The 115,343-nt window shown below is 42.3% G+C and carries 105 protein-coding genes, 22 tRNA genes, 3 rRNA genes, 1 pseudogene, 2 riboswitches and 1 other annotated feature (1 of these 134 running past the window's edge); of the genes and pseudogenes, 51 read left to right on the forward strand and 80 right to left on the reverse strand.

The window, feature by feature from the left end:
* The first annotated feature begins 167 nt into the window (after positions 1-167).
* Positions 168-734: a sugar O-acetyltransferase gene (locus NYE63_RS25210; protein ID WP_342603236.1), complete on the forward strand. Its 567-nt coding sequence runs from the start codon at positions 168-170 to the stop codon at positions 732-734.
* Positions 735-778: 44 nt separating this feature from the next.
* Here NYE63_RS25210 and NYE63_RS25215 read toward each other — a convergent pair whose 3' ends face one another.
* On the reverse strand, positions 779-1,423 hold the full coding sequence (locus NYE63_RS25215; protein ID WP_342603237.1) for an SDR family oxidoreductase: 645 nt from the start codon (positions 1,421-1,423) through the stop codon (positions 779-781).
* Between the two features lie 358 nt (positions 1,424-1,781).
* Between NYE63_RS25215 and NYE63_RS25220 the strand changes: the two genes are divergently transcribed.
* The 3 genes from NYE63_RS25220 (at position 1,782) to NYE63_RS25230 (ending at position 3,688) form a co-directional block, all read left to right on the forward strand.
* Positions 1,782-2,045, forward strand: coding sequence for a CD3324 family protein (locus tag NYE63_RS25220; RefSeq protein ID WP_342603238.1), 264 nt, complete (start codon positions 1,782-1,784; stop codon positions 2,043-2,045).
* A gap of 158 nt (positions 2,046-2,203) precedes the next feature.
* The gene (locus NYE63_RS25225) at positions 2,204-2,839 is read left to right on the forward strand and encodes a FusB/FusC family EF-G-binding protein (protein WP_144479234.1); all 636 of its coding nucleotides are present in this window, start codon (positions 2,204-2,206) and stop codon (positions 2,837-2,839) included.
* 279 nt (positions 2,840-3,118) lie between these two features.
* Positions 3,119-3,688, forward strand: coding sequence for an MEDS domain-containing protein (locus NYE63_RS25230; protein ID WP_342603239.1), 570 nt, complete (start codon positions 3,119-3,121; stop codon positions 3,686-3,688).
* A gap of 62 nt (positions 3,689-3,750) precedes the next feature.
* Here the strand turns inward: NYE63_RS25230 and NYE63_RS25235 are convergent, their stop codons facing one another.
* The gene (locus tag NYE63_RS25235; RefSeq protein ID WP_342603240.1) at positions 3,751-4,146 is read right to left on the reverse strand and encodes a cytidine deaminase; all 396 of its coding nucleotides are present in this window, start codon (positions 4,144-4,146) and stop codon (positions 3,751-3,753) included.
* Positions 4,147-4,202: 56 nt separating this feature from the next.
* Positions 4,203-5,351, reverse strand: a complete 1,149-nt coding sequence (locus NYE63_RS25240) for an amidohydrolase (RefSeq protein ID WP_342603241.1) — start codon at positions 5,349-5,351, stop codon at positions 4,203-4,205.
* Between the two features lie 443 nt (positions 5,352-5,794).
* Here NYE63_RS25240 and NYE63_RS25245 point away from each other — a divergent pair, with 443 nt between their 5' ends.
* The 6 genes from NYE63_RS25245 (at position 5,795) to NYE63_RS25270 (ending at position 11,368) form a co-directional block, all read left to right on the forward strand.
* Entirely contained in the window at positions 5,795-7,123 is a 1,329-nt protein-coding gene (locus NYE63_RS25245; RefSeq protein WP_342603242.1) for an LLM class flavin-dependent oxidoreductase, read from the forward strand.
* Positions 7,124-7,200: 77 nt separating this feature from the next.
* Entirely contained in the window at positions 7,201-7,734 is a 534-nt protein-coding gene (locus tag NYE63_RS25250) for a GNAT family N-acetyltransferase (RefSeq protein WP_342603243.1), read from the forward strand.
* Positions 7,735-7,753: 19 nt separating this feature from the next.
* Complete coding sequence (locus NYE63_RS25255; RefSeq protein WP_342603244.1) at positions 7,754-8,554, forward strand: amino acid ABC transporter substrate-binding protein; 801 nt, start codon at positions 7,754-7,756, stop codon at positions 8,552-8,554.
* A gap of 24 nt (positions 8,555-8,578) precedes the next feature.
* The gene (locus tag NYE63_RS25260; protein WP_063234905.1) at positions 8,579-9,250 is read left to right on the forward strand and encodes an amino acid ABC transporter permease; all 672 of its coding nucleotides are present in this window, start codon (positions 8,579-8,581) and stop codon (positions 9,248-9,250) included.
* A gap of 4 nt (positions 9,251-9,254) precedes the next feature.
* Positions 9,255-10,022: an amino acid ABC transporter ATP-binding protein gene (locus tag NYE63_RS25265; RefSeq protein WP_342603245.1), complete on the forward strand. Its 768-nt coding sequence runs from the start codon at positions 9,255-9,257 to the stop codon at positions 10,020-10,022.
* 5 nt (positions 10,023-10,027) lie between these two features.
* Positions 10,028-11,368 (forward strand): MmgE/PrpD family protein, encoded by a 1,341-nt coding sequence (locus tag NYE63_RS25270; RefSeq protein WP_342603246.1) that lies wholly within the window; start codon positions 10,028-10,030, stop codon positions 11,366-11,368.
* A 203-nt stretch (positions 11,369-11,571) separates the two neighbouring features.
* On the opposite strand, the gene gltD is transcribed toward NYE63_RS25270, so the two are convergent.
* Both gltD and gltB read right to left on the reverse strand, forming a co-directional pair.
* Positions 11,572-13,053 (reverse strand): glutamate synthase small subunit, encoded by a 1,482-nt coding sequence (gltD, locus tag NYE63_RS25275; protein WP_342603247.1) that lies wholly within the window; start codon positions 13,051-13,053, stop codon positions 11,572-11,574.
* 16 nt (positions 13,054-13,069) lie between these two features.
* Positions 13,070-17,620 carry a glutamate synthase large subunit gene (gltB, locus tag NYE63_RS25280; protein ID WP_342603248.1) on the reverse strand — a complete coding sequence of 1,517 codons (4,551 nt, stop codon included), beginning with the start codon at positions 17,618-17,620 and terminating at the stop codon, positions 13,070-13,072.
* 133 nt (positions 17,621-17,753) lie between these two features.
* On the opposite strand from gltB, the gene NYE63_RS25285 reads away from it, so the two are divergent.
* From NYE63_RS25285 to NYE63_RS25295, 3 genes are all read left to right on the forward strand, one after another.
* Positions 17,754-18,656, forward strand: coding sequence for a LysR family transcriptional regulator (locus NYE63_RS25285; protein WP_342603249.1), 903 nt, complete (start codon positions 17,754-17,756; stop codon positions 18,654-18,656).
* A 137-nt stretch (positions 18,657-18,793) separates the two neighbouring features.
* The gene (locus tag NYE63_RS25290; RefSeq protein ID WP_342603250.1) at positions 18,794-19,288 is read left to right on the forward strand and encodes a spore coat protein; all 495 of its coding nucleotides are present in this window, start codon (positions 18,794-18,796) and stop codon (positions 19,286-19,288) included.
* Between the two features lie 129 nt (positions 19,289-19,417).
* Positions 19,418-20,017 (forward strand): hypothetical protein, encoded by a 600-nt coding sequence (locus NYE63_RS25295; protein WP_342603251.1) that lies wholly within the window; start codon positions 19,418-19,420, stop codon positions 20,015-20,017.
* A gap of 651 nt (positions 20,018-20,668) precedes the next feature.
* Here the strand turns inward: NYE63_RS25295 and NYE63_RS25300 are convergent.
* The 10 genes from NYE63_RS25300 to NYE63_RS25345 form a co-directional block, all read right to left on the reverse strand.
* On the reverse strand, positions 20,669-21,316 hold the full coding sequence (locus tag NYE63_RS25300) for a hypothetical protein (RefSeq protein WP_342603252.1): 648 nt from the start codon (positions 21,314-21,316) through the stop codon (positions 20,669-20,671).
* Positions 21,303-21,944: an ABC transporter ATP-binding protein gene (locus tag NYE63_RS25305; RefSeq protein WP_342603253.1), complete on the reverse strand. Its 642-nt coding sequence runs from the start codon at positions 21,942-21,944 to the stop codon at positions 21,303-21,305. Before NYE63_RS25305 ends, NYE63_RS25300 begins: the two co-directional genes overlap by 14 nt.
* Positions 21,945-21,955: 11 nt before the next feature.
* Entirely contained in the window at positions 21,956-22,678 is a 723-nt protein-coding gene (locus NYE63_RS25310) for a DUF2705 family protein (RefSeq protein WP_342603254.1), read from the reverse strand.
* Complete coding sequence (locus NYE63_RS25315) at positions 22,671-23,402, reverse strand: WxPxxD family membrane protein (protein WP_342603255.1); 732 nt, start codon at positions 23,400-23,402, stop codon at positions 22,671-22,673. Before NYE63_RS25315 ends, NYE63_RS25310 begins: the two co-directional genes overlap by 8 nt.
* On the reverse strand, positions 23,392-24,156 hold the full coding sequence (locus NYE63_RS25320) for a hypothetical protein (protein ID WP_342603256.1): 765 nt from the start codon (positions 24,154-24,156) through the stop codon (positions 23,392-23,394). The genes NYE63_RS25315 and NYE63_RS25320 overlap by 11 nt, the downstream gene beginning before the upstream one ends.
* A 70-nt stretch (positions 24,157-24,226) precedes the next feature.
* A complete protein-coding gene (locus tag NYE63_RS25325) occupies positions 24,227-24,718 on the reverse strand; it encodes a DUF2712 domain-containing protein (protein WP_342603257.1) in 492 nt (163 codons plus the stop codon).
* Positions 24,719-24,928: 210 nt separating this feature from the next.
* On the reverse strand, positions 24,929-28,030 hold the full coding sequence (locus NYE63_RS25330) for an Ig-like domain-containing protein (RefSeq protein ID WP_342605868.1): 3,102 nt from the start codon (positions 28,028-28,030) through the stop codon (positions 24,929-24,931).
* 405 nt (positions 28,031-28,435) lie between these two features.
* Positions 28,436-30,850 (reverse strand): leucine--tRNA ligase, encoded by a 2,415-nt coding sequence (gene leuS, locus NYE63_RS25335; protein ID WP_342603258.1) that lies wholly within the window; start codon positions 30,848-30,850, stop codon positions 28,436-28,438.
* Positions 30,851-30,903: 53 nt separating this feature from the next.
* Positions 30,904-31,135, reverse strand: a binding site (T-box leader).
* 156 nt (positions 31,136-31,291) lie between these two features.
* Positions 31,292-31,555, reverse strand: a complete 264-nt coding sequence (locus tag NYE63_RS25340; protein ID WP_034310579.1) for a DUF2524 family protein — start codon at positions 31,553-31,555, stop codon at positions 31,292-31,294.
* A 95-nt stretch (positions 31,556-31,650) separates the two neighbouring features.
* On the reverse strand, positions 31,651-32,157 hold the full coding sequence (locus NYE63_RS25345; RefSeq protein ID WP_063234889.1) for an SMI1/KNR4 family protein: 507 nt from the start codon (positions 32,155-32,157) through the stop codon (positions 31,651-31,653).
* Positions 32,158-32,325: 168 nt separating this feature from the next.
* Here NYE63_RS25345 and NYE63_RS25350 point away from each other — a divergent pair, with 168 nt between their 5' ends.
* The 3 genes from NYE63_RS25350 (at position 32,326) to NYE63_RS25360 (ending at position 34,388) form a co-directional block, all read left to right on the forward strand.
* Positions 32,326-33,285 carry a TIGR01212 family radical SAM protein gene (locus NYE63_RS25350; RefSeq protein ID WP_342603259.1) on the forward strand — a complete coding sequence of 320 codons (960 nt, stop codon included), beginning with the start codon at positions 32,326-32,328 and terminating at the stop codon, positions 33,283-33,285.
* Positions 33,282-33,854, forward strand: coding sequence for a class I SAM-dependent methyltransferase (locus NYE63_RS25355; RefSeq protein WP_342603260.1), 573 nt, complete (start codon positions 33,282-33,284; stop codon positions 33,852-33,854). Before NYE63_RS25350 ends, NYE63_RS25355 begins: the two co-directional genes overlap by 4 nt.
* 138 nt (positions 33,855-33,992) lie before the next feature.
* Complete coding sequence (locus NYE63_RS25360; RefSeq protein WP_342603261.1) at positions 33,993-34,388, forward strand: hypothetical protein; 396 nt, start codon at positions 33,993-33,995, stop codon at positions 34,386-34,388.
* 69 nt (positions 34,389-34,457) lie between these two features.
* Here NYE63_RS25360 and NYE63_RS25365 read toward each other — a convergent pair whose 3' ends face one another.
* On the reverse strand, positions 34,458-35,261 hold the full coding sequence (locus tag NYE63_RS25365) for an alpha/beta hydrolase (protein ID WP_063234885.1): 804 nt from the start codon (positions 35,259-35,261) through the stop codon (positions 34,458-34,460).
* Between the two features lie 210 nt (positions 35,262-35,471).
* Here NYE63_RS25365 and NYE63_RS25370 point away from each other — a divergent pair, with 210 nt between their 5' ends.
* A complete protein-coding gene (locus NYE63_RS25370; protein WP_342605869.1) occupies positions 35,472-35,990 on the forward strand; it encodes a gamma carbonic anhydrase family protein in 519 nt (172 codons plus the stop codon).
* 245 nt (positions 35,991-36,235) lie between these two features.
* On the opposite strand, the gene metK is transcribed toward NYE63_RS25370, so the two are convergent.
* Entirely contained in the window at positions 36,236-37,429 is a 1,194-nt protein-coding gene (metK, locus tag NYE63_RS25375; RefSeq protein ID WP_342603262.1) for a methionine adenosyltransferase, read from the reverse strand.
* 162 nt (positions 37,430-37,591) lie between these two features.
* Positions 37,592-37,754: riboswitch (SAM riboswitch) on the reverse strand.
* Positions 37,755-38,182: 428 nt separating this feature from the next.
* Between metK and pckA the strand changes: the two genes are divergently transcribed.
* On the forward strand, positions 38,183-39,772 hold the full coding sequence (gene pckA / locus NYE63_RS25380; protein WP_063234883.1) for a phosphoenolpyruvate carboxykinase (ATP): 1,590 nt from the start codon (positions 38,183-38,185) through the stop codon (positions 39,770-39,772).
* Between the two features lie 402 nt (positions 39,773-40,174).
* On the opposite strand, the gene NYE63_RS25385 is transcribed toward pckA, so the two are convergent.
* From NYE63_RS25385 to NYE63_RS25395, 3 genes are read right to left on the reverse strand one after another with little or no spacing between them, the layout of a single operon-like run.
* The gene (locus NYE63_RS25385; protein ID WP_342603263.1) at positions 40,175-41,476 is read right to left on the reverse strand and encodes a nucleotide sugar dehydrogenase; all 1,302 of its coding nucleotides are present in this window, start codon (positions 41,474-41,476) and stop codon (positions 40,175-40,177) included.
* A gap of 41 nt (positions 41,477-41,517) precedes the next feature.
* Complete coding sequence (locus tag NYE63_RS25390) at positions 41,518-42,834, reverse strand: glycosyltransferase (RefSeq protein WP_342603264.1); 1,317 nt, start codon at positions 42,832-42,834, stop codon at positions 41,518-41,520.
* Positions 42,835-42,857: 23 nt separating this feature from the next.
* Positions 42,858-44,063, reverse strand: coding sequence for a glycosyltransferase family 4 protein (locus NYE63_RS25395; RefSeq protein ID WP_342603265.1), 1,206 nt, complete (start codon positions 44,061-44,063; stop codon positions 42,858-42,860).
* 190 nt (positions 44,064-44,253) lie between these two features.
* Here NYE63_RS25395 and wecB point away from each other — a divergent pair, with 190 nt between their 5' ends.
* From wecB to NYE63_RS25410, 3 genes are all read left to right on the forward strand, one after another.
* Entirely contained in the window at positions 44,254-45,396 is a 1,143-nt protein-coding gene (wecB, locus tag NYE63_RS25400; protein WP_342603266.1) for a UDP-N-acetylglucosamine 2-epimerase (non-hydrolyzing), read from the forward strand.
* Between the two features lie 260 nt (positions 45,397-45,656).
* Positions 45,657-45,827, forward strand: coding sequence for a Fe3+ hydroxamate ABC transporter substrate-binding protein (locus NYE63_RS25405; protein ID WP_342603267.1), 171 nt, complete (start codon positions 45,657-45,659; stop codon positions 45,825-45,827).
* A 146-nt stretch (positions 45,828-45,973) separates the two neighbouring features.
* Positions 45,974-46,381 (forward strand): VOC family protein, encoded by a 408-nt coding sequence (locus NYE63_RS25410; protein ID WP_342603268.1) that lies wholly within the window; start codon positions 45,974-45,976, stop codon positions 46,379-46,381.
* Positions 46,382-46,454: 73 nt separating this feature from the next.
* Here NYE63_RS25410 and NYE63_RS25415 read toward each other — a convergent pair whose 3' ends face one another.
* Complete coding sequence (locus NYE63_RS25415; RefSeq protein ID WP_342603269.1) at positions 46,455-47,225, reverse strand: TSUP family transporter; 771 nt, start codon at positions 47,223-47,225, stop codon at positions 46,455-46,457.
* A gap of 42 nt (positions 47,226-47,267) precedes the next feature.
* On the reverse strand, positions 47,268-47,732 hold the full coding sequence (locus NYE63_RS25420; RefSeq protein WP_342603270.1) for a DUF523 domain-containing protein: 465 nt from the start codon (positions 47,730-47,732) through the stop codon (positions 47,268-47,270).
* 131 nt (positions 47,733-47,863) lie between these two features.
* Here NYE63_RS25420 and NYE63_RS25425 point away from each other — a divergent pair, with 131 nt between their 5' ends.
* Positions 47,864-48,142, forward strand: coding sequence for a hypothetical protein (locus NYE63_RS25425; protein WP_342603271.1), 279 nt, complete (start codon positions 47,864-47,866; stop codon positions 48,140-48,142).
* Here the strand turns inward: NYE63_RS25425 and NYE63_RS25430 are convergent.
* Complete coding sequence (locus NYE63_RS25430) at positions 48,131-48,373, reverse strand: DUF2584 domain-containing protein (RefSeq protein WP_342603272.1); 243 nt, start codon at positions 48,371-48,373, stop codon at positions 48,131-48,133. The genes NYE63_RS25425 and NYE63_RS25430 overlap by 12 nt on opposite strands.
* A 50-nt stretch (positions 48,374-48,423) precedes the next feature.
* A complete protein-coding gene (locus tag NYE63_RS25435; RefSeq protein WP_342603273.1) occupies positions 48,424-49,212 on the reverse strand; it encodes a prolyl oligopeptidase family serine peptidase in 789 nt (262 codons plus the stop codon).
* 180 nt (positions 49,213-49,392) lie between these two features.
* Between NYE63_RS25435 and NYE63_RS25440 the strand changes: the two genes are divergently transcribed.
* The 3 genes from NYE63_RS25440 to NYE63_RS25450 are packed head-to-tail and all read left to right on the forward strand — an operon-like array spanning position 49,393 to position 51,928.
* Positions 49,393-50,349, forward strand: coding sequence for an ABC transporter substrate-binding protein (locus tag NYE63_RS25440; RefSeq protein WP_342605870.1), 957 nt, complete (start codon positions 49,393-49,395; stop codon positions 50,347-50,349).
* Between the two features lie 27 nt (positions 50,350-50,376).
* Positions 50,377-51,147 (forward strand): ABC transporter ATP-binding protein, encoded by a 771-nt coding sequence (locus NYE63_RS25445; RefSeq protein ID WP_342603274.1) that lies wholly within the window; start codon positions 50,377-50,379, stop codon positions 51,145-51,147.
* Positions 51,137-51,928 (forward strand): ABC transporter permease, encoded by a 792-nt coding sequence (locus NYE63_RS25450; protein ID WP_342603275.1) that lies wholly within the window; start codon positions 51,137-51,139, stop codon positions 51,926-51,928. The genes NYE63_RS25445 and NYE63_RS25450 overlap by 11 nt, the downstream gene beginning before the upstream one ends.
* 239 nt (positions 51,929-52,167) lie before the next feature.
* Here NYE63_RS25450 and ytkD read toward each other — a convergent pair whose 3' ends face one another.
* Positions 52,168-52,638: an RNA deprotection pyrophosphohydrolase gene (ytkD, locus tag NYE63_RS25455; protein ID WP_342603276.1), complete on the reverse strand. Its 471-nt coding sequence runs from the start codon at positions 52,636-52,638 to the stop codon at positions 52,168-52,170.
* A gap of 114 nt (positions 52,639-52,752) precedes the next feature.
* Positions 52,753-53,103 (reverse strand): hydrolase, encoded by a 351-nt coding sequence (locus NYE63_RS25460; protein ID WP_342603277.1) that lies wholly within the window; start codon positions 53,101-53,103, stop codon positions 52,753-52,755.
* Between the two features lie 235 nt (positions 53,104-53,338).
* On the opposite strand from NYE63_RS25460, the gene NYE63_RS25465 reads away from it, so the two are divergent.
* Positions 53,339-53,596, forward strand: a complete 258-nt coding sequence (locus tag NYE63_RS25465) for a DUF6154 family protein (RefSeq protein WP_339201045.1) — start codon at positions 53,339-53,341, stop codon at positions 53,594-53,596.
* Between the two features lie 94 nt (positions 53,597-53,690).
* On the opposite strand, the gene NYE63_RS25470 is transcribed toward NYE63_RS25465, so the two are convergent.
* Entirely contained in the window at positions 53,691-54,131 is a 441-nt protein-coding gene (locus tag NYE63_RS25470) for a DNA starvation/stationary phase protection protein (RefSeq protein ID WP_056521219.1), read from the reverse strand.
* 124 nt (positions 54,132-54,255) lie between these two features.
* Between NYE63_RS25470 and ytzI the strand changes: the two genes are divergently transcribed.
* On the forward strand, positions 54,256-54,408 hold the full coding sequence (gene ytzI / locus NYE63_RS25475; RefSeq protein ID WP_342603278.1) for a YtzI protein: 153 nt from the start codon (positions 54,256-54,258) through the stop codon (positions 54,406-54,408).
* 37 nt (positions 54,409-54,445) lie between these two features.
* Here ytzI and NYE63_RS25480 read toward each other — a convergent pair whose 3' ends face one another.
* Positions 54,446-54,919, reverse strand: coding sequence for an S-ribosylhomocysteine lyase (locus tag NYE63_RS25480; RefSeq protein WP_137019600.1), 474 nt, complete (start codon positions 54,917-54,919; stop codon positions 54,446-54,448).
* 191 nt (positions 54,920-55,110) lie between these two features.
* Here NYE63_RS25480 and yidD point away from each other — a divergent pair, with 191 nt between their 5' ends.
* Together yidD and NYE63_RS25490 are read left to right on the forward strand one after the other, a co-directional pair.
* On the forward strand, positions 55,111-55,350 hold the full coding sequence (yidD, locus tag NYE63_RS25485) for a membrane protein insertion efficiency factor YidD (RefSeq protein WP_063234864.1): 240 nt from the start codon (positions 55,111-55,113) through the stop codon (positions 55,348-55,350).
* Between the two features lie 121 nt (positions 55,351-55,471).
* On the forward strand, positions 55,472-56,419 hold the full coding sequence (locus NYE63_RS25490; protein ID WP_342603279.1) for a zinc ABC transporter substrate-binding protein: 948 nt from the start codon (positions 55,472-55,474) through the stop codon (positions 56,417-56,419).
* A 53-nt stretch (positions 56,420-56,472) separates the two neighbouring features.
* Here NYE63_RS25490 and NYE63_RS25495 read toward each other — a convergent pair whose 3' ends face one another.
* The gene (locus NYE63_RS25495) at positions 56,473-57,537 is read right to left on the reverse strand and encodes a DctP family TRAP transporter solute-binding subunit (RefSeq protein ID WP_342603280.1); all 1,065 of its coding nucleotides are present in this window, start codon (positions 57,535-57,537) and stop codon (positions 56,473-56,475) included.
* Between the two features lie 140 nt (positions 57,538-57,677).
* Between NYE63_RS25495 and NYE63_RS25500 the strand changes: the two genes are divergently transcribed.
* Entirely contained in the window at positions 57,678-59,288 is a 1,611-nt protein-coding gene (locus tag NYE63_RS25500) for a sensor histidine kinase (RefSeq protein ID WP_342603281.1), read from the forward strand.
* Positions 59,281-59,976, forward strand: coding sequence for a response regulator (locus tag NYE63_RS25505; protein ID WP_342603282.1), 696 nt, complete (start codon positions 59,281-59,283; stop codon positions 59,974-59,976). The genes NYE63_RS25500 and NYE63_RS25505 overlap by 8 nt, the downstream gene beginning before the upstream one ends.
* Positions 59,977-60,029: 53 nt before the next feature.
* Here the strand turns inward: NYE63_RS25505 and NYE63_RS25510 are convergent, their stop codons facing one another.
* The 7 genes from NYE63_RS25510 to NYE63_RS25540 form a co-directional block, all read right to left on the reverse strand.
* Positions 60,030-60,179: a hypothetical protein gene (locus NYE63_RS25510; protein WP_342603283.1), complete on the reverse strand. Its 150-nt coding sequence runs from the start codon at positions 60,177-60,179 to the stop codon at positions 60,030-60,032.
* A gap of 511 nt (positions 60,180-60,690) precedes the next feature.
* A complete protein-coding gene (menC, locus tag NYE63_RS25515; RefSeq protein WP_342603284.1) occupies positions 60,691-61,794 on the reverse strand; it encodes an o-succinylbenzoate synthase in 1,104 nt (367 codons plus the stop codon).
* Positions 61,791-63,272, reverse strand: a complete 1,482-nt coding sequence (locus NYE63_RS25520; protein WP_342603285.1) for an o-succinylbenzoate--CoA ligase — start codon at positions 63,270-63,272, stop codon at positions 61,791-61,793. Before NYE63_RS25520 ends, menC begins: the two co-directional genes overlap by 4 nt.
* A gap of 86 nt (positions 63,273-63,358) precedes the next feature.
* Positions 63,359-64,177 (reverse strand): 1,4-dihydroxy-2-naphthoyl-CoA synthase, encoded by an 819-nt coding sequence (menB, locus tag NYE63_RS25525; RefSeq protein ID WP_034310494.1) that lies wholly within the window; start codon positions 64,175-64,177, stop codon positions 63,359-63,361.
* The gene (gene menH / locus NYE63_RS25530; protein WP_342603286.1) at positions 64,174-64,998 is read right to left on the reverse strand and encodes a 2-succinyl-6-hydroxy-2,4-cyclohexadiene-1-carboxylate synthase; all 825 of its coding nucleotides are present in this window, start codon (positions 64,996-64,998) and stop codon (positions 64,174-64,176) included. The genes menB and menH overlap by 4 nt, the downstream gene beginning before the upstream one ends.
* Positions 64,995-66,746 (reverse strand): 2-succinyl-5-enolpyruvyl-6-hydroxy-3-cyclohexene-1-carboxylic-acid synthase, encoded by a 1,752-nt coding sequence (gene menD, locus NYE63_RS25535; RefSeq protein WP_342603287.1) that lies wholly within the window; start codon positions 66,744-66,746, stop codon positions 64,995-64,997. The genes menH and menD overlap by 4 nt, the downstream gene beginning before the upstream one ends.
* Positions 66,739-68,148, reverse strand: a complete 1,410-nt coding sequence (locus tag NYE63_RS25540; RefSeq protein WP_342603288.1) for an isochorismate synthase — start codon at positions 68,146-68,148, stop codon at positions 66,739-66,741. The genes menD and NYE63_RS25540 overlap by 8 nt, the downstream gene beginning before the upstream one ends.
* Positions 68,149-68,448: 300 nt before the next feature.
* On the opposite strand from NYE63_RS25540, the gene NYE63_RS25545 reads away from it, so the two are divergent.
* Together NYE63_RS25545 and NYE63_RS25550 are read left to right on the forward strand one after the other, a co-directional pair.
* Positions 68,449-69,369, forward strand: coding sequence for a 1,4-dihydroxy-2-naphthoate polyprenyltransferase (locus NYE63_RS25545; protein ID WP_342603289.1), 921 nt, complete (start codon positions 68,449-68,451; stop codon positions 69,367-69,369).
* A gap of 153 nt (positions 69,370-69,522) precedes the next feature.
* Positions 69,523-70,272 (forward strand): TraR/DksA C4-type zinc finger protein, encoded by a 750-nt coding sequence (locus NYE63_RS25550; protein ID WP_342603290.1) that lies wholly within the window; start codon positions 69,523-69,525, stop codon positions 70,270-70,272.
* A gap of 41 nt (positions 70,273-70,313) precedes the next feature.
* Here NYE63_RS25550 and NYE63_RS25555 read toward each other — a convergent pair.
* The 24 genes from NYE63_RS25555 to NYE63_RS25670 form a co-directional block, all read right to left on the reverse strand.
* Positions 70,314-70,385, reverse strand: a tRNA-Glu gene (locus tag NYE63_RS25555).
* Between the two features lie 3 nt (positions 70,386-70,388).
* Positions 70,389-70,479, reverse strand: a tRNA-Ser gene (locus NYE63_RS25560).
* Position 70,480: 1 nt separating this feature from the next.
* Positions 70,481-70,555: transfer RNA gene (locus NYE63_RS25565), tRNA-Asn, on the reverse strand.
* Between the two features lie 12 nt (positions 70,556-70,567).
* Positions 70,568-70,644, reverse strand: a tRNA-Ile gene (locus NYE63_RS25570).
* A gap of 5 nt (positions 70,645-70,649) precedes the next feature.
* Positions 70,650-70,723 (reverse strand) — tRNA-Gly (locus NYE63_RS25575).
* Positions 70,724-70,727: 4 nt separating this feature from the next.
* Positions 70,728-70,803, reverse strand: a tRNA-His gene (locus NYE63_RS25580).
* 17 nt (positions 70,804-70,820) lie between these two features.
* Positions 70,821-70,896: transfer RNA gene (locus NYE63_RS25585), tRNA-Phe, on the reverse strand.
* Between the two features lie 22 nt (positions 70,897-70,918).
* A tRNA-Asp gene (locus NYE63_RS25590) sits at positions 70,919-70,994 on the reverse strand.
* Between the two features lie 6 nt (positions 70,995-71,000).
* Positions 71,001-71,074 (reverse strand) — tRNA-Met (locus NYE63_RS25595).
* A gap of 103 nt (positions 71,075-71,177) precedes the next feature.
* Positions 71,178-71,270, reverse strand: a tRNA-Ser gene (locus NYE63_RS25600).
* A gap of 22 nt (positions 71,271-71,292) precedes the next feature.
* Positions 71,293-71,369 (reverse strand) — tRNA-Ile (locus tag NYE63_RS25605).
* Between the two features lie 10 nt (positions 71,370-71,379).
* Positions 71,380-71,456 (reverse strand) — tRNA-Met (locus NYE63_RS25610).
* A 28-nt stretch (positions 71,457-71,484) separates the two neighbouring features.
* Positions 71,485-71,560, reverse strand: a tRNA-Ala gene (locus tag NYE63_RS25615).
* Between the two features lie 17 nt (positions 71,561-71,577).
* A tRNA-Pro gene (locus tag NYE63_RS25620) sits at positions 71,578-71,654 on the reverse strand.
* A gap of 11 nt (positions 71,655-71,665) precedes the next feature.
* Positions 71,666-71,742 (reverse strand) — tRNA-Arg (locus tag NYE63_RS25625).
* Positions 71,743-71,751: 9 nt separating this feature from the next.
* A tRNA-Leu gene (locus NYE63_RS25630) sits at positions 71,752-71,840 on the reverse strand.
* Between the two features lie 12 nt (positions 71,841-71,852).
* Positions 71,853-71,927 (reverse strand) — tRNA-Gly (locus tag NYE63_RS25635).
* A gap of 8 nt (positions 71,928-71,935) precedes the next feature.
* Positions 71,936-72,017, reverse strand: a tRNA-Leu gene (locus NYE63_RS25640).
* Between the two features lie 8 nt (positions 72,018-72,025).
* A tRNA-Lys gene (locus tag NYE63_RS25645) sits at positions 72,026-72,101 on the reverse strand.
* A 20-nt stretch (positions 72,102-72,121) separates the two neighbouring features.
* Positions 72,122-72,197: transfer RNA gene (locus NYE63_RS25650), tRNA-Thr, on the reverse strand.
* Positions 72,198-72,208: 11 nt separating this feature from the next.
* Positions 72,209-72,284: transfer RNA gene (locus tag NYE63_RS25655), tRNA-Val, on the reverse strand.
* An 11-nt stretch (positions 72,285-72,295) separates the two neighbouring features.
* Positions 72,296-72,411, reverse strand: a 5S ribosomal RNA gene (rrf, locus tag NYE63_RS25660).
* A 118-nt stretch (positions 72,412-72,529) separates the two neighbouring features.
* A 23S ribosomal RNA gene (locus NYE63_RS25665) occupies positions 72,530-75,462 on the reverse strand.
* A gap of 176 nt (positions 75,463-75,638) precedes the next feature.
* Positions 75,639-77,189: ribosomal RNA gene (locus NYE63_RS25670) — 16S ribosomal RNA — on the reverse strand.
* Together the 16S, 23S and 5S rRNA genes with 21 tRNA genes alongside form the textbook arrangement of a ribosomal RNA operon.
* A 437-nt stretch (positions 77,190-77,626) precedes the next feature.
* Between NYE63_RS25670 and NYE63_RS25675 the strand changes: the two genes are divergently transcribed.
* The gene (locus NYE63_RS25675; protein WP_034310479.1) at positions 77,627-77,812 is read left to right on the forward strand and encodes a hypothetical protein; all 186 of its coding nucleotides are present in this window, start codon (positions 77,627-77,629) and stop codon (positions 77,810-77,812) included.
* Between the two features lie 32 nt (positions 77,813-77,844).
* Here the strand turns inward: NYE63_RS25675 and NYE63_RS25680 are convergent, their stop codons facing one another.
* Positions 77,845-78,750, reverse strand: coding sequence for a DMT family transporter (locus NYE63_RS25680; RefSeq protein WP_342603291.1), 906 nt, complete (start codon positions 78,748-78,750; stop codon positions 77,845-77,847).
* Positions 78,751-78,896: 146 nt separating this feature from the next.
* On the opposite strand from NYE63_RS25680, the gene NYE63_RS25685 reads away from it, so the two are divergent.
* Both NYE63_RS25685 and NYE63_RS25690 read left to right on the forward strand, forming a co-directional pair.
* Complete coding sequence (locus NYE63_RS25685) at positions 78,897-79,604, forward strand: MgtC/SapB family protein (protein WP_342603292.1); 708 nt, start codon at positions 78,897-78,899, stop codon at positions 79,602-79,604.
* A 117-nt stretch (positions 79,605-79,721) separates the two neighbouring features.
* A tRNA-Ala gene (locus NYE63_RS25690) sits at positions 79,722-79,794 on the forward strand.
* A 145-nt stretch (positions 79,795-79,939) separates the two neighbouring features.
* Here NYE63_RS25690 and NYE63_RS25695 read toward each other — a convergent pair.
* Together NYE63_RS25695 and NYE63_RS25700 are read right to left on the reverse strand one after the other, a co-directional pair.
* On the reverse strand, positions 79,940-80,071 hold the full coding sequence (locus NYE63_RS25695) for a DUF6254 family protein (protein ID WP_342603293.1): 132 nt from the start codon (positions 80,069-80,071) through the stop codon (positions 79,940-79,942).
* A gap of 115 nt (positions 80,072-80,186) precedes the next feature.
* Positions 80,187-80,369 carry a hypothetical protein gene (locus tag NYE63_RS25700; RefSeq protein ID WP_034310968.1) on the reverse strand — a complete coding sequence of 61 codons (183 nt, stop codon included), beginning with the start codon at positions 80,367-80,369 and terminating at the stop codon, positions 80,187-80,189.
* Between the two features lie 361 nt (positions 80,370-80,730).
* Here NYE63_RS25700 and NYE63_RS25705 point away from each other — a divergent pair, with 361 nt between their 5' ends.
* A complete protein-coding gene (locus tag NYE63_RS25705; protein WP_342603294.1) occupies positions 80,731-81,273 on the forward strand; it encodes a hypothetical protein in 543 nt (180 codons plus the stop codon).
* A gap of 552 nt (positions 81,274-81,825) precedes the next feature.
* Here the strand turns inward: NYE63_RS25705 and NYE63_RS25710 are convergent.
* Entirely contained in the window at positions 81,826-83,016 is a 1,191-nt protein-coding gene (locus tag NYE63_RS25710) for a PLP-dependent aminotransferase family protein (protein WP_342605871.1), read from the reverse strand.
* A 575-nt stretch (positions 83,017-83,591) separates the two neighbouring features.
* On the opposite strand from NYE63_RS25710, the gene NYE63_RS25715 reads away from it, so the two are divergent.
* Positions 83,592-83,822, forward strand: coding sequence for a helix-turn-helix transcriptional regulator (locus NYE63_RS25715; RefSeq protein WP_342603295.1), 231 nt, complete (start codon positions 83,592-83,594; stop codon positions 83,820-83,822).
* Between the two features lie 751 nt (positions 83,823-84,573).
* Here NYE63_RS25715 and NYE63_RS25720 read toward each other — a convergent pair.
* Positions 84,574-84,738 (reverse strand): hypothetical protein, encoded by a 165-nt coding sequence (locus NYE63_RS25720; RefSeq protein ID WP_251437361.1) that lies wholly within the window; start codon positions 84,736-84,738, stop codon positions 84,574-84,576.
* Between the two features lie 408 nt (positions 84,739-85,146).
* On the opposite strand from NYE63_RS25720, the gene NYE63_RS25725 reads away from it, so the two are divergent.
* The 4 genes from NYE63_RS25725 to NYE63_RS25740 all read left to right on the forward strand — a co-directional run bounded on the left by NYE63_RS25725 (position 85,147) and on the right by NYE63_RS25740 (position 90,649).
* Complete coding sequence (locus NYE63_RS25725) at positions 85,147-86,064, forward strand: proline dehydrogenase (protein WP_342603296.1); 918 nt, start codon at positions 85,147-85,149, stop codon at positions 86,062-86,064.
* 57 nt (positions 86,065-86,121) lie between these two features.
* Positions 86,122-87,663 carry an L-glutamate gamma-semialdehyde dehydrogenase gene (gene pruA, locus NYE63_RS25730; protein WP_342603297.1) on the forward strand — a complete coding sequence of 514 codons (1,542 nt, stop codon included), beginning with the start codon at positions 86,122-86,124 and terminating at the stop codon, positions 87,661-87,663.
* A gap of 166 nt (positions 87,664-87,829) precedes the next feature.
* Entirely contained in the window at positions 87,830-89,299 is a 1,470-nt protein-coding gene (gene putP, locus NYE63_RS25735) for a sodium/proline symporter PutP (RefSeq protein WP_342603298.1), read from the forward strand.
* Between the two features lie 129 nt (positions 89,300-89,428).
* A complete protein-coding gene (locus NYE63_RS25740) occupies positions 89,429-90,649 on the forward strand; it encodes a helix-turn-helix domain-containing protein (protein ID WP_342603299.1) in 1,221 nt (406 codons plus the stop codon).
* Positions 90,650-90,746: 97 nt separating this feature from the next.
* On the opposite strand, the pseudogene NYE63_RS25745 reads toward NYE63_RS25740, so the two are convergent.
* From NYE63_RS25745 to NYE63_RS25770, 6 genes and pseudogenes are all read right to left on the reverse strand, one after another.
* Positions 90,747-90,950: pseudogene (locus NYE63_RS25745) on the reverse strand (alanine:cation symporter family protein); the annotation flags it as partial.
* A 119-nt stretch (positions 90,951-91,069) separates the two neighbouring features.
* Entirely contained in the window at positions 91,070-92,722 is a 1,653-nt protein-coding gene (locus NYE63_RS25750) for an FAD-dependent oxidoreductase (protein ID WP_342603300.1), read from the reverse strand.
* Positions 92,723-93,023: 301 nt separating this feature from the next.
* The gene (glpK, locus tag NYE63_RS25755; protein WP_342603301.1) at positions 93,024-94,514 is read right to left on the reverse strand and encodes a glycerol kinase GlpK; all 1,491 of its coding nucleotides are present in this window, start codon (positions 94,512-94,514) and stop codon (positions 93,024-93,026) included.
* A 22-nt stretch (positions 94,515-94,536) separates the two neighbouring features.
* Positions 94,537-95,361 (reverse strand): MIP/aquaporin family protein, encoded by an 825-nt coding sequence (locus NYE63_RS25760; protein ID WP_063236288.1) that lies wholly within the window; start codon positions 95,359-95,361, stop codon positions 94,537-94,539.
* A gap of 224 nt (positions 95,362-95,585) precedes the next feature.
* Positions 95,586-96,128, reverse strand: a complete 543-nt coding sequence (locus NYE63_RS25765; protein ID WP_048683275.1) for a glycerol-3-phosphate responsive antiterminator — start codon at positions 96,126-96,128, stop codon at positions 95,586-95,588.
* Between the two features lie 171 nt (positions 96,129-96,299).
* Positions 96,300-96,728: a hypothetical protein gene (locus NYE63_RS25770; protein ID WP_342603302.1), complete on the reverse strand. Its 429-nt coding sequence runs from the start codon at positions 96,726-96,728 to the stop codon at positions 96,300-96,302.
* Between the two features lie 175 nt (positions 96,729-96,903).
* Positions 96,904-97,005: riboswitch (SAM riboswitch) on the forward strand.
* A gap of 83 nt (positions 97,006-97,088) precedes the next feature.
* Here NYE63_RS25770 and NYE63_RS25775 point away from each other — a divergent pair.
* The 3 genes from NYE63_RS25775 (at position 97,089) to NYE63_RS25785 (ending at position 99,877) form a co-directional block, all read left to right on the forward strand.
* On the forward strand, positions 97,089-98,192 hold the full coding sequence (locus tag NYE63_RS25775) for a 5-methyltetrahydropteroyltriglutamate--homocysteine S-methyltransferase (protein ID WP_342603303.1): 1,104 nt from the start codon (positions 97,089-97,091) through the stop codon (positions 98,190-98,192).
* Positions 98,193-98,243: 51 nt separating this feature from the next.
* Positions 98,244-98,546: a metalloregulator ArsR/SmtB family transcription factor gene (locus tag NYE63_RS25780; protein WP_057278291.1), complete on the forward strand. Its 303-nt coding sequence runs from the start codon at positions 98,244-98,246 to the stop codon at positions 98,544-98,546.
* A 155-nt stretch (positions 98,547-98,701) separates the two neighbouring features.
* On the forward strand, positions 98,702-99,877 hold the full coding sequence (locus tag NYE63_RS25785) for an MFS transporter (protein ID WP_342603304.1): 1,176 nt from the start codon (positions 98,702-98,704) through the stop codon (positions 99,875-99,877).
* Positions 99,878-99,985: 108 nt separating this feature from the next.
* Here the strand turns inward: NYE63_RS25785 and NYE63_RS25790 are convergent, their stop codons facing one another.
* The 3 genes from NYE63_RS25790 to NYE63_RS25800 all read right to left on the reverse strand — a co-directional run bounded on the left by NYE63_RS25790 (position 99,986) and on the right by NYE63_RS25800 (position 103,598).
* On the reverse strand, positions 99,986-100,510 hold the full coding sequence (locus NYE63_RS25790; protein ID WP_063236292.1) for a hypothetical protein: 525 nt from the start codon (positions 100,508-100,510) through the stop codon (positions 99,986-99,988).
* A gap of 266 nt (positions 100,511-100,776) precedes the next feature.
* Positions 100,777-101,877: a CaiB/BaiF CoA-transferase family protein gene (locus NYE63_RS25795; RefSeq protein ID WP_342603305.1), complete on the reverse strand. Its 1,101-nt coding sequence runs from the start codon at positions 101,875-101,877 to the stop codon at positions 100,777-100,779.
* A gap of 236 nt (positions 101,878-102,113) precedes the next feature.
* Positions 102,114-103,598 (reverse strand): amino acid permease, encoded by a 1,485-nt coding sequence (locus NYE63_RS25800; RefSeq protein WP_342603306.1) that lies wholly within the window; start codon positions 103,596-103,598, stop codon positions 102,114-102,116.
* Between the two features lie 442 nt (positions 103,599-104,040).
* Between NYE63_RS25800 and NYE63_RS25805 the strand changes: the two genes are divergently transcribed.
* Together NYE63_RS25805 and NYE63_RS25810 are read left to right on the forward strand one after the other, a co-directional pair.
* On the forward strand, positions 104,041-105,666 hold the full coding sequence (locus NYE63_RS25805; protein ID WP_342603307.1) for a M4 family metallopeptidase: 1,626 nt from the start codon (positions 104,041-104,043) through the stop codon (positions 105,664-105,666).
* Between the two features lie 474 nt (positions 105,667-106,140).
* Positions 106,141-106,539 carry an SET domain-containing protein gene (locus tag NYE63_RS25810; protein ID WP_207440704.1) on the forward strand — a complete coding sequence of 133 codons (399 nt, stop codon included), beginning with the start codon at positions 106,141-106,143 and terminating at the stop codon, positions 106,537-106,539.
* A 192-nt stretch (positions 106,540-106,731) separates the two neighbouring features.
* Here NYE63_RS25810 and NYE63_RS25815 read toward each other — a convergent pair whose 3' ends face one another.
* Positions 106,732-106,920, reverse strand: a complete 189-nt coding sequence (locus NYE63_RS25815; protein ID WP_063234131.1) for a hypothetical protein — start codon at positions 106,918-106,920, stop codon at positions 106,732-106,734.
* Between the two features lie 91 nt (positions 106,921-107,011).
* On the reverse strand, positions 107,012-108,247 hold the full coding sequence (gene nagZ, locus NYE63_RS25820; protein ID WP_342603308.1) for a beta-N-acetylhexosaminidase: 1,236 nt from the start codon (positions 108,245-108,247) through the stop codon (positions 107,012-107,014).
* A 181-nt stretch (positions 108,248-108,428) separates the two neighbouring features.
* Between nagZ and NYE63_RS25825 the strand changes: the two genes are divergently transcribed.
* Complete coding sequence (locus NYE63_RS25825; RefSeq protein ID WP_342603309.1) at positions 108,429-108,782, forward strand: hypothetical protein; 354 nt, start codon at positions 108,429-108,431, stop codon at positions 108,780-108,782.
* Positions 108,783-108,846: 64 nt separating this feature from the next.
* Here NYE63_RS25825 and NYE63_RS25830 read toward each other — a convergent pair whose 3' ends face one another.
* Positions 108,847-109,629 (reverse strand): helix-turn-helix domain-containing protein, encoded by a 783-nt coding sequence (locus tag NYE63_RS25830; RefSeq protein ID WP_342603310.1) that lies wholly within the window; start codon positions 109,627-109,629, stop codon positions 108,847-108,849.
* A gap of 216 nt (positions 109,630-109,845) precedes the next feature.
* On the opposite strand from NYE63_RS25830, the gene NYE63_RS25835 reads away from it, so the two are divergent.
* Together NYE63_RS25835 and NYE63_RS25840 are read left to right on the forward strand one after the other, a co-directional pair.
* Positions 109,846-110,616: a TSUP family transporter gene (locus NYE63_RS25835; RefSeq protein WP_342603311.1), complete on the forward strand. Its 771-nt coding sequence runs from the start codon at positions 109,846-109,848 to the stop codon at positions 110,614-110,616.
* Between the two features lie 102 nt (positions 110,617-110,718).
* On the forward strand, positions 110,719-111,657 hold the full coding sequence (locus NYE63_RS25840; protein WP_342603312.1) for an oxidoreductase: 939 nt from the start codon (positions 110,719-110,721) through the stop codon (positions 111,655-111,657).
* Positions 111,658-111,744: 87 nt separating this feature from the next.
* On the opposite strand, the gene NYE63_RS25845 is transcribed toward NYE63_RS25840, so the two are convergent.
* Positions 111,745-112,185, reverse strand: coding sequence for a peptidylprolyl isomerase (locus NYE63_RS25845; protein WP_063234129.1), 441 nt, complete (start codon positions 112,183-112,185; stop codon positions 111,745-111,747).
* 162 nt (positions 112,186-112,347) lie between these two features.
* On the opposite strand from NYE63_RS25845, the gene NYE63_RS25850 reads away from it, so the two are divergent.
* The gene (locus tag NYE63_RS25850) at positions 112,348-113,340 is read left to right on the forward strand and encodes an acryloyl-CoA reductase (protein ID WP_342603313.1); all 993 of its coding nucleotides are present in this window, start codon (positions 112,348-112,350) and stop codon (positions 113,338-113,340) included.
* 37 nt (positions 113,341-113,377) lie between these two features.
* Here the strand turns inward: NYE63_RS25850 and NYE63_RS25855 are convergent, their stop codons facing one another.
* Entirely contained in the window at positions 113,378-114,844 is a 1,467-nt protein-coding gene (locus tag NYE63_RS25855) for a PAS domain S-box protein (RefSeq protein ID WP_342603314.1), read from the reverse strand.
* Between the two features lie 147 nt (positions 114,845-114,991).
* On the reverse strand, positions 114,992-115,343 hold the 3' portion of the coding sequence (locus NYE63_RS25860; protein ID WP_063234126.1) for a cell wall hydrolase. 77 nt of this gene lie beyond the right edge of the window; only the last 352 of its 429 coding nucleotides appear in the window; its start codon lies off the right edge, out of view; the stop codon is at positions 114,992-114,994.

Genomic DNA, 115,343 nt, shown 5'->3' on the forward strand with positions numbered 1-115,343 from the left:
ATTCATTATTCGGAAAAATCTTTCTTTTCTTACTTCTTCTTGAGTAAATGAGAGAGGCATTTAGATACCACAGAAAAGTTGAGTAAAAAGTACTGCAATTTATTTTGCGGGAAAAATATTTTAGTATTTATCCCAACTATATAAAAACAAGAAAATAGGAGGTAAACATGAATACTGAAAAAGAAAAGATGGTGAGCGGGGAACCTTACATCGCCGCTGATCCGGAATTAATAAAAGATAGGGAAAATGCCAGAAAGTTGACCCGGTTATACAATCAGACAACGGAAAGTGAGGGGGACGAACGAACTGCACTGCTGAAACAGCTTTTAGGTTCCACTGGGCTAAATGTATATATAGAACCCACTTTCCGTTGTGACTATGGATACAACATTTCTGTCGGGGAAAACTTTTATGCTAATTTCGATTGTGTCATTTTAGATGTATGTGAAGTAAAAATTGGCAGGGACTGCATGTTGGCTCCCGGAGTGCATATCTATACAGCCACACATCCACTGGATCCCTTTGAACGCAGTTCTGGAGTGGAATACGGAAAAGCGGTAACGATAGGGGATTATGTATGGATTGGCGGAGGGGCCATCATCAATCCTGGCGTAACAATTGGGAATCATTCCGTCGTCGCTTCAGGGGCCGTCGTAACAAAGGATGTACCTGAAGGCGTTGTTGTCGGCGGAAACCCAGCGAAGGTCATCAAGCATATTGAAGGAATTAAATAAGGCAAAGCTCACTCCCCCTGAGTGGCTCTGCCTCCTTTTTTTCGTTATATTTCCCTTAATGCTTCCGCGATTGCAGTATCACCAGAGATTAAATCAAATGAACACTTATAGGTGTTTTCTTCAGTTAAAGAAGCAAGAATAGTTCGAGCCACATCTTCACGGGCAATCGAACCTCTTTCCAATTCTTCGGCAGCGGTCACTTTGCCAATTCCCGGTTCATTCACCAGACCCCCTGGCCGAATGATGGTATAATTTAAATCGCTTTGTAACAATGCCCTATCCGCATAGTGCTTGGCCACATAATACGGTTTGATGGCTTCATTCCAGTTTTCACGATTATTGGCCTGAAATGCACTCACCATGATGAATCGGCTGATTCCCAAGTTTTCTGCCGCTTCAATCGTTTTAACAGCACCATCCAGATCAATCAACAGCGTTTGATCAGCACCGGTGCTTCCTCCGGACCCTGCTGTAAACACGATGGCATCACAGCCTTTTGCCGCATTCGCAATCTCATCCACTGATCCAGTTAAACTGACCACCGCAGATTCAATTCCATTTTTCTCTAAATGCTTACTTTGTTCTTCTTTACGAACCATTGCCCGTACACTATGTTCCGGGCTATCATTTAATAAATCCACAAGATGTTTACCGATCTGCCCATTTGCCCCAACTACGAATACTTTCATAAAGGTCAGCTCCCATAATGGTTAGTTTGGTTTCCAATCAAATTATTTCATGGAGTCAGAACATTATCAAACAATCAGCCCGCCGATAAAGCTTTAACATTGGAAAAAGTTTGGCAACCACCCTTATATATTTTATAATAAGATCAATACGTGTTCTTCAGAAACACAAAGGGGAGGTGTAAAGATGGCAATAAGAATGTTAATGCCACCTTCTGCAGCGTCTCATGCAAAGCCTAGTATTGGAGGCGATACTTTGCATGGGGTTGAATTAAGCTAAACTTAATCGCCCGCCTTATCATTTCTAATATTCGGCTTTGCACCTTATTTCATTCTTAATAAGAATAAGGGGCTGGCAGAAATGAAATATGTAAAAGCGACGGCCGTTTTGCCTGAAAAGCTGCTCGTTGAAATTCAAAAGTATGTGCAAGGTGAAACCATATATATCCCTAAACCTGAAAAGGCCCATCACAAATGGGGAACCCGTTCGGGATCAAGGGAATTGATTGATGACCGGAATGCCTCTATAAAATACGCATTCAAAGACGGGCATACCATCCATCAATTAGCCGAGGAACATTTTCTCTCCGTGGAAACCATCAAGAAAATCGTTTATTCTAAATAGATTTGCATGGGTAGCACTGATAATGATATCAGTGCTATTCGTATGCCGAATATGTTTCTTAGTCGTTTTCCCCCTTTTAAAGCAGATGCGATTTCTGTAAAGTAAATAGAAACGGTATCATGTGACAAGATCGAGCAACAGAAACAGGAGTGAAGAAAATGGAACCTTTTATCAGGAGCGAGCAGTATAACTTCATAAAATCCCAAACACAGATTCTCATAAATGGACACGCGACTGCCAACGATAAGGATGTGATCAACACCCTGAAAACGGTCGCCAAAGAAAGAGTACTAAGCTTATTCAGTGACTTGAGCGAAGAGCAAAAACAATTGCTGGATCCAGTAGATACTATAAAAGATCCAGCACAAGCCGAAGCCTTTCTCTTACAGGTAAAGCCATTTGTGATCCCATTTAAAGAAGTAACCGAAAAAACGATAAAAAAATTGTTTCCTAAAGCAAAGAAATTAAAAACCCCTTTGTTGGAGAACATCGATTTGAGAGAGATTTCATACTTGGGATGGGATGATGTCGGATCCGGAAAGAAATTCATCATTGCACCCCATCATAATAAACTCACCGGATTGCATGGAACCATTAAACCTTCAAATAAAAAAGGGATCTGTGCCATATGCAGCCGATTTGAAGAAACAGGGATGTTCATGTCTGAAACAAAAGGAACCGTCCAAGGGACGTTCATAAAAAAAGGGAACTATATTTGTCTGGACAGTATGAAATGCAATCAGAACATAACCACTTTGGATAAAATGACCGATCTAATCGAGCGGCTGAAATAATACGGAAAAGCAATCCTTCAATGGCGAAGGATTGCTTTTTTTGCGTGTTCATACATCTCCTGAGCATGTAATTGATCTGTTGTGAATGACGTCAAATATTAAGAAACCTTAGTTGTAGAACATTCAAGAAATTACGCAAAGCTGTAGACTTTTAATTACTAACCAGCTTAAGATCCCTGCAGTTGAGAATCCCTTCTCCCGCTAAAAAAAATTATCATTTTGTCCTGCTTATAGAATTCAAGTATAATTGAAGAGATACATGAAAGAAGGAATGATAGATTGAAAAGCAAAATGAATCAGTTGTTCAAAGACCAAAAGAGCGCTCATGTGCTGTATTCCTATAATGAAATGGAAAATTACATTAAACAAGTTTTGAATTTTATCCAAGACGGCATCACGGCAGGAGATTATATCATTCTTATTGAAAATGACCGTATTTACCCCATTATTCATAAAGAACTGAGCACTCGGTTAACAAAAGATCAAATGGAGTTCATACACTTTGTGAACAACTTCGATTTCTATTGCTCAAGCGGCAGTTATCATCCTCCTGCAATCGAAGAATACTTTAATAAAACGGTACAATCCTATGTGGATAATAAAATCTCTTTCCGATCATGGGCACATGTGGAATGGGCAACCCTGGAAGAGCCGCTGCATATCATAGAGGATTTTGAGAGAACAGTAGATGAAGCTGTAAATCTGCTGTCGTTTCCATTAATTTGCGCTTACAAAGGTGAGAGGATGCCAGACTACCTCAAAACCATATTGTTGGAAACACATCCTTATGTTCTAAAAGACGATGATATCATCATCTCGGAACAATACTTGCCATCTAGTTTGAAATAATAAAGAACACGCTTAGTAATTCTCCTAAGCGTGTTCTTTTCCGTTGCATTATTGAGTTATCATCATGAATCCCTCGTGTATTTATACCGCAGTAATTCACCGATTTTCACCTTGACCGTTTCCCCATTAACAGTCAGTAAGACAAATTGGTCCTTTGCATAATCCGAGATTAATTCACGACACATCCCACACGGGCTAACCACTTTTAAAGCTCTGTCTTCATCATCGGAATAGGGATGCTTAACCGCCACGATTGTATCAAATCCCTTTTCGCCGTCCGATATCGCCTTCCCGATCGCAATGGCTTCTGCACATACGGTCACCCGGCCAATATATGCTTTAATATGTATGGCAGCAACGATTTTTCCTGACTTCGTTTTTAATGCAGCGCCAACATGATGCCTATTTCCCTCGTAAAGATCCCTGATTTTTGCACTTGCAGCTTCTATTAAAATCACGATCCGACTCATTCAATGGATAAGTTTTATGATTGGCCCCCTTCTCTTCTAATATCTCATTTAGGGATTTTTTTTAACGCTTCTAAAGCCAATAAGCGGAAATAAGAAGCAGCTGGAAAAAGTGCCGTTTCATCTACTATAAACTTAGGGTGATGCAGGTCATACGGCCCGCCTGAACCTATCATTACGAAAGCTCCTGGTATTTTTTCTTGGTAAAAGGCGAAGTCTTCCCCTATAGAGCTAGCTTCTAACGTTTTTGTCGTGTAACCTGCTGTGTCTCCAACCTGAAGCGCCAAATCTGCCCATTCGGGAGTATTATCAACTGATGGAGGACCTGGATGCCATGATAATTCCACATTTGCATTGAATGTTTCGCTTATACCGTGCAGGACTTGTTTCATACGTTTCTGAATGAACTCTCGTTGAGTTTTACTGAAAGTGCGGACGGTTCCTTCCAAATATGCACTATCTGGGATAACATTCCACGTTGAGCCACTATGAATTTGAGTGATGCTCAAAACCGCGGACTCTTTTGGCGCCACATTTCGGCTGATGATGGTTTGCAACGTTGAGATAATATGTCCTGTTATGATAATCGGATCATTTCCCTCTTCCGGTTTGGCCGCATGTGAGCCAGTTGCTTTCACATGCACTTCAAAGCGATCGACTCCCGCTGTCAGTGCGCCATGTTTTGTCCCTAACTCCCCAACTTGCAATGTCGGATCATTATGAAGACCAAAAATCACATCCACATCATCCAACACACCGGTTTCCATTAAAGCACTTGCTCCATGTCCCGTTTCCTCAGCAGGCTGAAATATCAAACGAATCGTTCCGGACAGATCTCTTTCTTCCTTTTTTAATAAAAAAGCAGTCCCCAAAATGACAGTAGTGTGAAAATCATGACCACATGCATGCATCACGCCGATGTGCCTTGAAGGAAAGTCCACCTCAGATTGCTCCAAAATTGGTAAAGCATCAATATCGGAGCGAAGTGCTATCGTAGGTCCCGGCTTGCTGCCTTTTATCTCTGCTACGACACCAGTTTTTAATGGAAAATTAAGTATCTTAATATCTTGAGATTGAAGCGCTTCTTTAATTTTTTTAGTCGTTTCAAATTCTTGGTTTGATAATTCAGGTGTCATATGAAGATCTCGTCTGAATGCCAATAGATAATTTTCCAATTCTACATTGCTTATAGTCAACGGTTGTCCATCTCCTTAAAAAAATCCGAATGTTAAAGAACGAAAGCTAATATCCAAGCAATACCAAATGAAACAGCTATCAAATAAACTATTTGATAAACGTGTAAAGCATGAGTTCTAATTTAATTCGCATCGCAAGCATCATAACAATGAATCCCCCGAAACGAAAGTATTTATTTCGAATATTCAGCATTGACAATTTATTATACAAGATGCTACTATGTGAAGTAATTTACTATATTATAGTAACGTATCAATACTAAAAAGGATTAAATTCTCTAGTAGAAAATAAGTAAAGACATATATACACATTGGTAGGAAGGAACCCTCTTCTAAACTGGAAGCGGGTTTTATTTTAACATTAATTCATAGTAAACCAGTAAGGATATACTATTATACATCCTCTGCGTTTAAAAGTGAAGACACAAAGGAGCATTTGACATATGAAAAAGAAAACAGTAAAACTTGGTGTATTTTTGGCCGGAACAGGACATCACGTTGCTTCTTGGAGACATCCTAACGCCAACCCGAAAGCAAATATGAACATCGATTATTTTAAGGGGTTGGCGCAGACTGCCGAAAAAGGTTTATTTGATTTATTATTCTTGGCAGATAGTTTGTCAGTTGCAAAGGACTCGCATCCTAATATTCTGACTCGATTCGAGCCATTGACCTTGTTATCTTATCTAGCCTCGGCGACTTCCAATATTGGTTTGGTTTCAACGGCCTCTACCACCTACGAAGAACCCTTTAATGTTGCTAGAAAATTTGCTTCTTTAGACCATATTACCTCCGGCCGTGCTGGATGGAACGTAGTCACAACGTCCCTTGCCTCCACTGCAGTAAACTTCAATAAATCTGAACATTTAGAACATGGTCTCCGTTATAAAAGGGCTACTGAATTTGTTGAAGTTACCAAGAAATTGTGGGACTCATGGGAAGACGATACGTTGGTTATCGATAAAGAAACAGGCCAATTCATTGATGAAAGCAAGTTTCATGAAATCAACCATCAAGGTGAGTTTTTCTCAGTAAAAGGACCATTAAATATTTCTCGCTCACCTCAGGGGCATCCGGTCATCGTACAAGCAGGTTCTTCTGGCGATGGGCAATTGCTTGCAGCAAAGCACGCAGAGATTGTCTTTACCGCTCAGGAGAACAAGGAGGATGCGGTTTCATTTTATCATGAGTTAAAAGGTCATTTGGCCGCTTTTAATCGGGAGAAAAGCAGCTTGAGTATTATGCCAGGTTTGTTCCCGATTGTGGGACAGACTGAGAAGGAAGCCCAAGAAAAGTACGAGGCATTGCAGGAGCTGATCATTCCCGAAATAGGATTAGCTGTTATGGGAAGGTATTTTGGAAATGTTGATTTTTCGAATATCCCATTGGATACACCGTTTGCTGATATTTCGTTACCAGATAATGTAGATAGCATCCAAAGTAAATATGATTTGATCGTTAAACGGGCGACCAATGAAAATTTGACGTTACGTCAGACATATCAGTGGGTTGCTGGATCACGTGGACATCATATCGCAATTGGAACACCAACTCAGATTGCGGATAAGATTGAGGATTGGGTGAATGGAAATGCAGCTGACGGCTTTAATATTATGCCAGCCCTCTTGCCTGATTCTTTAAAGGATTTTGTTGAACTTGTTGTCCCTGAACTGCAATCAAAAGGAATTTTCCGTACGAAATATGAAAGTAACACATTACGAGGGAATCTTGGGCTGGATAAACCGGTCAACCAATATTCTCATAAGCTTTAACACCCGGCGGATAGTTCTCAAGGACAGAATCACCGAACCGAAGAAGAATTAACTAGATAGAGTATAGGAGGCGCAAGATGAGTCAAATATTTCGTGAAGTACTTGTAGAAGATGTGGATAAATTCCTTCATTTAACATTGGATGCTTATGCGAGTATAAGAGAGTTGGATATTCACTTCTCTGCGGCAACGGCCACGAGAGAGGAAGCAATTAAGCACATATCCGAAAATAAGGTATATGTTCTGGAGGAAAATGGAACATTTATTTCCACCGTATCGATTCGGTTACCGTGGGGCCCCAATCCTGGCCCGCTCGTATTGCCGCACATAGGCTGGTTCGCTACAAACCCTGCATATAAGCGTCAAGGCATCGGGAAAAAAGTTCTGTCATGGCTCGAAGAAGAAATTTTGAAGAAGCAACTGAGAGCTCCCGCGGTTACGCTCGGAACCGCGGATAATCATCCATGGCTAAAGGAAATGTACGAAAAAAGTGGATTTGAAGAAATAGGTCAAAAAGATTTAGGCAAAGGTCATCTCACAATATATTTGAGGAAAATCTTGTTACCGGGACAATATCAAGCTTGGACTGAAAAACATAATCAAACCATTTAAAAATAGGAGGAAAATAACGATGAAAAAAATACTTTCCCTTGGACTCTCTTTACTTTTCATATTAGTACTTGCAGCATGTGGCAATTCAAAACAAGAGGATACGGCCAAAGATTCCGAACAAAAAACAATCAAAGTGGGATCAACTGGCCAAAGCTATCCAAATGGTTATCAAGAGGATGGTAAATTAACAGGTTTTGACGTAGAACTTACAGAACGCATCGCTAAGGATTTAGGATACAAGGTAGAGTGGGTCACTTCTGATTTCAGTGGGATAATGGGGCAATTGGGATCAGGTAAATTGGACACCGTTGCGAATGCCGTTGCTATTACAACAGAACGACAAGAGCAATTTAATTTTACAGAGCCATATAGTTATTATGGTGCACAAATTGTATCAAGCACAAAAAACAATGATATTAAAAGCTTGGATGATCTTAAAGGCAAAACCGTTTCCGGTGTGTTGGGGTCTAATAACGTCGCAAACCTAGAAAAATATGATAAAAACGGCGATATCAAAATACGAACCTATGAAACTCGGGATGGCGCAATGCAAGATGCCATTAACAACCGTGTAGATGGATATATCAATTCCCGCCCAATCCTAGTTGCAGAAATAAAGAAAAATGATCTTCCGTTAAAACTAGTCGGTGAGCCAGTTGCCTATGAAAATGTTGGATATCCATTTCCCAAGACAGAAAAGGGCAAAAAATTAAATGAAGAATTCACGACAGAAATAAAAAAACTTAAAGAAGATGGTACGTTAGCGAAGCTATCCAATAAATATTTTGGTGAAGATATCACCACGAATTCCGGCGAATAAGCATAGCGGAGGTTTTAAAGCATTATGAATTTTGATTTACAATATATGTTGGAAATTTCCCTACAAATCGCAAAATTTATTCCGATCACTCTGGTTTTAGCCATCATATCGATGGTTTTAGCCATTATTATCGGACTTGTAGTAGCCTTAATAAGAAATAGTAATATTTTTGGAATCACCCATTTGGCAGGCTTATATATCTCTTTATTTCGAGGAATGCCAACATTGGTACAATTATTCATCATTTACTACGGTTTACCACAGTTATTCCCGTCGTTGTCAACGATGGAAGCAATCACGGCGGCGATCATTGGATTTAGTTTGAAAGAATCCTCTTATTTAGCAGAAATTTTCCGAGCTGGATTGAATTCCGTGGACAAAGGGCAGATGGAAGCTGGCCTTGCAACTGGCATGAAAAGAGTGCAGATTTACTCGCGAATCATTTTACCACAGGCTGCTTTAAATGCATTGCCAGCAACAGGGAATACATTTATATCTTTGATTAAAGAAACGTCCCTTGCCTTTACATTAGGAATTACGGAACTATTTGCAGAGGGAAAAATGATTGCATCCGCTAACATGCGCTTTTTCGAGACGTATTTGGTGGTTGGCTTGATTTACTGGCTATTGGTTATTCTTTATTCTTGGATACAAAAATATCTGGAGATTTGGCTCAGCAAACCACTTAGAAGGTGATCATATGATAAAAGTAAGAAACTTAACCAAATATTTTGATGATAAGCAAGTATTGAACGATATTAACTTAGATATTAGAACCGGGGAAGTTGTCGCCATTATTGGGCCATCCGGTTCTGGAAAATCAACGCTATTACGCTGTCTGAACTTGTTGGAAAAGCCCAACAGCGGCACCATCGAAATCAAGGATGTAAAATTGGATACCCAAAAATATAAAGAGAGAGACGCGTACCAATTAAGACAGCAAACAGCGATGGTATTCCAACACTATAACCTTTTTAAAAATAAAACAGCTTTAAAGAACGTGATTGAAGCTTTGCTTGTCAGCAAAAAGATGAAAAAAGAGGAAGCTATTCAACTCGGCGTGGATTTATTGAAACGGGTTGGATTAGAAAAACAAGCCAAACAATACCCCGCTACCTTATCTGGTGGACAACAGCAGCGTGTTAGCATCGCTAGAGCATTAGCTGTAAAACCACATGCCATTCTATTTGATGAACCTACCTCCGCTCTAGATCCCGAATTGGTTAATGAGGTTTTACAAGTAATACGGGAGTTAGCGAAAGAGGATACAACAATGGTTATCGTGACGCACGAAATGCAATTTGCGAAGGAAGTTGCTGACCATGTCATTTTCATGGCAGATGGACATATTATCGAACAAGGCACCCCAGAACAAGTAATTGAGCATTCTCTTAATCCGCGAACCCAGCGTTTTTTACGGCAAATGGGAGATGAAACGGACGGATCCGCCAGGGAAAAAAGGAAGTGAAGTGCATGAACACGGAAAGGTTATCTGAAATGATTTATCATTCCAATCCGTTGGTAAATGAAGTAGTATTACAGGCTGCAATCGAAGGACTTCTTGATTATCTTGCTGTTTCCTATCAAACAAAATCCGAAAAGGAAATTACGATTTTAAAGCAAATCATTTTGGAAGAAGGCGGAAACGGGACGAGTTACTTGATTGGAAGTCACATACATGCAACAAGATCCCAAGCAGCACTCTTCAATGGTTTTCAAGCTCATTTACTAGATTACGATGATGTACATTCAGATGTACGGGGTCATCCAAGCGCAGTCATTTTGTCTGCTATGTTAGCAGTTGGAGAACCTGTAATGTCCGGGAAACGCTTTTTAGCTGCCTATGTGGTTGGTGTGGAGATCATGGCTCGATTTGGAGAAGCTATGAACCCCTATCATTATACAAAAGGTTGGCATAATACAGCCACACTTGGCGTAATAGCTGCAGCTGGTGCGGTTGCGTATTTACGGGAATACTCACCACGCTTAATAGCTGAAACCATGAGTCTTGCCGCTACCCAATCGGCGGGTTTACGACTCCAATTTGGTACTGTGGTAAAGCCGCTCCATGTAGGGATTGCTGCTAAAAACGCTGTGGATTCCGCCGATTGGATTCGGATGGGATTACATAGCAACCCCGACTTTTTGAACGAAAAGAATGGTTTCTTTGAGGTATATGGTGAAAATGGAGTTCCAGATTTGACGGTGAACTGGGGAAAGACATGGCGGATCGTAACACCAGGATTATGGTTTAAACAGAACCCTTTTTGTTCTGCTGCGGCACATGGCGCTGATGCAGCTGTCTTTTTACAAAAGACGTATGATTTGTCGGAAGATGATATTGAGTCGGTGAGTGTTTGCTTTCCTCCAAATGGTGATTCCGCTTTGATACACCATAACCCATCGACTGGTGAAGAAGGAAGATTTTCGATTGAGTATATTGTATGGCTCGCGCTAACAGGCAAACCCCTGACCCTTGCTTCTTTTGAATCGAAACCTATTCCCCATTCATGGAGAGAATCCTTTCAAAAAGTAAATAGAGAGACGGATGCAACGATCAAGCCTTCCAAAGCAGCACTCCCAGTGGGACGATTTACAATTGTGACCGTGACCACAACGAGTGGGGATGTACTATCGAAACGAATCGATACACCTAAAGGAAGTCCTGGGAATCCATTAACAAAACCCCAGCTAAAAGAAAAATTGCATAAAGCCATAGGAGATGAAGTAGAGACAGAGAAAATAATAGCAGCTGTCCATGCACTGAATCACACATCACTTGGCGTTCTTCAAGAAGCTGATTATAGAAGCTGACTGAAAGTAAATTAGGCGAACAGTATTTATATACTGCTCGCCTAATTTGTATATCATCAATCCTTGACGTCCCTCATCTTTAACACGGTATCTTTACTCGTGAGTTTCTACGTTTACTCGTGAATTTCGGGCATTTACTCGTAAGCCCCACATTTTCCTACAAAAAAAGAAGCACCATTATGGCACTTCTTTTTTTAATATAATTAAGGCAATACCGTCGCGCCCATCAAATAGCGGTCCACTTCCCGCGCTACTTCACGGCCTTCATTGATTGCCCAAACGATGAGGCTTTGCCCTCTCCTTGCATCTCCGGCAGCGAAAACTCCTTCGACATTCGTTCTGTATTCGCCATATACAGCATCAATTTTTTGATTGACTGTTTCTACGCCAAATTGAGTTAATAGCGGAATTTCCGTTCCTTCAAATCCGATTGCGATGAAAACGAATTGTGCCGGCCATACTTTTTCAGTTCCTGGAACTTCCCTGAAAATGTACATTCCGTCATCGCCTTTGATTTTTTCCATTGAGATTGTGTGCAGTTCTTTAACGTTTCCATTTTCATCGGCTACGATTTTTTTTGTTTGGATTGAATATTGACGCGGATCTGCACCGAATTTCGCTTCCGCTTCTTCATACGCATAATCAAGGGAAAAAACATTCGGGTAGGCTGGCCACATATTATCAGATGTACGGGCCGTCGGAAGGATTGGATGCTTCCCGAATTGTACGACGCTCTTACATTCCTGGCGAAGGGCAGTTGCAACACAGTCAGCTCCTGTATCCCCGCCGCCGATGACGATGACGTCCTTCCCCTTAGTGTCTAAAAACTTGCCGTCTTCAAAATTGGAGTCCAACAGGCTTTTAGTCGAAGTCGTCAAGTAATCCATTGCAAGGTGTATGCCTGTTGCTTCACGTCCTTCAATTTTCAGGTCACGCTGCTTTTGGGCACCTGTGCAAAGGATGACTGCATCATATTGATCTTGCAGTTCTTCGGCTGAAATATCTTTGCCTACTTCTGTATTGGTAATGAAGTCGATGCCTTCCTGCGTCAATAATTTGATTCTGCGTGCAACGACATCTTTTTCAAGTTTCATGTTAGGGATGCCGTATGTCAACAGCCCGCCTGCACGGTCTGAACGCTCATAAACCGTGACCGAATGACCTGCTTGATTCAACTGGTCGGCACTCGCCAATCCTGCCGGGCCTGAACCGATGATGGCAATTTTCTTGCCGGTCCTGCTTTCAGGGATGCGAGGCGTGATCCAGCCATTTTCAAAGCCTTTATCGATGATAGTCCGTTCAATGTTCTTGATGGTAACCGCAGGATCGCTTATCGCCACCGTACAAGACCCTTCACAAGGGGCCGGGCAGACGCGCCCGGTGAATTCAGGGAAATTATTCGTTTTCGATAAACGGTCCAATGCTTCTTTCCATCTGCCGCGGTACACCAAATCATTCCACTCCGGAATCAGATTATGAATCGGACAGCCTGTTGTGACCCGGTTCAATTCCATGCCCATATGACAGAAAGGGGTGGCGCAGTCCATACACCGCGCTCCCTGTGTACTTAACTTTTCATCAGAGAAAGGAGCTGTATATTCTCTCCAGTCGCTTAAACGAGTGAGAGGATTCCGGTCTTTTGGTTTTTCTCGCGGATAATCCATAAATCCTGTTGCTTTTCCCATCTTTCTCTCCCCTTCCTTACTGCATCACAGCTTGTTTAGTGATTTTTTTATCTTGTACGGCATTTGCTTGAAATGCACTCATGATCGCTTCTTCATCCGTTAGCCCTGCACGCTTCTGCTCATTGATGCTTTTCATCATCCGTTTGTAATCTTTTGGAATAACTTTTACGAATTTCTTAGCGAAATCCTCCCAGTTCTCCAGTACATACGATGCTTTGGCACTCTCTGTATAATGAAGGTGGCTGTAAAGCATTTCTTTTACCTCGTTTGCATCATCCATATTCTTAAGCGTCTCGAATTCTATCATTTCACCATTGCATAATGCCTTGAATTCTTCTGCATCATCAGCAAGTACATAAGCGATGCCGCCTGACATGCCTGCAGCAAAGTTTTTGCCGACGTCGCCCAGGATGACCACGCGTCCGCCTGTCATATACTCACAGCCATGATCTCCAATTCCTTCAACGACGACATTGACTCCACTGTTCCGTACTGCGAATCGTTCTCCCGCACGGCCATTAATGTAGGCCTCGCCGCTTGTTGCACCGTATAAGGCGATATTTCCGGCAATTACATTGTCCCCAGCCTCAATCTGATTGCCAGCAGGTGCCGTGACAATGATCTTTCCGCCAGATAAGCCTTTCCCAACATAGTCATTGACATCACCTGTCAAATACATCGACATCCCTTTTGGAATGAACGCACCGAAGCTCTGGCCCGCCGATCCCGTAAAACGAAGTGTGATCGTATCTTCAGGCAACCCCTCTTCCCCATAGCGTTTGGATACTTCACTGCCGACAATAGTTCCGACCACACGGTTCACGTTTGTAATCGGGAAGCTGACATCCACCTGGGTTTGATCATTTAATGCAGGCTCCACAACTGGTAAAATCTCACGGATATCCAATGATTCTTCAATTTTATGGTTTTGAGGAAGTTGATACGTACGTATCCCCTCCGGTTGGAAAAGAAGTGTCGTCAAGTCCAGATGCTTCGCTTTCCAATGGTTTTGTGCCCTCTCGCTCACTTGTAAAACATCAGTGCGGCCGACCATTTCTTCCAGTGTTCTAAAACCAAGCTCAGCCATCGTTTCCCGCACTTCCTCAGCGATGAAGCGCATGAAATTCACGACATGATCAGGGTCTCCAGTGAATTTGCTGCGAAGCTCAGGGTTTTGAGTAGCTACCCCGACTGGACATGTATCCAAATGGCAAGCACGCATCATGACACAGCCAAGGACCACAAGCGGTGCTGTAGCAAAGCCGAATTCTTCCGCTCCAAGGATAGCTGCCATGACCACATCGCGTCCAGTCATTAACTTTCCATCCGTTTCAAGGACTACACGGCTGCGCAGGCCATTCAGCATCAATGTTTGGTGTGCTTCGGCAAGACCCAGCTCCCAAGGAAGACCTGTATGTTTGATACTCGTTTTTGGTGATGCACCCGTACCGCCATCATACCCGCTGATAACGATGACATCTGCGGCTCCTTTGGCCACACCGGCTGCAATCGTGCCTACGCCTGCTTTTGACACAAGCTTGACGCTGATCCTGGCATCGCGGTTCGCATTTTTCAAATCATGGATCAGCTGTGCCAGATCTTCAATCGAATAGATATCATGATGCGGAGGCGGTGAAATCAGGCCGACACCCGGTGTGGAACCACGGACCTCTGCTACCCAAGGATATACTTTGTTTCCAGGCAACTGGCCGCCTTCACCCGGCTTTGCACCTTGCGCCATTTTGATTTGAAGTTCATCGGCATTAACAAGGTAATGGCTTTTCACTCCAAAACGACCGGACGCAATTTGTTTAATTCCGCTGCGGCGGTTATCGCCGTTTTCATCCAGTTGGTAACGGCTAGGATGCTCCCCGCCTTCACCGCTATTGCTTTTTCCGCCTAAACGGTTCATCGCAATCGCTAATGTTTCATGTGCTTCCTGACTCAATGAACCGAATGACATCGCACCCGTTTTGAATCGGCTGACGATGGATTCCACGGATTCCACTTCATCTATGGAAATGCTTTGGCGTTTTTGATCGAACGAGAATAAATTCCGTAAAAACCCGAGTCTCTCTTCATTCGCCAAGTTTGAATATTGCTTAAATAAATTATAATCGCCTTTCCGGCAAGCCCATTGCAGTGTATGGATCGTTTTAGGATTGAAAGCATGATGTTCCCCTGTTTTTCTCCATTGAAAATCACTTCCGCTTTCAAGAGTTTGGTCAAGGGAATCAGCCGCAGCCTTCCTATGGCGAATCAACGCTTCATCTGCGATCGTTACCAAATCGATCCCACTAAGCTGCGATGCCGTACCGCTGAAATAGCGCTCGATCACTTCAGCACCGATTCCGACCGCTTCGAAAATTTGTGCGCCGCGATAACTTTGAATCGTTGAAATCCCCATTTTTGACATCACTTTTACGATGCCTTCTGTCAACGAGCGTACATATTTCCTTACCGTTTCTTCGTAGCTGATGGCCAAACTGCCTTCCAATACCGCCTGCTTATATGTTTCATAAGCAAGGTACGGGTAAATCGCATCCACTCCATACCCGATTAGGGACGCATAATGATGGACTTCCCTAGCTTCCCCCGATTCAACGATAATGCTCACTTTCGTACGGTTCCCATGACGGATCAGCTCTTGATGAAGGGCACTCGCAGCCAGCAGGGAAGGAATCGCAGCTTTTTCTTTGCTCATATCCTTGTCAGATAAAATCAAAAGGCTGACACCATCAGCGATCGCTTGTTCCGCTTCACGGCAGATGCGGTCGAGTCCGCTCTCTAAATCTTCTGAAAATAAAGTGTGAATGACTTTGCTCCTGAATTCAGGATAGGCATTTTCTTTCAACTGCTGCATTTGACCTGGCGTCAATACAGGTGAATCCAATTGAATGCGGCGGCTGTTCGTTTCATCCGGTTTCAGCAAATCTCCTTCCGCACCCAGAAATGTCATCGTTGACGTGACGATCTGTTCACGAAGCGAATCGATTGGCGGATTGGTTACCTGTGCAAAGGATTGCTTGAAATAATTGAAAAGCGATTGCGGGCGATCTGATAAGACCGCTAACGGAATGTCATTCCCCATGCTTCCCAGCGGATCCTTGCCTTCGTTAATGACCGGCAGTAAATATTTTTGGACATCTTCATACGTGTATCCGAACGCTTTTTGCCTGAATAACAAATCACTCAATGGCTCCCCTTCGAGCACAGGTTCTTCGTCACTTAATTGAACAAGCTGTTCGTCCAGCCATTGCTGGTAAGGATTTTCCTGAGCCATTTCCGACTTGATCTCTTCATCGGAAACAATACGGCCTTCCTCTAAATCTATTAAAAGCATTCTGCCTGGGCTTAAACGATCTTTATATAATACATTCTCCGGCTCCACATCGATCACGCCGACTTCAGAGGAGAAAATGATGTAATCATCTTTTGTCACATAATACCTTGCCGGCCTCAAACCATTTCGATCCAGGATGGCACCGATTTGCTTGCCATTCGTAAAGGATATGGCCGTCGGACCATCCCATGGCTCCATGAGCATGCTATGATATTCGTAAAATGCCTTCTTTTCCTTCGTCATATGCGGATTTTCCGTCCATGGTTCAGGGATGAGCATCATCGCCGCATGTGCCGGTTTACGCCCTGCAAGCACGAAGAATTCAAGTGCATTATCAAGAATCGAGGAATCACTGCCGTCTATATCCAGAATAGGCAGGACCTTTTGCAGATCATCCCCGAATGCTTCAGAAACAAACTGCTGCTCACGAGCTTTCATCCAATTCACATTACCTCTAAGCGTATTGATTTCGCCATTATGGATCAGGTAACGGTTTGGATGTGCCCGTTCCCAACTTGGAAATGTATTCGTGCTGAAGCGGGAATGCACTAAAGCGAAAGCCGAAACGAAAGACTCCTGTTGAAGGTCAAGATAAAAAGCATCCACCTGCTCTGGCGTCAACAATCCTTTGTATACGATCGTAGCACTTGAAAGGCTGGCAAAATAAAAACGATTGCCGCGTTCACGAGCCCAGTTTTCAGCTTGTTTTCTGATAATGAACAATTTACGCTCAAAAGCTAAATCATCGGTCATCTCATCGCTGGCACCGATGAATACTTGGCGGATCGTCGGACATGTCTCCTTGCCGACCTCCCCGATTTTCGTTGCATCAACAGGAACCGTTCTCCAGCCTAATAGTGTTTGGCCCTCTTGTTCGATAAATGCATTCAAACGAGCTTCGATTTCATTCCGTTCATCATCATTGTTAGAGAAAAAGAGCATGCCTACACCATAGCGTCCTTTTGCCGGCAAATTCATTTCCGGGCATGCCAGCCTGAAATATTCATCAGGAATCTGCACCATTAATCCTGCGCCATCTCCTGTAAGGGGATCGCTGCCCTGTCCGCCGCGATGATCTAATTGGCACAGCATATTCAGTCCTTGTTTGACGATGTCATGTGTAGCAAGCCCTTTTAAATGAGCGTATAAACCGATCCCACATGCATCATGTTCAAATTCAGGATGGTAGAGCCCTTGTGCTTTTGGTATTTGATTGTATGTCATATTAATCGCCCCCATCGTATTCTTACACCGTTATGTCACTTACATTTATTCTAGGTTTTCAAATCGATATAAACAATATATAATTCTAATAGAATCTATCTCAATTTGAGATGAATGGCAGGAGGATGAATAAATGGAACTACGACAATTACGTTATTTTGTTGAGGTCGCCGAGAGAGAACACGTCTCTGAAGCCGCAGAACACCTGCATATCGCACAATCAGCAATCAGCCGGCAAATCTCCAGACTGGAAGATGAGCTTGGCGTACTTTTATTCGAAAAAATCGGCCGGAATATCCAGTTAACTCCAATTGGTAAAATTTTCTTGATCCATGCCAAAACGGCGATACAGGCGATAGAATATGCCAAATATCAAATTGAGGAGTTTTTGGACCCTGAACACGGAAGCATTAAAATCGGGTTCCCGACCAGTCTTTCCACCCATTTACTTCCTACCGTCATTTCCGCTTTTAAAGATGAGCAGCCGAATATCGGCTTCCACTTAAGACAGGGATCTTATTCCTCTTTAAAGGAAGCTGTCAAAAATCGCGAAATCGGATTAGCCTTCCTTGGACCGATTCCGACAAACGATCCAGATATCGAAGGTCATATCCTGTTCACGGAAAACATTTCCGCTTTACTGCCCATAACTCACCCATTAGCTGAAAGGCAGAGTCTGCGCCTAAATGACTTACGAAATGATCCCTTCGTCTTGTTTCCAAAAGGATACATCTTTCACACTATCGCTCTCGAAGCATGCAAAGCAGCCGGTTTCGCACCGAACATCGCCTCGGAAGGTGAAGACATGGATTCCATAAAAGGGCTCGTATCTGCCGGAATCGGAGTCAGTCTGCTCCCTGACAGTACCTTTTATGAAGTCATTCCAAGACTGACTGTCAAAATTCCGATCGATACCCCCGAAGTCAAGCGGACTGTCGGCATCATCACTCCCAAAAATAGGGACTTGGCTCCATCAGAAAAACTTTTTTACCAATTTGCCAAAAAGTTCTTCTCTGTTCTCGAGCAATATCAATAAAACATGGCGTCCCTTCTAAACTGTGAATGTGAATCGAAGATGGGACAGCTCTTCCCATAAAGATTTTCACTAGACAACTTACAAATAGCCCACTGTTCGAATAACCTATCAAGATTATTCGTTCAGGAGGATTTTTAATGAAACCCACCCATTCACATCTTGCTTGGCATGAAACACTCGAGCTTCATGAATTGGTCGCCGCCCAGTCCAATGCACTTATGAAATTTAAAAAAGCTTATCCAAAAGTAAAAGATCCTATTTTAAAAACGATATATAAGCAAACGATCGATACCCTTACCCAAAACATCATGGAGCTGCTGCAATTTTACCCATTGGCGCCTAAGACCGGCCGGGATGACGATGTATTAAGGGATGACGCATCCGCCGCTGCTGCAGGGGAGTTGCTCGGCTTTGCCAAATCATCCATCAAAAATTATGCAGGTGCCATTACTGAAACAGCCACCCCTTCTCTTCGAAAAGTATTTAAGAAACATTTAAATGGAGCCATCGATACCCATGCCAAGATTTTCAACTACCTTTATGAAAGAAACCTCTATCCTGCTTACGACTTGAACCAATTGCTTCAAAGTGACGTCGATGTTGCCAATAAGGCTCTTTCCCAACCGTTCTAAATGCAAAAAAAAAGGCAAGCATACGATTGCTTGCCTTTTTGCCGTGTTTCGATTCCAGTTTTCATTATAATGTTATAATATATAAGAATTGGTTTTAATTAGGTTGAAATTATTCAAGAGGTGAAAATCATGAAAAAGATCATTTTATCCATCATCATATCCCTGCTCTCACTTTCTTTAGTCGCCTGTAAGGATAATGATCCAAAATCCGAGAATAACCTTTCAGTTCCTGAGCTGACAGCAAGGGAAAAAGCCATTCTGGAGAATACAGCTGAACATTCCTTTCTTATCGATTTCAACGTTGACGATACATACAAGGAGATGTCCGTCTGGGTCGAAAAATATGAATTTGGTAAACTTGTTGAAGATGAAAAAGGCCGCATGACAACTGGGGTTGAAAAGAATGGGACAATCCTCTTCACCACCTCCAAAACGGATGAGGAACAAGATCAATCGATGTTCAATATCAGCATTCAAAACGATGGTGGAATGACTACAGCTACTTATCCTGAAACCATTGATGAAAAGGATTCGATGGTTTCGGGCAGTGCTGGCCAACTCAATATAAACAGTACAAAGAAGCTTGCATTGGCAAGTATATGCTACTCAAGCGGAAATGAAGGCATACGTTCACTTTCCACTGATTTTTATAGTGATATGGATGGCCATATGGAAGAGTTGAAGGAATACGATGTTGTCTACCTCCTGAGAAGTGAATTCACTAAATGAACTGACAAATGCAGGTGCAAGTTGAATCGAACTTGCACCTGCATTGTTATTTCAATCCGCCCTATTTACCGCATCAAGACCTCCCCTTTCAGTCATCTCCCTAGCCTTACAGTAATCCCAATTAGCCGCCCGACGAATTACATGTATCCTGTATCAAGCTAGAGAAAAACTCATGCTTTAAGAGCAATTCAAGATCGAAGTGGTGGATTTGGCGATCCAAAAGCAAATGAGAGTCCGCTAAGAGTTTACTACCATAAATTGACAATCTCTTATTATTCTCATCTCTATTAGTGAATTATTTAAAGTCTTTCACTTCTAAATTAATACCAGCTACTTTATCTTTGATACATTAGTTAAAAAAGGTCATTTAATGTTTGTCACAATTAATTCGACATCCATAAAAAGGGGGTTGAAAGAAGAGGCATTTGGGTGTAATCTTTAAAAATAAAAAAACGGAAAGAAGATATTTAATTGAAGAAAATCATCCTCCTCTTCGCAGCAGTAGTCATTGCGAGCTCTCTCGGACATCAAATAAACGGCGGATATATGGACCCTCGAAAATCCCGCCCTAGGTATTTACATTTAAAATAAGGAATCCGCCATTTTTGAGCTGGATTCCTAATATTTTCGGAAGTATTTAATCCCATTAAATTACTCACTATCCTCATTATTTCTCTCCAATAACAGGTCACTCTCATTTGATAAATAACCATATTTTCCCGTTTTATCAATATATATGATATACCCATTCTTCAGTTCAACTTCGATTGGCTTTTTTACTTTTTCATCTATTTCCCATTGAATGGTTTGCAAACTTTCGGTTTCCGTTTCATCTTTTATATCGACAAACACTCGGATCTTATCGGATGTCCGTGATAGTACATAATTCCCCGCTTGTATTTCTTCACCGACTACATAATAACCAGGTTTTTCAAGGATGTATTTTTGACCCTTTCTCTCTACATTTTCAAATTCTGAAGGCTTGAATTCAACTTTCCCTTTAATCGACAAATTCCCATTCATATGAACGGGCACTGCATGTAAAACGGCATTTTTGTGCATTTTATCACCAAAAAATTCCGTTTCATTATCCAGGGCTTTGATATCATAATAGCCTGGATCGATATCTTTCCCGACAATGATTTTTTGTGATTCCAAAACCTTATAGGATGCTGCATTATTTTCAGTATTTCTATTATCCGCACTGATTGCTGATGAAACAAAGTACACTTTATATATAAGGAATCCGCCTACTAATACGAGTAAGCTTAAAGCTGCCATACTTTTATTTAGAGTCAAGAACGATTCCTCCATTATCCATCTTTATATATTCATCCGCTAACATTTCCAAATCCTGTTTATGATGACTTGTCAAAATGATGAGTGCCCCGCGTTCTTTCTCCTCTTTCAAGATTTGATAAACTTGAGTGACGCCTTCTTCATCGATTGCATTTGTTGGTTCATCCAATAATAAAATATCCGGTTTTTCAAATATAGCTTGGGCGACACTTAAACGTTGTTTCATCCCTAACGAAAACTTTCCGACCTTCATTTTTGAATCAGGATCAAGACCGACTCTTTTTATCGCCAATTTAATATCCCCATCAGTGGCGATTTTCCTGATTTTTGATAATATTTTTAGATTTGTATAGGCATCGTACTGGTGCAGCAGGGAAGTGTTTTCAATAATGACACTAATGTTAGAAGGAAATGAAATATCCTTATGAAGAATTTTTTCGTCTATTGATATTTCACCTGAGCTCGGCATGATTAACCCTGCAATCGCTCTAAGCAGCATCGTTTTACCGGAGCCATTCCTTCCATACAAACCATAAATTTTCCCGCCGTTAAACTCATAATTGATATCATGCAAAAGTGTCTTCTTCCTCATCTTTTTATGTAAAGAGCTAATTCTTATTGTCGTCATTGTGCACCTCGTCAAATTAAATCGATTTTCTTTAATCGTATATATGTTAAAACAGTTAAAATGATCGTTATTACGGTTAAAACGATATAAGCAATTACTGGGGATATTCCACCTGCTTCAAGTACATCCAACCTTAGATACATGCCGAAATTGGGAAGCAAAAAATATAAGACCCATGTCAGCTTTTGGGCAGATAAAAGAACTCCGCCTAATGTAACCGAAAAAAGCACATAAACATTTATCAGTAATAAGGATACTTCCTCCGCAAAATGTAGTTCGAGTGCCATTTGAATAAAAACAAGGACAATATTGGACATCATATAAAGACCTGCTATCCAAATGAATGAATGGACATCATCATAAAAAAAAGCCTGGTCCTCATTATTTATATAAGAGAATACGATTGAGAAAAGAAATTGGATTAAAGATAACCCAGAAATAAGGATCATTAAGTTCCCGATTCTTCTAAGCCCAAGTTTCACCCTGCTTTTTTCCCTGATCAACAGGTATAGCCCGTAACCGGATATATATTGCCGCAAATAACCTAACGAAAAAAAACTCAATCCAGAAAAAAACATATACCATGTCCCCAATAGAACAAATTTATTATTGATTGGAACTCCGCTAACGATCATATATCCCGTAAGATCGGCTTTAGAGCCATCGAAATAATCAAATAATAAAATTTGCAACAACATGACGATCAACATCGTTAAGAAAATTCGTTTAGTCATCAGAAACACCAAACATGAAATCTTTCTTCTCGATTGCAAATAGCCCAAGTAAAACCATTACGAGAGATAGCGATAGCTCTTTTCCAAACAAAATCAGCGATTGATATCCTGTAATTCCGCTGCTTAATAAAGGATCGATAACATTTGCGGCGCTGGCAGGGCCCCAAGCAATATTTAGCTGACTCTTCACCATATATAAGAGAAAACATATAAAAAAGGTTCCTGCCATCGCAATGATTGAATTGGAAAAATCAAAAATAAAATAATAAAGCATTCCAATCGAGAAATAAATACATGTTAATAGCGCTAGATTAAGAAGGCATATGTTCCAAAAATTTAAAGAGATAAAATGAAATCTATCGAATATGAAAACACCTGCGAAATGATTCAATAAAATGCTAAATGCATATATAAATGAACTTATAAGTACTTGGATAGTCCTTCTCCGATAAATGTGGGCTCTTGATGTTAATCGAACAATTATGTGTGGATGCTCATCTTCAATAAAAAAGCGATAAAATAGTAACAAAGGAATAATATATGTGATCAGTAAATTTTTAATTGAGAGATAGCCATCTACACTCGCACTTACATCAATGATCAATGGATACGATGGGTCTAGTTGCTTTATTTTCAAATAATGAATATTATTGATCATCCATAAACATCCAAATAACAGTAAAAGCAGCATGAATACATACACTTTTTTTGGATTAGACTTCATCACTTTTCACCTTATAAATGAACCCGACCGTGATAATCGCTAAAAAAAGGATGGTAGATTTAAAGAAAATCAAAATGAAAGCTTCCAAGGTCACTTCGTTAAAAGGCTGGATGATCATTGCTAATGAATAATTCAGTCCTAAAATTTGTGAAAACCAAATAACAAAGCTTAACGGATACGTATACTTTATATCGGGGAAACACCAACTAAGGACGGTAGCCATCCCTGCGCATAAACTAGTGAAAAATCCAAAAATGATGATATAAATCACATTAGTGACAAAAGGTATTTTGTTGGCGAGTGTATATAAAGGATTTTCCGGAAATAAATCTGGGGTCAACCCAGTGTCAAATTCACCATTCATGAAAACCATATATGCAATGAGCATATTAAATAATAAGCAACCAACCATCACTAAAAAGGAAAATGACATATTTCCTAATAACATCGTTTTATAATAAGAATATCGCCCTTTTGTGGTCGCTACGATATAACGATAGCCTGTTTTATAGTCTTGAATATAGCTGTCGGCGCACATGATCAATAGAAAAATGGGCAAAAACCAGATTAGTAGTATTTGCATCATATGACCTAATGAACTTGCCGCTAAAAAAGTGGCTAGATGGGGCATGATCCATGACTCTGAAACATTGCCGATCAAAATAAAAATATCAATAATAACAATCGCCACAATACATAAAACGATGAACTTTGTTTTTTTATTATTTGTTAATCGATAATAATAACTATTCATTTTGTCTCCCTTTATAAGGCCACCATTAATCAACAATCATCCAAGGTGGCTTCACCATATTCATCATTTTTTATTTATTATATTCCGTGGTGTAAGATTCTTTATACTGTCCAGGTAATATTCTCCCTGTCTCCTCATCCCAATATCCGTTTACGGAATAGCTGCTAGAACTTACATTATTATTCTCAGCCGTTAACCTAACATTAGCGGCATTCGCACCTGCATTGCCTTTAACATAATGATTGCGCCCACTATTTAAACCGCCGCTACCAGCTGTAACTTTCACTGAAGGAGATACGTTCGTGCCGTTGCTTTTTTCGAGCCAATACGTCGTTACCGTATTAGTTCCTTCTGTTGATTTATACATTCTCACTTTCCATGTATTCCGTTCTGTAGTCGTTTGGCGATAATCTGTACCTGTAGATGTGTTTGCTTGCTCTTTCTTAATCGTAAAGGAATATCCCGAATTCTCATTCCCAGCTTCAACCGAAAGCGTTCCTAACCCGATTGAGCAGGCTAAAATAGTACCTAATGCTATTACTCTTGCTTTTCCTTTTTTCATCATATTTCCTCCTGAAATTTATTATTGAACAGATTAATGATATAAGAACGGCGAGTACATGAAGTTTCAGAATTAAAACGCAAAACTCCAGATCTGAAATCATGCAATGACAATACGCAGGCAAAAACACCGCTCATCATCGATCGGTGTTTTCATTCGTTTTCTCACAAAAAAAAGCCGTTTAACATGTATGTTAAACGGCCTTCACTGCTATTTAGATTTTTTAACGGTTACTTTTGCTGCTTTTCCTGTATTGCCCGCTTTGTCTTTTGCTGACACATATAATGCGGAGCCTGCTTTTTTCTTGCTGATTTTGATGGAGAAGTTCCCCTTACTATCAGCTTTTGCCGTTCCGATGTTTTTATTGCTGTACTTAACGGTAACGGTTGAACCGATTTCCGCTTTACCAGTTACTTTTGTTGCTTTGTCGTTTACTTCATTCACTTTCGGTGCACCTGGAGCGGTTTTATCTTTAACCGTTACTTTTGCTGCTTTTCCTGTATTGCCCGCTTTGTCTTTTGCAGAGGCATATAACACCGATCCTGCTTTTTTCTTGCTGATTTTAATAGAGAAGTTCCCCTTTTTATCAGCGGTTGCCGTTCCGATGTTTTTATTGTTGTGCTTCACGGTAACGGTTGAACCGATTTCCGCTTTACCAGTTACTGAAGTAGCTTTATCACTTACTTCATTCACTTTCGGTGCATCTGGGGCTGTTTTATCGAGAACAGTCACGGTTGCCGCCTTGCTTTCACGTTTTGCTAAGTCTGTAGCTGTGACTGAAAGTTTAGTGCCAGCCTTTTGCTTGCTGATTTTCACTTTGAAATTCCCTTTGCTGTCCGTGTTACCTGAACCAATCACCTTTTTTGCGCTATTTTTGATCGTGATTTTCATGTCTGCTTGTGATTGACCCGTTACATACGTATCTTTGTCACTTAAAACTTTTACAGTTGGCTTGTTAGGGGTTGCACCCTTATTCACGTACACTTTGATTGAAGATGCTGCTAGTTTGGAAGAATCAGAGATACTCACAGTAAGCAGCTGCTCAGCTTTTTGGAGCGGAATGTTAACGGTGAACGTTCCATTAGCTGCCGCCGTTCCTTTACCTAGCGTTTTGTTTCCGCTTTTCACTTCGATTACTGAACCTTTTTTAGCTGAACCTGTCAGTTTTGTTTGCGTATCCATCACAAGATTGACTTTAGCTTGTAAATCCACTGCACTAAGTGCACTGTACGCATTCAGCCTTCCATATCCAGATACTAAATCTTTTCCGATAGGCAGTTCTTCTTCCGGTATTATGATTTCTCCATCTTCTGGTTGATAGTCCTCATAAGGGTCTACATTATCTTCTTCTTCAAAAGCGACATATTCCGATGTCTCATGAAGGATTTCCCTTACTTCATTCACTTTCAACCCAGGGTTTCCAGATAATAACAAGGCTGTAGCTGCCGCAACATGCGGAGCTGCCATTGATGTACCATCCATGTAGGTAACATTCCCATTAGGTACAAGGCTCGGGATGCCTGTCCCTGGAGCGACCATGTCCAATTTCGATCCATAATTGGAATAATCGGATACTAAATCAAGGGCATTGGTTGCACCGACGGATATCGCGTATTTAGATGATGCAGGATAAGAAAGACCATCCATCCCATCATTACCGCTTGCTACGACAACCATTACATTCTTGGCAGCGGCATGTTTCAAGGCATATTCAATCGTCCTGCTATATTCTCCGCCCAAGCTAAGGTTAATGACCTTTGCACCATGATCCACGGCATATTTAATGCCTAGTGCAATTTTCTCATTATCTCCAAACCCTGAAGAGTCCAAGACCTTCACAGGCATGATTTTAGCTACTGGATTGATTCCTTGCATGGAATAACCATTATCTGCTTTGGCAGCGATAATTCCGGATACATGTGTACCATGGCCATTGTCATCGACTGCATCTACTTTCTTATCAATGAAATTCTTGCCTAAGTCCATGCGAACCGTATCTTTCAAATCCGCTAGTGAATCATCGACACCTGTGTCGATAACCGCTACCAATGTATCTTTTAAATTACGTTTCTTAATAAGGTTCTGCAGTTTTTCGTTATCGATGTCTGCTCCCTTAATGCCTTCTTCCCCACCAGCGTTATCTAAAGACCATTGATACGGTGATTGAATGTCGGCAGAAAGTGCTTTGTACGTTTTTACCGCTTCGATATATTCCACTTCTGGAAGTTTTTCGATACTGGATAGAGCTGCTGTGCTCATTTTAGCTTGGTTCTTTAACTCTACGACATACATATCATCATACAGAACCTCTTGTTGCTTAGGTGTCGATAATGTTCCAAATCCTTTTCCACTTACCTTGGATTGGACAGCGCTTAATGACTTCCCAGGTTTAAGTTTGACGATATATTTGTTCTTTATATTTTTCGAAGCCGGAAGTTCGATTCCCGCTTTGCTTGCGATATCGACGATTCTTTCACCTGCAAGCTTATCAAGGTTGATTTTCTTTGCAATGGCTTCCATATCCTTTTTCAATCCAGCCGGTGCTACGTCTGCCGACTTATTGAATAAGGCCTTAATCGCTTCTTGCTGCTTGTTGCTAATGACTGCCGTACTGCTTGCTCCATTTTCATTAAGATCCTCAATAAGGGGCTTAATCTCGACTAAGTGATTATATACCGCTTCCCTTGCCGTTTTATTACCAGCAAGATGAAGAGCGAGGAATGGCGAAGCCTTATAGTATAAAGAGGAAAGGGTGCGTCCCTCAGACGACTTCGTGAGAACTTCATCTCTAAACACGCGGAGTGTTTTCAACATGGATTCTCCCGTTTTCTTATCGTTTACACTCACTTCAACCGGGCATGATTCGAGTTCTTCCCCTTCGTCCCCGGCAGATGGCGGCAATGTCACTGAATGCGCATTGATGGAGTATTCAGCTACATTTTCCGCATCCGGGATAGGATTTCCCTCATCATCCGTATCGCCGTAATATTCAACTTTAACATAATATGTGCCTTCCCAAGCATATGGGAAATCGACTACAGCTTTTTCATCAGGATAAGAAGAGACAAAATAATTGCTCTCATCTTTTTCTGCTTTTTCTTTATCTTGATATACGGAAATATTCAAGATTTTGTCCGAATTGACTTCGAATTCAATATGGGAGAACTTTTGTATTTCTTCTGTTGTGGGACTGATTTGATACCATTGAACATCCGGTTTTTCAAACTTCCCGTCCAGAGTGTCCCCATTTTTAATCGTTTTTACATTTTCAATGGGTGTTACAGCTGCAGCTTGAGAATTTAGCGGAACCATCAAGCTGAAAATCAGTGCAAAAATTAGTACACACGCCGTAATTCGACTCACATTCTTAAATTTCACGTTTTCCCCTCCAATAATTGGTTAAAAAATAACAGTACTATACCAAACTATCACACTGTAAAATTTTATCAACCAATTTTTTCCCTTTTTTATGTCAAACGCTTGATTTATTTGGTCATCGAGCCGAAAAATGATTCCCATGTACCAATTAAGCTAGATATTTAAGTTCCGATGGTCATCTTATGACGATAAAAAATTCCAACATTCGGTAGATTAATGTTAATAGATTTAAATCGGTGAAAATCCTAACATGACCTAATTCCTAAGTTCAGCCAATTTCTGCAAAAAAAAGCTGTCCCAGCAGTAAAAATATGCGGGACAGCTTCCAATCATTTTTATTTAGTTTGCGACGATATTGACTAATTTGCCTGGTACAGCAATCACTTTACGAATGGTTCTCCCATCGATTTGTTCTTTGATGGAATCATCACCCATCGCGATTTCTTCCAGTTTTTCTTTCGTAGTGTCAGTCGGCACCATTAATTTCGTTTTGACTTTTCCGTTGATTTGGATGACGATTTCGACTTCGTTATCCACTAACTTCGCTTCGTCGAAAGCCGGCCATGTTCCGTACGTGATGCTCTCGGAATGGCCCAGTATAGACCAAAGTTCTTCGGCGATGTGCGGTGCAACTGGTGCAAGCAGCTTTACGAAGCCTTCGATATATACCTTAGGAAGCGAATCAGTTTTATAAGCATCATTAATGAATACCATCAATTGTGAAATAGCCGTATTGAATTTCAATTCCTCATAGTTTTCGGTCACTTTTTTAACAGTTTGATGATAGACTTTTTCGAGCTTGCCCGTGTCATCCGTCTCTGTCATCTTATCTGTGATCGTACCGTCATCGTTGACTAATAGACGCCAGATACGGTCAAGGAATCTACGGGAACCGTCCAATCCGTTTGTGGACCAGGCAATCGAAGCATCCAATGGCCCCATGAACATTTCGTACATGCGAAGTGTATCTGCACCATGGCTTTCAACGATATCATCCGGGTTCACGACATTCCCTTTGGATTTACTCATTTTTTCATTATTCTCGCCAAGGATCATTCCTTGGTTAAATAGGTTTTGGAATGGTTCCTTCGTTGGCACGACACCGATATCATACAGGAATTTATGCCAGAAACGAGCGTAAAGCAAGTGTAGCACTGCATGCTCAGCGCCGCCAATATAAATGTCGACCGGCATCCATTCTTTTAATTTTTCAGGATCTGCAAGTGCTTCCTTGTTGTCAGGATCGATATAACGAAGGAAGTACCAGCTGCTTCCTGCCCACTGTGGCATCGTGTTTGTCTCACGGCGCCCTTTACGTCCGTTTTCATCCGTTACATTCACCCATTCCGATATGTTCGCAAGTGGTGATTCGCCTGTACCTGAAGGCTTGATGTCCGTAGCTTTCGGTAAAATCAATGGAAGATCTTCTTCCTTCACTGGAGACATCGTGCCGTCTTCCCAATGGATGATTGGAATCGGTTCACCCCAGTAACGCTGACGGCTGAATAACCAGTCGCGAAGGCGGTATGTTATTTTCTTCGTGCCAATTTCTTTTTCTTCCAGCCATTTGATCATCATCGAAATTGCATCTTCCTTATTCAATCCATCAAGGAATTCCGAATTTACATGAAGTCCATCGCCTGTATATGCTTCACTTGTCACATCTCCGCCAGCTACGACTTCCTTGATCGGCAAGTCGAACTTGACTGCAAATTCATAATCACGCTCATCATGGGCAGGAACGGCCATGATTGCACCTGTTCCGTAGCTGATCAACACGTAATCGGCAATCCAGATCGGCATTTTTTCGCCGTTTACCGGGTTAATGGCATAAGCTCCCGTGAACACTCCTGATTTATCCTTTGCCAAGTCTGTTCTTTCCAGGTCGCTTTTATGTTTCACTTCATCTAAATAGGCTTCAACTGCCGCCTTTTGATCAGCCGTCGTAATTTTATCGACAAACTGATGTTCAGGTGCCAATACGGCATATGTTGCACCGAATAACGTATCCGGACGAGTCGTGAACACCGTGAATGATTCATCAAAGCCATCGATATTGAATGTAACTTCCGCTCCCTCGGAACGGCCAATCCAGTTACGCTGCATATCCTTGATGTTTTCCGGCCAATCCACATCATTCAGATCGTCGATTAAGCGGTCTGCATACGCCGTGATACGAAGCATCCACTGTTTCATCGGACGGCGCTCAACAGGATGGGCTCCACGCTCACTTTTCCCATCGATGACTTCTTCGTTAGCCAATACCGTGCCAAGTGCCGGACACCAGTTAACGGCCACTTCATCAATATATGCAAGGCCCTTTTCATATAATTTCAAGAAGATCCATTGCGTCCATTTGTAATAGTCGGGATCTGTCGTGTTTATTTCGCGATCCCAGTCATAAGAAAAACCAAGGGCTTTGATTTGGCGGCGGAACGTGTTGATGTTATGCTCCGTGAATTCAGCTGGATCATTTCCCGTATCAATCGCATATTGCTCTGCCGGAAGTCCAAAAGCATCCCAGCCGATCGGATGCAATACATTATACCCCTGCGCCCGTTTCATCCGTGCTAGGATATCGCTTGCCGTATAACCTTCCGGGTGCCCAACATGAAGACCGGCCCCTGAAGGGTATGGGAACATATCCAGAGCGTAGAATTTACGTTTGCCGCTTTCTTCACCCGTTTTGAATGTCTTATTTCCTTCCCAATACTTTTGCCATTTCGTTTCTATGCTTCTATGGTCAAAACTCATTTGATTTCCTCCTAATTTCCGTATAAAAAACAATAAAAAACCCCTCATCCCAAAATAGGGACGAGAGGATTATGTATATCTTCCCGCGGTACCACCCACATTGGCGATAGCTAAAATCCGCCCAGCTTAAAACATCCGTAACATGGATTAAAACGCCAGGCATTACTTTTTACCTTCACACCCGGAACTCCAAGGCGAGTTCACGACCATCCCAGGTTGACTTGCACCATCCGTCAACTCTCTTTACTGGTTTAAACCGTTACTATTCCTCATCATAGTCTTTATGAGAATATTTCATTTTATTTCATTCTAGTCAATTTCACCGATAATTGCAATAGCCGTACATAAACATTATCGACAGGTTTTTCATTATATATGCGAATTCAGGAAAATTCGTGCAAAAAAAAGGGAGCTATGCATTCATAGCTCCCTTGCTTCCCTTTAATGTCGCAGTAAAATCATTTCATTCCTCAATTCATTCAACTGCTGCTTCATCCGCGAAAGCATTTCTCGTTGCTGGTCATTCGAACTGGCATACAATCGTTCCATATCCGTCAAAGCCTCTTCGATATACCTTTGCGAATTTTGAAATTGTTCATCATCATAATGCTCCTGCCGTGAGGCCTCGTTAAATTCAAACTCTGCAAAATGGAGAGCCCCTTCACATTGCTCTAAAAAATGATCGACGGATTGTCTGGTTGCCATTTCAAACCCTCTCCTTCGCGTCTCATTTGGATGATTCGGAATCATCTTTTCTAGTTTGAGCAAATAACGGGTGGATTATCATTTTTTTTGAGAAATCAACCTTTATCCCAAAACTTCTCACCTTGATGGGAAATGAACTGCTCGATCCATTCGGCAAAGCCCATATGGAGCTTCTCACCTTCTTCAAAATCATCGATATGGCCTTTTACCATTAAATACTCCTTATCGCCTTTAGCGACGGCTTCCCCATCGATGACGATATTATCTTGATAAATGCAGGCCACTTTATAGCATCCCTCGTAGGAATTTTCATATGTGTAATTAATAATATCATCCAGGCTGTATAAATCATTTTCCCCGCCCGATTCGACATTATCGAACAGACGGCATCCATTGGTTATTTTTAAAAACTCCTTATAATCCTCGGGCAGAAGCAGTCCGGTTTTCTTTTCAAAGGAATGAATTTGTTCATCCGAAGCAGGTGAATTGAAGGTGCAAGTGGCTTTGTATATGAACCCATCTTCATTTACTTCGATCACCTGATTATTTTCGGCTAATTTCTTTTTCATTTGATTAATCGCTTCTTCAACTTGACCGGTCATGTCCATCAGCTCCCGATAGGATATAGTCATTCAAAGATATACTGGAAATAGCAGCAAAATGTTTAGCCTTCAAGTATACAGTATACGCTTTTTTTTCAAAAAAAGACCTAGCTTCGAGAATGTTGTATAATATATGTTGCGCTTTATTTTATTTAGGAGGTTGCTGATTTGAATCAAGCAAACCCGTTTATATATGCAACGGATAACAAACGATATCATTCATGGAATTACCACCTTAGGGAACATTTTGGTCATAAGGTTTTTAAAGTTGCCCTTGATGGCGGTTTTGACTGTCCGAACCGTGATGGCACCGTCGCACATGGCGGCTGTACCTTCTGCAGTGCCTCAGGCTCTGGTGACTTTGCTGGCAGCAGGATTGAACCCCTCGACGTCCAGTTTAAGAAGATTAGCGAACGGATGCATCATAAATGGAAAGATGGAAAATATATGGCCTATTTCCAAGCGTTCACGAATACGCATGCACCCGTGGCAGAGCTTCGCGAGAAATATGAAAGTGTATTGACCCAGGAAGGTGTCGTCGGACTCTCCATCGCGACGCGCCCGGATTGCCTTCCAGATGATGTGGTCGAGTATTTAGCGGAATTGAACGAACGCACCTACCTTTGGGTCGAGCTTGGTCTCCAGACGGTCCATGAAAAGACCGCAACGATGATCAATCGTGCCCATGACTTCGATTGCTACAAAGAAGGCGTCGACAAACTGCGCAAACACGGCATCCGCGTATGCTCCCATATCATCAATGGCCTTCCTCAGGAAGATTACGGCATGATGATGGAAACAGCCCGTGAAGTCGCCAAACTCGATGTGCAGGGGATAAAGATCCATTTACTTCATTTATTAAAAGGGACACCGATGGTCAAACAATATGAAAAAGGCCTGCTCGAGTTTCTTGACCGTGACGATTATGTCAGCCTGGTATGTGACCAGCTGGAAATAATCCCTGCAGAAATGATCGTTCACCGCATTACAGGTGACGGTCCGATCGATTTGATGATCGGTCCAATGTGGAGCGTCAATAAATGGGATGTCTTGAATGCCATTGACGCCGAATTGAAACGCCGCAACAGCTGGCAGGGGAAAAATCATCACTTGGAGGTACAATCATGAAGCTTGACCGAATTTTGCCATTCGCCAGAATTCTGCTGGAAAAAGCGGTTCACCCTGGGGATATAACCATAGATGGCACGATGGGCAACGGGTTTGATACGGTCTTTCTTGCAGGACTTACAGGTGTAAACGGACATGTCTATAGCTTTGATATTCAGGAAGAAGCGATCCAAACCACAACGGCGAAACTGAACGCCGAGAATTTACAAGAGCGCTGCACCCTCATTCACGATGGGCATGAACATTTAAACAAATACATCAGGAGCGAACATTCCGGAAAGATCACGGGTGCCATTTTCAACCTAGGCTACCTTCCTGGCGGAGACAAATCAATCATCACCCAAGCCGAAACGACGATATCAGCCATTGAACAGCTGTTCGAACTGCTGGCGCCTGAAGGCATCATCATCCTCGTCATTTACCATGGTCATCCAGGGGGATCGGAAGAACGGGATGCATTGATGGATTTTGTAGAGAACTTCCCTCAACAGAAAGCCCATATCCTGAAATACGGGTTCATCAACCAAGCAAACAATCCGCCATTCATTGTCGCGATTGAAAAGAGATGAATAAATTTGACACCGTTCGCATACGAACGGTGTTTTTTAAAAACAACTTACATGCAGCAGAATTACCAATCATAACTTTTTGAATTTTTCGTCTATAATGATTATAATTGATAGAAAATAGATAAGAGGGTGCAGAAAATGGAACATTTGCCTACTTCATTACTGACGGATATATTGACTGAAAAAATCAAAAGGGATTCAAGTGAGCAATACGGGGATTTTGTCAGCTCGCTTAACTCATTGACAGAAAAACAAAATACCATGGAGGACCTCAAACAATTCGATCAACATTTTGATAAGTTTCTGCCACAGCTCGATTTAATGATTTCCACACAAAACCATGAAGCGATCATGAATATGAAAGCGACGCTTTTGGACCTATTCGCCAATGACTTAACCTTCAAATCGATTTATCTTCTATCGACCGCATTATCCAATAAAAAGGAACTTACACATTTAAACCAATTTATGTATCCGGTTACTTTCTGGGCACCGGTCATCAAATCGAACGAAATGCTTAAAAACGCAGGCTGATCCAAATAAAAAAAGCTGCCGAGATCTAAATTCGGCAGCTTTTTCATTTATCCTGACAGTATGTACTGATCAAACGACATACCCTAATATCTTTAAACGGTTTTCAACAAAACTCAGCGCGTATTGAAATACATCATCACGCTCTGGTTCATTGAAGATTTCATGATAAAGCTTAGGCCATTCCTTATATTGCTTTTCACTGGCCAAGTTATAATTAAACCACTCACGAACCGCCTTCTTATTCACGATTCGGTCATCTCCGCCCTGCATGACCAAAAGCGGCACATCCTGAAATTCAGGAATCTCTTCAAAAGCATCCTTCATGGCCTGTGCCAACTCGCGATACCAGCGTATCGAAACCTTCGTGATATATAATGTATCGTTTCTATCGGATTCACGAACTTCCGCACTTCTCGTCGCCATTTCAGGTGTCAATCCGGAATCTACCCTGAACATAGGCATCACGAAGTTCAAACCATGCGAGATGGTTGTAAGGAACTTCCGCGGCTTCGTCACGAGGCCCAAGCATGGAGAAGAAAGAATCACCCCTGCAATGTCCCATTCCTCTTCCTGAAGAAGGCGTATCGAAATCAAACCACCCATGCTGTGTCCAAGTAAAAAGACCGGCAACGAATATTCGTAAGCCTCTTCTATCCAGCTTTTCACTTCGTCCAAATACTCATCAAAGGAATCGATATGTCCCCGGTAGGCGCGAGTTGTCATACCCTGCCCAGGAAGGTCGCCCATGACGACATGGTATCCAGCTGAAAGCCACATTTGTGTTACCCACTTATAACGTCCGTGATGTTCCATTGCCCCATGAATGATGACAATGACGCCCTTTGCGTCTCCTTCTGTCTCCCATTTCCACATTCGAAATCCCCCTTTCACTTTTCACTTGTTGTAAACAATCCATGATAGTTAAAATAATATATATAAATTATAACCATATTCGTGATTTTCGACAAAAAAGAAATCTAACAAGTTGTACATTGCTATTATAAATAGCCAAGTGTATTTGCATACGGTATATTAAAATAATACATAAAAACATTCACTTCGGAAAGGAAATGATTGAAAATGATTATTTATCCGTATAAAGGCAAAGAACCTGAAATTGCTGAAAGCGCTTATATTGCTGAAAATGCTGTCGTGACTGGTGATGTCAAAATTGGCGACGAAACATCAATTTGGTTCAATTCCGTCATTCGCGGTGATGTATCCCCAACCATCATCGGGAAAAAAGTCAGTATACAGGATAACAGCGTCTTGCACCAAAGCCCAAATAATCCATTGATCATCGAGGATGAAGTAACCATTGGCCATCAGGTCATTTTACATAGCTGTAAAATCCGTAAAGGAGCTCTAATTGGCATGGGATCGATTGTACTTGATGAAGCTGAAATCGGCGAAGGCGCCTTCATCGGTGCCGGCAGTCTCGTTCCCCAAGGTAAAATCATTCCACCGAACATGTTGGCATTCGGACGCCCGGCTAAAGTCATTCGCGAAATCAACGAAGAAGATCGCCAGGATATGGAACGCATCGTACGCGAATACGCCGAAAAAGGACAACACTATAAAACGGCGGAACGAATAAAGTAACTCACGAGTAATTGACTGAAAGTTACGAGTATTGTACTCAAACTCACGAGTAAAAGTTCCAAACTCACGAGTAAACGCTCTAAACTCACGAGTAGCTGACCCAAACAAGCTTGTAATCGACCCTAACTCACGAGTATTGCACGTAATTTGAATTTCTTTATGATTTCTTGAATTATTCCCGCTGACGGCAAAATTAATCCATAAAAAAGGTGTCCCGCTAATTGCGGGACACCTTTTTATATGGATTACGCTTGTGCTTTTAATGTTTCTGCTTTGTCCGTGCGTTCCCATGGAAGATCGACATCTGTACGGCCAAAGTGTCCGTAGGCAGCTGTTTGTTTGTAGATTGGGCGACGAAGGTCAAGCATTTTGATGATACCAGCTGGACGAAGGTCGAAGTTAGCGCGAACTAGGTCAACAAGGACTTCTTCGCTAACTGTACCAGTTCCGAAAGTATCAATAGAGATTGATACAGGCTCTGCCACACCGATTGCGTATGCCAATTGAACTTCCGCTTTGTCGGCAAGGCCGGCTGCCACGATGTTTTTCGCAACGTAACGAGCAGCGTATGCAGCAGAACGGTCAACTTTAGTAGCATCCTTACCAGAGAATGCACCGCCGCCGTGACGAGCATATCCGCCGTAAGTATCAACGATGATTTTACGACCAGTAAGACCAGCATCCCCTTGAGGTCCGCCAATTACGAAACGGCCAGTTGGGTTGATGAAGTACTTAGTTTCAGCATCGATCAATTCAGCTGGAACGACTGCTTTGATCACATGTTCTTTTAGATCGGCTTGAATTTGTTCAAGCGTAATTTCTGCATCGTGCTGTGTAGAGATAACGATCGTATCTACACGTACAGGAAGGTTATTCTCATCATACTCCACAGTTACCTGTGTTTTACCATCAGGGCGTAAGTAAGGAAGCGTTTCATCTTTACGAACTTGAGCCAAGCGGAATGAAAGTTTATGCGCCAATGAAATCGGAAGCGGCATAAGCTCTTCTGTTTCATTACAAGCGAATCCGAACATAAGACCTTGGTCCCCTGCACCGATTGCATCGATTTCTTCGTCTGACATGTTTCCTTCACGAGCTTCCAATGCTTTATCGACACCAGCTGCGATATCGGCAGACTGCTCATCAATGGAACTCAACACGGCACAAGTTTCAGCATCGAAACCGTATTTCGCACGTGTGTAACCAATTCCTTTAATCGTATCACGAACGATACGCGGAATATCCACGTAAGCGGACGTTGTAATTTCACCGGCAACAAGTACAAGACCTGTTGTTACACTAGTTTCACACGCTACACGTGCATTTGCATCCTTAGCAAGGATAGCATCTAAAATGGAATCTGAAATCTGATCACAAATTTTGTCCGGATGGCCCTCTGTAACAGATTCAGAAGTAAATAGACGTTTCTTTGACATCATATTTCCTCCTTGGAAGTTAGTATGTTGTAGGCATAAGCCTGTTTTTACGGAACTCGTTTCCCTCATTAGTTTCAACTATAGACACAGAATTACTTATAAAAAACACAAAAACCTTCCCTGGCAAATGAGGAAAGGTTTAAAATTCTGTCTTCTATCCTTTCACTCTTATCGTTCAAGGGTTTTTTACCTTGCTCAGGTTAGCACCATCACCACTATTCCTTGAAGACCTTCGCTTTATTTTCGGCGATCGATCTTGGAGTCAAGTTCAATATGGCAGGTTGCTGGGTTTCAAAGGGCCTGTCCCTCCACCAACTCGGGATAAGAGAATCCGTACAATTTAAGATATTATCGTATCTAGCTGGAATTTGTCAATGCTTTTCTAAAAAGAACATTTCCACTCAGAATGGCGTTCATTTGAAAAAACATGTTGATACAACGTCCTAGAAGGGTTTAAAATGCAAAACACGAATAGAAATGTTGTAAATTGCCATTAATAATAAAGTATTGAGCATTCGAAAAATCGACACCCTGACTTTCCCAATAGACATATATTGCTTACTTACTTCCTATTAAATTAAAATTTTCTTCATGAAAGTATATGCGATAATCGTAACTCGGTCCCTGCCGGATTAAAATGATTAACGCGACCAACTGAAAATAATCACAAATTAAAAGAAATAGTATAGACTAATTAAATGAATGTGTTATACTAATTGTAATCTAAAAACTTAAACAAAGGAAGGTACCTCATATATGAATTCTGTAGATGTTTCTAATGAGTTACACCAATTATTAACAGGAAATAATGTGCAAACTCAACTTTCAGTTCCTCAATTGGTCGAAAAAGTATTAAGCAGAAGTGAAGGCGTTTTAACATCAACCGGCGCGGTAAAAGCTGAAACTGGCAAATATACTGGTCGTTCACCTAAGGATAAATATATCGTGGAAGAAGCATCAGTTAAAGATAAAGTTGATTGGGGTTCAGTGAACCAGCCAATTTCCGAAGATGTGTTCAATAAACTATATAATAAAGTAGTTGACTACCTAAAAGCAAAAGAAGAGATCTTTGTTTTTAAAGGTTTCGCTGGTGCAGACGAATCATCACGTCTTCCAATCCGTGTTGTTAATGAATATGCTTGGCATAACCTTTTCGCCCATACTTTGTTCATCCGTCCAAACGAAGAGGAACTAAGAGGTCACGAAGCAGAATTCACAATCCTTTCTGCACCTAACTTCAAAGCAGACCCAGAAGTGGACGGAACTTCATCCGAAACTTTCATCATCGTTTCATTTGAACGCCGTACAATCCTGATCGGCGGAACAGAATATGCAGGAGAAATGAAAAAATCGATCTTCTCGATCATGAACTACTTACTTCCAGAGGCTGGAATCCTTCCAATGCATTGCTCTGCTAACGTAGGACGTGAAGGGGACGTCGCTTTATTCTTCGGACTGTCCGGTACAGGTAAAACAACTTTATCCGCAGACACTAGTCGTAAACTGATTGGCGATGACGAGCACGGCTGGTCTTCTAACGGCGTATTCAACATCGAAGGCGGCTGCTATGCGAAAACGATCAATCTTTCACGTGAAAAAGAACCACAAATTTTCGATGCGATCCGTTTCGGTGCCGTACTGGAAAATGTTGTTGTTGATCCGGATACACGTGAAGCGAACTATGATGACAGTTCATTGACTGAAAATACTCGTGCTGCTTACCAAATGCAAGCGATCGATAACATCGTGAACCCAAGTATTGCAGGACATCCTAATACAATCATTTTCTTAACAGCTGATGCTTCAGGCGTTCTGCCTCCAATCAGCAAGCTTTCGAAAGAACAGGCAATGTTCCATTTCCTAAGTGGATACACTAGTAAATTGGCTGGTACTGAAAGAGGCGTAACTTCACCGGAAGCTACATTCTCCACTTGCTTCGGTTCACCTTTCTTACCGCTTCCCGCTCAACGCTATGCTGAGATGCTTGGTGATAAAATTGACGAGCACAATGCAAAGGTATACCTTGTCAACACTGGATGGACTGGCGGAGCATACGGAACTGGAAGCCGTATGAAACTTGCTTACACTCGTGCGATGGTACAAGCGGCACTTGAAGGTGAATTAGCTAACATCGAAACGATCAAAGATGAAATCTTCGGTTTGGATATTCCTCTTCATGTTCCTGGGGTTCCTGACGAAGTGCTTCAACCAATCAAGACTTGGGCAGATCCTGCCGCTTATAAACAAGCAGCAACAGCCCTTGCCGCTCAATTCCGTGCAAACTTCAAGAAATTCGGCAGTGTTCCAAGTGAAATAGAAGAACTTGGCGGACCGACAGCTCAATAAATTGTACACAAAAGGACCAAGCTCTTGCTTGGTCCTTTCGCTTTTTCGACAAGAAATGACTCTTTCCGAAACATTACTTTAAACCAAGACTAGGTTATACTTCATGGTTTTTTTACTGTTATCCTTATTGAATTGAAGATAATTGCGACACTCCTCCCCGCATGAATCTAGCCTCCTCGCCTCTAGATTCATGCGGGGAGGAGGCTTGGCGGAAAGGGAGCGGATTTCCGAAACCAACTGGAACGCTTTTACATTCTGTAAGGACCAAGCTCTTGCTTGGTCCTTTTCTTCGTTGGTTTTCTGCCCTCCGTCCCTCCTGGCAGAACATGATATTCAAAAAGGGCACTGTCATAGTCAGCGCCCCCTTAATCCTTATTCCATTACCGGTGTTTGTCCATTTTTTTAGATGATTGCTTTATTCCTGGCTTTTTTCATGGACATCGTTTTGTATTGATATATATTGCCCAGGTTAGCTACCGGGACCTCTGTTTTAGTTTCATCAATGCAATTGCGTGTATCCAAAATCAATTTATTGCTCATGAGATTCGATAGCTTATCATAATCCATCTGTTTAAATTCATCATGGTCAGTCAGGACAAGTATCAAGTCTGCATCATTTACAGCGTCTTCAACTGATACGACTGGCATCTTTCCAGATTGGACATGCGGGTCATGCAAGGCTACATCCATGTTTTCCATCCCCATCAAGATATTGACGACATCAATGGCGGGACTTTCACGAATATCATCTACATTTCCTTTGTATGCAAGACCGAAAACAGCTACTTTTGGCTTCCGGATGCCCTCTAGCATCATTCTTACGCAATTAACGATATAATAAGGCATCGATACGTTGGTATCACGGGCCAATTTAATGATTTTCGCATACTCTGGTGCCTTTGCAACGACGAAATACGGATCGACCGCTAAACAATGGCCGCCAACTCCTGGTCCTGGTTGGTGTATATTGACACGAGGGTGTTTGTTAGCCATTGATATGACATCCAAAACATTGATGTCCAGCTCGAAACAGACTTTCGTCAGCTCATTCGCAAGTGCGATATTGACATCCCTGAAGGTGTTTTCCATCAGTTTGGACATTTCAGCCGTTTTCGCATCCGTCTGAATGATCTCCCCTTGAACGAAGGTTTTGTAAACCAGACTTCCTTTATATGAGCATGTTTCCGTGATGCCCCCGACGATACGGTTATTATGAACCAACTCTTCAAGAATCCTTCCAGGTAAAACACGTTCCGGACAATGAACGAGGAAAATGTCTTTTCCGATGGTAAGGCCCGTCCTCTCGATCATCGGTCTAATATGATCATCCATGCTTCTTGGCGCAATCGTTGATTCGATAATGATAACATTCCCTTTTTTGATAAAAGGAAGAATATTGGAGGTTGCATCCATGACATGAGTTAAATCACAGGATTGATGCATGTCCTTTTTATTTGGAGTAGGCACCGCGATAATGAAAACATCCGCATGTTCCGGGCTTAACGCAGCTCGGAACTTATTGGAAGCAATCACTTCTTCCAATACCTCATCCAATCCAGGTTCTTCGATATGGAGCCTGCCGCTATTCAAATTGGAAATAATCTCAGGATGGATATCCACGCCGACAACATCGACACCGTGTTTCGCAAACATTAAAGATGTTGGAAGTCCTATATAACCAAGTCCGATTGTACAAAGTTTCATATAAACCACTCCTATCTATTTTTCTGCTACACTCAAATTTGTTAGGCTGTTTGATAAATTTCGATAAAGATTTCCTTCTCTTGTTTCCAATTGTATTTTTGCCGCGCCTTCAGGCAGTTATTGCTCATTTCCGCCCTTTTTTCAGGATGTTTCAATAAGTAATTGACGCCTTCGGCAATTGATTTTGGATCATGTGAATCGACACACACACCGATTTTTTCCGTATCGACAACCTTTTGAATTTCAGGAAAGCTGCAGGCAACCACAGGCACACCGCTCATCATGTATTCGAACAATTTATTTGAAGATGCGGAGTAGTGATTAAAGCAGACATTATTCAATATCTGAAAACCTAAATACGCATTTTTTGTATAATGGAGCAGCTCGTCGACCGGAACCTTCGGCAGGAACTTCACACGATGCTCCAGATTCATGTCGTTTACTTTTTTCATTAACTCATCCTTGATCCTTCCATCTCCGATAAAAACTACCGTCCCGCCCTCGATCATCGGTACAGCATCAACCAATTGCTCTAACCCTCTTCCCATTTGAACGCCGCCTTGGTATAACAATATCGGTTCATTCTCTGGCAAATCGAGCAGCTCATGCAAATTCACGGCCGTACTTTCCTCAGGATTGGTTGGAATCGGGTAGTTATGGACCACCTTGGGATACAGACCATATAAGTCTTCGTTATACTTAGCTCTCGTATGGTTTTCGGCAATCATTTCATCGACGAACATTAATAGGAATTTCTCCATCATCCCGTAAATTCGGCTATTATATCCCGTTCTGCTCGTTTGTACCTCATGCGAGTCATAAATCAGCTTTTTTCTTCTCAGCCATTTACTGCTGATCGCTCCCTGCATGAGCGTATTCAAATCATTCGAATGATAAAAATCATATTTCCTTTTTCGCCCATGATAGATCATTTGACCAAAAATGTAGCTCCTTGTTAATAGTGTCGGCAGCTTCGTTTTAGTGATGACAAGGGTGCCCATCGCAAGAAGTGCAAGGGAACCGAACAGTATTCCCGATCCCACCCAACTGTTGATCAAGTTCAAATTCCACAACGTATTCCAGACCAATAAGGCCAATAGAACGATTTCAAACTTCTTTTTCTTTAATTTACCTACGACCCTGAGAACCCTATTAAGCGCCTCCCAGCGGTTATTCACCCTAGTGACAGAGAAACCATTTTGGTGCTTCTCCTTTTTGGGTAAATCCTTGATCTTCCAGTTATGAATGGCAATTAAATCGACTTCATAACCCGCTTCAGTAAGTGCTGTGCATTCTCTTAGAACTCTCGCATCGTTCGTAAAGTGATTCCACACGAACATACATACTTTCTTCGCCATGTTGTCCTCCACTTCCGGATTTTTCAGCCTGACGCTTCCATCACATTGATGAGACCTTTAATATTTTTAGACCATTGAAAATGTTGTTTAGCATACCGATGGCCGTTTTCCCCCAGTTCTTCACGAAGGGCTCGATCTGAGGCCATGGTCAATATGTGCTGACAGATTTCATCAACATCCCTGCTTTCTGCTACCAACCCGCATTTCGCCTCTGAGAGCATCTTCTTGGCCCTGCCGTCCACATCACCGACAATGGGTTTTCCGACACACATATAATCGATGATTTTACCAGGCAGAACCTTATTGAAGACTTCTTTTTCAACCAAGCTCACATAGGCAATATGGGACGTTGAAACTTCATGAAGAGTCACTCTTCGATTCATCGCATTAATCATCTTAATATTAGTCAGCCCTCTAGAGCTTATCTCCTTCTCCACTTCAGATATCCGATATCCATATCCAATCATCGAGAACTCGATTTGTTTATGTTCCCTTAGCTTTTCAGCTACGGATATCAGTTTTTTCAAGTCCTGGGCCAGTCCGATATTCCCCGCATAAACGACCTTGATTACTTTTTCCGATACGGGTGTAAGCAAATTCTTTAACGTCAGCTCATCCGCAGTAAGCGAATTAGGGATGAATTGGATGGCCTCTTCCTTGACTCCCTTTGCAACGATATAATCCCTGAAACCAGGACTATTGATGATAATAAAATCTGAATGCCGATATAGCTTCCTTTCCAGGAAGAAAGCGATTTTCAAAACCCACTTATTAGTAAATACCCCTACTCCTATCAACGATTCCGGCCATAAATCCCTGACATCGGTAATGAGTTTCGCCTTCATCTTTTTCTTGGCGATCAACGCCGCCAATGTCGGGAAGATCGGCGGGGTCGTAGCAAACACGTAATCATATTTTTTTTCGAGACGGATGATTGTATAAATGAAAAGCCACATCGCTTCAAGATAATGAAGCAACCGCTTCCCCATATTGCTTGTATACCTCTTCACTTTGTCCGGTTTAATCCTGATGACATCCTCTTCAATGCTTTCTTCATCCCAAAACTTTGTATCTTGATATAAACTTTGATTAGGATAACTCGGCTTCAATGTGATGACCGTTACCTCAAATCCGTTTCTTTTCAAATGGAGATATATATTTTTCATTCTATTTCCAGCACTTCCGATTTCCGGATAAAAGTTTTGCACGATCATCAGGACGCTTTTCATATTCGCCTATCACCTCTATTCTGCTTTGCTATGCTTCCTGCTTTATATTGTAAATGCCAGATATTAACTGAAGGTTAAAGAAATATAAAGTCCTCATTAATATTGTAAAAATTCTGTTAATTATTGTTTCATTTTTATATTTCCCATGAACTTCCCGTTATAATGGGGGAGACATTCAGAAGGGGAGGAAATGAGCATGCCTAAACAACGTATAAAGGTCATGACCGTATTTGGTACAAGACCGGAGGCTATCAAAATGGCACCTGTCGTTTTGGAACTGAAAAAGCATCAAGAAGAAATAGAAACCATCGTGGTGGTCACCGCCCAGCATAGGGAAATGCTCGACCAAGTCTTGCAATGTTTTCAAATAAAGCCAGATCACGATTTGGATATGATGAAGGATAGACAAACATTAGAAGAGATTACAACTCGAGGGCTTGAAAAATTGAGTTCGCTCATGAAAGATATTAAACCGGATATCGTCCTCGTACATGGGGATACAACGACAACTTTCATCGCAAGCTTGGCCGCGTTCTATAATAAGATACAGATTGGTCACGTTGAAGCTGGTCTTCGGACTGGTAATAAGTATTCTCCATATCCTGAAGAAATGAATAGGCAGCTGACAGGCGTCTTAGCTGATTTGCATTTCGCCCCAACTAAACAGGCGGCAGAGAATCTAATTTTGGAAAATAAAAAGAGTGATTGCATCCATATTACTGGCAATACGGCTATCGATGCTTTGAAAACAACAGTACGGAAAGACTATGAACATCCGATTCTATCTGGCTTGAATGGAGATCGTATGTTATTGATGACAGCGCACAGACGAGAAAATATCGGAAAACCAATGGAAGAGATATTCCGTTCCGTCAAACGGCTGCTTGAAGATCACACGGATATCCAAGTTGTTTTCCCACTTCATAAAAACCCAGTAGTCCGTGAAATTGCTTATCGGATTTTTGGTGAAACGGAAAGACTTCACTTAATAGAGCCGCTTGAAGTGCTTGATTTTCATAATTTTGCGGCGCACGCCCATCTAATATTGACAGATTCCGGAGGGGTGCAAGAAGAAGCTCCCTCACTTGGTGTTCCTGTCCTTGTGTTACGCGATACGACAGAACGTCCGGAAGGCATTGAGGCTGGTACCCTTTTATTGGCGGGAATTGAGGAAGAACGTATTTATCAATTAGCAACAGACTTACTTACTAATGAAGAAACCTATAAAAAAATGGCGACAGCTTCCAACCCATATGGTGATGGATTCGCTTCACAGCGGATTGTCGAAATCCTATTAACGCATTGCGGAATGAAATCCCCTCTTCCATTATGAAAAAAGCTCAAGAAAAATAAAATAGTGAGAAAAGCCTGTCACGTAAGCGGCAGGCTTTTTCTATTCAGTCAGATTTTGAAACGGCTACTTCCATTTTCATTTGCCCTTTCATTAGCGCCAGATTAAAAGCAATCAGTACAAAACTAATCCTAATTTGAATTTGAAATGTTAGATCCATATGTGATAGTTTGGGTAGATCAAAGTTTCATTGAAGTCTATCGCATTAGATTGAATACTTTAAATTGCTTGGAGGTGTTTAAATGTTCGGGGAAGATCCCAAGTGTGTTAAATGTGGTAAAGAAATTAATGGTGACGAAGTCGTTCTTGTGAAAATGCGTTATCCAAAGCGTAAAGGGATGACTGAAATAAAGGCATATTTAAAAAATGAAGGAAGTTTCATCTGCGCAGCTTGTTTTGATAAGGAAATATGATTTTAGTTTTTTTATGGGGAACTGGATGATTCACATTCGAAAATGCAGCTAAGCCATCAGTGCCTGCATACTTTCCCAGCGAATATAAAGGGGGATAAGATTTCCCTGTCGAATTGATAGTCATGACACGAAGCAGGAGGATTAGTATGAAAAATCAAGTAACCCCCTATTTAATTTTCGATGGTCAAGCAACGGACGCATTAGCCTTTTATGCAGAAATATTTCATGCGGAGATTACCGATTTACAAACCTACGGGGAAGCTGATTTCCCAACACCTGAAGAAGCGAATGACCTTGTTTTGCATGCCAAAATCAAAAAAGGCGATATGTTGATCATGGTATCTGATACGTTTCCAGGCAACCCCCTTGAAGTCGGGAATAATGTAGCGCTGGTCCTTGAATGTGAAAGCGACTCGGAAATCCAGCATTTATATGATGTTATGTGTGAAAAAGGATTATCCTTAATGGAACTGCAAGATACCTTTTGGGGTGCTAAGTATGGTAAGGTCAAGGATCAATTTGGCGTTCACTGGGACTTGAATTTCACAAAATGAATATAAAAATGGCCGAAAATACAATTTGTATCCTCGGCCATTTTTAATAGGAATCATTCGCAGAAACCATCCATCATAACACATGAAAATAATTAAGGACATTTTTCCCAATCAATAAAATCGTGACGCAAATGAATAATATACGTACATAGGAAGCGCCTTTCTTAATTGCAAAGTTCGTTCCTACCAATGCTCCTGCGACCATTGCAAGACCCATCGGAATTCCATAGGCAAAATTGACGGTCCCCATAGATAAGAAAATGATAAGTGCGGCAATATTGCTTCCAAAATTCAATATTCTTGTATTCCCAGCAGCCTGGACAAAATCAAAACCAATGATCAAAAATGAAAATAATAAAAAGGAACCTGTGCCTGGTCCAAGAAAACCATCATAAAAACCAATCGCAAATATTATGACTATCAAAAGAATCATTTTCTTCCTTTTCAGCCCTTTATACTTTGCATCTTTACCCCAATCCTTTTTTACCAACGTATAAATTGCGACAATGACCAACAAAATCAAAATGAGGGGCTTCAGTATCTCTGCGGAAACGAAATGTACAACGTATGCTCCTAACGCCGCTCCAATTACAGTAATCGGAAACAGCTTGATGACGAATTTGAAATCCACTTTTCCAGCCCGAATAAATGAAATCGTACTCGTTAAAGATCCCATTGTACCCGCTAGCTTATTAGTGGCAAGTGCTGCTGAAGGCGAAATCCCCGTAAACAATAAAGCCGGAATGGAGATTAAACCGCCCCCGCCCACAACGGAATCGATGAATGCGGCAATAAAACCCGCAAGTACTAAAAATAGCAAAGTATAGAGATTGATATCCTCCATGTATTCCCCTTCTTTCAAAAGCACCTTCTAAAATGCCATTACTCATTTTTCATCCAGATAATCGAATAACCTTTCCTCTGAAATGACCGTGAATCCATGCCGCCTAAGCAAAGCCGCGGTCACTCCATTCCCGACCTTCTTCTCCCCCTTGAATTCCCCATTATAAATCGTGGCACTCCCACAGGATGGACTGTTTTCCTTTAAAACGACTAACGTCGCCCCTACCTCCTGGGCTTTCAATAACGTAAGATTCGCTCCCTTTATGTACAATTCCGTTACATCCCTGCCCGACTTTTCGATGATCTTCGCTTTTCCATCAAGGACATCCCCACCTTCACCGCCAACTATCTCAGCAGGTCCCCTCGGTGTCGAAAAACCCCCAAGCAACTCAGGACAAACCGCTATAGCCTTTTTCTCCCTCATTAATTCCATAATTCCTTCATCCAAGCTGTGTGTACCATTGTATCTCACCTCAAGACCCGCTAAACAGGAACTCACCAAAATCATCTTATCACCCCATCCCATGCGCTTTTCACCATTTTACCATTCTTTTAGTGACAATCATTTCGAAGATTGAATATCCAAGATTTTGCACTGACAAGTCGTAGATTGGATTATTGGTGTGGAGGTCGAATTAGTTGCATGCATGTCGAATTTTTCGCGCATCTGGTCCGATTATGGGCGTTTCGGTCGAATTAATTGGTGCACAGGTCGTTTTTTGGGCGTATGGGCTGAATTATTGGTGCGTAGGTCGATTATGGGCAGGTAGGGTCGGATTAGTTGGTGCATGGGTCGAATTATGGGCGTATACGGCCAAATTAGTTGGTGCATCTGATCGAATTCTGCAACACAATCAAAAAAAAAGAGCTTGCAGTGAAGACTATTCACGGCAAGCGCTTGTCTATTTAGTTAGTTGAGTTCAATGATAGTAGTTGGTACGTAATGATGGTTTTTTCACTGGTCCATTCAATTTTTTGGATAACGGCTGTTCCGCTTGAGTCAGATTGAATCGTTTTGCGGACATCGATTGGAATATCGATAGGGTATAACCTGTAACCAGCTTTCGTCAGCCGAAAAATGTTTTCTTCTTCACGGGTTTCGTTCCCTTTTGTAACGATCATGGTATTTAGCTCCATAGGCATGCCCATGTGTATCTCCTCCTCTTGCCAATTTACTTAGAATATACTTCATTCTATCATTATTCGGTTTTACTTTTCATCCAAGATGTTAAATCTTCGACTACTTTTCTGTTCACGGCCGGTGGGAAGTAATGAGTGAATTGAGGGAAATACCAGCTTTCGACCTCTTTGTCATGCATTTTCAGCCTTTTTTCCAACCGGTACGCGTGTTCAATGGCGACATTGTCATCTTTTTCACCATGAATGATCAGGACGGGTACATTCAAATCTTCAATCGCAAACAGTGGCGTACGGTACTCATATTGATCGGGGCATTTTTTAGGTGTTCCGCCGATGACCCGCTTCATCATCCGACGCATATCGACACGTTCGACATATGTTAAAAACATATCCGACACACCTCCCCATGTGACGATCGACGCGGCATTCCTGCAGTATATCCCAGTCCAAAGCGCCATGATGCCGCCACGGGAAAATCCGAGGATATGAATGTGGTCCTTGTTCACTCGGGGGTGCTGTTCAAGAAGATTGAATCCTGATATCGCATCGAATCTATCTTCGCCTCCAAAATCCTCATCTCCCTCTCCTCCTTGGTTTCCACGGTAAAAAGGGGCAAAAACGATGAAACCTTCTACGGCATACTGCACGATCCTTGCGGGCCTCACCTTGCCGACATTTTTAATCCCGCCGCGTAAATATAAGAAGGCATCATGTATTTCGCCATCAACCGGTTCAGCAAGCAGCCCCTTTACCTTCAAGCCTTGTGATATGTATGTAACTGAATAAAGATGGATTTGTGGATGCGGTGATGGAAACCGCCGTTTTGAAATAATCGTCCCGTTCTCCAATTTCCACTCTCCTTTCTCTTTAATCTTATTGTAAAACATCCGCTTGTTTTTATCCCCTGAGAGGCATTCACATTTTTTTCTTCCGTTCATACGATAATGTAGGCAAAATACCTATATATCGAGGAGGAAGGAATTTTGAAAAAATGGTATAAAGCAGGTGTCGTATTTTTACTTCTGTGCATGCTGGTGATCCCGCTTGGAGCATGCGGCAACAAGGAAAAGGAAACAACGAAAGTCAGGGTGGCCGAAGTGACCCGCTCCCTTTTCTATACACCTCAATATGTAGCGATTGAAAAAGGATTTTTTAAAGATGAGGGTCTAAGCATTGATTTGAAAACGACGGCAGGCGGCGACAAGACGATGACCACGCTTCTGTCCGACGGGGCGGATATTGCTCTCGTTGGCTCTGAAACATCGATTTACGTTCGGGCACAAGGTTCGAACGATCCCGTCATCAACTTCGCTCAATTAACACAGACGGATGGAACGTTTCTTGTTTCACGTGAAAAAATTGACAACTTCAATTGGGATATGCTGAAAAACTCTACATTCCTAGGCCAGCGAAAAGGCGGGATGCCGCAAATGGCCGGCGAGTTCGTATTGAAAAAACATAACATTGACCCGAAAAAAGATTTGAACCTCATCCAGAATATTGATTTTGCGAATGTCGCAACTGCCTTCGCTTCCGGAACCGGCGATTTTGTTCAACTGTTCGAACCAACGGCAAGTGTGTTTGAAAAAGAAGGAAAAGGCTATATCGTCGCTTCTTTCGGCACCGAGTCCGGGCATCTTCCTTATACAGTTTATATGGCTAAGGAAAGCTATTTGAAAGAAGACAAAGAGACTGTCGAAAAATTCACCAGGGCATTGAAAAAAGCACAGGATTGGGTTCAGGAAAATGATGCTGCCGAAATCGCTGAAGTCATTCAGCCATATTTTGAAGATACCAATATCGAGACGATGGAAACAGTTATCAATCGCTACAAAGAACAAGGATCCTTTGCCACGGACCCCATTCTTGATGAAGAAGAATGGAACAATCTGCAAAACATCATGGATGAAGCAGGCGAGCTACCTTCACGTATAAGCCATGAAGAGCTGGTCAATACCGATTTTGCTGATGAAGTCACAAAATAGCATAGCTAAAGGTAAGGAGGATGTCCGATGAGCTTTTTAAAAATCCAAGACATTCACCATACTTATTTTTCAAATCAGACGGCAGCGACCGCACTAGCGGACATTTCCCTCGACATTGAAAAAGGTGAATTCGTCTCTTTTCTAGGTCCGAGCGGCTGCGGAAAAACCACCCTGCTTTCCATCATCGCCGGGCTATTTCCGCCCACTGCAGGAAAGATCCTGCTCGAAAACAAACCGCTGAAAGCCAACAGTGACCTTTCAATTGGCTATATGCTGCAGCAGGATTATCTATTTCCATGGAAGACGATAGAAGAAAATATATTATTAGGATTGAAACTGATAAGAAAAGATGAAGGCCTTGAGAGAATAAAAACGCTAAAACTTTTAAGTGACGTTGGATTGGGAGGCACCGGAAAATTATATCCACGCGAACTCTCGGGAGGAATGAGGCAAAGGGCTGCACTGGCACGGACACTTGCGGTCGACCCAAAAATCCTTTTGCTTGATGAGCCGTTTTCGGCTCTTGATTACCAAACGAAGTTGAAGCTTGAAGACCTTGTTTTTGAAATCCTGAAATCCTTCGGAAAGACAGCCGTGCTCGTCACCCATGATATCGGAGAAGCCATTGCAATGAGTGACCGCATCTTTCTATTTTCCGCAAACCCGGGAAGCGTGCACAAAACCTTCAAGGTGCCCGATGAACTGCGTGAACTTACGCCTTTCCATGCACGCAACCATCCACAGTATCCGATACTATTCCAAACGATCTGGAAGGAGCTTGAGAGCCTTGAATATTGAACAGCTTCATAACCAATATAAAACCTCATTAAAAAAAGAAAACAGGCTCATTCGCTTTTATCAGATCCTGATTTTCATCATTTTTTTCAGCAGTTGGGAACTTTTATCCAGGATGGAAGTGATCGATCCGCTCATCTTCAGCTCCCCAACTAAAGTATGGCATCTTTTCATACAGAAATTAGGTGATGGAACCCTGCTATCCCATTCCGGAGTGACGCTATTCGAGACCGTTCTCGGCTTTATCATAGGGACACTGCTTGGAACGATCCTGGCATCCCTTCTTTGGTGGTCGCCAAGATTATCCAAAACACTTGACCCCTATCTCGTCATTTTAAATGCCATGCCGAAAGTGGCACTCGGCCCCATCATCATCGTAGCATTCGGCCCTGGCTTTCCATCCATCATCTCGATGGGGGCGATTATCTCCATCATCATCACCACCATTGTCGTCTACACAGCATTTCGCGAAGTGGACCCGAACTACCTGAAGGTACTCCAAACCTTCGGCGCCACAAGAACACAAGCTTTTCGGGAAGCCATATTACCCGCCTCCTTCCCAACGATCATCTCGACATTGAAAGTTAACGTCGGCCTCTCCTGGGTTGGCGTCATCGTAGGGGAATTCCTTGTTTCGGCGAAAGGACTCGGCTACCTCATCATTTATGGCTTTCAAGTTTTCAACTTCACCCTCGTAATGCTTGCCTTGATGATCATTGCCGTCTTCGCCACAATCATGTATCAACTAGTCGAACTGCTCGAGCGAAAATTAATCAAAGACTAACCAAACTGCCGATAACCCTCGGCAGTTTTTCATTCATGCTGAGATAAAACATGAATTTAGTTGAGTTTCGATGAGTTACTCGTGAGTTTGGTGCTTTTACTCGTGAGTTTGGTGCTTTTACTCGTGAGTTTAGGCGATTTACTCGTAAATTCAGGCGATTATCTCATGAGTTGGGCTTTACTCGTGAGTTTAGGCGTTTTACTCGTGAGTTACAGTTTTTTACTCGTGAGTTCCGGCGTTCACTCGTTTCTCAGCAAAATACCATCATCCAGTTTTGATAAGCTCAACGGTACAATCTCATCTTTCATGATGAAGCTAAACTCCTCACCGAGTACATCCGGCAATGCTTCCAAAAAGATCGGGCCTTCCGTTTCCAGGTAATTCTGTTTCTCCTCTACTTCACGCAATGCAGCATAGTATATTGATTTAACGAATGGCTTCACTGGATCATATACTTTATATTGTCCCAAAAATTGCAGTTGGCCCACCACGCCTCCTGTTTCTTCATACACTTCCCGTATGGCCGTTTCTTCAATCGATTCCCCAGCTTCCCGCTTTCCTCCGGGGAACTCCAATCCCCGCTCTCTGTGCTTGGTCAATACCCACCTGCCCTTATATCTGCTAAACACAAAAACATGCCAAGACTCTCCAAAGACAGGATCCTCGGAGAATTCCACCTTATATCCGTTCTTATCAAGAAAACGTTTCATTTTTCCCCTTCTCTCCGTATAAGAAATAGTGCTACGACCCTTCATTCATTATATGGGTAAAAAAAACCACTATCCAGCAAGAATCTTTAACACATCAAAAAAAACGATGGCCCCTCAATATTCGAGGCCATCGTCTGTTGGTTTTGCCTGTAAAATCCCCATGCTTTCTATATGCCGTCTTCCTTCTTCAGTACCCAGAGCATGAATCATCTCGTAAATTTTTTGGAGAGTGATATCCTGTTTATCATTTTCACGGTCAAAATGATATTGAAGGTATGGGACATGTGCCCGGTAAAAATTTTCTTCCCCCGCTGAATAATTATAATCAAATAATTCACGTAATTCGATGATTTCATTATCTGTCGCCTCGATTTCGAAATTCCATGGAGAACTTTCCCTATCTTGTGTTATTTGCCCATTCGGAATCCAGATGTAATATTTTTTCCTTTTTTCAGACACATTCATCCGCCCTTTCCATATTTCCTACGCTTATTTTTCACGTATTTCCCTACTTCATACAATGGAAAATTTTGTTTACAGAAGAACAAAGATGTTAAATAATAGATTAAAGTATCTTTCAAAGGGTAAAACATATAATAAGCCCAAGCATCCCTTAAGATTTTTATATGCACCCAGAGGTTTTTTTGATAACCTACATATAAAGAGATAACGGATTTCTAATAAATGTGAGGTGAAAGTTTTGAAGTTAATTGAAGAATTATACAATATGTACCGTGATAAGTTGACTGGTGATGAAGAAGATATTGATATGCTTACTTTTGCGGTTCTGGAACAGCTTGACCGCAAGGAAATTTTCGAATTGCTTCAAGAGATGGATGATCAAGAACTAACCAATTTAATGGGCCTTTACATTATTGAAACGTTAAAAGGGAAGTTCGCTCAAAATAGTTTGAACGACACGAAACCTACACATTTTCCGCCTAGGAATATTCATTAATACATACCTTGTCAGGTGTCCCTCTTTTGATGGATGCCTTTTTTATTGTTGTAACCAAAAAAAAGCCCTACCGAAGCAGGGTTTTTCCTATATCTTAATGTCCTAAATACGCACGCAGCATCCAAGCATGTTTGTTTAAGCTTTTCTTCATGCCTGTCAGCATATCAGCCGTAACCGGATCTTCTGTTTCGGCAACTTCGATGATTTCCAGGAACTCTTCGGAAAGCTTTTCAAAATCACTGATGACGCTTTGAACCATATCTTCTGTATTTTCTTTACCTGTCGCTTCTTCGATCGTAGTTAACTCCATGTACTCTTTAAGGGTAGCAACCGGCTTTTCACCAATGGCCAATAGTCTTTCAGCCAATTCGTCATAGTTGGATGTCACTTCTTTATATAACTCTTCCAATTTTTGGTGAAGTTCAAAGAAGTGCGGTCCATTCACGAACCAGTGGTAATTATGAATTTTCGTATAAAGAACACTGAAGTTTGCAATTTCCTTATTCACTAAAGTTCCTAATTTTTTCTGAGCCATAAATATCTACCTCCGTAAGTTGGTTATACCTTTATATTTCCCTCTATTCGAAAATTGAAACATTATCTGACACGGTTGTTATGCTAAAATGAATCTAAATTGTGAACGTTAGGAGCTGTAAAGTATGATTACGGTTTTAGTTATCTCCATTATTGTGATTCTGATTGTATTGGCCTTATCGGTCCTAACAATCGGAAAAGGTTACAGCTACAAGCATACAGTGGATCCGGATCCTTCGCCTGAGGATGAGGGGAAAAAAGAAGAACCTGAAAAATAAAAAAAGTTCCTGTCACAAATGGACAGGAACTTTTTTATTAACCGAAAACTTTATGAAGATCTTCTTTATCTTGTGCAAGCCAGAAATTCATTAATTTCTTAGCTCCTTCAAGATCATGCAATTTTGCTTGGCCGCATTGTTTTTCGTTTGCAGCAGGAATTTCTGTAATGGTAACAGCATCCTTGAATGTATCTTCAAGAACATCGATGATTTCCGTCACTGTCGGCTCGCCGCTGACCACAAGGTAATATCCTGTTTGACATCCCATTGGCGAAATATCAATTATATCAAAGTGATCGTAGCGCTCGGAATGCTTACGGATATTGAATGCAAGCAAGTGTTCCAGGGTATGGATCGTATCCGGCTTCATCGCTTGTTTATTCGGCTGGCAAAAACGGATATCAAATTTATTAACAACACCGTCTGTTCCTACCTTATGGACACCGCAATGTCTAACATATGGGGCTTTAACAGCATTATGATCTAATTCAAAGCTTTCAACTGAAGGCATTTAATTCACTCCTTAATTGTATGTCATCTCTATTTTACCTTGAATAACAATATATTTCATCCTTTAAAATTAATTCTTATTATTTTAATCGGATTTCCAATATACTTATTCCTTTTTTACCCTTATTGGAAATTTAGAAAATATGCTATAATGGAGGGTAGTGAATTTACTCGAAAAGAGATGAAAGCATGGTGTTGAAAAAAATATTAATGGGAATCATCCGTTTTTACCAAGTTGCTATTTCTCCATTAAAACCGCCTACCTGCCGTTTTTATCCAACTTGTTCCCATTATGGTTTGGAAGCGATCAATCGTTTCGGACCTATAAAAGGAAGCTGGTTAGCACTCATTCGGATTCTTAAATGTCATCCGTTTCATCCAGGAGGCATTGATCTTGTTCCTGAAAAAAAAGAAAAAAGTGAGGACCATTAGAAAAAAAACTTGCTTTCTTTTGCAATCTTTTGTATCATACAGAAGTCAAATCGTAATCATTTCGTTTTTACCACATAAAATCCAAATCGTAATCAATACGAATTATAAAGGAGCATTTCATATGAAAATTCGAGCATTGCTCTCGCTTTTCCTTGTTACTGCGCTATTTCTGTCAGCCTGCGGCAACTCAAAGGGAGAATCGAGTAAAGAAACCAAGGATGCCTTAGATATATATACCACAGTTTACCCTTTACAATACTTCACGGAGGCCATTGGCGGGGAGTACGTAAATGTCGAGACGATTTATCCTCCCGGGACGGATGAACATTCATTCGAACCTTCTCAAAAAGATATTGTAAAAATGGCTGAGTCAGACCTATTTTTCTATATTGGCTATAATCTTGAAGGCTTTGTAACCAAGGCTGAACCAATTCTAAGCAAAGAAGGCGTCAGTACAATCGCGGTGGGCGAAACGGTTCATCTTAATGAAGATGAGCATGCACATGATGACGAACATGCTCATGATGAAGACGGGCATGACCATGGGGGCGTCAATCCGCATTTGTGGTTAGATCCCATCTATTCCATTGACATGGCTAAAACCATCAAGGACGAGTTAACGAAAAAAATGCCTGAGCAGGAAGAATATTTCAACAGCCAATTCAACAAGCTTTCCGAAAAGCTTAAGGCACTTGATGAAAAATTCGCGACGACAATCGAGTCGGGCCGTACCAATAAGATCATCGTTTCCCATTCTGCATATGGTTATTGGGAGGAACGCTACGGATTGGAACAAATTGGCGTCACAGGACTAACATCTTCAAACGAACCTTCTCAAAAGGAACTGGGGAAAATCGTAACCATGGCTGAAGAAGAAGACTTGAACTACGTCATCTTTGAGCAAAATATCAGTTCTAAACTAACCGAGATCATCCAAAAGGAAATGGGAGCGAAATCACTTGAGCTCCATAACCTTTCCGTGTTGACGGATAAAGATATCGCTGCTGGTGAAGATTACTTCAGTTTAATGGAAAAAAATATCAAGACTCTGCAAACTGCATTGCAATAGAAAAAAAAGGAGCGGGCCCTTTTGGGTCCGCTCCTTTTTTTTCCATCATTTAGTTATTCCTTTAAATGCTTCTCACGGATTTTTTCCATTTTCGTCATCAATTCTGTTCCAATCGTTGATTCGAATTCCGGATAGATGACGGTCATCTCATCCATCCATTCTTTCTTTTCTTCATCTGACAGTGTATAGATATCGATATTCGATTTTTGCTGAATTTCCGAAAGCTGTTCCTGATTCAATTCATTTGATTTGATCCATAGCCATTTCGTTGTATCATCCATCGCTCGTTGGATTTGCTGCTGAATATCCAACGGGAGTTTGTTCCAAAACGGCTTGTTTATCATGACTACATACCCTAAATATCCATGATCACTGATCGTTAAATATTTTTGCACCTCATATAATTTCTTGGAATAGATATTAGAAATCGTATTTTCCTGGCTGTCCGTTTCATTGATTTCAAGGCTTTTAAACGTTTCATTAAACTCCAGTTCAGAAGTTGTAGCCCCAAAATGCTTAAATTGGCTTTCTAGGACTGCACTTGGCATGATTCTAAAATTCTTTCCGGCAAAATCACTTGGATGCCGTATCGGTTTATTGCTTGTAATCTGCTTATAGTTATTCGACCAAAATGCGAGTCCCTCGATATCGATGGTATTCAGCTGCTTTAGCAGCTCTTCCCCCACTTCCCCATTTAAAGCTTCCTGCAAGGCAGCGTCCGTTGGAAAGACGTAAGGTAGGTCCAATAGCATCCATTTCTTTGATATGCTCGTAATTTTAGATGTAGTTGGAGCAATCATCTGCACCTTGTTTTCTTGTAATGCTTCGATTTCTTCATGATCACTATATAATGACTGATTCGGATAAACTTCAATTTTGACACGATGATCTGTATATTCATCGACTAGTTTCGCAAATCGGTTCGCGGCTAGCCCTTTAGGTGTATTTTCGGCAACGACATGACTGAACTTAATCACGATTTGATCCTTCATCCCGTCCTGCTCCTCATCCTTCGGCAAATTGAAACCGAAGCTTGTAAAGAACGATTGAAACGATATATACACTGCTATCAACAGCCCCAAGCCAATTAATAAGAAGTACCCCCATAATGCACGCATACCGACAACTCCTCACCGCTCACTTCACATTATCACTATTCTATCACAGCTTTTTACTGTCGTAATACAATGCGCGAAAAATAGCGAAAAGTGATAGAAATTCTGTTACTATAAAGTATAGAAGTAATGGAGGAAAAACAATGGATAAATCCTTTCATATGCCCATTCAAATTAAAATCACCCTGCTATCATTCGTAATCGTCGCTTTTTCGATACTAATAGGCGGGATTTTTATATTCGGAAATATCGTTTCGGTCAGGGAAGATGAAATCGGCAAACGATCCATGATCACTGCCCATACCATTGCCGAACTCCCTGAAGTACAAAAATTGGTCCGTGAGCCTGAAGGATGGACGCAGCTCAATCCGATTATTGAAAACTTAAGGAAAATCCATCAAGCTGATTATATTGTTGTGCTCAACAATCAGCATATACGCTACTCACACCCAGTGTTCAGTCAATTGGGAACCCCCTCGGGCAGCAGCGACGAAAGCGCTGCTTTCGCTGAACACGAATACCTTTCAAAGGCTGCTGGTGAACTTGGCATTTCCGTCCGCGCCTTTGTCCCGATCCTTGATAGAGATAGAGAGCAAATCGGCGTCGTACTGGTTGGGAATATCTTGCCTACGATACCGGAATTAATCAAGGACCTGAAAGGCGAAATAGCGATTATCCTGGTCCTTACACTTCTATTCGGGGTATGCGGCTCATGGCTCATGGCAAGAAGGATAAAAAAAGAGACCTTCCAACTTGAACCACATGAAATTTCACGGATGTTGGTTGAAAGAACAGCCGCTTTCAATGCCATGCATGAAGGGGTCATCGCCATAGATAATAATCAGACAATCACGATTTTCAATGAAAAGGCTAAGCTAATATTCAATATTAACGGTGCGGTCATTGGTAAGAATATCAATGATATTATACATGATACCCGTCTCCCGGAAGTGCTCGACCGGACATCTCCCATCTTCAATCAGGAAATCTCCGTTCAAAACAGGAATATTGTAAGCAACCGGGTACCAATAAAGATTGCGGATAAAACGATTGGTGCCGTGGCCATATTCCAGGATCGCACCGATGTGACGAAGCTAGCTGAAGAGTTGACTAGTGTCAAAGCATTCGTTGAAGCCCTGCGTGTTCAAAACCATGAACATATGAATAAACTTCATACGATAGCAGGATTGATCCAGCTAGGTAATCTTGACGAAGCGCTGCATTACATTTTTCAGATCACGGAAGAACAGGAGGAATTGACCAGGTTTTTAACGAAGCACATTCACGATGATAATTTAGTGGGGCTGATATTAAGTAAGATCTCCTTGGGACGGGAACTCGGAATCGAGCTCATCATGGACAAGCACACGAAATTGGACCGCTTCCCCGCTGATTTGGATCATCACGATTTTGTTTTGATAATTGGAAACCTGATCGAAAACTCATTCGCAGCGCTAAAGCATTGTTCAGAGGAAACAAAACAGGTTTATCTATCCATCTACCAGGATGAACGTCATTGTCAAATCGTGCTTGAGGATAATGGACCCGGCATTCCTGAAGACATTCATAATGATATATTCGAGTATGGTTTTACAACAAAAGGTGCGGAAGGATCAGGAATTGGTCTTTATCTAATAGACCAAATTGTAAAGAAAGCGAACGGCGAAATGAAATTCACGACACGCCCTAACGAAGGAACAAGCTTTTTTCTTTCTTTTCCGATGCACGATATAGAGGAGAACCAAAATGACTAACGAAATTCGTGTACTTTTAATTGAAGACGACCCAATGGTCCAAGAGGTAAACAAACAGTTCATCGAGCGCCTGCCTGCCTTTAAAGTCGTTGATACAGCTTCCAATGGCCTTGAAGGTCTGGAAAAAATCAGGCAGTCTAAACCCGACCTTGTCATTTTGGACATCTTCATGCCATCTTTAAACGGGGTTGATACACTTTATCAAATCAGAAAAGAGCAAATTGATGTGGATGTCATCATCATTTCAGCGGCAAATGATCAGAAAACGATTAGAAAAATGATACAGAACGGGGCTTTTGACTATTTAATCAAGCCATTTAAATTCGAAAGGCTAAAACATACTCTGGAACAATACTTTGCTTTTCGGATGGAGGTTGAACCTGACCATCAAATTTCTCAAAATCAGCTCGACCGAATTCTCTTTCAAAATAAAACAGTTTCTGAAGCGAGCCCGAAATATGATGTTCCCAAAGGATTGAATGGCGCGACTCTTGAGCAAGTGACGAAGTTCATAAAGACCCAGCCTGGGTCACTATCCGCAGAAGAAGTGGCTGATGGAATTGGAATCGCCAGAGTTACAGCAAGGCGCTATCTTGAATACTTGCATGGCGAAGAAGTCCTTCAGCTTGACGTACAGTATGGCAGCATAGGCCGTCCAGTCAATAGGTACCGGCTTAAAAAGCCTTAAAGCTCATGGGGACCGGTCAGAACCGAAACGGTTCCCTTTTTACTTCCATTCATTTACGCACCTGTTTTCCGGTCATATAGGCCCCACTTTCTCTTCAAAAGAAACAGCTCGCATTCTTCCAATGCCGTCACTTCTTTAATGATATAGTCCGGCATGCCTCTTCTTAGTAGAATTTCCGCAATAAGGTACGGCTTTTTCTTCATACACTCTCCCCTCCCTTTCCCTTGGTTGCCATTCTTTTAATTTCATTATACAAAATAATCCAATAAAGAAAAAATAGACAAAGCCCCAATTTCCTAAAAAAAATATGATTTACCCGCCCATTTAAATGAATTTTCTGAAATATTTAGACGAATTAAAAAAAGTTCCAGGTTGATTTCAGAAATCCGTTCCCTTTCCGCCAACTGTCTGCCAAGCCGCATCAAAGGAAGCGCCTGCGTGGTCTCGGCTAGCTAGTTATTCGGCAGGAGTGTCGCAAATTTCTCCAATTCAATGAAGGGTTAAAAAAGTAAACCATGAAGGGGGCAGACCAATCGAATCTCCTAGTGTCGACAAACTGATATTTGTTTTTTATCCTATTAAAATCATTTTCCAAAAGGGTGGGGGTTCCGTCCAAAAAAAACTAAATGAGTGAGTTACATAGACCGTGGGGGCAAAAGGAGATAGGATCAATATTTGATCAAAAGAGGTGGTATTGCACCTCTTTTGATGTTTTCACTTGTACTGTTTACCATATGTAGTCAATTCCTTTAGCCGCTTTTCATTGATGGCAAAACCGATTCCAGCTTTATCAGGTACTTGGATCATGCCATTTTCGACAATGACTTCAGGATCGATTATATCATCATCCCAATAACGGGATGATGATGATATATCCCCGGGAATCGTGAACCCTTTTAATGTGGCAAGTGCAATATTATGAGCACGTGAAATGCCAAATTCAATCATACCGCCGCACCAAACGGGCACACCATTTCCCAGGCATAGATCATGGATTCTTACAGCTTCCATCCAGCCGCCGACTTTAGCCATCTTAATGTTGATCACCCCACAGCTTTGGAGCGACAGCGCGCTTTTGGCATCATGAAATGAATTTATGCTTTCATCAAGGCAAATGGGTGTCTGCAGCTGTTTCTGCAAAAATGAATGTTCCACAATGTCGTCATGTCCCAGCGGCTGCTCAATCATCATCAGCTTAAACACATCAAGCTTCTGAAGATGTGGGATGTCATCAAGAGTGTAAGCTGAATTGGCATCTGCCATTAGCGGGATATCGGGATAGGCCCGACGTATTTCCGCTAAAAACTCCAGATCATTTTGAGGATTGATTTTAATTTTATAACGCTGATAACCAGATCCGGAAAAATCCTCGATTTGGCGCATCGCATCTTCTATATCATTGGATGCAACGACAACACCAGCGGCCACTTCACTTCGTTCGCCGCCAAACAGCCTTCCGAGGTAAACTCCTTTCTGCTTCGCATATAAATCGAAGATTGCCTGCTCTAAAGCTGACTTCGCCATTGCATTCCGTCTGATTCCGCTCCATAATCCCGGCAGCTCCTCAGGATGACTGATCTGACTGGCCAATGTCAGCGGGATTAAGAAGTCATCCAACATATGAAAGCATGTTTTGATCGTTTCCTCGGTATACCAAGGACTTGTAAAAGGGACAGCTTCCCCGTATCCAATCAATCCGTCTTCATCCACGGCTTCGACAATGATCACTTCCCGGTCGCTTACCGTTTCGAGATGCGTCTTGAATGGCCGCTTTAAAGGGGCCTTAATCAGCTTTAGGGAAATGGAGGATAACTTCATTGCCATTCCCCCATTCCCTTCCTCAGTTCGCGTCTCAGAAGCTTGCTTGCACCATTCCGCGGAAGCTCCTTGCAAAAAATAACGTTCCGGGGAATTTTATAGGATGCCAAATACTCCCTGCAATATTCCAGCAGTTCGCTCTCATCAAGCTCTGCACCTTGATGCAAGACGACAAAAGCGAGTGGAACCTGTCCCCATTTTTCATCGTCAGTCCCCGTCACTCCCGCTTCGAAAACATCAGGGTGCTTACTAAGGACATTTTCAATTTCGGCCGGATAGACATTTTCACCGCCGGAGATGATTAAATCCGAGCGTCGGTCAAGCACATATAAAAAGCCTTCCTCATCGAGATAACCAAGGTCCCCAGTATAAAGCCATCCATCGGTAATGGCCTGCTGTGTAGCGTCCATCCGATTAAAATAGCCTTTTGTCACATTTGGACCTGAAACCACGATTTCACCCACTGCACCCGGTTCACACATAGTGCCGTCTTTCTCTATCCGTAACTGCGAAGGAAACAAAGGCTTTCCAGCTGATCCGATTTTTGTCATGCTATACTCCGGTGCCAGCGTCACAATCTGTGAAGCCGTTTCGGTCATCCCATATGATTGATAGACGGGAATCCCTTTCTCTTTACATGCTTCAAGTAAATGAACGGGTGCTGGGCCGCCGCCCAACAGGATACAGCGAAAGGTTTTTGGATATCCTGTTCCCTTCAAATCCTGCACCATCCTATTCAGCATCGCCGTCACGACCGAAATGATCGTCACGCCATTTTCCTGAATGCATCGGTTTGTTTCCCGTTCATCGAACCGTTCCGCCAAAACGACCTTCATGCCATAAATCACATTTTTCATCAGGATGGATAAGCCGCTAATATGAAAGATAGGAACCGCACAATACCAAGAATCCTCCTCATGCAATCCAAGGTTCAGAACCGATCCGACGGCACTCCACCAATGGTTTCCGAATGTTTGGATCACGCCTTTTGGATTTCCCGTCGTACCTGATGTATACATGATCGTAGCAGTATCCTCAAGGTAAAACTCTTGAAGTATCTCTGCCGTGCCGTCATCCGGCAATTCTTCCATTAAATTAAGGTTCAAATCCGGGAGAATCTCACCAATATCAGAGAGTTTGCCGGAGAAGGATCCTTCTGAAATCAGATAGGCAGTTCCACTATCCTCGATCTGCCAGGACAGCTCTTTTGCCGTTAGCTTATTATTCAGCATCACAATCTTCACACCGAGATAAAATAGTGCATGGATAACGACAACACCATCAATATGGTTACGGAGCAAAACCGCGCATGAATCGCCAGCGCCCAGTCCAATGCTTGCCAGCTTACCAGCCATCCTCTTCGATAATGTATGCAGTTCGAGAAAGCTATAAGTATGACCTTCAAACTCAATTGCCGGGCGATCCGGTGAAAGATGCGCCCGATTTTTCAGCCAGTTCGGCAACTTTTCTTCTGCCATCGCTGCTTACCCTCTTCCATTTTGATATAGAAAACAGCCCGGCGATTTTCCGCCAAGCTGTCAGTCTCATCGATTCACGCGTTTCATTAAGGGAAACGAGGGAATTGCCCAAAGTCCGGAGTGCGTTTTTCTTTGAATGCATCGCGGCCTTCTTTTGCTTCTTCTGTTGTATAGTATAAAAGTGTAGCGTCACCAGCCAATTGTTGAAGACCTGCAAGGCCATCAGTATCAGCGTTCATTGCCGCTTTTAAGAAACGAAGTGCAGTCGGGCTCTTCTCAAGCATTTCTTCACACCATTTAACCGTTTCCGCTTCTAATTGGTCTAATGGTACAACCGTGTTGACCAATCCCATATCCAATGCTTCTTGTGCATTGTATTGACGGCATAGGTACCAGATTTCACGCGCCTTTTTATGACCCACGATACGTGCAAGGTAGCCAGAACCATAACCAGCATCAAAGCTTCCCACATTCGGTCCAGTTTGTCCGAAAATTGCATTGTCAGCAGCAATCGTCAAGTCACATACCACGTTCAAGACATTACCGCCACCAATTGCATATCCTGCAACCATGGCTACGACTGGTTTTGGAATTACGCGAATCAAGCGTTGCAAATCAAGAACATTTAGACGCGGAATGTTATCTTCACCCACATATCCGCCATTTCCGCGTACTTTTTGGTCTCCGCCTGAACAGAATGCTTTGCCGCCTACACCTGTTAAAATAATGACACCAATGCTGGAATCATCACGAGCCCTTGCGAATGCATCAATCATTTCAGCAGTCGTTTTTGGCGTGAATGCATTATGTACATGTGGTCGGTTGATGGACACTTTCGCAATCCCATTATATTTTTCATACAAAATCTCATCATACTCACGTATTGTTTCCCATTGTATCGTCATCTTAATTCCTCCTTCTTTCGCTTTAAAAACTCACTTATTATTTTACCAAACTTTTCTCCAACTTCCACATGAATCGCATGTCCCGCATCATTTATTATTTTCCATTCGGCGCGCTTCAGCCTTTTTTTCATCGAGTCCGCAATTTCACAAAACTTCCGGTCAAGTTCACCGGTTACAAGGAGCACAGGGAAATCAAGGGTTTGCAGTTGTTCCCAGTATGAATCCTGGCTGCCGGTCCCCATACCAAGAAGGCTATTGGAAAGGCCGGAAAGGTCATTTGCCAACCGCTGCTCCCGAATGGACGACCTGGTTTTGGCCGACAACCGTTTTTGACTTTCAAACAACGGGATGTTTTCCCATTGATCCACAAACGCTTCCATGCCATTTTCAAGAATCCGTTCGGCAAGCTTCTTATCATTTCCCCTTCGGATTTCCCGTTCCCCTTCTGTTAAAAGGCCTGGTGAAGCGCTCTCCAAAATCAATGTATCAACATACTCAGGATACAAACAGGCAAATCCCAATCCGAGCCTTCCGCCCATTGAGTATCCAAGGATATGGGCCTTTGGGAAATGTAACACATCCAAAATATACTTAATATCCTCAGCCACACGCTCCATCTCATACCTTCGATGATCGGCTGGTGACGCAGACATGCCATGACCGATGATATCGACCATTATCATGGTATACCTGTCACTCAGTAGCGGAATGAGGAATTTCCATGTATCCCGATTTCCCGTAAATCCATGCAAAAGTACAAGAGGATCTCCATTTCCCGTTATTTCAACAGCATAATTGACATCCTTGCTGACAATATTCATGATATTTCCCTGTCTAACACCATTTTTATTTCCTGGGAAACAAAACTCCACAAATTTCGATGCTTTTGTAAATTGGACTCTCTTTCTGTCGGTACTTCGATGATTTTCAGACCTTGAATTTCGAATGACTCTGTAAATACCTTCTCTAACTCATCCCAACTTTGCACCTTGTTGTATTTACCGCCATAAAGCTGGGCAGTATGAGAAAAATCAAGCCCATGAGGCGTGCCGAATAGCGTTTCGAAATGTTCCCTCTCATTCGCCTGCGGCAAGAAGGAGAAAATGCCGCCGCCATCATTATTAACCAGCAATATCGTGATATTTTGTTTTTGAAGTTTTGCCGCAAGCAAGCCATTCATATCATGGAAAAAGCTTAAATCCCCGATTGCCAGCACAGTATTTTTCGATACCGTGCTTACGCCAAGCGCAGTGGAAACGACACCATCGATGCCATTCGCCCCGCGATTTGCTATGGTCTTGATTCCTTTTCCATTGTTCAAAAAGAAAGTATCCAGATCACGTATGGGCATACTATTCCCGACAAACAGCGTGGATTCCAATGGCATCATATCAGCAAGCAGGGCGAACAGCTTGCCTTCACTTAACTCCGCTTCATCCCTGACGGAGGCTAAGGCATCCTTTGTCGCTCCGTTGACGGTTTGCCATAAGCCCAGCCATTCATCATCAGGGGAAGAAGTAATTTTATCAGCAATCCGCTGACAAAAATCTTTCTCTTCGCTGTAAATCATATTCGTTGCCAATCCGGCTGGTTCGCGCCAGCCTGCTCCGCCATCGACGACCAAAGTGATTGCCTGTTTTTGTTTTTTCATGAATAACAATAAGGGTTTAGAAACAGGCATTGCCCCGAAACGCAAGATCACTTCCGGCCTGAAAGCCGCCTTTGCCGCTTCATCGCGTAGAAACGTATCGTACGCATCAATTATGACGGCTTTGTTGTGACTTCCGCTCCTTAACTGTGAAAGAGGATCAGCCAGTACCGGAAAAGCAAGTTTTTCAGCTAATGCGACGATGGCTTCCTTCATCTCTGGATGCGGTAATTCGCCACATACAATCATACCTTGCTTAGCTTGTGACAATGTAGTTGCAACAGCGTCTATTTGTGATGAGGACAGTGACCGTTCTCCACTGTCAATCAAAACTGCAGGCGTCATTTTATTTTGCCTGTACTCCTTTGCTTGCTCCAGGTCCGGAATCAATGGTTCACGAAGCGGGAAATTCAAATGTACAGGCCCTGCAGGTTCAGTTGCCGCTGTAGCCACTGCCCTTGCACCGACCGTTCTGGCATACCGCATCATCCCATCCGTGCTTTCAGGAAGTGCCATTTCGACAAACCATTTTACATGTCTCCCATAAAGATGTATCTGATCGATCGCCTGCGGGGCTCCGACATCACGCAATTCATGCGGGCGGTCAGCGGTAAGTACAATAAGCGGCACTCTTGAATAGAAAGCCTCAATGACGGCTGGGTAATAGTTTGCAGCTGCTGTACCGGACGTACAAAGAAGTCCGACAGGTTCTTTTAAGGCCTTAGCCAAACCAAGGGCAAAAAAAGCAGCCGAACGCTCATCCACATTAATATGAATTTCGATATCAGGATGTTCCACTAGCAGTAAAGCTAGGGGCGTGGATCGTGAACCTGGGCTCACCACCACATGCCTCACCTCATTTTGTGCCAGCTCATCGACGAATGAAGCAGCATAAGCTGTCAATGCATCTCGGTCATTCATTAAGATTTCCTCCTAAAGCACTTAACATCGGATTGAATTTAATCCCCGTTTCCCGGAATTCACTTTCGGGAGTCGAATCTTCCACTACTCCGCATCCGGCAAAGAGCGATGCCTCATTGTTCTGTATTAGGGCAGAACGTATTCCTACAGCGAATTCCCCGTTTCCATACGTATCCACCCAGCCTAAAGGACCTGCATAAAAGCCGCGTTCCAGACCTTCCATTTCCCGAATTCGGACAACGGCCTTATCTTTTGGAAGTCCGCCCATAGCAGGTGTAGGATGGAGGTTCTCGACGAATTCAAAAATCGTGACACCTTCCTTTGATAGACCGCGGACAGGTGTGTATAAATGCTGGATATGACGGTTTTTCATAAGTGTCGGTTCGGCCGGAACCATCACCTTTTCGCATACAGAATCAAAAGCATTGGATATCATCGACACGACATATTGATGCTCTTGTAAATTCTTTTGGTCATGAAGCAATTCTTCACCAAGACGAACATCTTCTTGCTCATCTTTCCCTCGCCCCATCGATCCAGCAAGACAGGTAGAAAAAACTTCATTTCCCTGTTTCTTAATTAAACGTTCAGGGGTGGCACCGACAAAACAATCACCACCAGCCTCCAAACTGAAAATATAGCTTAATGGCTGCTCAGCAATCAATTGTTCAAGCACTTTCCCTGAATCGATGGAACGTTCAAAAACAAGTCGAAGCTCCCTTGCCAAAACGATCTTGTCGAGATCTGTCGTCTTGATTTCCTGAACGGCCTCTGCGACCGTCCGCTTCCATTCCTCAGGTTCGACTTCCCTCTGCATAACCAGGGGATTTGCCCCCAATACATTGCCATCCAAGCTTTCGAAAAGGAAAGCTTCCCGTTCATTTATCATATCTATGAAGAGTTTTTCTGAATCATCAGGCGAACAAAGTAAGTTTGTCGTTAAGTAAGCTTGTTTCCCCACTATTGACAGCATGAAGGCAGGTATATAAAACAGGTTGTCCCCGAACTGATTCCAAAGGAGCGTACTGTCAGTTTCATAATCAAAAGAAAAGCCCCCAAACAGTAAAGGACCTGTCGCTTCTAAATCGGTCACCCCTGTTTTGACAGCAGTATTCTGCAGTTTGATCCAGCTCTTTTCGACTTCTCTATAACGTTCGGCATTCGATGCCGCTTTGAGTTTCTTAACATTGCCTAAACCGGTGATGGTTATTTCCTTTGCAGGGTCCTCCCAGAAAAAGCGTTCACCCGCGTACCGTTCTCTTCCAGCTTGATAAAATGAAAGGGGGTTGTTGCAATTAACTTTCTTAATATGACTGAATAGAACTTGATCATTCAAGTCCTTCGCCTTTTGTATAGCTGAAGCCAGTCCCTGAAACTGTTCAGTTTCCTCTGAGATAGCCAAAAAAATCCCCCCAAATGTACATTTTAAAAGCTTTTTAACCTATTTAAAGATACACCTCACTTCAACCTCATGTCAATAAAACGCCCCTTTACCGACCGATTCTTTCCTGCTTTTTTCCTTATTATATGAATCTTAGCGAATGTAGATAAATATCCTTAATTTTGGAAATGTACTATCAAATGAATTCCCATTATCACCCTTACCCACTTTTCCTGCATTTATTAGGATAACCTTTTGTGCAACATTTCAATATTTGTTATAATTTCGAGAGAACCAATAATGATTTTGAGGAGAGAAATAATGCAAACAGAATACGACGGACTTCCCCTTAAACGGACCTGGAAGATTTGGTGGGAGTTAATTCGTCCACATACACTAACCGCAGCTTTTGTCCCAGTTTTACTAGGAACTGTGATTGCACTTTTGGAAGATGGAGTGAATTGGTTACTATTCGCTGCCATGATGATTGCAAGTATCCTGATTCAAGCTGCAACCAATTTATTCAATGAATACTATGATTTCAAGAGAGGCTTGGATACAGAGGAATCCGTAGGCATTGGCGGCGGGATCGTCCGTCATGGGATGACCCCCAAACTAATCATGACCTTGGCCCTTGGCATGTATGCCATCGCCTTGTTACTTGGCATCTATATCTGTGCCGCATCATCTTGGTGGCTTGCTGCAGTAGGACTGGTTTGCATGCTTGTCGGCTATCTTTATACAGGCGGTCCCCTGCCCATTTCATATACACCATTCGGGGAACTTTTTTCTGGATTGTTCATGGGCTTTTTGATAATCCTGATCGCCTTTTTCATTCAAACCGGTTTTGTTTCTTCAACAGCCATCTTAATTGCCATTCCAAGTGGAATATTGGTCGGGTTGATCAACTTATCCAATAACTTACGTGACCATGATGGGGATAAGGCGCATGGCCGAAAAACGATGCCAGTGGTGATGGGCAGGAAAAACGCCCTGACATTCATGGCAATCATGTTCGCTTTCTCTTATCTATGGCTTGTTGGACTAGTCCTTATCGGAAGCGTAACGGCGTGGATTCTCCTTGCCTTCCTAAGCATCCCGAAAGCCATGTCCGCAATCAAAGGCTTCGTAGGTAAAACGCAGCCGATCACGATGGTGCCAGCAATGAAAGCCACGGCCCAAACGAACACCTTCTTTGGCTTACTCATGGCCATTGGATTATTCATCAGCTATCTTATATAATCTCCAAGGACTGAGCTCATCCGCTCAGTCCTTTTTTCTATCATCCGTTCCATATTGTTTTCCTATTCTCCGATTTGGGTAATAGATAATACATAATACAACCATCTTACCAATAAAAAATGAGATTTGGACTTTAGAAGGAGTGAATCGTATATGGCAACGAAACAACAAACGCAAAAATTCAAAAATGAACTGCTTCAAGAAAAAAATGAGCTAAGCAATAGAATTCAAAATGATGAACAATCCATTCTGGATAAAAGCCAGACGGAATCCGTAGGGGAATTATCATCCTATGATAATCATCCTGCTGACCTAGGAACCGAATTGTTCGAGATGGAAAGGAATCAAGCACTCGATGAGCATGCACAATCCGAAATGGAGAAAATCGATGAAGCTTTGAAAGCCATAGAAGAAGGTTCGTATGGCCGTTGTAAAACATGCAATATGGAAATCCCCATCGAGAGGCTTGAAGCGATTCCAAACACCCTCTACTGTGTCGAGCATGCCCCAGAACGGCCACTTTCACAAGACCGACCTGCGGAAGAGGATATACTGATTCCATCCAAGGGTGATCATTTTGAAAATCGTCATGGAATTGAAATTATGGATAAAGAAGATAGCTTTGGTGAAGTTGCCAAATTCGGTACATCCGAAACGCCATCTGATTATACCGGCGATCATGGCAATTATAATGATCTTTATAAAACCGAGGATGAAACGAACGGATTTCCTGAAGAGTATGAAGGATTTGCCGCAAATGATATCGAAGGAAAAAATAGAGTGGATATACCGAGCAAAAAGCAAAAGGAATATGAAGATACACTGGAAGAAGAAAATATAGAATCCAATCTTGGAGACATTCCCTATAAGCAAAAAGATAGTTATATCAATGAAAAGAAATGAAAAAAAGAAGCATACATGAATGTATGCTTCCCTTTTTGTTATGACCCGTACGGGATTCGAACCCGTGTTACCGCCGTGAAAGGGCGGTGTCTTAACCGCTTGACCAACGGGCCAACTGGCGGAGAAGGAGGGATTTGAACCCTCGCGCCGCTCGCGCGACCTACACCCTTAGCAGGGGCGCCTCTTCAGCCTCTTGAGTACTTCCCCATGGCTCCGCAGGTAGGACTCGAACCTACGACCGTTCGGTTAACAGCCGAATGCTCTACCACTGAGCTACTGCGGAACAATATGAATATGGTGGGCCTAAATGGACTCGAACCATCGACCTCACGCTTATCAGGCGTGCGCTCTAACCAGCTGAGCTATAGGCCCATATTTGGAGCGGGTGAAGGGAATCGAACCCTCATCATCAGCTTGGAAGGCTGAGGTTTTACCACTAAACTACACCCGCGAAATGGGGCGACTGATGGGAATCGAACCCACGAATGCCTGAACCACAATCAGGTGCGTTAACCACTTCGCCACAATCGCCGTAATTTTTTAAAATATGGTGGCTCAGGACGGAATCGAACCGCCGACACAAGGATTTTCAGTCCTTTGCTCTACCGACTGAGCTACTGAGCCACTATGTATTAAATTTAAAGAATGGCGGTCCCGACGGGAATCGAACCCGCGATCTCCTGCGTGACAGGCAGGCATGTTAACCGCTACACCACGGGACCTAATAATTGCGGGGACAGGATTTGAACCTGCGACCTTCGGGTTATGAGCCCGACGAGCTACCGGACTGCTCCACCCCGCGACGGTAATAATGAAACGATTCGCATCAAGTTTTCGTGTATATTGTTTCGTCCGCTTCCTTTATGTAAGGCTGGTTTCAAAACAACTTGCTGCTTTTAAAAAAATGGAGGAGGTAGAGGGATTCGAACCCCCGCGGGATTTGACTCCCCTGTCGGTTTTCAAGACCGATCCCTTCAGCCGAACTTGGGTATACCTCCACGGCTTTTAAAAAAATGAATATGGTGGACCTTGTAGGACTCGAACCTACGACCGGACGGTTATGAGCCGTCTGCTCTAACCAGCTGAGCTAAAGGTCCTTATATTTATTGGTAGCGGCGGAGGGGATCGAACCCCCGACCTCACGGGTATGAACCGTACGCTCTAGCCAGCTGAGCTACACCGCCAATATAATATAAGTATCTGATTGAAAAATGGTGGAGCCTAGCGGGATCGAACCGCTGACCTCCTGCGTGCAAGGCAGGCGCTCTCCCAGCTGAGCTAAGGCCCCATTCATTAAAAATCACGTGGTCGGGAAGACAGGATTCGAACCTGCGACCCCTTGGTCCCAAACCAAGTGCTCTACCAAGCTGAGCTACTTCCCGCAATAAAAACATGGTGCGCCCGGCGGGAGTCGAACCTACAACCTTCTGATTCGTAGTCAGATGCTCTATCCAATTGAGCTACGGGCGCATATTATGATGGTGCCGAGGACCGGAATCGAACCGGTACGGTAGTCACCTACCGCAGGATTTTAAGTCCTGTGCGTCTGCCAGTTCCGCCACCCCGGCACATACGAAAAGTGGAGCGGAAGACGGGATTCGAACCCGCGACCCCAACCTTGGCAAGGTTGTATTCTACCACTGAACTACTTCCGCATGAAAGATGCGGGTGAAGGGACTTGAACCCCCACGCCTTGCGGCGCCAGATCCTAAGTCTGGTGCGTCTGCCAATTCCGCCACACCCGCATATAAAATGGTGAGCCATGAAGGATTCGAACCTTCGACCCTCTGATTAAAAGTCAGATGCTCTACCAACTGAGCTAATGGCTCGTGCTTGTACTAAATTTAAATGGTGCCGGCAAGAGGACTTGAACCCCCAACCTACTGATTACAAGTCAGTTGCTCTACCAGTTGAGCTACACCGGCAGGTGTAAAAATGGTGGAGGATGACGGGATCGAACCGCCGACCCTCTGCTTGTAAGGCAGATGCTCTCCCAGCTGAGCTAATCCTCCATATAAAACCTGCTTGGCGACGTCCTACTCTCACAGGGGGAAACCCCCAACTACCATCGGCGCTGAAGAGCTTAACTGCCGTGTTCGGAATGGGAACGGGTGTGACCTCTTCGCTATCGTCACCAAACAATGTTTACATTTTTTCAAGACATATATTATTATAACGTCTTTTTGAGAAAATGCAAGAAGAAATTTTCATTCCTTCAAAACTAGATAATAAGAAGGTATTTCATTTTTTTAAAGCGTTGGTTAAGTCCTCGATCTATTAGTATCAGTCAGCTCCACATGTCGCCACGCTTCCACCTCTGACCTATCAACCTGATCATCTTTCAGGGATCTTACTAGCTTGCGCCATGGGAAATCTCATCTTGAGGGGGGCTTCATGCTTAGATGCTTTCAGCACTTATCCCGTCCGCACGTAGCTACCCAGCTATGCCTTTGGCAAGACAACTGGTACACCAGCGGTGCGTCCATCCCGGTCCTCTCGTACTAAGGACAGCTCCTCTCAAATTTCCTGCGCCCGCGACGGATAGGGACCGAACTGTCTCACGACGTTCTGAACCCAGCTCGCGTACCGCTTTAATGGGCGAACAGCCCAACCCTTGGGACCGACTACAGCCCCAGGATGCGATGAGCCGACATCGAGGTGCCAAACCTCCCCGTCGATGTGGACTCTTGGGGGAGATAAGCCTGTTATCCCCGGGGTAGCTTTTATCCGTTGAGCGATGGCCCTTCCATGCGGAACCACCGGATCACTAAGCCCGACTTTCGTCCCTGCTCGACTTGTAGGTCTCGCAGTCAAGCTCCCTTGTGCCTTTACACTCTACGAATGATTTCCAACCATTCTGAGGGAACCTTTGGGCGCCTCCGTTACTCTTTAGGAGGCGACCGCCCCAGTCAAACTGCCCACCTGACACTGTCTCCCACCCCGATAAGGGGCGCGGGTTAGAATTTCAATACAGCCAGGGTAGTATCCCACCAACGCCTCCACCGAAGCTAGCGCTCCGGCTTCTCAGGCTCCTACCTATCCTGTACAAGCTGTACCAAAATTCAATATCAGGCTGCAGTAAAGCTCCACGGGGTCTTTCCGTCCTGTCGCGGGTAACCTGCATCTTCACAGGTACTATAATTTCACCGAGTCTCTCGTTGAGACAGTGCCCAGATCGTTACACCTTTCGTGCGGGTCGGAACTTACCCGACAAGGAATTTCGCTACCTTAGGACCGTTATAGTTACGGCCGCCGTTTACTGGGGCTTCGGTTCAAAGCTTCGCTTGCGCTAACCTCTCCCCTTAACCTTCCAGCACCGGGCAGGTGTCAGCCCCTATACTTCGCCTTGCGGCTTCGCAGAGACCTGTGTTTTTGCTAAACAGTCGCCTGGGCCTATTCACTGCGGCTTTTCTGGGCTATTCACCCTAAAAAGCACCCCTTCTCCCGAAGTTACGGGGTCATTTTGCCGAGTTCCTTAACGAGAGTTCTCTCGCACACCTTAGGATTCTCTCCTCGCCTACCTGTGTCGGTTTGCGGTACGGGCACCTTACATCTCACTAGAGGCTTTTCTTGGCAGCGTGGAATCAGGAACTTCGGTACTATATTTCCCTCGCCATCACAGCTCCGCCTTAATGGAAACGGGATTTGCCTCGTTTCCGGCCTAACTGCTTGGACGCGCATATCCAACAGCGCGCTTACCCTATCCTTCTGCGTCCCCCCATCGTTCAAACGATGTATAGGTGGTACAGGAATATCAACCTGTTGTCCATCGCCTACGCCTTTCGGCCTCGGCTTAGGTCCCGACTAACCCTGAGCGGACGAGCCTTCCTCAGGAAACCTTAGGCATTCGGTGGAAGGGATTCTCACCCTTCTTTCGCTACTCATACCGGCATTCTCACTTCTAAGCGCTCCACCAGTCCTTCCGGTCTGACTTCAACGCCCTTAGAACGCTCTCCTACCATCGACACCATACGGTGTCAATCCACAGCTTCGGTGATACGTTTAGCCCCGGTACATTTTCGGCGCGGAGTCACTCGACCAGTGAGCTATTACGCACTCTTTAAATGGTGGCTGCTTCTGAGCCAACATCCTGGTTGTCTAAGCAACTCCACATCCTTTTCCACTTAACGTATACTTTGGGACCTTAGCTGGTGGTCTGGGCTGTTTCCCTTTCGACTACGGATCTTATCACTCGCAGTCTGACTCCCAAGAATAAGTATTTGGCATTCGGAGTTTGACTGAATTCGGTAACCCGTTGGGGGCCCCTAGTCCAATCAGTGCTCTACCTCCAATACTCTCATCTTGAGGCTAGCCCTAAAGCTATTTCGGAGAGAACCAGCTATCTCCAGGTTCGATTGGAATTTCTCCGCTACCCACACCTCATCCCCGCACTTTTCAACGTGCGTGGGTTCGGGCCTCCATTCAGTGTTACCTGAACTTCACCCTGGACATGGGTAGATCACCTGGTTTCGGGTCTACGACCTCATACTCATTCGCCCTATTCAGACTCGCTTTCGCTGCGGCTCCGTCTTATCAACTTAACCTCGCATGAAATCGTAACTCGCCGGTTCATTCTACAAAAGGCACGCCATTACCCATTAACGGGCTTTGACTACTTGTAGGCACACGGTTTCAGGATCTATTTCACTCCCCTTCCGGGGTGCTTTTCACCTTTCCCTCACGGTACTGGTTCACTATCGGTCACTAGGGAGTATTTAGCCTTGGGAGATGGTCCTCCCTGCTTCCGACGGGATTTCTCGTGTCCCGCCGTACTCAGGATCCACTCAGGAGGGAACGAAGTTTCAACTACAGGGTTTTTACCTTCTTTGACGGACCTTTCCAGATCACTTCATTTACCCCGTTCCTTTGTAACTCCATGTTGAGTGTCCTACAACCCCAAGAGGCAAGCCTCTTGGTTTGGGCTAATTCCGTTTCGCTCGCCGCTACTCAGGAAATCGCATTTGCTTTCTCTTCCTCCGGGTACTTAGATGTTTCAGTTCCCCGGGTCTGCCTTCAGTACCCTATGTATTCAGGTAAAGATACTGTTCCATTACGAACAGTGGGTTTCCCCATTCGGAAATCTCCGGATCAAAGCTTACTTACAGCTCCCCGAAGCATATCGGTGTTAGTCCCGTCCTTCATCGGCTCCTAGTGCCAAGGCATCCACCGTGCGCCCTTTCTAACTTAACCGTTAAAAAAGATCTTACAGATGCTTTGAAAAAAATTAATTGCCTTCTATCTATTATCTAGTTTTCAAGGAACAAAGCAGAAAGAATCCATCACATCGTGATGCTTGTCTTTCCTATTTGAATGAATTACTCATTCAAAACTGAACAAAACAAAAGCGCTCTCGTAATTATCCTTAGAAAGGAGGTGATCCAGCCGCACCTTCCGATACGGCTACCTTGTTACGACTTCACCCCAATCATCTGTCCCACCTTAGGCGGCTGGCTCCATAAAGGTTACCTCACCGACTTCGGGTGTTACAAACTCTCGTGGTGTGACGGGCGGTGTGTACAAGGCCCGGGAACGTATTCACCGCGGCATGCTGATCCGCGATTACTAGCGATTCCGGCTTCATGTAGGCGAGTTGCAGCCTACAATCCGAACTGAGAATGGCTTTATGGGATTCGCTTACCTTCGCAGGTTTGCAGCCCTTTGTACCATCCATTGTAGCACGTGTGTAGCCCAGGTCATAAGGGGCATGATGATTTGACGTCATCCCCACCTTCCTCCGGTTTGTCACCGGCAGTCACCTTAGAGTGCCCAACTGAATGCTGGCAACTAAGATCAAGGGTTGCGCTCGTTGCGGGACTTAACCCAACATCTCACGACACGAGCTGACGACAACCATGCACCACCTGTCACTCTGTCCCCCGAAGGGGAAAGCCCTATCTCTAGGGTTGTCAGAGGATGTCAAGACCTGGTAAGGTTCTTCGCGTTGCTTCGAATTAAACCACATGCTCCACCGCTTGTGCGGGCCCCCGTCAATTCCTTTGAGTTTCAGCCTTGCGGCCGTACTCCCCAGGCGGAGTGCTTAATGCGTTAGCTGCAGCACTAAAGGGCGGAAACCCTCTAACACTTAGCACTCATCGTTTACGGCGTGGACTACCAGGGTATCTAATCCTGTTTGCTCCCCACGCTTTCGCGCCTCAGTGTCAGTTACAGACCAGAAAGTCGCCTTCGCCACTGGTGTTCCTCCAAATCTCTACGCATTTCACCGCTACACTTGGAATTCCACTTTCCTCTTCTGCACTCAAGTTCCCCAGTTTCCAATGACCCTCCACGGTTGAGCCGTGGGCTTTCACATCAGACTTAAGGAACCACCTGCGCGCGCTTTACGCCCAATAATTCCGGACAACGCTTGCCACCTACGTATTACCGCGGCTGCTGGCACGTAGTTAGCCGTGGCTTTCTGGTTAGGTACCGTCAAGGTACCAGCAGTTACTCTGGTACTTGTTCTTCCCTAACAACAGAACTTTACGACCCGAAGGCCTTCTTCGTTCACGCGGCGTTGCTCCGTCAGACTTTCGTCCATTGCGGAAGATTCCCTACTGCTGCCTCCCGTAGGAGTCTGGGCCGTGTCTCAGTCCCAGTGTGGCCGATCACCCTCTCAGGTCGGCTACGCATCGTCGCCTTGGTGAGCCATTACCTCACCAACTAGCTAATGCGCCGCGGGCCCATCTATAAGTGACAGCGTAAACCGTCTTTCCATCTTCTCTCATGCGAGAAAAGAACGTATCCGGTATTAGCTCCGGTTTCCCGAAGTTATCCCAGTCTTATAGGCAGGTTGCCCACGTGTTACTCACCCGTCCGCCGCTAATCTCAGGGAGCAAGCTCCCATCGATTCGCTCGACTTGCATGTATTAGGCACGCCGCCAGCGTTCGTCCTGAGCCAGGATCAAACTCTCCGAAGAAATGTTTGACTTGCTCATTTGCTTTTTTAATAGTGTGTGCTCACTTAAAATTTAACGTTGGCGCTTTGTTTTGTTCAGTTTTCAAAGAGCAATTTGTTGTCGTTTCTCTCAGAAGCGACTTCTATAATGTAACACATTCTGTCACGTTTCGTCAACAACTTTTTTTAAAATCTTTTTCAACAACTTGTTAGCTGTTTGAGTTGCTGTCTTAGCGACAAGAAATAATATACCATGTACTAAAAATGTTTGCAATACGTTTTTTAAAACTTTTTCAAAAAAAACATTTTCACCTATTTCCTTCTATATATTCTTTACATCATCATCACACCCTTTCCCCTGCTATCCGGGCCAAGCTCATGTTTTATGAATAAACGAAGCATATTTCCAATAAAAACAAATAGTCATATATAGATATCTTTTTTCCATGAGGTGAAGCAATGAATCTGCCATTAATCGGATTACTCATTTCTTACAGTATGGCCCTTTACTTATTCAGTACCGCTTTTTATGAAGCCATCAAGTTCAGCAGAGAAAAAGGTAAGGTGAATGGTACGACGTTTTTATTCAGCTTTACTTTTGCTTTGATTTTCACACGGATCACCTATTTGTTTCACCCCTATTAAATAAAAGCAGTAAGTCGGGAGACTTACTGCTTTTATACGGAGACTTTCGCTTCTTTATGTACCTTGCCTTTCTTTTCATCCTTTAAGAACATCATCAAACCACCCAATATGATGGTACCTCCCAAGACCTGCGTCCAGAGTATCGGTTCATCTAATATGAAGTAAGCCAAAATTGTCGCTCCCACCGGTTCAAGTAAGATTCCCATCGAAAGCGTCGAAGTGCTTAACCACTTTAGTGACCAATTGAATAAAGAATGCCCTAATAAAGTCGGGAAAATGGCAAGCAAAATGAAATAGAGCCAATTGGAAGCAGGATAAGGCGCCAATGCCTCTCCCTTAAAGATCACATAGAAAAACAATGCGACAGCGCTGATTGCATACACGACAAAAGTATATGTTATAGAAGAGATGCGTTTTCGAACATTTTGGCCAAACAGTAAATAACCGGTTACCAGCGCACATGCGATAAGCGAAAGAATATCTCCCCAAAGTGCCATACCGCTGATTCTTAAATCGCCCCAGCTAATGACAAGGCTGCCGGCTATCGCAATGATGCCGCTCAATATCGCCTTCATTGAAAATCTTTCTTTAAAAAACAGGTAAGCTCCGGCAAAAGCGAATAAAGGCTGGAGTGTGACAAGCACAGTTGAACTCGCGACCGATGTGTAATTAAGCGATTCAAACCATAAAATAAAATGAAAAGCCAAAAACACTCCTGCCGCAATCGAATACAGCCAATCCTTTTTTTCAATAAATTTAAGTTCATGACGGTATTTCACCAAGAAAACCGGCAACATAAGAAGGACAGTAAATAATAAACGGTAAAAGGCGATAATACCCGATGGAGCGGTCGCCAATTTAACAAGGATGGCCGAAAACGATACGGATGCCACACCGATTGCCAACGCTACATAGGGATTCACTTTTGGCAGTTGCACTTAAATTCCTCCTTTCAATGGAATTACGTTACATTGAACTCTATTCTACTATGTTAAAATTATTAAGGTAGTTTTTTTTGAAAAAACGGGTATATGGCAACAGATGATCTTATTCTTCGATAATAATTCGGAAGTGGTGAAACAAAATGGAATGGACATTCGACCCTCAATCGGAACTGCAAATCCTTATCAAATTGGGGATTTCAGCTCTCCTTGGACTAATTATCGGACTCGAGCGAGAAATGAAACGAAAACCCGTTGGATTAAAAACAAGCCTGGTCATTTCAATCGTCAGCTGTTTATTAACGATCGTTTCCATGGAATCCGCATATAAGTTCCCGGGGAGCGACGACGTAAATATCACAATGGATCCCTTGCGTCTAGCGGCTCAGATCGTTTCTGGCGTCGGCTTTATCGGTGCAGGCGTCATTCTCAGGCGGGACAACAACAGCATATCCGGTTTAACGACAGCCGCCATCATCTGGGGAGCGGCCGGAATCGGGATTGCCGTTGGAGCTGGATTTTTCCTCGAGGCCACAGCCGGCGTAATCCTATTGATCATAAGTGTCGAATTGGTGCCCGCAATCGTCACCTGGCTCGGACCCATGAAGCTACGGCAAAAAGAAATCTTTCTGCAGCTGGTGGTAAAAAATAAAGATGACATAGCCGTCGTACTGAAAAAAATCAAAGACGAAAAGATATTCATCAAAAACCTTAGAATCAAGGATGTGGAAGAAAGCCACCACCTCTTGACACTTAAAGTTCTGGTTGATCAAAAAGTCCGAACATCGGAAGTGTATTACACCGTCTCCAATCTTAAGGAGATTGCACGGGTAGAAATCGAAAATGCATAATAAAAAAAAACCGTTTGACTACACTCAAACGGTTTTTTTTATTATTTTTTCAAAAATCTCATATTTATTATTGACTTTTCCCGAAAATTCGATAAAATAATTATTGTACCTCAATTCGGGGCATTAGCTCAGCTGGGAGAGCGCTACGCTGGCAGCGTAGAGGTCAGCGGTTCGATCCCGCTATGCTCCATACTCGAAAACCCTTGTGTAGCAAGGGTTTTTTTCTTTTTATCATTCCTGCCCATTTATTGCACAATTTGCACCTTCAGTACACTAAAGTATTTTATCTGCTAAATCCGTAAAGACTTGGGATAGCCTCTCATTCTTAAACAGTTTTACTTAGTTTCAGATTCATTTTTGCCCGCATCTTCAGCTAGTTGTTCAAATGATCTGACCTTACCATGTGGATTCTGCGATTGTTTACGATCTTTCCATTGGCGTTCTTGTTGTCCCTTAGATTGAGTCATCTAAATAAGCTCCTTTACATAAAGTTCAGTAAATAGTTTGAAGTATGATAAGCCTCCACCCTTTGTACTCGGTGCAGGCATCACTTATCATGAGTTCGAGTCCGGCAAGTATTAATTAATGCATGCCTTTCCACTCACCTTGATTTTTAGATGCTTTTTCTTTTTTTGCTTTATTTTTATGTGCTTGATTAGCGTTTGCACTGCCAAATTCTTTAGAGAATTCTGAATCAGTTTTACTTGAATCAAATCCTTGTTTGTTCTTTTGGTCTGCATCATTTTTCTTTGTTCGTTTTGCCATGGATAGATACCCCTCCTTCTTAATCTTTAGTATGAGATCAGAAAGAAGAAATATACCCCTAATTAAAACCGATAGTAACATGAATTTGTCATGTAATTCGGGTTCATCAATACTATGCTTTAATGGCATTGTCGAAATTAGATTTCCCACGGGAAGAATCGCTTGATCCGAAAAGCCAAGCAACGAAGTATTTGCACGAATTGAATCCAATGTCGAAACCAATATCGAAAAGTTAGTCGCATATAGGAAAGAAATCGTCAATTCATGACGGATTGGCGTCTTTTATTTTCGGATTATTCCTTAAAATATGAATCTATTTATATTACGATTAAAAAAGAAATTTTACATAGGGGCGATTTACATGAAAATGAAAAAAATTCTCGGTTGGACATTGGGGATTGCAATTGTTGTCGGATTGGGTACTTGGGGAACTTTCGCAGTATTAGAGAACGTCAATGATTATAAAGCGATCGAAAAGGAACATGAAACAGCGGCGGCGGATGAAGGGGACACCCCCCAAGACGTTGACCAAGAAGTCGTGAACATACCTATTGCAAAGGACGTTGTAACATTAGCGAACGGCGGGGACGGTCACACTTTCATTGCGGAAACCCATTCATTCTTGAACGATACGCTTGGATATGGCGGCGTTAAATCGGCGGATTATAGGGCACAACGAGCGAATGCCAAAGACGTGCTTCAAACGTTGAAGGGTGCAAAAGTGAAGAACAATGAAATAACGGCGGACTTCAAGAAAATCGAAGAATATGCGAACGTCGTTTTCAAAGAAGATAATCGTGACGCAATGGTTCAACTTCACCGATTGTTTCACGATTTGGATATCTATTTCAACGGATATGATTATGACCAAACTTGGGGTGTAACTGATTTCGAGGGCGAATAATTGGGTCATTGGCCATTCAACGCAAGGAAACGCACTTCATTGTTGCTGATAACAGCGACTAACGATATAAATTGGCATATCGTAACTGAATAGACGTGTTGACTTTCGTTGTTACTATTGACTTCCGGAAGACTTGACGCTTAAATTTCGTAATAGATGATAACTGGCAGCGGAGAGGTCAGCATCCCGCTATGCTCCATATCCGAAAAACCCTTGTGCAGCAAGGGTTTTTTTCTTTGGATTTTTTAAAAAATAAACGCACGGATCATTCTTTGGTCATAAACACTTATTATTATTTTAATGATTTCATCTAATTTCAAGAATTAATTACATGGAGATCATTTGAATCACCACAATCTACAAATACCATTTTTTTGTGTGCTTCAGTAGTGGGCTTTATCTATGGTGCTTATCATTTCCCAAGTTTGAAAGAATTTACGATAAAATCATCGCGAAAGAGATAAAGAATCCTTTTATAAAAAAACCTACCCCCTTTAAGGAAGTAGGCACATTCAAATATTTCAAACTTAAAACTAACAATCCTTCAGGACATTAAAGAAAAGATGCGATAAGCTGTCCCAGTCTTCTAGTTCCCTCGATTATTTCTTCCTCATTGGAATAACTGAACGAGAGCCGGAGAAACTCGGTTCCATCGTTTTGATCCAAGAAAAAGTATTTCCCTGGAACATATGAAACACCCTCAGCTAGAGCCTGTGATAATAAATGCGACGTATCAACACCTGGAATTCTCACCCATACAAAGTAACCACCATCTGGTACATACCAGGAAACGGATTCTGGAAGAAATTGTTCCATCGAACGGATTAACGTAGCACATTTAGAACGATACACATCTTTTAGAAGGTCGAGTCGTTTCTCAAAATCGGTGTTTTCTAAGTATACAGCCATTGTACTTTGAGCAAATGGATGGTCTAAATCTTTTTTAAACCACTCTAAAGCCTTAATGAATTCACGTTCTCCCGCTATCCATCCAATCCTCATTCCTGGCGCAACAACCTTGGATAATGACCCAACTTGGAGGACTCGCCCGCATTTATCAATAGATTTTATTGGCACCGAATTTTTATCGAAGGATAATTCTCCGTATGCATCATCCTCTAGAATGAGGAAATCAAACTCGATAGAAAGCTCCATTAAATGCTTCCGGCGTTCAATTGTCATAGTCGTCCCAGTTGGGTTTTGAAAGGTTGGGATTGTATATAGAAAACGCGGAAGGGTTTGACCTGTACGTTTCCTTTCATCCAGCATTTCTTTTAATCGGTATGTTTGGAGACCCTTTTCATCTATAGGTATACTAATAATCTGCTTCGTATAGTTTTGAAAAATCTCTAAAGCCTCCATATAGGTGGGAGACTCTACCGCTACGACAGCTTTATCATCAAGAAGAATGCGGGCAATAAGATCAATCCCCTGGCAAGCTCCTGATGTAATCAAAAGCTGTTCTTCCGAAATGCAAATTCCCCGCTCTCCTAATCTTTTCTGGATTTGGTGCTTTAGTTTTGCAATTCGTGGACTTCCGAGATAATGGAGCGGCAAATCCTGCTCCTCATCAAGAAGTCTGGCTACAGATACCTTGAGCTCCTCAGCAGGAACAAGTGCAGGATCAGGATAGCCTGAACTCAAGCGAATACAACCATCTGGCAGATCTGGCATCCATGCACCGGGCGGATCATTCTTAAGTGCCACTTTAATGTTTTCAGAAAAATAAGATTCAACATTCACTTCAACCATACACCTTTCCTTCAATCGAGCCTTGATTGATTCTCACAATTTTTGTTGATAGCTGTTTTTTAAGAGACAAATCATCAATTTCCATCCGTTTAGCCTTTGATTCCCATCTGATTAATGTTTAAGGTGGACTGACTTATTGGTAATAAATAATTACCATATTCACTTCTTCATCACCCTCACTTCCATACATAGCTGGGCCAATTGTTACCTTCAAACAAAAATTCTCTTTCTTATTTGTGTTTATCTTTTTTGAAAATATATTTTTAAATATTCTGATACCTTATGTATTATAACATTTTTCTCCAATCATTATTTACTACTATTATTATTCTTTTTTAAGATGCATGGAGTAAGAGAAACGTAGTTCATTCTAAAACTTGCCCCTTCGCTATTCTTACAATTTCCGAGGGTAAAAACACGCAGATATACTAAACTATACTTTAACTCTTTATTTACGTACTAAGCAGAAACCGACTTCCGTGATACCAAATATTTGCGAAACTATGTGTATATTTTTGTGAAAGTTGGACCAGACTGTTAGTAAATAATTCTAGGAGGTTATCAAAATGTTTAGATTAGGGAAGAGAAAGCTGCGGAGCAAGGTTGGTAAATTAATCGATAAGCACGGATATACACAAGAGGAGTTTGTAAGTGCGTCAGGAATCTCACGCAATACGATAAGCAGAGTTTGCAGCGATCCTAAGTATGTGCCGTCAGCCGGGGTATTAAAGAAAATCATGAAGGCGGTTCGAAGTATAGATGCCGACGCAAAGGCAGATGACTATTTTAATATTTAAGGAGACAGCAAATGTTCGTATTAGGAACACGCGTCCTCACCCTTATAAAACTCTTGATAAGCCTCCGTCATTAATCCATCAAGGGCCAGTGGGTCGCTGTTCCTTCATTTCCTTTTCAGGATATTCTATAAATCGGAATAGACATAAACCGTAGTACCCCATATTTATACTGCTTCGCAAATGGTGCTCTATAAAAAAACAGGTTTCAGACAGTAGACAAACTCGATAATAAATGAGTTTGATGAAATCGTTATTTTCCACTCCAGGCACTCGCTATCCGGTCCGCACTTGGACGCGCTTTTCCCGCCGGAGTCTCGCACACCCATTCCAATCAAGTTTGCTTTTAAAATTTAGAAGGAACTACTTTTGTCTGTGATGGATGTATATCAGATCAAAGTTGATCGAATTATTATGATGCTTAGTCTTCATCCACAATATAAAATGCTCCCATAATTCAAGCTTCCTTTCGCTGGAATGACGTCATCCGGCAGCTTCATGTCCTTAACTTCCCAAGCGTATCCTCCCACTTTGAAATCAACTGCAATTTTTAAATAAAGAAAATGTAGACAAACCCGCTTTTCTTCGAATTTGTCTACAGTCCGAAATCCCCCACTTCCATTAGACGCGGGGGTTTTCGGATGATATGTATATCTTGCGGTTCTTTTGTCCCTTTTAGACAAACCCTGCAGGGATTTCTTTAAACAAGGGCTTGTTATCGATTAGGGACAAAAGGTTATGTATTCCGCTTGAGTTATTTTCGACTAACCATTTTCTTTATGAACTGAACCACAGGTGACACAATGGATTCATGTACATTCGTAAGGGCATAACCGATCAACCCCAAAATTATCAGGGCCATTATTAATCCTATTATCAATCCTGATGTTTCTCTAAGTTCCTCAAGGACAGCATCCATTCCTTATCCTCCCCGGCTTGCCGATGCGACTTATTTTACGGTTTTACATCCATTTTACTTCTGAAAGCTACATTTATCGTTTTTTCTTGGACATTGACCCATTCTGTTAAATTAGGTTCATTATAACGTATTGGATGATTATGGTCGAGATTCCACTATTAAACGTATTTATTGATGTCATTCACATCATTGTTTCCTGCTAAAGGCTTTACCTATAGCGTTTCTCTTTAAGTTAAAATATAAACCTTCGTTTCATCTGAACATACAAGAAAAAATGTAAACCTTTTCATTTGTCCATAACCGACAAATTCAAGGTATTATTATTGTTTTTTTAGAACATTGAGAATATTGTCGAAAAATCGTAAGCTTAATTTATTGAAATACATCTTCTTAGGGGGTGCGCTTTATATGGAAGCCATTACAAGGGACTTTTTCTTATTTTTATCTAAAAATAATCTGCTTAATAATATTGCTAAAAAAAGCGGAGGGAATTTTGCTGCTGGAAAGATCATCGGGGGAACTGATTTCCAAAGTTCCATTAAATTCATTAAACAACTTAATAATAGCGGCTTGTCGGTTACAGTTGACCATCTTGGGGAATTCGTTGATTCTAAGGAAGTGACTCAGGAACGGACGGCAGAATGCATCGAGACTATCGAAATGATCAGCAGGGAAAAACTTGATTCACAGGTTTCTCTGAAGATGACTTCTTTGGGACTTGATATCGATCATAAACTCGTGATTGAGAATATGACGAAAATTCTTGATACAGCCGAAAAACATAAAGTCATGGTCACGATCGATATGGAAGATGAAGTTCGCTGTCAGGCAACAATCGATATCTTTAGACAGTTCAAAGAAAAATACAGCTGCATAAGTACTGTTCTACAAGCATATTTATTCCGCACAGAGAAAGACTTGGAGGACCTTGGCCAATATAAGCCATTCCTGCGTCTCGTAAAGGGTGCCTACAAGGAATCTCCCGAGGTGGCTTTTCCCGAAAAGGATGATGTAGATGAAAACTATAAAAAGTTGATCAAGCAAAGTCTTCTTAACGGTAATTATACGGCCATCGCCTCACATGATGACAAAATCATCGAGTATACAAAAGAGTTGGCTAAGAGGCACAACATTCCAAATACACAATTCGAATTCCAAATGCTTTATGGCATGAGAAACAAAACTCAATATGAATTGGTCAAGCAAGGTTACAAAATGCGCGTCTATGTACCATATGGTCTGGATTGGTATGGATACTTCATGAGAAGGCTTGCAGAAAGGCCATCCAATATTGCCTTTGCCTTCAAAGGGATGGTCAGAAGCTAAATATACATTCAACATTATTAATTGCTACAAAAAATCTATTAAAAGGTGTGATTATCAATGATTTCATATAAACACGAACCATTTGTCGATTTTACAAACGAGGAAAACAAAAAAGCATATCAGGAAGCTCTTCAAACTGTTGAGGGCTACTTAGGGCAAGACTACCCTCTTTATATCGGGGCAGAGAAAGTGACGACTGATGAGAAAATCGTTTCATATAACCCTGCAGATAAGCAAGAGGTCATCGGCCGAGTATCGAAAGCGAATAGGGATCTTGCTGAAAAAGCCATGCAGGAAGCTGTTACCGCTTTTGAAAGCTGGAAAAAAGTGAAACCTGAAATCCGCGCTGACGTTTTGTTCAAAGCGGCTGCCATCATTCGCAGACGCAAGCATGAATTCTCTGCGTTATTGACAAAAGAAGCGGGAAAACCTTGGAATGAGGCTGATGCGGATACAGCGGAAGCAATCGATTTCCTAGAATTCTATGCCCGTCAAATGCTGACTCTTAAAGATGGTGTGCCTGTTCAAAGCCGTCCGGGAGAATTTAACCGCTATGATTATATTCCATTAGGGGTAGGCATCATCATTTCTCCTTGGAACTTCCCATTCGCTATCATGGCAGGTACAGCTGTTGCCGCTATCGTCACTGGTAACACAATCCTGTTGAAACCAGCTTCGACTACTCCTATCGTTGCAGCTAAATTCGTTGAAGTGATGCTTGAAGCAGGCCTTCCGGCAGGTGTGTTGAATTTCGTTCCAGGAAGCGGAGCCGAAGTGGGCGACTACCTGGTTGATCATCCAAAAACACGTTTCATTTCCTTTACAGGTTCACGTGATGTAGGTCTGCGTATTTACAAACGTGCTTCAGAAGTGAACGAAGGCCAAATTTGGCTGAAGCGTGTCATTGCTGAAATGGGCGGAAAAGATACGATCGTTGTCGACAAAGAGGCAGATCTTGAATTGGCCGCTCAATCGATCGTGAAATCTGCATTTGGCTTCTCTGGACAAAAATGTTCTGCTTGTTCACGTGCTGTCATCGTAGAAGATGTATACGATCAAGTATTAGATCGCGCTGTTGAATTAACAAAACAACTTACAGTTGGTAATCCTGTAGAAAACCATTTCATGGGTCCAGTTATCGATCAAGCTGCTTTTGACAAAATCATGAGCTATATTGAAATCGGGAACCAAGAAGGACGCATTCTGACTGGAGGAGAAGGAGATAGCTCTACAGGCTACTTCGTTCAACCGACAATCGTTGCTGATGTCGATCCGCAAGCCCGCTTGATGCAAGAAGAAATCTTCGGACCAGTCGTTGCCTTCACAAAAGCGAAGGACTTTAACGAAGCTCTTGAGATTGCCAATAACACTGAATATGGTTTGACTGGAGCTGTCATTACGACAAATCGCCTTAACATGGAAAAAGCACGCGACGAATTCCATGTCGGGAACTTGTATTTCAACCGCGGCTGTACTGGTGCAATCGTAGGTTATCAGCCATTCGGCGGGTTCAACATGTCAGGAACTGATTCCAAGGCTGGCGGACCGGACTACTTGCAGCTTCATATGCAAGCAAAAACAACATCCGAAACATTCTGATAATGTTCCATTGAGCTATTTGAAGATGATTTGAAACCCTTATGGTTTTCGTATCTTTCATTCTGGATACGGAAACCAAAACGAGATTAAATGGAGGAAGTGACAAATAGGTTGCTTCCTCTTTTAAAACAAAAAATTATATATTTCATCACGAAGGGAGTCTTTTATGGATTACGCATTAATAATTTCGATCAGCATTTACATGGCTGGCATGCTTCTCATCGGTTACTTCGCTTACAAAAGGACTTCCAATTTAAATGATTATATGCTGGGCGACCGGGGTCTTGGACCTGCCGTCACTGCATTAAGCGCCGGTGCCGCTGATATGAGCGGTTGGCTTTTAATGGGTATGCCTGGTGCCATGTTCGCAACAGGACTAAGTTCAATCTGGATTGTAATCGGTCTCACATTAGGAGCCTATATGAACTGGCTGTATGTTGCACCTAGATTGAGAACCTATACGGAAGTCGCCAATAACTCGATTACGATCCCCGCTTTCCTGGAAAATCGTTTTGGCGAGGGCTCACAGATCTTAAGGCTCATTTCGGCTTTGGTTATCCTCGTATTCTTTACCTTTTACGTTTCTTCCGGAATGGTATCCGGCGGAGTCTTATTCCAAAGTACATTCGGCCTTGATTACCATACAGGTCTATGGATCTTAACAGGCGTCACCGTTGCCTATACTTTATTCGGTGGATTCCTGGCAGTAAGCTGGACAGACTTTGTTCAAGGGATCATCATGGTTGTCGCCTTGGTTCTTGTACCGATCGTCACCCTTTTCCATGTTGGCGGTTTCGGTCCTTCCATAGATACGCCACGTTCCATTGATCCAGCTCTATTGAATATTTTCACGGGGACAAGCTTTTTAGGCATCATCTCATTATTTGCTTGGGGACTGGGTTACTTCGGACAGCCGCATATCATTGTCCGCTTTATGGCGATCAGTTCTATTAAAGAAATCAAGAAAGCCCGTACTATCGGAATGGGCTGGATGATTTTCTCCAGTATCGGTGCCATGCTGACTGGATTCATCGGTATCACGTATTTCCATCAGAACAACCTGAAGTTAGCTGATCCTGAAACGATTTTCATAGAGTTAGGGGAAATACTATTCCACCCGCTTATCACTGGTTTCTTGATTTCAGCGATACTGGCAGCTATCATGAGCACGATTTCTTCGCAGTTGTTGGTTACGGCCAGCTCTTTAACGGAGGATATGTACAAAACTTTCTTCCGTCGTTCCGCTTCAGATAAAGAGCTTGTTTTCCTGGGCAGGCTTTCCGTACTGACCATATCCGTCATAGCGCTCATTCTCTCTTGGGAACAGAATGACACGATCCTTGGACTTGTCGGGTATGCATGGGCTGGATTCGGATCTTCATTCGGTCCATTGGTCATACTGAGCCTCTGCTGGAAGCGAATGACAAGATGGGGCGCTTTAGCCGGGATGATCGTTGGTGCCGCTACTGTAATTTTCTGGTCGATGGCAGGATTATCCGATATGATGTATGAAATGATTCCTGGTTTTGGAGCAAGCTTGATTGCCATCATCGTGGTCAGTCTTCTAACAGCGAAACCATCAAAAGAAGTAGAAGAGAAATTCGAAGAATTTGAAAAAACTTTAAAACAAAAATAAAACCCCTAAAAGGAACGGTATTTTTCATATACCGTTCCTTCTTTTTTCTTCCCCCTATACACATCATCCGTTTAAAAGTATTATTAAACTAAGTTGTCATATACTTCAAAAAATAACAGGGGGCCATATATGTCATTAGAAAAAATTCTGACTATCACAAACATCAACGATATAACGGATATGGTCAGCACTTATTTAAAAAAACCAGTCGTCATCGAAAATGACCAATTTTTATTGCTGGCATATAGTTCATATTATATCGAACACTTCGACCAAGCCAATCGGCAAACCATCTTCACAAAGCATTGGCCGATTCCAATTCTGGAAAAATTCATGGATGAGGGCATTGTCGAACAGCTTAAAACCGTGGAGCATCCATTTAGGGTGCAACAAATCGAGGAGATCGGATTAAATCAAAGAGTCGTTGTAAGCGCCGTTCACAAAGGACAGGTCTTCGGATTCATTTGGGTCCAAGAAACGGAAATGATGACTGATTCCGATTTGGAATTTTTACATGAAGTTTCCCATCATATCGGCAAGCTCCTTTATCAGAAAAAACAGATAAACATGAAAAAAGATGAAGAAAAAAATGAGTTTTATCAAAAGGTCATTGACGAAGTCTATCAAACAGAAAACCAAATAAAATGGGAAGCTGCCAATATGAGTCTTCTCATTCCAGAAACTTTCCTTGTCAATGTCTTTACCATCGCTCAATCCGATGCGGAACATTTCGATGAATTAGCGGATACAGTCAGTCTATTCGCCAATGCATTGAATCATTTTACCCATGTATTCACAAACCAATTGAAGATCATCGTCTTGATTGGCAGCAACGGAAAAGGGAAAGACCTGCTTACCGATAGCGCCAATGATTTAACGAACACCGTTCTTTCCCAATTCAATGACAAAAAGGTATTCCTGGGAATCGGAAATGAGTATTCTTCGATTCTTCAATTAAGAAAATCCTATCTCGAAGCCCTGGAAGTGATCAACGCAGCCAAGTTCATCGGCAAACCTGAACAGCTTCCTTTCCAATATAGCAAGCTTGGGATATTCCGTTACCTCGAAATGATCGCCAACCATCATACTAAAACGAATTATATCAATACGGATTTAGAGATGCTTCAAAAGAAGGACCAGGAAAGCCAGACCAAACTCCTTCAAACACTGGAAATATATCTGTTGAACAATTGCCGGATCAAACCGACAGCTGAACAGCTATACATTCATACCAATACATTGAAATATAGATTGAATCAAATAACCGATCTCACCTCAATCGATTTTGATGACTTTCATTCGAGAATGCAACTATACATCGATTTACAGCTTATAAAGCAGAGATCTTAATGAGCGTCCCCGGTTTTTGGAGATTCAATAAGCTGAGGAGAGAAGAAACGCGGCCAGGTCTGCGTTTCTTCTCTCCTTATACATGTTTCACCTATTATTATATTAATTTAAGGGCATTTTCCTTGTCGCCGGTGTATTCACGCTCCCAGAAATCGACGTTTTTTTTGCCTAAAGCTTTTGGATTGAAAACCGGATCGTCCCCTGTCTTCTTTTGCTTTTCGTAATCCCTTAACGTAATAAGCGCCGGTTTAGCCAGAATTGAAATGGCAATGACATTGATCCATACCATAATGCCTAATCCAGCTCTGCCGTACGGATGGATCCGTAATAACTTGCCTCCAAGATGTTGAGCGAAAGAAGAAAAGAGCTATTAAAAAAACGCCAGTGATTCCGCCGGCGTCATGTTTTTTTGCATATAGCTCAAGATACTCTAATCGCACCCAATATTTCCTGTTCCAATTGATTGGTTCTCTCCATTTTTGTTGATTCCGTCCATCCAAAATATCCAGCCATATAATCGATCACTGCATGTTTATGCGTTTGGACTAAATCGATATCGAATAATAGCGTCCCCGTTCTGCGGAAGAAGAAGTCCACTGGAGTTGCGGCCATTTCATGTTCTAGTGCGTATTTCAGCTGTACGAACAATTTCTTTGGAAGGTCACTGCTTGCTCCTCCGTCTCCTTCGCTTTTTGCGATATCGAATAACACAGGTGCGTTGGACCCGTACATGGCCAATATCTCTTCGGAGTCCTTAACATCGAGTCCTGAGTCAACTCCCATTTGAATATGTTGCTTGATATAATCGGAGAAGTTGCTTGATCCCCCGACATCCCCTCCGGAAATCGGCATGCCTTTAGTGCTGCTGGCTGGGTAAGTTTTATTGTATTGCTGGGCAAGCTTCCCTGCCAAAAGGTCGACCGTCGTTTTTGCCATTTTGCGATAACCGGTCAATTTCCCTCCCGCAATCGTGATAAGGCCAGAATCGGACTCCCATATTTCATCTTTCCTTGATATCTCAGAAGGATCTTTTCCTTCTTCAAGTATCAACGGCCGTACCCCAGCCCAGCTTGATTCGATATCATCATCCGTAATGTTCACTTCTGGAAACATATAATGTATGGACTTTAATAAATAGGCACGGTCTTCGGAAGTAACGGTAGGCACTGCAGGATCACCATCATAAAAAGTGTCCGTAGTCCCTACATAAGCTTTACCGGCTCTCGGGATGGCAAAAATCATCCGTCCATCAGGCGTATCAAAATATAGCGCCTGCTTCAAAGGGAATTTCGATTGGTCGATGACCACATGAACACCCTTGGATAACTTCAGCGTTTTTCCTTTTTTCGATTGGTCCTTCTCACGAATGGAATCCACCCACGGACCTGCTGCATTAATAACTTTGTCTGCGTATATTTCAAAAGAATCACCTGAAAGTAAATCCGCAACTTGGATGCCGTTCACCTTTCCATTTTCATATAACAATTTATCTACTTTTGTATAATTTATCGGTGTTGCACCTTTATCGACAGCCGCTTTCATGACTTCAATCGTAAGACGTGCATCATCTGTCCGATATTCAACATAGTAGCCGCCGCCCTTCAGTCCCTCTTTCTTAACAAGAGGCTCCCGTTTTAGTGTTTCATCCGCCGAAAGCATTTTCCTGCGTTCAGCTTTTTTAACCCCCGCAAGGAAATCATATACCCGAAGTCCAATGGAGGTACTGAATTTCCCGAAGGTGCCACCTTTATGCATCGGTAACAACATCCATTCCGGCGTGGTCACATGCGGTCCATTTTCATAAACGATTTCTCGCTCTTTACCAACCTCGGCAACCATTTTTATTTCAAATTGCTTCAAATACCGCAATCCGCCATGAACAAGTTTTGTCGAGCGGCTTGATGTACCTGCTGCAAAGTCCTGCATTTCAACCAATGCCACTTTCATTCCACGGGTCGTTGCATCCAGGGCGATCCCTGCACCGGTAATTCCCCCACCAATGACAACCACATCATATTTTTCTTTTTTCAGAAGTTCGATCGTTTCTTCCCGAAATATATTTGAAAACCTCATGCCTGACTCCTCCTTTAAGTATTGCATTCTATTTTTTTTCGTGAATTCGTCCTGTTCTCGTGAATTCTGCACTTTTACTCGTGAATTCGGTCATTATATTCAATTGGTTCATTTGTTCGCATAGTTTATATAGATATTAATATCCCTAATCCGCCAATAAAAACAAAAAAAGAGACCATAAATGCACATTATCGAATTAACGATAACGCATTCATGGTCTCTCCTGTTCTCCGGCCGAGTTATTAACTTGATTTGATTATAGCATACTCCAGCTCATTTGAGTAAGAATACATCTTGTTTTTTATTTAAACGCCATAGCGGCATGTACAGCTTTTTTCCAGCCTTCATATAATTTTTCACTATCTTGCTCTTCCATGGATGGTTTAAAGGTTTTGTCTACTGCCCATTGCCGGGAGATTTCTTCTTGATCCTTCCAATACCCGACAGCAAGGCCAGCTAAGTATGCAGCACCTAATGCTGTAGTTTCGTTTATGGTCGGCCTCTCGACTGGCACCCGTAATAAGTCGCTTTGGAATTGCATCAAGAAGTCATTCTTGACTGCCCCGCCATCCACTCTTAATGTCTGCAGCTCGATTCCTGAATCCGCCTCCATTGCATCAAGGACATCCTTCGTTTGATACGCAAGTGATTCAAGTGTGGCACGAATGAAATGTTCTTTGGATGTGCCGCGCGTCAAACCAAAAACGGCTCCCCGCACTTCGCTGTCCCAATATGGAGTTCCAAGTCCTACAAAAGCCGGTACCACATATACTCCATCCGTACTTTCCACCCGTTTTGCATAGGCTTCGCTGTCCTTGGCATCATGAAGCATCCGCAGACCGTCACGCAGCCATTGGATTGCGGAGCCAGCTACGAATATACTGCCTTCCAGTGCATATTCGACCTTCCCATTCAATCCCCAAGCAAGGGTCGTCAATAGACCGTGTTCGGAACTGACAGCCTTTTCGCCTGTATTCATGAGCATGAAACAGCCTGTTCCATACGTATTTTTAGCCATTCCTTCATTAAAGCAGGCTTGGCCGAATAATGCTGCCTGTTGATCACCGGCTGCCCCGGCGATCGGAATTGATTGGCCGAAGAAATGATATTCGATTGTACGTGCATACTCCTCAGATGAAGGCCTTACTTCCGGCAGCATTGACTTTGGTACAGTCAATATCTCAAGCAGTTCTTCATCCCATTTCAGTTCATGGATATTGTACATCAATGTCCGGGATGCATTGGAATAGTCCGTTACATGAGCCTTGCCCCCTGATAGCTTCCAGATCAGCCAAGTATCGATGGTACCAAATAACAGCTTGCCTTCATCCGCCTTTTGTCGTGCCCCTTCTACATTATCGAGGATCCATTTCACTTTCGTTCCGGAAAAATATGCATCTATCAACAATCCCGTTTTATCCCGGAATAGATCATTAAGTCCCTTTTCCTTCAAATCATCACAGATTTCACTTGTTTGCCTGGACTGCCATACAATCGCATTATAGACAGGGGTACCTGTTTCCTTATCCCAAACGACTGCTGTTTCACGCTGATTAGTGATCCCGATACCGGCAATTTGCTCTGGCTTTACACCGGATTCGGATAGTACACCGGCAATCACCGCCAGGATCGATCCCCAAATCTCATTGGCGTTATGCTCGACCCAGCCTGGTTTAGGAAAATGCTGCGTGAATTCCTTTTGGGAAGAATGGACGATTTCCCCCTTTACGTTAAATAAAATCGCCCGCGAACTTGTTGTTCCTTGATCTAATGATAAAATGTATTTTTCCATTGTGTATGCCCCTCCTTTTAATTTAACTAGCGATATTTCTGCTTTCCAATTCATGTGACTGTTTTTTACCAAAAGCATAGGCTAATATCAATAGTACCAGGCTTGCACCCAAAACAGACCAAAATCCTGCTGTTATTTCCCCCATAAAGAAGGCTTTATAACAAACGGCACCAAGTGAACCCCCAACAATCGGTCCAACGACCGGAATCCATGAATAGCCCCAATTGGAATTGCCTTTACCAGGTATCGGCAGCAAAAAGTGAGCGATGCGCGGCCCCAGGTCGCGGGCCGGGTTAATGGCGTATCCGGTCGTTCCCCCAAGTGACATCCCGATCACGACAATCAATAACCCTACTGCGAATGGGTTTAGACCCTCTGTAAAATCATTGGCACCTATAAATAATAAACCAAGAATAAGGATGAAAGTTCCAATCATCTCACTTAATAGATTTGAAAATGTGTGCGGGATCGCAGGTGAAGTCGCAAACACACCAAGCTTCGTTCCTGGATCATCAGTTGCTTTCCAGTGTGGCAAATAGTGCAGGAATACTAGAGTTGCGCCCAGGATTGCGCCAATCATTTGTGCCACGATGTAACCAGGCACATCACTCCAAGGAAATTCCCCAATAATAGCAAACCCTACTGTGACCGCCGGGTTTAAATGCGCCCCGCTTATGGAACCCACTGCAAAAACACCCATGGTAACAGCCAATCCCCACGCTATCGTGATAACGATCCAACCGGCATCCTTTGCATAGGAACCCTTTAAGGATGAACCCGCCCCAATACCTGCTCCGAATAAAACTAATATCATCGTGCCTAACACTTCTCCCCAAAATGGAGTCATGATAAAACCCCTCCCCTGATAAATTTTTAAACCTTGCCAACAAATAAAAGGAGATCCACAGCAGAACTATCTTCATAAAAAAATTATGAATAGATCTGTTGTGAATCTCCTAGTCTCCGTCACATATATTAACTTGTACTGTAAAATATACTAGGTTATGAAAACGCTGTCAATATTTTGTGAAAAATTAATCTATTTTTCTGTAATTTTTTTCAATTTCCCTATTAGACGATATCCCATAATTCAGTTTTGGAAGTGGTGATTGACGACGCTCCAGCATCGAGGGCGTTCAGGACTTCATCCGAAGTACGTATGAGGCCGCCTGCAAAAATGGGTGTCTGCAATCGTTCCTTCACTTCTTTTATCATCCATGGCATGGCGCCCGGCAATACTTCGATATAATCCGGCTTGGTTTTCTGCACCAGCTTATAACTCTTCTCAAGCGCATGTGAGTCTATTAAAAAGATTCGCTGGATGGCAATGACCCCCTTTTGCTTCGCTTTCAATATAACGCTTGATTTAGTCGAAATCAGCCCATAGGGATTATATTCCTGACATATGAATTCTGTCGCGTACTCATCACTTCTTATGCCATGAATCAAATCGACATGATAAATCATTTTCTTATTATGCTGCTTTGCCATCATACTTACATTTTTCAATTGTGATATATGCAAATCAAGAAACACACCTATTTCATAGGAACTTTCTAAAAATCTTTCGAAATCCTTCATGCTTGCTGAAGCAGGCAAAATCTTCTGATCCATTATTATCCTCCTCATTCCCAGAAAAACTCAAAACTTCAAGTCATTTAGTATATTTTAAAGAGCTTGATTTATCAAACACATTTTTTCATGTCCAATGTCACCATAACACTAACATACCTGGCACTCCCTTTATAGATTGCAGTAAGGATGTATGTAAAATATCCCCTTAAATCATAAAGAAAGTTTCATTTTCAATGCACCTTCGACGAGTTCATACGATTTAATTGTGCCCACCGGAATTTTTCTCACGATGTTCCAAGCATTAACATTCATCTTGATCGTTCTATTTTCAAATTCAAAAAATGGCGGTCTGTTAAATATCCTTTGATTGATGAAATTCCTGTCAATCGGTTCCATTCCCACTAATTCAAATGAAATCGTTCTATTTTCGACGTGTACCGGTTTTAATGTAATCCGGAAAGCTACGTTTTTCTTAAACATCATTTTTTTCACTTCCATCGTTCCTGAAAGCACGATATGCTTTGGCGTAATCTCGACTTTAATATCGTGACCATCTGATTTCATTTTTACAATTCTCTCTATCATGGCTTCAGTTACCGTTATCGGTATGCCATTTTTGAATGGACTGAATGTACTCATCCTCGCATTCCCCTCCTGCCATGCATATGAAACGTCGGTTATAGCATATGCCAGGTTCCCCGATGCAGTTAACATTTCTGCCCAAATTAATAATCGGTATATTCAAAATCTTCCACCTTCAACGCTTGACCTTTGTACAAACTACCTGTATAGTCATACTTAATTTAATAGACAACTCTTATCCAGAGAGGTGGAGGGACTGGCCCTTTGATACCTCAGCAACAGACTATTCATGTACTGTGCTAATTCCAGAAGTGTAAAAACTTGAAGATAAGAAGAGTATATAGCTTTGTTGCCAACACCTCTTCTTATTTTTTAAGAAGAGGTTTTTTATTTTTAAAAGGAAAGAAGGAATGCAACATGTCAATCACATTAACGAAAGCACCATTCAGGGCCGATCACGTCGGAAGTTTATTAAGACCGGAACGTTTACATATTGCCAGAAAGCAATTTAGGGAAGGTACCCTTTCAGCAGAGCGGCTTCGTGAAGTTGAAACCGAAGAAATCAATCGGATTGTCGATAAACAAATTGAAGTTGGATTAGAGGTCGTTACGGACGGTGAGTTCAGACGAACATGGTGGCACTTTGACTTCCTCGAACATTTAAATGGCATCGAGGGATATGTGACTGAAAAAGGTCTCACATTCGATGGTGTGGAAACAGAGAGATATAACGTTCGCAATACTGGGAAGGTTTCATTCAATCCTGAACATCCCTTCATTCGTGATTTCATTGAATTGAACAAAATCGTGAACGGACGTGCCGTTGCCAAGCAAACGATTCCCAGTCCGAATCAATTATTTGCTGCAGGCATTCATAATGAAGACATCTATCCTAATATTGAAGACTATGCAAATGATATCATCAAAGCCTATCAGCATGCTTTGAAAGCATTTTATGAAGCAGGTGTACGTTATCTTCAATTGGATGATGTATATATTGCCAGACTTTCAGCTCCAGATTTCCAATTCAAAGATGGAAAATATACGAGGGAACAATTAATTGATCTAGCACTTCGCGTCATTAATGGCGCATTGGAAGGCAAACCAGAAGACCTTGTCGTCACTACACATCTATGTCGTGGAAACTACCAGTCGACATGGGCGTTCGAAGGAAGTTATGCCCGTATAGCCCCAACTTTATTGGCAAAAGAAAAAGTCGATGGATTCTTCTTGGAGTACGACGATCAACGCTCAGGGGACTTCAAACCATTGGAATACATACCAAATGGCGGAGCCCGTGTCGTCCTAGGAGTCGTCACTTCAAAAAATGGAGAAATCGAAAACAAGGAAGCTGTTAAGGCACGCATTAAAGAAGCCTCGAACTTCGTTCCTCTCGAGCAATTATGCTTAAGCCCGCAATGCGGCTTCGCCTCTACCCATCACGGCAACAAGCTAACGGAAGAACAGCAATGGGAAAAGCTGAAATTCGTCGTTGATGTAGCAAAAGAAATATGGGAATGATTTTTTTATTAATCATTTGACATATCGATAATTCTCGATATAATGAAATGTATGAAAACAATCGAGATATTTAAAGCATTATCCAATGAATCCAGGTTGCAAATCTTACAATGGCTCAAGGCGCCTGAACTCCACTTCACCCCTCATGAGGGAATAGACATGAAGGAAACCGGCGTTTGCGTAAGTCAGATTACGGAAAAATTAAACATGACCCAGTCCACGGCCTCTCAATACCTCTCGATGCTTCTTAGAGCAGGATTGATTAAAACGGAGCGGATAGGAAAGTTTACGTATTACAAACGAGATGAAGATGCAATCTCAAAAATTACTGATTTCTTGAAAGAAGAAGTATGAAAATGAACCTGATCCGTACCTTAGAGGGTTGGGTTCATTTTCCTCACTAACAATTCGACATTTCGCGATATGTTTATTTTTTATTCATACATATTAACATATTACGATATGTATTTATATAAAATTACTAATCATTAATGAGGAGTGAATCTATCTTGCTTAATACATGGAAAATTTACATGTTGGCGATTATCAGTTTTTTAGTAGGAACATCCGAATTCATCATATCCGGGATTTTGGATAAGATTGCGGATTCTCTTGGAGTGACCCTTGCTGCCGCAGGACAGCTCATTACAATTTTCTCCCTTGTCTACGCAATCGGTACACCCATTCTTATGGCTTTGACAGCAAGTTTAGACAGACGAAGATTAATGTTGTATTCCCTTGGACTATTCGTAGTGGCCAATCTGCTTGCCTTTCTATTACCAGGCTTTGGACCGTTTCTATTTGCACGCATAATCATGGCACTTGGTGCAGGCTTGGTTGTAGTCACCGCTCTGAATATTGCCGCTAAGCTTGCTCCGCCCGATAAACAAGCAAGTTCTATTGCGACAGTTGTCATGGGGTTTACAGCTTCCCTTATCATTGGCGTACCACTCGGAAGAATTATGACGGATGCATTCGGGTGGAAATCCGTCTTTGGCGGAATCGCCCTATTCGGCCTGATTGCCATGATCTTTTTATTCTTTACCATTCCTCCTACCAAAGGGGATAAACCAGTACCACTTCTCCAGCAGCTGGCCCTCCTTAAAAAAAGGAAAGTTGCCCTTGGATTATCGATAACCTTCTTCTGGCTTGGCGGATACTCGATAGCTTATACCTATCTATCCCCTTACCTGCTATCCGTATCGGGAATAAGTGATTCTCTACTTAGCACGGCCTTGCTTATATTCGGTATCGCAAGCCTGATCGGATCAAAGTTTGGCGGATATAGTACGGATCGATGGGGTGTATCATTTACACTAATTGGCGGTATGGCGCTGCATATTGTGATGATCATCATGTTGTCCATCGTTACGAATTCATTGATGGCCGTTTTGACAATCCTTACATTATGGTCGTTCGCAGCATGGTCATCAGGACCGACACAGCAATATCATTTAGCGACCCTTGAGCCTGAATCATCAGGAGTCATGCTCGGTCTGAATCAGTCGATGATGCAATTGGCCATGGCGGCCGGTGCTGGAATTGGCGGTGATGCTGTAGAACAAGTATCCCTTGCTTCCATAACCTGGATCGGTGCAACAGGGGTTGCCATTGCCATGGTCATTGTTCTGGTCCTTTCGAGTTCATCGTCAAACAGGAAAATAGCTCAGTCCATAAAATCCTAGACCGTTATATATACATTCATCATAAGGCTAGATTTTAGCCTTATGATGAACCCTAATCCTAAAGTCGAGAGCAAACAAAAAAAGAACGCCCACCAGCACGTCCCCTTTTTACTTGCAGCTATCTTCATCATCCATTTTCTTCACAAATATATCATCCGTCACCCTATCTTCCAGCTTGTTCCTCAATGCCAATTCCGCAGCCTTCCCATCACTAGGCGACCCGTCCGAGAAATACATCGGAAACAAGGAAAAAAACAAAACATAAAAAGAAAAATAGATAAATTGATACCAGATTACCGAGCTGTCCAGGATATTCTGATACACTAAGCTATATATGATCAGCATGCTGACTAAATTAAAGATAGCCCCCCCTAAATAAATCAGCGTATTCGTCAATCGATTATCATGTTTCAATCCCTTGAACTCGCAAGTCCCATTCCAAAAATAATATTTCCTTACCTCTATGTTCCGAAAGGCGAAAAGTTTATTACCACAACCGATCAAGATTTTCTTTTCTGATCCCCCAAAGATCGTAACAAAGAAAATATGCCCGCTCAAATGTATCAGCGTAACGATCGGCATAATCAAAAAAAAGGAAAATAGAAATTTAATGATATCAGAGAGACCAAACATGTTTAATCAATCCTCCTTACCAGAGCAATTTTCTCAAAAACCCTTTTACAGGGATGTTACTCTGATACCCTGTCCAAAATAGTTATAACTAGCAAATTTTCACAGTAGTAATATGTTGCTTTCCACAAGTGATAAGAGGATAATTTGTTCTCCTTCTGCTTATACGAGCAGTTTTAGTCCTTCCACCTCTTTTTTTCGGCCTAAAAAAAAAACAGGCTATCTCTTTCCAAAAAAACTCAGAAAAGTGATAGCCTTTACATCATTATTTAGCGATTGGGGGTGCGAAGAATTTCTGCGTTGTTTTGTCCTGGCCTCAAACCTGCATGTTTATATTCAGGGGTGAAAACCGATGTTTTGATCGGGCAGGCGATTTGCTTCTGGGCATTTCCTTTTCCGTCAGGTACCTCAACGATCATTCCCCTCTCCTTCAATTGGGGGTGTTCAGCCGCTTCAGTGAAGGTTAGCACTGGTTCTGCGCAGGCCTCGAAATCAGCGAATATTACCTGCCATTCATGAAAATCTCTTTCAAGAAAAGCAAGTCGGATGGCCGTTTTAAACCTGGTTCCGCTTTCTTCATCGCTTTTCATGCTCAGTTCATACAATTCGGGTGCACCGATCGCTTCACATAATGCTTTTCGAAAAGGGGGCTCAAGGCTTCCTACCGAAAAATAGCGTCCATCTTTCGTTTCATAAAAGTCATAAAAGGACCCTCCGTTTAACATCAGTTTTTCTGGTTCAAGCTCGATTCCCCCTTGTAAATTCAGAGGTGCGGATATGGCATTCAAGGCAAAACTGCAGTCGGTCATGCTGATGTCGATGGCTTGGCCGAATCCTGTTCTTTCCCTATGAATGACTGCAGATAATATACCGATAACAGCATGCAGTGAGCCTCCGGCAAGATCTGCTATTTGGGTTCCGTTTTTTGCCGGGCCGTCCTTTTTCGTACCGGAATAGCCTGATAAGCCTGCAATCGAAATATAATTGATATCATGTCCCGGTCGGTCTTTATAGGGACCGGTCTGGCCGAAGCCCGTGATGGAACAGTAAATCAGCTTCGGATTGATCCATTTCAGTGCCTCATACCCCAGTCCTAGGCGTTCCATGACACCTGGACGGAATTGTTCAATGACGATATCGTATTCCTTCACTAGATTTTTTACGGATTCGATGGACTCAGATTGTTTTAAATCAAGTGTGATCGACTTCTTCGATCTGTTAAGATATTGGTTCACACCCCATGAATCCTTCGCTTCCGGCCTCTCTACTTTCAAAACGTCCGCTCCTAAATCCGCTAGCATCAAAGTGGCAAATGGGCCTGGCAGTAACGTTGAAAAGTCCAATACTTTTAAATGAGTCAATAAGGTCATCAGCCGTGCACCTTCCCTTTCCATTGGAAATATTAAAAGCTTTCCCCGTCGTTCTGTACATGCAATTTGGCAGAGTTTACGATTATCATATAACACCTCCTACAACATTTGTATAAATTTCCATTTAATAAAAATAAAAAACTAGGAATCAGCTTCCTAGCTTTTGATAATGAGCCTATAGAAAACAAGTAAAATCAGCCGGACAAATTGTCCGGCTGATTTTACTTTAAGCTTGTTCATTCATATTTTTTGTCAAAGTCAAATTCGACTTCATCAAGTTTAACGAATTTAGTTTTTCTTACCAGTTTATAGCCAAACCATAGACCAAGGAAAAGCGGGATTCCCAGGTATGCAGCTACAACACTGCCCCAATCGATGTGGTCTGAGAAAAAGGCTTGGATATTTTGGGACAGGATGACGATCATGCCAATTAAAATGGCAAAGATCGGTCCAATCGGAAACCATAATGCCTTATATGGCAGCTTCTCCAATGAATGGCCTTGAGCGATGAATGCTTTCCGGAAACGGTAATGGCTGATGGAAATGCCGAGCCAAAAGATAAATCCTGTAATTCCAATGGCATTCATTAACCAAATATACACTTTACCATCACCAAATACGGAGGCTAAAAAGGCCAGCATGCCGATGGAACATGTCAAAATCATGCCTGCAACCGGTACTCCGCGTTTATTAAGTTTTGCAAAAATACGCGGTGCTTGTCCATCTTTTGCCATTGAGTATAACATACGCGTTGATGCATATAGACTTGAGTTACCTGCAGATAATACCGCTGTTAAAATGACGGCATTCATAAGCGAAGCGGCAAAGGCCACTCCAGCTTTTTCAAAAATGAGCGTAAATGGGCTTACCATGACGTTATCACCTTGTAAACTTGAGTTCGTATAAGGGATAAGCAGCCCTATTACAAAGATCGCCAATACGTAAAAGAGCAAGATTCTCCAGAAGACACTTTTAATGGCCTTCGGTATATTTCGTGCAGGATCTTCACTTTCCCCGGCAGCCACACCGACAATTTCGGTACCTTGAAAAGAAAAGCCAGCTGCTATGAACACGATGAAGACACCCATGAACCCACCTGGGAAAGGAGCGTCATCGACGGTGAAGTTTTTAAAACCTACTGCTTCGCCGCCCATAATGCCGAAGATCATTAGCAGCCCGACGATTATAAAAATAACGATGGCTGTTACTTTTATGAAGGAAAACCAGTATTCCCCTTCACCATATCCTTTAACGGATAAATAGTTCAATAGGAAAATGAGCACCAAGAATGATGAACTCCATAACAATGATGGACTATTCGGAAACCAGAATTTCATGATCATTGTCGAGGCTGCCAACTCTGCCGCTATCGTCATCGACCAATTGAACCAATACGTCCATCCCAAGGCAAAACCAAATGCCGGATCGACGAATTTCGTTCCATAGGTACTGAATGAGCCGCTTGTCGGCATAAAGGCTGCCAGTTCCCCTAAGCTCGTCATCACAAAGTAAACCATTGCCCCAACTAAGGCATATGCAAGTAACGCGCCGCCTGGCCCAGCTGTATGAATGGCTGCCCCGCTGCTAAGAAACAGCCCGGTGCCAATAGCCCCGCCAATGGAAATCATCGTTAAATGGCGGGATTTTAAACCGCGCTTTAGTTCTTGTCCTTCTTGCTGCGGAGGATGTTGAACGATGTCATGTTCTTGTTTTGGTATCATAATTTTTCATCCCTTTCTATATAAGCGCTTTCATATATGGGAAATCCATTTAATAAATTTTCCTATTTCATAGACTTCAAATAGATCTAATTTACAATTCGAATTCCTTTTCTGAATATATGCAATTTTCATGCCAAATTTACAAAACGCAATATTTCAACAAATTATCCAAAAAAACGCCTTCAATAGACAAAATATTTTGCACTTTACGCCACATTTTTTTGCACATTATGCCATGTTTTTTTGCACTTTTATTCATTTGGTTCAATTTAAATACATTCCAAATATTACTAAAAGAATATATTCAGAGAATACTTCTATCAAAATCCATTTTTCTCCATTTTATTCCTTTAAATGTCATATTTTTTGCAGGTTTTCTCCATTTGTAAATAATATGAAACGATGTAAAAATGAGATTATTCTCATGAAGGAGTTGAATGTTATGAAAGGTAAGGTATTTTTAGGAACTGCACTATCTATCGGTCTATTATTTTCTGCTATTCCCAATCAAGAAGCTTTAGCGGCAAAAAATGTGTTGAGTGTTGAAAAGTACAATAAGCATAAGGATTCGCTAGAATTCAAGTCTGGGAAACTTACGGACCCATCGAAGCAAACGGCAGAAGATATCATTCTTACCTTTTTTGATGAAAACAAAAAGTCTTACAAGCTAGAAAAGCAAAAGGCGAAAGACTCCTTCACGATCCAGAAAGAAAGCAAGGATGAACTAGGAAATACAGTCCTTAAATTGCAACAAACCTATAAAGGCGTACCTGTATGGAATTCCACACAAGCGGTATTGATTGATACTAAAGGTGTATTGACGGTCGTGTCCGGTACGGTTGAAGCCAATCTAAACACGAAATTAGGGAAAAAGGCTAAAAAAGGGATCAGTAAATCCGAAGCTATCAAAATAGCTGAAGCGGATCTTGGGTTCACTCCTGCCTACGAACAATCGCCTGAATCTGACCTATATGTATACGCAAATGAAGGCAAGGCAGATTATGTATATAAAGTCAATTTGAAATTCTTAAGTCCTGAACCAGGAAATCATAATTATTTCATATCAGTCAAAACAGGTAAAATCCTGAATAAATTTAATACACTAGATGAAGTGACGGGGACCAATTCCGTTGGAACGGGCACCGGCGTCTTAAACAATACCGTGTCATTGAACACTACCTTATCCAGCGGCCGATACTATTTACAGGACAATACACGCGGTAAAGGCATCTACACTTATAATGCCAATAACCGTTCAAAATTGCCTGGTACACTCTTTTCCAACACGACAAATGCTTTCACTACTTCTACCGATAAAGCTGCGGTTGATGCCCATTATTATGCAGGTAAAACCTATGATTATTATAAATCCACATTTGGACGGAATTCTTATGATGGAAATGGAACCATACTGAAATCAACCGTTCATTATGGCTCAAGATACAATAATGCATTCTGGGATGGCACCCAAATGGTTTACGGTGATGGAGATGGCACGACGTTCATCCCATTGTCCGGCGGTCTGGATGTCGTTGCACATGAACTGACGCATGCCGTGACTTCCTCGGAATCGAACCTTACCTATCAATATGAATCTGGTGCTTTGAATGAAGCGATTTCTGATATTTTTGGCACCGTTGTCGAATTTAAGAATCAAAGTGCCAAAGCTGATTATTTGATCGGAGAAGATATTTACACACCAAATATTTCCGGCGATGCACTCCGTTCAATGGCTAACCCAACATTAAATGGTGACCCTGACCATTATTCGAACCGTTATACCGGAACGGGTGATAATGGCGGAGTCCACACGAACAGCGGAATCATCAATAAGGCAGCTTATTTGATCTCTGCAGGCGGAACTCATCATGGGGTAAGTGTATCCGGGATCGGCATTGATAAACTGGGAACCATCTTTTACCGGGCAAACACGACTTATTTAACTTCCTCGTCGACATTTTCACAAGCCAGAGCGGCAATCGTACAAGCGGCCTCAGATTTATACGGTTCAACCAGTGCAGAAGTCACAGCTGTCAAAAATGCCTTTACAGCTGTCGGTGTGAATTAAGAGATTTATCTATATGAACGACACCTCCCTAGTTTCACTTCTAGCGGAGGTGTTTTTTCTTATATATTGTAATGGATAAACCGATTATTCACATTCATCTTGGAATAACAATGGATTTTCCGATACATCATAATAAACAGTAAAAATCGGTATCCAGAACTCACAGGTCATACTATATTCCTTCATGATGGAGCTTTCCGCTCTACGAAGATGCTCTGCTTTCGTCCTTCTGAAGATTTTTTCGGACCATCACTACCTTTTTTCGACCCTCCAAGGATTATTTTGGCCGTTCGCTACCCTTTTTCGGCCTTCATGTGCAGAATTCCGTCCTACGGTACAGGTAGAGCACCAATAAAAAACAATCCTATCGTTTGCTAAAAATGATTAATTCCGTAAAATAGTTGCTTTTCTCCTTATTAACTGTCAAGCTTAGATGATCTGGACTATATTGAATAGAACAAGTAGGTGACGAACATGATTGAAGTTAAAACTTCCACACTCAGTGATGGTGAGTTCAATAGAGGCGTATTCGCAACACGAGATATTAAAAAAGGTGAGCTTTTGCATGAGGCACCTGTCATTGCTTATCCAAACGAGGAGCATGTTTTCATAGAGAAGACATTGCTGGCAGATTATGCGTTTGAATATGGAATTAACCATACTGCCATGCTTTTAGGTTATGGCATGCTGTTTAATCATTCTTATACACCCAACGCTACGTATGACATAAACTTCAAGAATCATACGTTTGATTTCTTTGCTTACACCGACATAAAAGCAGGAGAAGAAATCCTGATTAATTATAATGGTGAAGTCGATAATGAGGATCCGCTTTGGTTCAATAAAGAAGATGACGGTGAAGATGAAGCTTAATGATCATTGATCATTCTTGAAAGCACTTGTACTTTTGAAAACCTGTCCAAGGTTTTTCGAAAGAATCGGGTGCTTTTCCTTTGTCCTTTCACCGGCTTGATGAATTCACTGCTGGATTTTAATTGTTTACCAAGAGGATGTAAAGCAATAAAAAAAGCCCCATTAAGAACAACTTAATGGGGTTATTTCACCTTAACGTACGGATGGGTTACTTGATTTTGTTTTGGTTATTGATTGAAATTGGCTCTTAACCTTATCAATGGTTTCTGGTGTGGCCAGGGATCTTATTTGACCCATGGTTTTTTCACGGGTTTTCTTATTGCGCATTAAGAATGCGGCTGCTCCTATCAGGACGGTTCCAAGCATTTTGTTTGATGGCATGTTAGTTTCCTCCTTCAAGTTAGTCATATATAGTATTCCCTCTATCAGCTGATTTAAACAAAAGCATCCTTTTGAGAGATTAGTTTCGCTTTTATTTATCCTCGCTCAGGCTATCGATATACTTTATGCTTTCGGGATTTTTCACGACTTTTTCAGCTTGATCCGGGTCAGCTTTCTTTTGCTTCATATTGTTAAGTTTATATGTCAGCACTCTTTTCACTGACTCGTTTATTCTATCCATTGGAACTTCCCCTGCTTTTACTGCTTGCAGTAATCCGTTATATACCTCAACCTCGTGGGAATATTCATGACAGACAAGTAATAAATCAGCTCCTGCAAGGATTGCCTGCTTCCCCATATCTTCATAGGAGAAATACTTGTTCACAGCACCCATTTCCAAATCGTCGGTTACGACTAGTCCTTCATATTTGAGTTTTCCCCGAAGCAGGTCTTCTATGATGATTTTAGAAAGGCTTGCTGGTTTTTCTTTATCATAGGCTGGATATTTAATGTGGGTCACCATCACGAAAAACTTTTGGTTATCCATTTCACTTATGATTTGCTTGAAAGGATAAATATCCGAGTTTTCCAGATCAAGTTGGTTTGCCTCCACGGAAGATGTTTCGACATGCGGATCTATTTCGCTGCGTCCGTTTCCAGGAAAGTGCTTCAGTGCACCAGTTATCGATACATCGTTCAATCCTTGAATGGCTTTCTTTCCGTATTGATACACCTTTTCCGGATCTTGCCCAAATGAACGCTTGTCCGTTTTCGATAGATCAAGTACAGGGGCGAAATTAATGTTAATCCCCATGGAGCCCAGTTCTGTCCCATTCAATTTGGCCACTTTGTACATGTCTTCAACAGATGCATTTTTCCCAATCTCCTGTTGTGCAGGTAGGGGCGATACCCTTTCCTTCATCCTGATGATGTCCCCGCCTTCCTGATCGATGGCCACCATCAACGGAAGCGAATGTGTACTTTGATCGGCCGTTTGCTGAAGCGAATTGGATAACCTGGCCACTTGTTTAGGGGATTTCATATTGCGGTCAAAATAAATGACGCCCCCTATATGTTTTTGTTCGATAAGCTCTGTGATTTCACTGCTCTTTTCAGTTCCCTTGAAACCTACCATCATTAGCTGTCCGATTTTTTCTTCAAGCGTCATTTTTTTCAGCAATTTTTCTATTTTTTCATGACTATCCGCATCGGCGTCTTTCCCTTTTTCCGCTCTGGAATTCACATCCATATTCAACTGAATGAACACCACCGAAAAAGCGAGGATTGCGATGAGGAACAGACCCCAATATATATTTTTATTCTTCATGCTTTGACCTTCATTGACATTTTCTCTGTCCTTCCTTGATTGCCCTTTTATTGATTTCGTTGCATACCTCTTAATCATGTTCAAAAACGGACAATTCTATATCATCATTACGTATTTTTTTGCATAAAGCATTAGCCACGTACCATACTACAAACAAAGCCTAATTAAAAGGAGACCCCCCATGAACGGAATCTTGAAGAATATTGCTGTCACCTTCAGTCATGCAGTCGATTATGCAAAAGAAAGAATAACAGCCATTACAGGAACAACTTCTGTTACAATAGCGGAATTGAGTGAGCACATCATCAATCAGCCTGAAACAAAACTAATCAGCAAGGACCTTTTAGGAATACCTTTTTCTTTTTATCATTTACAAAAAGAAGACGTTACGTACTATTTGGAAATGAAAAGCTCACAGGTTCTCCAGTTGGATGTTCAAGCGCATAACCATACGATTGTGTCTTACAGGTCTTATCGAGATAAATCCAACTTGCCCACGGCCATTAGATTTCCTAAAACCCTTTTATCCGAATGACTCTGGTACGAAAAATAAAAAAGCTGATATCCCCGGCATATGGGGTTATCAGCTTTTTTCAAATCTATAAGGAGAAAAAACGGTCTCTTTCGCTAGAAATCCATTTCTCGGCATCTTCTTCATCCTTTTTAACCAAGCGGTTAACGAGGATATCATGCCAAATGTAATTTTCGAGAAAATTGATATGAATGGGATCATCTGTGTAAAACGCCGTTTCTCTCGTTTCGGGAGAAGGGCCGTAAATCGTCTCCTTGCCATCGATGGATAAGATGAACCATTTGTTCTCTCCGATATTGTCCACATAGCTTGTTTTGCGATGTATATCTATACCTGATAATGGGTTTTCAACCTGAAATGCAATCCCCTTGAGAGTGCAATGCGCGGCGATCCCTTTTAGCTCTTGTTCAAGTTTTCCATACATCTCGTCCCATAAGGAAACCACCACCCTTTTCTCGGCTTTTTGAATCAAAGTACGGCAAAAGGATAGGATGTGCCCTTCACCCTTAAGCGTCATTACACGATTGTCTGACATCGGTTCGATTTTCTCGAACTGTTTTAGTGTTTGACTGATGGTTTGATAGGTATTATTCCATTTTGATTGGACCGATTCCAGAAACACATCGACTGGCAGCGGTGAATATTGTATCGAGTCATTGATTTCCTCTTTTAAAACGATTCCTTCTTCTTGAAGTCCATTTAATATTTCATAGATGCGGGCCCTGGGGATTCCTGATTCCTTGCTTACTTGATAGGCACTGGTTGGACCTTGGCGAACCAAAGAAACATAAGCCTTTGCTTCATATTGACTAAACCCGAGAGACTGTAGTTTTTGAATGATATCTTGCATAGTACCTCCTAGTGCTTTTAGTAAGTTATATGCCTATCATACCAAATCTCTTATCGAAATCTATTCGATTTCAAAAGGTATGACTCTTCATATTCTTATTTACAGAACGTTTTTTATTAGTTACTATCTAAATAGTGACTAATAAAAACCTTGGGTTATGGCTTCAGCTAAAGCAAGCATTTCAGCCATAATGCCATTGATACGGAGGCTTCTTGGATGGAGGATATACATATTTCAACACTCTTGCTGCTGATGTTTTTCGGCTTTTTGGCAGCATTCATTGATTCTGTGGTCGGCGGCGGAGGCCTGATTTCCATACCCGCTTTATTATTTTCAGGACTTCCCCCTTCTCAAGCGATCGCAACGAATAAGTTAGCAAGTTCCATGGGATCTTTAACAAGTACCATTGCCTTCATTCGCTCAGGTAAGGTTGATTTTCGATTGGTTTCAAAACTTTTCCCACTGATTTTCATAGGTTCCCTGCTAGGCGCTTGGGTTGTTAATTTCGTCTCGCCTGAATTATTAAAGCCAATGATCTTGGTCCTATTAATAGCTATTGCCATTTATACCTTTTTTAAAAAGGACTGGGGACAGAAATCGACTTACCATAAACTCACATGGCAAAAGGCTGCACTATTTGCGTTCGCTATATTTGCCATTGGTTTTTATGATGGGTTTTTGGGCGCTGGAACGGGATCTTTCATTCTGTTTGCCTTTTTAATGATTGGCTTTGATTTTTTGCACTCTGCAGGAAATGCAAAATTTTTGAACTTCGGAAGCAATCTGGCAGCACTGATCATGTTCATATTCCTTGATACCGTCAACTTTTCCTATGGAATACCGATGGGGATCTCCATGATAGCAGGAGCATTGGCCGGTTCCAAATTCGCCATTAAGAAGGGAGTGGCATATGTAAGAGTATTATTTATCATAGTAACCGTCATTCTGATCATGAAAAATATAATGGATTACTTAATGGGCAGTTAATTTTTTTTAAATACAGTACTCTGTTCCCGCCACAGAATATGTGACATATAGGAATTATTTGGGTATATGATAGGTATAGACTGTGTGGGAAGGTGTGATTGGATGATTGAAAAGTGGAATGGTGAAGAAATGGCAGATGTATCGGGGCAAACCATTGTGATTACTGGTGCAAATAGTGGAATTGGCTTCGAAACGGCTTTTGCACTGGCCGGTAAGGGGGCAGAGATCATCCTTGCCGTCCGGAATGCTTCGAAGGGTGAAAAGGCAGTCGATAGAATCTTATCGGTCCATCCTAAAGCAAATGTACACGTGATGCAGCTGGATTTAAGTGATTTAAGCAGCATTCGGCATTTTGCTGATTCCTTTCAGGAAAACTATGACTCACTCTCCGTCCTCATCAATAACGCAGGTGTGATGATTCCGCCATACAGTAAGACGAAGGATGGTTTCGAGCTGCAATTCGGCAGCAATCATCTCGGTCATTTTGCTTTGACAGGCCTCCTTCTTCCGCGTATCCTTTCTACGCCAAAATCGCGTGTGGTCACATTGAGCAGCTTGGCCGCCATCAATGGATATATAGACTTCGAAAATCTAAATGGTGAAAACGGTTATAAACCAATGAAATACTATGGGCAAAGTAAGCTGGCCAATCTACTCTTCGCCCGCGAATTACAGAATAAATTCAACCAGCATGATGCAAACCCGATTAGCGTTGCCTGCCATCCGGGCCTTTCCCATACTAATCTCATGTCTCGCGGTTCTGGCAAACCCATAAATAGATTCGTCCACTTTCTTTCCAAAACCATCACCCAGCCGGCAAGTATGGGAGCATTGCCTACCCTTTATGCCGCAACGGAACCTGCATTAATAGGCGGGGAGTATATCGGACCTGATGGAAAGAAGAGCAGAAAAGGCTTTCCTAGAAAAGACGATATCATCGATACCTTATATAATGAAGAAACTTCGAAAAGATTATGGGATATTTCTGAAACCTTGACAGCGGTCAAATACCGTTTCACCGAAAGCATTACGCCAAAGTGACTCTATTCCCCCGGTTTTCGCAAAAAATGCCTCGATGGATATGGCAAAAAAAAAGAGGGAGCATAATGCCCCCTCTTTTCGCTTTCATCATTCAGCGTCAAAAACTTCTACTTTTTCCATTTTGTCGCCATTTTTCATAGCTTTAGCTGTTTCAAGTCCAGATGTCACTTTACCGAATACTGTGTGAACACCGTTAAGATGCGGTTGTGGTTCGTGCACGATAAAGAATTGGCTCGAGCCTGTATCTTTTCCGGCATGTGCCATCGATAGGCTTCCTGCCTCATGTTTGTGAGGGTTGCCTTCTGTTTCACATTTGATTTGCTTGCCGCTTCCGCCTGCACCTGTACCTGTTGGATCTCCGCCTTGGCTTACGAAACCAGGGATGACACGGTGAAAGACTACACCATTATAAAAGCCTGTGTTTGCTAAGTTTTCGAAGTTAGCCACTGTGTTTGGTGCTTCGTTCGGGAAAAGGTCGAATTCGATCTTTTCTCCATTTGCCATAAGTATGTATCCTTTTTTAGCCATGTAAAACATCTCCTTTAATATGAACTGAATCAAATCTAATAGTACCATTTTTACTAGCAGAAAGAAAAGCAAGCGCTACTTATTTCGAATTGTATCATTATACATTCCTATATTTTTTCTTTTATAATGGGATGGGTACATTATTAAAAGGGGGAACTAACCATGATACAGCAATTTGATGCATTAGTCGTGAACAAGCAAGATGATCAATTCACCGTTAACATTCAGCAACTATCACTTGATGATCTACCTCAAGGCGAAGTGCTCATCCGTGTTCATTATTCCGGTGTGAACTATAAAGATAGCCTTGCCAGCATTCCTAATGGAAACATTGTCAGCAGTTATCCGATCGTTCCGGGAATTGATATGGCTGGTGTCGTCGTTTCATCTGAGGATTCTCGCTTTAAAGAAGGGGACGAAGTCATTGCGACCTCCTATGGGATTGGCGTTTCGCAATCCGGCGGCTACAGTCAATTTGCCCGTGTTCCTGCAGAGTGGATCGTCCCGCTTCCTGATGGCCTTACAATGAAAGAGGCAATGATCATCGGTACGGCCGGTTTCACTGCAGCCTTATCGGTTCTGAGACTGGAAGAAAATAACCTCACCCCTGAGCAAGGGAGCGTTCTCGTCACTGGTGCAACAGGCGGGGTTGGCAGTTTCGCTGTCTCCATCCTTTCCAAACTTGGCTATTCCGTGGAAGCGAGTACTGGAAAAGAATCGGAACATGGTTACTTGAAGGAAATCGGTGCGACGACCATTGTATCGCGGGAAGATGTATATGATGGCAAGCTGCGTGCACTTGGCAAACAGAAGTGGAGCGGTGCGGTGGATCCCGTCGGCGGTGAACCGCTAGCGTCGGTCCTTAGCCAAATCAAGTATGGCGGAGCTGTTGCGGTCAGTGGATTAACGGCTGGTACAAGCCTTCCTGCCACCGTCTTTCCATTCATCCTAAGGGGGGTTAATCTACTTGGGATCGATTCGGTCAATTGCCCGATGGATACAAGATTGAAAGTTTGGCATCGCCTTGCTACCGACTTTAAACTCGGGCATTTAGAACAGCTCGTTCAACAGGAAATTACACTTGAAGAATTGCCTGACGTCCTTCCTACCCTATTAAAAGGGGAAGCTAGAGGCAGAACGATCGTTAAGCTATAAACCAAAAAGTGACGAGAGCATGGCTTCTCGTCACTTTTCATTGTGAACTTTCATTGATAGGGAGACTGATATCTACAATCGTCCCTTCTCCCACTTCGCTGCTGAAATGAATTTCCCCATTATGCTCATGAATGATTTTAGTACTGACCATGAGCCCAAATCCAGTTCCTTTTTCAGAGGTGCTATAAAAAGGCTGCCCTAGATGCTTCATGCGCTCATTTGAGATTCCGCAGCCTTGATCAATGAATCGGATCATTGCAGAGTCTCCTTCATGGTTTAACTGTATATGAAGTTTGCCGCCATTCGGCATGGCTTCTATCGCATTATTGACGACATTCGTGAATACTTGTTTTAACTGATTCGGTTCGCCAAAGACAGATGCCCAATCCATATTATATTCCTTGATGATTTCAACATCATTCAAAATCGCTTGAAACTCGGCTACCGTAATCACACTATCCAATATATCGTTAAGCTGAATGAATTCACAAACCTTCACTTCAGGCTCTGCTAAACTTAAAAATTCATTGGCAAGGGTTTCGATTTTTTCAACTTCACTGACCGTCATTTCAAGATAGTCCTTTTGCTCAGGATCTTCTCTTAATAATTGTAAAAATCCTTTGACCGCAGTTAATGGATTTCTAATTTCATGTGCGATGCCTGCAGCCATCTGCCCTACCGCCGATAACATATTGGATTTACAGAGCAGCTCTTCGGTCTTTTTACGCTCCGTAATATCCCTACAGAATACCTGTATGGCTGGTTGACCTTTATAAATAATCGGAAGACCGAGTGTTTCTCCATAAAATACTTGTCCGTCAAGCCGAATGAACTTTTGTTCCAGTAAACCAACCGCCTGATGATCGTCCCTCATGATCTCGATTCTTTTTTGTACACTTTCCCGGGACTCCAGGTGAACGAACTGAAAAACCGATTTACCGATAATATCTTCCACACTATCCATCCCAAGCATTTTTGCCCCCATGGGATTCATATACTCGATGATCCCATTACGATGTACAAAAATCGCTTCAGGTGACACCTCCACTAAACTGCGATACCTTTGTTCACTTTCCTTCAAGGCAGCTTCAGCAAGTTTTTGATTCGTGATATCCCGATAAACGAAAACCAATGCACACGGCTCATTTTCATTATCGCGGATATTAAACAGGGAGATGCTTACATCGATTAACTGGCCATCCTTCTTTATCCTGACCGTTTCAAAGCCTTTCTTTTGTACCCCTGACTTAATTTGGTCATGCAATTCATTGACTGACTCCTTCAAGAAATCAGGAATAATTGGAAACGGCATGCCTATGAGCTCATCATTCGTCCAACCGAAAAACTCTTCAAAAGCTGCATTCACTTGAAGGGTCTTACCTTCCAGATCAACAATGGAAATGGCGTCCGGGTTGTTCTCCATGAAAGACTTAAATTTCTCGGTATTATCCTCCGGCTGTTCCCCTATTTGCCCTTGTCCATAATTAATAAGCCTTTTACTCATCAATATTTTTATTCCTTTCTTATCCGGAAATTTACAGTCTCAATTTTACAGTATCAGTAAATCATTTGCCAGTTTTATCATATGATTTTTCCAAGTTAAGGATTGAGGCAAAAATAGGCCAAACCCCCATAAGGTTCAGCCTCTTCCTTAAAATGTATTATAAATATTTGGACATTCTGTACCTGTTGGTTCATAAAAGCAATGGAGCTTGAAACGCCCAACCAGGGGCTGATTATACCAGGTTGCCGGACAATCTCCCGGTGGCCTGAAGTACCATAGGCTAAATTTCGAGGGCCATATCCTTTCACCATTTACACTGCGGCGTGCAAGTCTTTTTTCCCTGTCCCTTGCTCGCTGATAAAAATACCCCTTCTGTACTGCTTCAAAGGCATGCTCCTGATAAATCATGTCTGGAATCGTCCTCAACCCTTTGAAATCGGAACAATTCGACCTAATCCGATTGACTCCTACATTACCGATCATCAACATGCCCTGATCC

Origin of the sequence: Peribacillus sp. FSL E2-0159 (assembly GCF_038643155.1) — a bacterium.
Classification (GTDB): Bacteria; Bacillota; Bacilli; order Bacillales; family DSM-1321; genus Peribacillus; species Peribacillus simplex.

Excerpts from the sequence above, each read along its gene's own strand:
- NYE63_RS25825 (WP_342603309.1), top strand. The coding sequence starts at position 108,429 with ATGAACGGAATCTTGAAGAATATTGCTGTCACCTTCAGTCATGCAGTC.
- NYE63_RS25705 (WP_342603294.1), top strand. The coding sequence starts at position 80,731 with ATGAAAATGAAAAAAATTCTCGGTTGGACATTGGGGATTGCAATTGTT.
- NYE63_RS25815 (WP_063234131.1), bottom strand. The coding sequence starts at position 106,920 with ATGCCATCAAACAAAATGCTTGGAACCGTCCTGATAGGAGCAGCCGCA.
- NYE63_RS25830 (WP_342603310.1), bottom strand. The coding sequence starts at position 109,629 with ATGCAAGATATCATTCAAAAACTACAGTCTCTCGGGTTTAGTCAATAT.
- NYE63_RS25790 (WP_063236292.1), bottom strand. The coding sequence starts at position 100,510 with ATGTTTGGTCTCTCTGATATCATTAAATTTCTATTTTCCTTTTTTTTG.
- NYE63_RS25430 (WP_342603272.1), bottom strand. The coding sequence starts at position 48,373 with ATGGGCATGCCTATGGAGCTAAATACCATGATCGTTACAAAAGGGAAC.
- NYE63_RS25390 (WP_342603264.1), bottom strand. The coding sequence starts at position 42,834 with ATGGCGAAGAAAGTATGTATGTTCGTGTGGAATCACTTTACGAACGAT.
- NYE63_RS25765 (WP_048683275.1), bottom strand. The coding sequence starts at position 96,128 with ATGGATCAGAAGATTTTGCCTGCTTCAGCAAGCATGAAGGATTTCGAA.
- NYE63_RS25685 (WP_342603292.1), top strand. The coding sequence starts at position 78,897 with ATGGAATGGACATTCGACCCTCAATCGGAACTGCAAATCCTTATCAAA.
- NYE63_RS25305 (WP_342603253.1), bottom strand. The coding sequence starts at position 21,944 with ATGACGACAATAAGAATTAGCTCTTTACATAAAAAGATGAGGAAGAAG.
- NYE63_RS25260 (WP_063234905.1), top strand. The coding sequence starts at position 8,579 with ATGAATTTTGATTTACAATATATGTTGGAAATTTCCCTACAAATCGCA.
- NYE63_RS25840 (WP_342603312.1), top strand. The coding sequence starts at position 110,719 with ATGATTGAAAAGTGGAATGGTGAAGAAATGGCAGATGTATCGGGGCAA.
- NYE63_RS25360 (WP_342603261.1), top strand. The coding sequence starts at position 33,993 with ATGGAACATTTGCCTACTTCATTACTGACGGATATATTGACTGAAAAA.
- NYE63_RS25315 (WP_342603255.1), bottom strand. The coding sequence starts at position 23,402 with ATGAAGTCTAATCCAAAAAAAGTGTATGTATTCATGCTGCTTTTACTG.
- NYE63_RS25295 (WP_342603251.1), top strand. The coding sequence starts at position 19,418 with ATGAAAAAGATCATTTTATCCATCATCATATCCCTGCTCTCACTTTCT.
- NYE63_RS25780 (WP_057278291.1), top strand. The coding sequence starts at position 98,244 with ATGAAAACAATCGAGATATTTAAAGCATTATCCAATGAATCCAGGTTG.
- ytkD (WP_342603276.1), bottom strand. The coding sequence starts at position 52,638 with ATGAAACGTTTTCTTGATAAGAACGGATATAAGGTGGAATTCTCCGAG.
- NYE63_RS25490 (WP_342603279.1), top strand. The coding sequence starts at position 55,472 with ATGAAAATTCGAGCATTGCTCTCGCTTTTCCTTGTTACTGCGCTATTT.
- NYE63_RS25445 (WP_342603274.1), top strand. The coding sequence starts at position 50,377 with ATGAGCTTTTTAAAAATCCAAGACATTCACCATACTTATTTTTCAAAT.
- putP (WP_342603298.1), top strand. The coding sequence starts at position 87,830 with ATGGATTACGCATTAATAATTTCGATCAGCATTTACATGGCTGGCATG.
- pckA (WP_063234883.1), top strand. The coding sequence starts at position 38,183 with ATGAATTCTGTAGATGTTTCTAATGAGTTACACCAATTATTAACAGGA.
- NYE63_RS25760 (WP_063236288.1), bottom strand. The coding sequence starts at position 95,361 with ATGACTCCATTTTGGGGAGAAGTGTTAGGCACGATGATATTAGTTTTA.
- NYE63_RS25845 (WP_063234129.1), bottom strand. The coding sequence starts at position 112,185 with ATGGCTAAAAAAGGATACATACTTATGGCAAATGGAGAAAAGATCGAA.
- NYE63_RS25500 (WP_342603281.1), top strand. The coding sequence starts at position 57,678 with ATGGATAAATCCTTTCATATGCCCATTCAAATTAAAATCACCCTGCTA.
- gltD (WP_342603247.1), bottom strand. The coding sequence starts at position 13,053 with ATGGGAAAAGCAACAGGATTTATGGATTATCCGCGAGAAAAACCAAAA.
- NYE63_RS25835 (WP_342603311.1), top strand. The coding sequence starts at position 109,846 with ATGGAGGATATACATATTTCAACACTCTTGCTGCTGATGTTTTTCGGC.
- NYE63_RS25480 (WP_137019600.1), bottom strand. The coding sequence starts at position 54,919 with ATGCCTTCAGTTGAAAGCTTTGAATTAGATCATAATGCTGTTAAAGCC.
- NYE63_RS25410 (WP_342603268.1), top strand. The coding sequence starts at position 45,974 with ATGAAAAATCAAGTAACCCCCTATTTAATTTTCGATGGTCAAGCAACG.
- NYE63_RS25405 (WP_342603267.1), top strand. The coding sequence starts at position 45,657 with ATGTTCGGGGAAGATCCCAAGTGTGTTAAATGTGGTAAAGAAATTAAT.
- NYE63_RS25225 (WP_144479234.1), top strand. The coding sequence starts at position 2,204 with ATGGAACCTTTTATCAGGAGCGAGCAGTATAACTTCATAAAATCCCAA.
- ytzI (WP_342603278.1), top strand. The coding sequence starts at position 54,256 with ATGATTACGGTTTTAGTTATCTCCATTATTGTGATTCTGATTGTATTG.
- pruA (WP_342603297.1), top strand. The coding sequence starts at position 86,122 with ATGATTTCATATAAACACGAACCATTTGTCGATTTTACAAACGAGGAA.
- gltB (WP_342603248.1), bottom strand. The coding sequence starts at position 17,620 with ATGACATACAATCAAATACCAAAAGCACAAGGGCTCTACCATCCTGAA.
- menC (WP_342603284.1), bottom strand. The coding sequence starts at position 61,794 with ATGAAGTTATCCTCCATTTCCCTAAAGCTGATTAAGGCCCCTTTAAAG.
- menD (WP_342603287.1), bottom strand. The coding sequence starts at position 66,746 with ATGAATGACCGAGATGCATTGACAGCTTATGCTGCTTCATTCGTCGAT.
- NYE63_RS25420 (WP_342603270.1), bottom strand. The coding sequence starts at position 47,732 with ATGATTTTGGTGAGTTCCTGTTTAGCGGGTCTTGAGGTGAGATACAAT.
- NYE63_RS25355 (WP_342603260.1), top strand. The coding sequence starts at position 33,282 with ATGAAGCTTGACCGAATTTTGCCATTCGCCAGAATTCTGCTGGAAAAA.
- NYE63_RS25725 (WP_342603296.1), top strand. The coding sequence starts at position 85,147 with ATGGAAGCCATTACAAGGGACTTTTTCTTATTTTTATCTAAAAATAAT.
- NYE63_RS25215 (WP_342603237.1), bottom strand. The coding sequence starts at position 1,423 with ATGAAAGTATTCGTAGTTGGGGCAAATGGGCAGATCGGTAAACATCTT.
- NYE63_RS25715 (WP_342603295.1), top strand. The coding sequence starts at position 83,592 with ATGTTTAGATTAGGGAAGAGAAAGCTGCGGAGCAAGGTTGGTAAATTA.
- NYE63_RS25510 (WP_342603283.1), bottom strand. The coding sequence starts at position 60,179 with ATGAAGAAAAAGCCGTACCTTATTGCGGAAATTCTACTAAGAAGAGGC.
- NYE63_RS25850 (WP_342603313.1), top strand. The coding sequence starts at position 112,348 with ATGATACAGCAATTTGATGCATTAGTCGTGAACAAGCAAGATGATCAA.
- NYE63_RS25385 (WP_342603263.1), bottom strand. The coding sequence starts at position 41,476 with ATGAAACTTTGTACAATCGGACTTGGTTATATAGGACTTCCAACATCT.
- NYE63_RS25220 (WP_342603238.1), top strand. The coding sequence starts at position 1,782 with ATGAAATATGTAAAAGCGACGGCCGTTTTGCCTGAAAAGCTGCTCGTT.
- NYE63_RS25345 (WP_063234889.1), bottom strand. The coding sequence starts at position 32,157 with ATGACCGGTCAAGTTGAAGAAGCGATTAATCAAATGAAAAAGAAATTA.
- glpK (WP_342603301.1), bottom strand. The coding sequence starts at position 94,514 with ATGGAAAAATACATTTTATCATTAGATCAAGGAACAACAAGTTCGCGG.
- NYE63_RS25505 (WP_342603282.1), top strand. The coding sequence starts at position 59,281 with ATGACTAACGAAATTCGTGTACTTTTAATTGAAGACGACCCAATGGTC.
- NYE63_RS25255 (WP_342603244.1), top strand. The coding sequence starts at position 7,754 with ATGAAAAAAATACTTTCCCTTGGACTCTCTTTACTTTTCATATTAGTA.
- NYE63_RS25740 (WP_342603299.1), top strand. The coding sequence starts at position 89,429 with ATGTCATTAGAAAAAATTCTGACTATCACAAACATCAACGATATAACG.
- NYE63_RS25770 (WP_342603302.1), bottom strand. The coding sequence starts at position 96,728 with ATGAGTACATTCAGTCCATTCAAAAATGGCATACCGATAACGGTAACT.
- NYE63_RS25855 (WP_342603314.1), bottom strand. The coding sequence starts at position 114,844 with ATGAGTAAAAGGCTTATTAATTATGGACAAGGGCAAATAGGGGAACAG.
- NYE63_RS25495 (WP_342603280.1), bottom strand. The coding sequence starts at position 57,537 with ATGCGTGCATTATGGGGGTACTTCTTATTAATTGGCTTGGGGCTGTTG.
- menB (WP_034310494.1), bottom strand. The coding sequence starts at position 64,177 with ATGACGATACAATGGGAAACAATACGTGAGTATGATGAGATTTTGTAT.
- NYE63_RS25395 (WP_342603265.1), bottom strand. The coding sequence starts at position 44,063 with ATGAAAAGCGTCCTGATGATCGTGCAAAACTTTTATCCGGAAATCGGA.
- nagZ (WP_342603308.1), bottom strand. The coding sequence starts at position 108,247 with ATGAAGAATAAAAATATATATTGGGGTCTGTTCCTCATCGCAATCCTC.
- NYE63_RS25700 (WP_034310968.1), bottom strand. The coding sequence starts at position 80,369 with ATGGCAAAACGAACAAAGAAAAATGATGCAGACCAAAAGAACAAACAA.
- NYE63_RS25800 (WP_342603306.1), bottom strand. The coding sequence starts at position 103,598 with ATGATACCAAAACAAGAACATGACATCGTTCAACATCCTCCGCAGCAA.
- NYE63_RS25285 (WP_342603249.1), top strand. The coding sequence starts at position 17,754 with ATGGAACTACGACAATTACGTTATTTTGTTGAGGTCGCCGAGAGAGAA.
- NYE63_RS25470 (WP_056521219.1), bottom strand. The coding sequence starts at position 54,131 with ATGGCTCAGAAAAAATTAGGAACTTTAGTGAATAAGGAAATTGCAAAC.
- NYE63_RS25340 (WP_034310579.1), bottom strand. The coding sequence starts at position 31,555 with ATGGCAACCAGACAATCCGTCGATCATTTTTTAGAGCAATGTGAAGGG.
- NYE63_RS25365 (WP_063234885.1), bottom strand. The coding sequence starts at position 35,261 with ATGTGGAAATGGGAGACAGAAGGAGACGCAAAGGGCGTCATTGTCATC.
- NYE63_RS25795 (WP_342603305.1), bottom strand. The coding sequence starts at position 101,877 with ATGACCTTATTGACTCATTTAAAAGTATTGGACTTTTCAACGTTACTG.
- NYE63_RS25320 (WP_342603256.1), bottom strand. The coding sequence starts at position 24,156 with ATGAATAGTTATTATTATCGATTAACAAATAATAAAAAAACAAAGTTC.
- NYE63_RS25270 (WP_342603246.1), top strand. The coding sequence starts at position 10,028 with ATGAACACGGAAAGGTTATCTGAAATGATTTATCATTCCAATCCGTTG.
- NYE63_RS25440 (WP_342605870.1), top strand. The coding sequence starts at position 49,393 with ATGCTGGTGATCCCGCTTGGAGCATGCGGCAACAAGGAAAAGGAAACA.
- NYE63_RS25810 (WP_207440704.1), top strand. The coding sequence starts at position 106,141 with ATGATTGAAGTTAAAACTTCCACACTCAGTGATGGTGAGTTCAATAGA.
- NYE63_RS25545 (WP_342603289.1), top strand. The coding sequence starts at position 68,449 with ATGCAAACAGAATACGACGGACTTCCCCTTAAACGGACCTGGAAGATT.
- NYE63_RS25460 (WP_342603277.1), bottom strand. The coding sequence starts at position 53,103 with ATGAATGTGTCTGAAAAAAGGAAAAAATATTACATCTGGATTCCGAAT.
- NYE63_RS25210 (WP_342603236.1), top strand. The coding sequence starts at position 168 with ATGAATACTGAAAAAGAAAAGATGGTGAGCGGGGAACCTTACATCGCC.
- NYE63_RS25245 (WP_342603242.1), top strand. The coding sequence starts at position 5,795 with ATGAAAAAGAAAACAGTAAAACTTGGTGTATTTTTGGCCGGAACAGGA.
- menH (WP_342603286.1), bottom strand. The coding sequence starts at position 64,998 with ATGAATATTGTCAGCAAGGATGTCAATTATGCTGTTGAAATAACGGGA.
- NYE63_RS25250 (WP_342603243.1), top strand. The coding sequence starts at position 7,201 with ATGAGTCAAATATTTCGTGAAGTACTTGTAGAAGATGTGGATAAATTC.
- NYE63_RS25330 (WP_342605868.1), bottom strand. The coding sequence starts at position 28,030 with ATGGTTCCGCTAAATTCTCAAGCTGCAGCTGTAACACCCATTGAAAAT.
- NYE63_RS25265 (WP_342603245.1), top strand. The coding sequence starts at position 9,255 with ATGATAAAAGTAAGAAACTTAACCAAATATTTTGATGATAAGCAAGTA.
- NYE63_RS25520 (WP_342603285.1), bottom strand. The coding sequence starts at position 63,272 with ATGGCAGAAGAAAAGTTGCCGAACTGGCTGAAAAATCGGGCGCATCTT.
- metK (WP_342603262.1), bottom strand. The coding sequence starts at position 37,429 with ATGATGTCAAAGAAACGTCTATTTACTTCTGAATCTGTTACAGAGGGC.
- NYE63_RS25720 (WP_251437361.1), bottom strand. The coding sequence starts at position 84,738 with ATGGATGCTGTCCTTGAGGAACTTAGAGAAACATCAGGATTGATAATA.
- NYE63_RS25695 (WP_342603293.1), bottom strand. The coding sequence starts at position 80,071 with ATGACTCAATCTAAGGGACAACAAGAACGCCAATGGAAAGATCGTAAA.
- NYE63_RS25550 (WP_342603290.1), top strand. The coding sequence starts at position 69,523 with ATGGCAACGAAACAACAAACGCAAAAATTCAAAAATGAACTGCTTCAA.
- NYE63_RS25675 (WP_034310479.1), top strand. The coding sequence starts at position 77,627 with ATGAATCTGCCATTAATCGGATTACTCATTTCTTACAGTATGGCCCTT.
- NYE63_RS25750 (WP_342603300.1), bottom strand. The coding sequence starts at position 92,722 with ATGAGGTTTTCAAATATATTTCGGGAAGAAACGATCGAACTTCTGAAA.
- NYE63_RS25310 (WP_342603254.1), bottom strand. The coding sequence starts at position 22,678 with ATGACTAAACGAATTTTCTTAACGATGTTGATCGTCATGTTGTTGCAA.
- leuS (WP_342603258.1), bottom strand. The coding sequence starts at position 30,850 with ATGAGTTTTGACCATAGAAGCATAGAAACGAAATGGCAAAAGTATTGG.
- NYE63_RS25805 (WP_342603307.1), top strand. The coding sequence starts at position 104,041 with ATGAAAGGTAAGGTATTTTTAGGAACTGCACTATCTATCGGTCTATTA.
- NYE63_RS25290 (WP_342603250.1), top strand. The coding sequence starts at position 18,794 with ATGAAACCCACCCATTCACATCTTGCTTGGCATGAAACACTCGAGCTT.
- wecB (WP_342603266.1), top strand. The coding sequence starts at position 44,254 with ATGAGCATGCCTAAACAACGTATAAAGGTCATGACCGTATTTGGTACA.
- NYE63_RS25325 (WP_342603257.1), bottom strand. The coding sequence starts at position 24,718 with ATGAAAAAAGGAAAAGCAAGAGTAATAGCATTAGGTACTATTTTAGCC.
- NYE63_RS25415 (WP_342603269.1), bottom strand. The coding sequence starts at position 47,225 with ATGGAGGATATCAATCTCTATACTTTGCTATTTTTAGTACTTGCGGGT.
- NYE63_RS25775 (WP_342603303.1), top strand. The coding sequence starts at position 97,089 with ATGTCAATCACATTAACGAAAGCACCATTCAGGGCCGATCACGTCGGA.